Origin of the sequence: Pseudomonas oryzihabitans (assembly GCF_014522265.1) — a bacterium.
GTDB classification, from domain to species: Bacteria; Pseudomonadota; Gammaproteobacteria; order Pseudomonadales; family Pseudomonadaceae; genus Chryseomonas; species Chryseomonas aestiva.
Genome location: NZ_CP017024.1, coordinates 2640001 through 2752541 on the forward strand (window position 1 = coordinate 2640001; position 112541 = coordinate 2752541).

Annotated in this window: 96 protein-coding genes, 2 rRNA genes and 5 pseudogenes (1 of these 103 running past the window's edge); 56 read left to right on the forward strand and 47 right to left on the reverse strand. The window is 66.4% G+C overall.

The features are described 5' to 3' along the window. Window positions 1–39: 39 nt before the first annotated feature. The 7 genes from BGI51_RS12235 (at window position 40) to BGI51_RS12265 (ending at window position 7027) form a co-directional block, all read left to right on the forward strand. Window positions 40–2932: ribosomal RNA gene (locus tag BGI51_RS12235) — 23S ribosomal RNA — on the forward strand. A gap of 158 nt (window positions 2933–3090) precedes the next feature. Then, window positions 3091–3206 (forward strand): 5S ribosomal RNA (gene rrf / locus BGI51_RS12240). 83 nt (window positions 3207–3289) lie between these two features. After that, entirely contained in the window at window positions 3290–4234 is a 945-nt protein-coding gene (birA, locus tag BGI51_RS12245) for a bifunctional biotin--[acetyl-CoA-carboxylase] ligase/biotin operon repressor BirA (RefSeq protein ID WP_187978497.1), read from the forward strand. Continuing rightward, on the forward strand, window positions 4224–4976 hold the full coding sequence (locus BGI51_RS12250; RefSeq protein WP_187978498.1) for a type III pantothenate kinase: 753 nt from the start codon (window positions 4224–4226) through the stop codon (window positions 4974–4976). Before birA ends, BGI51_RS12250 begins: the two co-directional genes overlap by 11 nt. Then, complete coding sequence (locus tag BGI51_RS12255; protein ID WP_037006863.1) at window positions 4973–5152, forward strand: hypothetical protein; 180 nt, start codon at window positions 4973–4975, stop codon at window positions 5150–5152. The genes BGI51_RS12250 and BGI51_RS12255 overlap by 4 nt, the downstream gene beginning before the upstream one ends. Window positions 5153–5180: 28 nt before the next feature. Continuing rightward, window positions 5181–5639, forward strand: a complete 459-nt coding sequence (locus BGI51_RS12260; protein ID WP_187978499.1) for a DUF3301 domain-containing protein — start codon at window positions 5181–5183, stop codon at window positions 5637–5639. A 98-nt stretch (window positions 5640–5737) separates the two neighbouring features. Next, the gene (locus BGI51_RS12265) at window positions 5738–7027 is read left to right on the forward strand and encodes an MFS transporter (RefSeq protein WP_187978500.1); all 1290 of its coding nucleotides are present in this window, start codon (window positions 5738–5740) and stop codon (window positions 7025–7027) included. A 46-nt stretch (window positions 7028–7073) separates the two neighbouring features. On the opposite strand, the gene BGI51_RS12270 is transcribed toward BGI51_RS12265, so the two are convergent. Next, complete coding sequence (locus BGI51_RS12270; protein WP_187978501.1) at window positions 7074–7538, reverse strand: hypothetical protein; 465 nt, start codon at window positions 7536–7538, stop codon at window positions 7074–7076. Between the two features lie 120 nt (window positions 7539–7658). Next, window positions 7659–8594, reverse strand: coding sequence for an alpha/beta hydrolase (locus BGI51_RS12275; protein ID WP_187978502.1), 936 nt, complete (start codon window positions 8592–8594; stop codon window positions 7659–7661). 123 nt (window positions 8595–8717) lie between these two features. On the opposite strand from BGI51_RS12275, the gene BGI51_RS12280 reads away from it, so the two are divergent. The 9 genes and pseudogenes from BGI51_RS12280 (at window position 8718) to BGI51_RS12320 (ending at window position 15821) form a co-directional block, all read left to right on the forward strand. Next, window positions 8718–9236, forward strand: a complete 519-nt coding sequence (locus BGI51_RS12280) for a hypothetical protein (RefSeq protein ID WP_187978503.1) — start codon at window positions 8718–8720, stop codon at window positions 9234–9236. Further along, window positions 9233–9631, forward strand: coding sequence for a DUF3140 domain-containing protein (locus BGI51_RS12285; RefSeq protein WP_158896396.1), 399 nt, complete (start codon window positions 9233–9235; stop codon window positions 9629–9631). Before BGI51_RS12280 ends, BGI51_RS12285 begins: the two co-directional genes overlap by 4 nt. A gap of 143 nt (window positions 9632–9774) precedes the next feature. Continuing rightward, window positions 9775–10664 (forward strand): annotated as a pseudogene (locus tag BGI51_RS24060) (EamA family transporter). Between the two features lie 56 nt (window positions 10665–10720). Next, window positions 10721–11500 (forward strand): DeoR/GlpR family DNA-binding transcription regulator, encoded by a 780-nt coding sequence (locus BGI51_RS12295; protein WP_187978504.1) that lies wholly within the window; start codon window positions 10721–10723, stop codon window positions 11498–11500. 20 nt (window positions 11501–11520) lie between these two features. Then, window positions 11521–12654: an MFS transporter gene (locus tag BGI51_RS12300; protein ID WP_187978505.1), complete on the forward strand. Its 1134-nt coding sequence runs from the start codon at window positions 11521–11523 to the stop codon at window positions 12652–12654. 67 nt (window positions 12655–12721) lie between these two features. Then, a pseudogene (locus tag BGI51_RS12305) lies at window positions 12722–14769 on the forward strand (AsmA family protein). Between the two features lie 138 nt (window positions 14770–14907). Beyond that, window positions 14908–15144, forward strand: coding sequence for a hypothetical protein (locus BGI51_RS12310; protein WP_133862860.1), 237 nt, complete (start codon window positions 14908–14910; stop codon window positions 15142–15144). Then, window positions 15141–15362, forward strand: a complete 222-nt coding sequence (locus tag BGI51_RS12315) for a YgdI/YgdR family lipoprotein (RefSeq protein WP_187978506.1) — start codon at window positions 15141–15143, stop codon at window positions 15360–15362. The genes BGI51_RS12310 and BGI51_RS12315 overlap by 4 nt, the downstream gene beginning before the upstream one ends. Before the next feature lie 57 nt (window positions 15363–15419). After that, complete coding sequence (locus BGI51_RS12320; protein ID WP_187978507.1) at window positions 15420–15821, forward strand: Rho termination factor N-terminal domain-containing protein; 402 nt, start codon at window positions 15420–15422, stop codon at window positions 15819–15821. Window positions 15822–15875: 54 nt separating this feature from the next. Here BGI51_RS12320 and BGI51_RS12325 read toward each other — a convergent pair whose 3' ends face one another. From BGI51_RS12325 to BGI51_RS12340, 4 genes are all read right to left on the reverse strand, one after another. Beyond that, window positions 15876–17069, reverse strand: a complete 1194-nt coding sequence (locus tag BGI51_RS12325) for a class I SAM-dependent rRNA methyltransferase (protein WP_187978508.1) — start codon at window positions 17067–17069, stop codon at window positions 15876–15878. 67 nt (window positions 17070–17136) lie between these two features. Then, window positions 17137–17376, reverse strand: coding sequence for a hypothetical protein (locus BGI51_RS12330; RefSeq protein ID WP_187978509.1), 240 nt, complete (start codon window positions 17374–17376; stop codon window positions 17137–17139). Between the two features lie 59 nt (window positions 17377–17435). After that, window positions 17436–17822: a Cu(I)-responsive transcriptional regulator gene (gene cueR, locus BGI51_RS12335; protein ID WP_187978510.1), complete on the reverse strand. Its 387-nt coding sequence runs from the start codon at window positions 17820–17822 to the stop codon at window positions 17436–17438. Then, a complete protein-coding gene (locus tag BGI51_RS12340; protein WP_187978511.1) occupies window positions 17819–20203 on the reverse strand; it encodes a heavy metal translocating P-type ATPase in 2385 nt (794 codons plus the stop codon). The genes cueR and BGI51_RS12340 overlap by 4 nt, the downstream gene beginning before the upstream one ends. Window positions 20204–20314: 111 nt before the next feature. Here BGI51_RS12340 and BGI51_RS12345 point away from each other — a divergent pair, with 111 nt between their 5' ends. Further along, window positions 20315–20509 carry a heavy-metal-associated domain-containing protein gene (locus BGI51_RS12345; RefSeq protein ID WP_187978512.1) on the forward strand — a complete coding sequence of 65 codons (195 nt, stop codon included), beginning with the start codon at window positions 20315–20317 and terminating at the stop codon, window positions 20507–20509. Here the strand turns inward: BGI51_RS12345 and BGI51_RS12350 are convergent. Continuing rightward, window positions 20491–21120 (reverse strand): TetR family transcriptional regulator, encoded by a 630-nt coding sequence (locus BGI51_RS12350; RefSeq protein ID WP_133862868.1) that lies wholly within the window; start codon window positions 21118–21120, stop codon window positions 20491–20493. The two genes, BGI51_RS12345 and BGI51_RS12350, sit on opposite strands and share 19 nt — an antisense overlap. 112 nt (window positions 21121–21232) lie before the next feature. On the opposite strand from BGI51_RS12350, the gene BGI51_RS12355 reads away from it, so the two are divergent. The 3 genes from BGI51_RS12355 (at window position 21233) to zapE (ending at window position 23991) form a co-directional block, all read left to right on the forward strand. Further along, window positions 21233–22405: a multidrug effflux MFS transporter gene (locus BGI51_RS12355; RefSeq protein WP_187978513.1), complete on the forward strand. Its 1173-nt coding sequence runs from the start codon at window positions 21233–21235 to the stop codon at window positions 22403–22405. Window positions 22406–22473: 68 nt separating this feature from the next. Next, on the forward strand, window positions 22474–22860 hold the full coding sequence (locus tag BGI51_RS12360) for an MAPEG family protein (protein WP_133862870.1): 387 nt from the start codon (window positions 22474–22476) through the stop codon (window positions 22858–22860). A gap of 81 nt (window positions 22861–22941) precedes the next feature. After that, window positions 22942–23991 carry a cell division protein ZapE gene (gene zapE / locus BGI51_RS12365; protein WP_187978514.1) on the forward strand — a complete coding sequence of 350 codons (1050 nt, stop codon included), beginning with the start codon at window positions 22942–22944 and terminating at the stop codon, window positions 23989–23991. Window positions 23992–24036: 45 nt separating this feature from the next. Here the strand turns inward: zapE and BGI51_RS12370 are convergent, their stop codons facing one another. Continuing rightward, the gene (locus BGI51_RS12370; protein WP_187978515.1) at window positions 24037–24678 is read right to left on the reverse strand and encodes a hypothetical protein; all 642 of its coding nucleotides are present in this window, start codon (window positions 24676–24678) and stop codon (window positions 24037–24039) included. 153 nt (window positions 24679–24831) lie between these two features. On the opposite strand from BGI51_RS12370, the gene BGI51_RS12375 reads away from it, so the two are divergent. Next, entirely contained in the window at window positions 24832–26442 is a 1611-nt protein-coding gene (locus tag BGI51_RS12375) for an inorganic phosphate transporter (RefSeq protein ID WP_187978516.1), read from the forward strand. A gap of 174 nt (window positions 26443–26616) precedes the next feature. On the opposite strand, the gene BGI51_RS12380 is transcribed toward BGI51_RS12375, so the two are convergent. Further along, window positions 26617–27483, reverse strand: a complete 867-nt coding sequence (locus tag BGI51_RS12380) for a LysR family transcriptional regulator (protein ID WP_187978517.1) — start codon at window positions 27481–27483, stop codon at window positions 26617–26619. A 137-nt stretch (window positions 27484–27620) separates the two neighbouring features. Between BGI51_RS12380 and BGI51_RS12385 the strand changes: the two genes are divergently transcribed. Continuing rightward, window positions 27621–28046 carry a VOC family protein gene (locus BGI51_RS12385; RefSeq protein WP_133862875.1) on the forward strand — a complete coding sequence of 142 codons (426 nt, stop codon included), beginning with the start codon at window positions 27621–27623 and terminating at the stop codon, window positions 28044–28046. A 90-nt stretch (window positions 28047–28136) separates the two neighbouring features. Beyond that, window positions 28137–29435: a flavohemoglobin expression-modulating QEGLA motif protein gene (locus tag BGI51_RS12390; protein ID WP_007162583.1), complete on the forward strand. Its 1299-nt coding sequence runs from the start codon at window positions 28137–28139 to the stop codon at window positions 29433–29435. A gap of 72 nt (window positions 29436–29507) precedes the next feature. Here the strand turns inward: BGI51_RS12390 and BGI51_RS12395 are convergent, their stop codons facing one another. After that, window positions 29508–31436 carry an AAA family ATPase gene (locus tag BGI51_RS12395; RefSeq protein WP_187978518.1) on the reverse strand — a complete coding sequence of 643 codons (1929 nt, stop codon included), beginning with the start codon at window positions 31434–31436 and terminating at the stop codon, window positions 29508–29510. 196 nt (window positions 31437–31632) lie between these two features. Between BGI51_RS12395 and BGI51_RS12400 the strand changes: the two genes are divergently transcribed. Then, the gene (locus BGI51_RS12400; RefSeq protein WP_187978519.1) at window positions 31633–32406 is read left to right on the forward strand and encodes an SIR2 family NAD-dependent protein deacylase; all 774 of its coding nucleotides are present in this window, start codon (window positions 31633–31635) and stop codon (window positions 32404–32406) included. A 3-nt stretch (window positions 32407–32409) separates the two neighbouring features. Here BGI51_RS12400 and BGI51_RS12405 read toward each other — a convergent pair whose 3' ends face one another. After that, complete coding sequence (locus tag BGI51_RS12405; RefSeq protein WP_187978520.1) at window positions 32410–33177, reverse strand: hypothetical protein; 768 nt, start codon at window positions 33175–33177, stop codon at window positions 32410–32412. A gap of 152 nt (window positions 33178–33329) precedes the next feature. On the opposite strand from BGI51_RS12405, the gene BGI51_RS12410 reads away from it, so the two are divergent. Further along, window positions 33330–33584, forward strand: a complete 255-nt coding sequence (locus tag BGI51_RS12410) for a hypothetical protein (RefSeq protein WP_133862880.1) — start codon at window positions 33330–33332, stop codon at window positions 33582–33584. A 66-nt stretch (window positions 33585–33650) separates the two neighbouring features. Here BGI51_RS12410 and BGI51_RS12415 read toward each other — a convergent pair whose 3' ends face one another. After that, a complete protein-coding gene (locus BGI51_RS12415; RefSeq protein WP_133862881.1) occupies window positions 33651–33923 on the reverse strand; it encodes a hypothetical protein in 273 nt (90 codons plus the stop codon). A 124-nt stretch (window positions 33924–34047) separates the two neighbouring features. Further along, entirely contained in the window at window positions 34048–34860 is an 813-nt protein-coding gene (locus BGI51_RS12420) for an HDOD domain-containing protein (protein ID WP_252977296.1), read from the reverse strand. 340 nt (window positions 34861–35200) lie between these two features. Between BGI51_RS12420 and BGI51_RS12425 the strand changes: the two genes are divergently transcribed. After that, the gene (locus tag BGI51_RS12425) at window positions 35201–36220 is read left to right on the forward strand and encodes a GGDEF domain-containing protein (protein ID WP_187978522.1); all 1020 of its coding nucleotides are present in this window, start codon (window positions 35201–35203) and stop codon (window positions 36218–36220) included. A gap of 28 nt (window positions 36221–36248) precedes the next feature. On the opposite strand, the gene BGI51_RS12430 is transcribed toward BGI51_RS12425, so the two are convergent. Continuing rightward, window positions 36249–37787 carry a GGDEF domain-containing protein gene (locus tag BGI51_RS12430; RefSeq protein WP_187978523.1) on the reverse strand — a complete coding sequence of 513 codons (1539 nt, stop codon included), beginning with the start codon at window positions 37785–37787 and terminating at the stop codon, window positions 36249–36251. A gap of 205 nt (window positions 37788–37992) precedes the next feature. Here BGI51_RS12430 and BGI51_RS12435 point away from each other — a divergent pair, with 205 nt between their 5' ends. Next, a complete protein-coding gene (locus tag BGI51_RS12435) occupies window positions 37993–38253 on the forward strand; it encodes a hypothetical protein (protein WP_133862885.1) in 261 nt (86 codons plus the stop codon). 21 nt (window positions 38254–38274) lie between these two features. On the opposite strand, the gene BGI51_RS12440 is transcribed toward BGI51_RS12435, so the two are convergent. Both BGI51_RS12440 and betT read right to left on the reverse strand, forming a co-directional pair. Further along, entirely contained in the window at window positions 38275–39345 is a 1071-nt protein-coding gene (locus BGI51_RS12440) for an AbrB family transcriptional regulator (protein WP_187978524.1), read from the reverse strand. Between the two features lie 129 nt (window positions 39346–39474). Beyond that, window positions 39475–41439 carry a choline BCCT transporter BetT gene (gene betT, locus BGI51_RS12445; RefSeq protein ID WP_187981318.1) on the reverse strand — a complete coding sequence of 655 codons (1965 nt, stop codon included), beginning with the start codon at window positions 41437–41439 and terminating at the stop codon, window positions 39475–39477. A 246-nt stretch (window positions 41440–41685) separates the two neighbouring features. Between betT and BGI51_RS12450 the strand changes: the two genes are divergently transcribed. From BGI51_RS12450 to BGI51_RS12460, 3 genes are all read left to right on the forward strand, one after another. After that, window positions 41686–42090: a response regulator gene (locus BGI51_RS12450; protein ID WP_280311073.1), complete on the forward strand. Its 405-nt coding sequence runs from the start codon at window positions 41686–41688 to the stop codon at window positions 42088–42090. A 66-nt stretch (window positions 42091–42156) separates the two neighbouring features. Beyond that, complete coding sequence (locus BGI51_RS12455; protein WP_133862887.1) at window positions 42157–42447, forward strand: nucleotidyltransferase family protein; 291 nt, start codon at window positions 42157–42159, stop codon at window positions 42445–42447. Further along, a complete protein-coding gene (locus BGI51_RS12460) occupies window positions 42444–42785 on the forward strand; it encodes a HepT-like ribonuclease domain-containing protein (RefSeq protein WP_187978525.1) in 342 nt (113 codons plus the stop codon). The genes BGI51_RS12455 and BGI51_RS12460 overlap by 4 nt, the downstream gene beginning before the upstream one ends. A gap of 169 nt (window positions 42786–42954) precedes the next feature. On the opposite strand, the gene BGI51_RS12465 is transcribed toward BGI51_RS12460, so the two are convergent. The 4 genes from BGI51_RS12465 to BGI51_RS12480 form a co-directional block, all read right to left on the reverse strand. Further along, complete coding sequence (locus tag BGI51_RS12465; protein WP_187978526.1) at window positions 42955–44784, reverse strand: glycoside hydrolase family 15 protein; 1830 nt, start codon at window positions 44782–44784, stop codon at window positions 42955–42957. After that, complete coding sequence (locus BGI51_RS12470) at window positions 44777–45580, reverse strand: SDR family oxidoreductase (RefSeq protein WP_187978527.1); 804 nt, start codon at window positions 45578–45580, stop codon at window positions 44777–44779. Before BGI51_RS12470 ends, BGI51_RS12465 begins: the two co-directional genes overlap by 8 nt. Before the next feature lie 84 nt (window positions 45581–45664). Further along, complete coding sequence (locus BGI51_RS12475; protein WP_252977071.1) at window positions 45665–47311, reverse strand: methyl-accepting chemotaxis protein; 1647 nt, start codon at window positions 47309–47311, stop codon at window positions 45665–45667. Between the two features lie 132 nt (window positions 47312–47443). Beyond that, entirely contained in the window at window positions 47444–48673 is a 1230-nt protein-coding gene (locus BGI51_RS12480) for an MFS transporter (protein ID WP_187978528.1), read from the reverse strand. Window positions 48674–48976: 303 nt separating this feature from the next. On the opposite strand from BGI51_RS12480, the gene BGI51_RS12485 reads away from it, so the two are divergent. The 4 genes from BGI51_RS12485 (at window position 48977) to BGI51_RS12500 (ending at window position 53526) form a co-directional block, all read left to right on the forward strand. Beyond that, a complete protein-coding gene (locus tag BGI51_RS12485; protein WP_133862892.1) occupies window positions 48977–50422 on the forward strand; it encodes a cytochrome ubiquinol oxidase subunit I in 1446 nt (481 codons plus the stop codon). Further along, window positions 50419–51441 carry a cytochrome d ubiquinol oxidase subunit II gene (gene cydB, locus BGI51_RS12490; RefSeq protein ID WP_133862893.1) on the forward strand — a complete coding sequence of 341 codons (1023 nt, stop codon included), beginning with the start codon at window positions 50419–50421 and terminating at the stop codon, window positions 51439–51441. Before BGI51_RS12485 ends, cydB begins: the two co-directional genes overlap by 4 nt. Continuing rightward, the gene (locus BGI51_RS12495) at window positions 51441–51602 is read left to right on the forward strand and encodes a DUF2474 domain-containing protein (protein WP_160923579.1); all 162 of its coding nucleotides are present in this window, start codon (window positions 51441–51443) and stop codon (window positions 51600–51602) included. Before cydB ends, BGI51_RS12495 begins: the two co-directional genes overlap by 1 nt. Window positions 51603–52632: 1030 nt before the next feature. After that, window positions 52633–53526, forward strand: coding sequence for a proline iminopeptidase-family hydrolase (locus BGI51_RS12500; protein WP_187978529.1), 894 nt, complete (start codon window positions 52633–52635; stop codon window positions 53524–53526). On the opposite strand, the gene BGI51_RS12505 is transcribed toward BGI51_RS12500, so the two are convergent. After that, window positions 53523–54899 (reverse strand): GTPase/DUF3482 domain-containing protein, encoded by a 1377-nt coding sequence (locus BGI51_RS12505; protein WP_187978530.1) that lies wholly within the window; start codon window positions 54897–54899, stop codon window positions 53523–53525. The two genes, BGI51_RS12500 and BGI51_RS12505, sit on opposite strands and share 4 nt — an antisense overlap. Beyond that, a complete protein-coding gene (locus tag BGI51_RS12510; RefSeq protein WP_187978531.1) occupies window positions 54896–56284 on the reverse strand; it encodes a DUF2868 domain-containing protein in 1389 nt (462 codons plus the stop codon). Before BGI51_RS12510 ends, BGI51_RS12505 begins: the two co-directional genes overlap by 4 nt. A gap of 81 nt (window positions 56285–56365) precedes the next feature. Here BGI51_RS12510 and BGI51_RS12515 point away from each other — a divergent pair, with 81 nt between their 5' ends. Together BGI51_RS12515 and BGI51_RS12520 are read left to right on the forward strand one after the other, a co-directional pair. Further along, window positions 56366–56881 (forward strand): dihydrofolate reductase, encoded by a 516-nt coding sequence (locus BGI51_RS12515; protein WP_187978532.1) that lies wholly within the window; start codon window positions 56366–56368, stop codon window positions 56879–56881. A 259-nt stretch (window positions 56882–57140) separates the two neighbouring features. Continuing rightward, a complete protein-coding gene (locus BGI51_RS12520) occupies window positions 57141–57908 on the forward strand; it encodes a hypothetical protein (protein ID WP_252977072.1) in 768 nt (255 codons plus the stop codon). A 219-nt stretch (window positions 57909–58127) separates the two neighbouring features. On the opposite strand, the gene BGI51_RS12525 is transcribed toward BGI51_RS12520, so the two are convergent. From BGI51_RS12525 to BGI51_RS12570, 10 genes are all read right to left on the reverse strand, one after another. Beyond that, window positions 58128–58565 carry a hypothetical protein gene (locus tag BGI51_RS12525; RefSeq protein WP_133862900.1) on the reverse strand — a complete coding sequence of 146 codons (438 nt, stop codon included), beginning with the start codon at window positions 58563–58565 and terminating at the stop codon, window positions 58128–58130. 275 nt (window positions 58566–58840) lie between these two features. Continuing rightward, window positions 58841–59848 carry a nucleoid-associated protein YejK gene (yejK, locus tag BGI51_RS12530; protein WP_017640943.1) on the reverse strand — a complete coding sequence of 336 codons (1008 nt, stop codon included), beginning with the start codon at window positions 59846–59848 and terminating at the stop codon, window positions 58841–58843. 79 nt (window positions 59849–59927) lie between these two features. After that, a complete protein-coding gene (locus tag BGI51_RS12535; protein WP_187978533.1) occupies window positions 59928–60806 on the reverse strand; it encodes a GntR family transcriptional regulator in 879 nt (292 codons plus the stop codon). Between the two features lie 86 nt (window positions 60807–60892). Then, window positions 60893–62347, reverse strand: coding sequence for an amino acid permease (locus BGI51_RS12540; protein WP_187978534.1), 1455 nt, complete (start codon window positions 62345–62347; stop codon window positions 60893–60895). A gap of 376 nt (window positions 62348–62723) precedes the next feature. Beyond that, window positions 62724–64214 carry an aldehyde dehydrogenase gene (locus tag BGI51_RS12545; protein WP_187978535.1) on the reverse strand — a complete coding sequence of 497 codons (1491 nt, stop codon included), beginning with the start codon at window positions 64212–64214 and terminating at the stop codon, window positions 62724–62726. Between the two features lie 2 nt (window positions 64215–64216). Next, on the reverse strand, window positions 64217–65119 hold the full coding sequence (locus tag BGI51_RS12550; RefSeq protein WP_187978536.1) for a dihydrodipicolinate synthase family protein: 903 nt from the start codon (window positions 65117–65119) through the stop codon (window positions 64217–64219). Window positions 65120–65169: 50 nt separating this feature from the next. Next, window positions 65170–66486: an NAD(P)/FAD-dependent oxidoreductase gene (locus tag BGI51_RS12555; RefSeq protein ID WP_187978537.1), complete on the reverse strand. Its 1317-nt coding sequence runs from the start codon at window positions 66484–66486 to the stop codon at window positions 65170–65172. Between the two features lie 205 nt (window positions 66487–66691). Further along, window positions 66692–67717: a glycine betaine/L-proline ABC transporter substrate-binding protein ProX gene (gene proX / locus BGI51_RS12560; protein WP_187978538.1), complete on the reverse strand. Its 1026-nt coding sequence runs from the start codon at window positions 67715–67717 to the stop codon at window positions 66692–66694. A gap of 46 nt (window positions 67718–67763) precedes the next feature. Beyond that, window positions 67764–68720, reverse strand: a complete 957-nt coding sequence (gene proW, locus BGI51_RS12565) for a glycine betaine/L-proline ABC transporter permease ProW (protein WP_187978539.1) — start codon at window positions 68718–68720, stop codon at window positions 67764–67766. Window positions 68721–68770: 50 nt separating this feature from the next. Next, on the reverse strand, window positions 68771–69805 hold the full coding sequence (locus tag BGI51_RS12570) for a quaternary amine ABC transporter ATP-binding protein (RefSeq protein WP_187978540.1): 1035 nt from the start codon (window positions 69803–69805) through the stop codon (window positions 68771–68773). A 342-nt stretch (window positions 69806–70147) separates the two neighbouring features. Between BGI51_RS12570 and BGI51_RS12575 the strand changes: the two genes are divergently transcribed. From BGI51_RS12575 to BGI51_RS12590, 4 genes and pseudogenes are all read left to right on the forward strand, one after another. Further along, complete coding sequence (locus tag BGI51_RS12575) at window positions 70148–71113, forward strand: LysR substrate-binding domain-containing protein (protein ID WP_059313811.1); 966 nt, start codon at window positions 70148–70150, stop codon at window positions 71111–71113. A 520-nt stretch (window positions 71114–71633) separates the two neighbouring features. Continuing rightward, window positions 71634–71960: pseudogene (locus BGI51_RS23880) on the forward strand (aromatic ring-hydroxylating oxygenase subunit alpha); the annotation flags it as partial. A 98-nt stretch (window positions 71961–72058) separates the two neighbouring features. Next, entirely contained in the window at window positions 72059–73072 is a 1014-nt protein-coding gene (locus BGI51_RS12585) for a GlxA family transcriptional regulator (protein ID WP_133862909.1), read from the forward strand. Window positions 73073–73241: 169 nt separating this feature from the next. Next, the gene (locus BGI51_RS12590; protein ID WP_007162553.1) at window positions 73242–73397 is read left to right on the forward strand and encodes a hypothetical protein; all 156 of its coding nucleotides are present in this window, start codon (window positions 73242–73244) and stop codon (window positions 73395–73397) included. A gap of 73 nt (window positions 73398–73470) precedes the next feature. On the opposite strand, the gene BGI51_RS12595 is transcribed toward BGI51_RS12590, so the two are convergent. Beyond that, entirely contained in the window at window positions 73471–74376 is a 906-nt protein-coding gene (locus BGI51_RS12595) for a DMT family transporter (RefSeq protein WP_187978541.1), read from the reverse strand. Window positions 74377–74473: 97 nt separating this feature from the next. On the opposite strand from BGI51_RS12595, the gene BGI51_RS12600 reads away from it, so the two are divergent. The 9 genes from BGI51_RS12600 (at window position 74474) to BGI51_RS12640 (ending at window position 84676) form a co-directional block, all read left to right on the forward strand. Beyond that, window positions 74474–75334: a LysR family transcriptional regulator gene (locus BGI51_RS12600; protein ID WP_187978542.1), complete on the forward strand. Its 861-nt coding sequence runs from the start codon at window positions 74474–74476 to the stop codon at window positions 75332–75334. Window positions 75335–75565: 231 nt separating this feature from the next. Beyond that, the gene (locus tag BGI51_RS12605; RefSeq protein ID WP_187978543.1) at window positions 75566–76756 is read left to right on the forward strand and encodes an MFS transporter; all 1191 of its coding nucleotides are present in this window, start codon (window positions 75566–75568) and stop codon (window positions 76754–76756) included. Between the two features lie 206 nt (window positions 76757–76962). Continuing rightward, window positions 76963–78279, forward strand: a complete 1317-nt coding sequence (ugpB, locus tag BGI51_RS12610; protein ID WP_133862913.1) for a sn-glycerol-3-phosphate ABC transporter substrate-binding protein UgpB — start codon at window positions 76963–76965, stop codon at window positions 78277–78279. Window positions 78280–78354: 75 nt separating this feature from the next. After that, window positions 78355–79242 carry a sn-glycerol-3-phosphate ABC transporter permease UgpA gene (ugpA, locus tag BGI51_RS12615; RefSeq protein ID WP_187978544.1) on the forward strand — a complete coding sequence of 296 codons (888 nt, stop codon included), beginning with the start codon at window positions 78355–78357 and terminating at the stop codon, window positions 79240–79242. Beyond that, window positions 79239–80084, forward strand: a complete 846-nt coding sequence (gene ugpE / locus BGI51_RS12620; RefSeq protein ID WP_187978545.1) for a sn-glycerol-3-phosphate ABC transporter permease UgpE — start codon at window positions 79239–79241, stop codon at window positions 80082–80084. Before ugpA ends, ugpE begins: the two co-directional genes overlap by 4 nt. 2 nt (window positions 80085–80086) lie before the next feature. After that, the gene (locus tag BGI51_RS12625; RefSeq protein WP_187978546.1) at window positions 80087–81172 is read left to right on the forward strand and encodes a sn-glycerol-3-phosphate import ATP-binding protein UgpC; all 1086 of its coding nucleotides are present in this window, start codon (window positions 80087–80089) and stop codon (window positions 81170–81172) included. Window positions 81173–81355: 183 nt separating this feature from the next. Beyond that, the gene (gene sbcD, locus BGI51_RS12630; protein ID WP_187981321.1) at window positions 81356–82561 is read left to right on the forward strand and encodes an exonuclease subunit SbcD; all 1206 of its coding nucleotides are present in this window, start codon (window positions 81356–81358) and stop codon (window positions 82559–82561) included. Window positions 82562–82661: 100 nt separating this feature from the next. Next, window positions 82662–83501, forward strand: a complete 840-nt coding sequence (locus BGI51_RS12635) for an SRPBCC family protein (RefSeq protein WP_187978547.1) — start codon at window positions 82662–82664, stop codon at window positions 83499–83501. Beyond that, window positions 83501–84676: a zinc-dependent alcohol dehydrogenase gene (locus tag BGI51_RS12640; RefSeq protein ID WP_187978548.1), complete on the forward strand. Its 1176-nt coding sequence runs from the start codon at window positions 83501–83503 to the stop codon at window positions 84674–84676. The genes BGI51_RS12635 and BGI51_RS12640 overlap by 1 nt, the downstream gene beginning before the upstream one ends. A 42-nt stretch (window positions 84677–84718) precedes the next feature. On the opposite strand, the gene BGI51_RS12645 is transcribed toward BGI51_RS12640, so the two are convergent. After that, entirely contained in the window at window positions 84719–84856 is a 138-nt protein-coding gene (locus tag BGI51_RS12645) for a hypothetical protein (RefSeq protein ID WP_158895263.1), read from the reverse strand. Between the two features lie 171 nt (window positions 84857–85027). Here BGI51_RS12645 and BGI51_RS12650 point away from each other — a divergent pair, with 171 nt between their 5' ends. The 3 genes from BGI51_RS12650 (at window position 85028) to treA (ending at window position 92236) form a co-directional block, all read left to right on the forward strand. After that, window positions 85028–88453 (forward strand): AAA family ATPase, encoded by a 3426-nt coding sequence (locus BGI51_RS12650; protein WP_187978549.1) that lies wholly within the window; start codon window positions 85028–85030, stop codon window positions 88451–88453. Window positions 88454–88579: 126 nt separating this feature from the next. Continuing rightward, window positions 88580–90493, forward strand: a complete 1914-nt coding sequence (locus BGI51_RS12655) for a hybrid sensor histidine kinase/response regulator (protein ID WP_187978550.1) — start codon at window positions 88580–88582, stop codon at window positions 90491–90493. Between the two features lie 99 nt (window positions 90494–90592). Beyond that, on the forward strand, window positions 90593–92236 hold the full coding sequence (gene treA / locus BGI51_RS12660) for an alpha,alpha-trehalase TreA (protein WP_187978551.1): 1644 nt from the start codon (window positions 90593–90595) through the stop codon (window positions 92234–92236). Between the two features lie 277 nt (window positions 92237–92513). On the opposite strand, the gene BGI51_RS12665 is transcribed toward treA, so the two are convergent. The 9 genes and pseudogenes from BGI51_RS12665 to BGI51_RS12705 form a co-directional block, all read right to left on the reverse strand. Then, complete coding sequence (locus tag BGI51_RS12665) at window positions 92514–92666, reverse strand: hypothetical protein (protein ID WP_187978552.1); 153 nt, start codon at window positions 92664–92666, stop codon at window positions 92514–92516. Between the two features lie 65 nt (window positions 92667–92731). Then, window positions 92732–94543 carry an ABC transporter ATP-binding protein gene (locus tag BGI51_RS12670; protein ID WP_187978553.1) on the reverse strand — a complete coding sequence of 604 codons (1812 nt, stop codon included), beginning with the start codon at window positions 94541–94543 and terminating at the stop codon, window positions 92732–92734. A 956-nt stretch (window positions 94544–95499) separates the two neighbouring features. Next, entirely contained in the window at window positions 95500–96894 is a 1395-nt protein-coding gene (locus BGI51_RS12675) for a GGDEF domain-containing protein (protein ID WP_187978554.1), read from the reverse strand. A 121-nt stretch (window positions 96895–97015) separates the two neighbouring features. Continuing rightward, window positions 97016–99654, reverse strand: a pseudogene (locus BGI51_RS12680) (MGH1-like glycoside hydrolase domain-containing protein). Window positions 99655–99925: 271 nt separating this feature from the next. After that, window positions 99926–101563 (reverse strand): malate dehydrogenase (quinone), encoded by a 1638-nt coding sequence (gene mqo / locus BGI51_RS12685; RefSeq protein ID WP_133862924.1) that lies wholly within the window; start codon window positions 101561–101563, stop codon window positions 99926–99928. Window positions 101564–102043: 480 nt separating this feature from the next. Further along, complete coding sequence (rlmF, locus tag BGI51_RS12690) at window positions 102044–102970, reverse strand: 23S rRNA (adenine(1618)-N(6))-methyltransferase RlmF (protein ID WP_133862925.1); 927 nt, start codon at window positions 102968–102970, stop codon at window positions 102044–102046. 199 nt (window positions 102971–103169) lie between these two features. Further along, window positions 103170–104141 (reverse strand): aldo/keto reductase, encoded by a 972-nt coding sequence (locus BGI51_RS12695; protein ID WP_187978555.1) that lies wholly within the window; start codon window positions 104139–104141, stop codon window positions 103170–103172. A 61-nt stretch (window positions 104142–104202) separates the two neighbouring features. Then, window positions 104203–104907 carry a 16S rRNA pseudouridine(516) synthase gene (locus BGI51_RS12700; RefSeq protein WP_133862927.1) on the reverse strand — a complete coding sequence of 235 codons (705 nt, stop codon included), beginning with the start codon at window positions 104905–104907 and terminating at the stop codon, window positions 104203–104205. Further along, on the reverse strand, window positions 104907–105122 hold the full coding sequence (locus BGI51_RS12705; RefSeq protein ID WP_187978556.1) for a cysteine-rich CWC family protein: 216 nt from the start codon (window positions 105120–105122) through the stop codon (window positions 104907–104909). Before BGI51_RS12705 ends, BGI51_RS12700 begins: the two co-directional genes overlap by 1 nt. Window positions 105123–105265: 143 nt before the next feature. Here BGI51_RS12705 and BGI51_RS12710 point away from each other — a divergent pair, with 143 nt between their 5' ends. The 4 genes and pseudogenes from BGI51_RS12710 (at window position 105266) to ung (ending at window position 108037) form a co-directional block, all read left to right on the forward strand. Beyond that, window positions 105266–106387: a glycerophosphodiester phosphodiesterase gene (locus tag BGI51_RS12710; RefSeq protein WP_133862929.1), complete on the forward strand. Its 1122-nt coding sequence runs from the start codon at window positions 105266–105268 to the stop codon at window positions 106385–106387. Window positions 106388–106438: 51 nt separating this feature from the next. Then, window positions 106439–106891: an NUDIX hydrolase gene (locus BGI51_RS12715; protein WP_187978557.1), complete on the forward strand. Its 453-nt coding sequence runs from the start codon at window positions 106439–106441 to the stop codon at window positions 106889–106891. Window positions 106892–106976: 85 nt separating this feature from the next. Next, window positions 106977–107276, forward strand: a complete 300-nt coding sequence (locus tag BGI51_RS12720; RefSeq protein WP_007163043.1) for a hypothetical protein — start codon at window positions 106977–106979, stop codon at window positions 107274–107276. Window positions 107277–107340: 64 nt separating this feature from the next. After that, window positions 107341–108037, forward strand: a pseudogene (ung, locus tag BGI51_RS12725) (uracil-DNA glycosylase). A 29-nt stretch (window positions 108038–108066) separates the two neighbouring features. Here ung and BGI51_RS12730 read toward each other — a convergent pair. From BGI51_RS12730 to plsB, 4 genes are all read right to left on the reverse strand, one after another. Beyond that, the gene (locus BGI51_RS12730; RefSeq protein ID WP_187978558.1) at window positions 108067–109011 is read right to left on the reverse strand and encodes a DMT family transporter; all 945 of its coding nucleotides are present in this window, start codon (window positions 109009–109011) and stop codon (window positions 108067–108069) included. A 102-nt stretch (window positions 109012–109113) separates the two neighbouring features. Further along, complete coding sequence (locus BGI51_RS12735) at window positions 109114–109839, reverse strand: helix-turn-helix transcriptional regulator (RefSeq protein ID WP_187978559.1); 726 nt, start codon at window positions 109837–109839, stop codon at window positions 109114–109116. Window positions 109840–109910: 71 nt separating this feature from the next. After that, window positions 109911–110393 carry a YbaY family lipoprotein gene (locus BGI51_RS12740; RefSeq protein ID WP_187978560.1) on the reverse strand — a complete coding sequence of 161 codons (483 nt, stop codon included), beginning with the start codon at window positions 110391–110393 and terminating at the stop codon, window positions 109911–109913. A gap of 48 nt (window positions 110394–110441) precedes the next feature. Beyond that, window positions 110442–112541: the 3' portion of a glycerol-3-phosphate 1-O-acyltransferase PlsB gene (gene plsB / locus BGI51_RS12745; protein WP_187978561.1), read on the reverse strand. Its footprint extends 411 nt past the window's final position; 2100 of the gene's 2511 nt are visible here — the last part of the coding sequence; the start codon falls outside the window, past its right edge — the gene reads right to left on this strand; it ends in the stop codon at window positions 110442–110444.

Genomic DNA, 112541 nt, shown 5'->3' on the forward strand with positions numbered 1-112541 from the left:
AGCGTCCTTGGATGCCAGCGAGATTGCTTGGGGTTATATGGTCAAGTGAAGAAGCGCATACGGTGGATGCCTTGGCAGTCAGAGGCGATGAAAGACGTGATAGCCTGCGATAAGCTTCGGTGAGGTGGCAAATGACCTGTGACCCGGAGATCTCTGAATGGGGAAACCCACCTAGCATAAGCTGGGTATCTTAACCTGAATCCATAGGGTTAAGAGGCGAACCAGGGGAACTGAAACATCTAAGTACCCTGAGGAAAAGAAATCAACCGAGATTCCCTTAGTAGTGGCGAGCGAACGGGGACCAGCCCTTAAGTTGATTTGAGAGTAGCGGAACGCTTTGGAAAAGGCGGCCATAGTGGGTGATAGCCCTGTACGCGAAACGCTCTTATCAATGAAATCGAGTAGGACGGGGCACGAGAAACCCTGTCTGAATATGGGGGGACCATCCTCCAAGGCTAAATACTCCTGACTGACCGATAGTGAACCAGTACCGTGAGGGAAAGGCGAAAAGAACCCCGGAGAGGGGAGTGAAATAGAACCTGAAACCGTATGCGTACAAGCAGTGGGAGCCTACTTTGTTAGGTGACTGCGTACCTTTTGTATAATGGGTCAGCGACTTATTTTCAGTGGCGAGCTTAACCGAATAGGGGAGGCGTAGCGAAAGCGAGTCTTAATAGGGCGTTTAGTCGCTGGGAATAGACCCGAAACCGGGCGATCTATCCATGAGCAGGTTGAAGGTTAGGTAACACTGACTGGAGGACCGAACCCACTTCCGTTGAAAAGGCAGGGGATGACTTGTGGATCGGAGTGAAAGGCTAATCAAGCTCGGAGATAGCTGGTTCTCCTCGAAAGCTATTTAGGTAGCGCCTCATGTATCACTCTGGGGGGTAGAGCACTGTTTCGGCTAGGGGGTCATCCCGACTTACCAAACCGATGCAAACTCCGAATACCCAGAAGTGCCGAGCATGGGAGACACACGGCGGGTGCTAACGTCCGTCGTGAAAAGGGAAACAACCCAGACCGTCAGCTAAGGTCCCAAAGTCCTGGTTAAGTGGTAAACGATGTGGGAAGGCTTAGACAGCTAGGAGGTTGGCTTAGAAGCAGCCACCCTTTAAAGAAAGCGTAATAGCTCACTAGTCGAGTCGGCCTGCGCGGAAGATGTAACGGGGCTCAAACCAGGCACCGAAGCTACGGGTATCACCTTTGGTGATGCGGTAGAGGAGCGTTCTGTAAGCCTGTGAAGGTGAGTTGAGAAGCTTGCTGGAGGTATCAGAAGTGCGAATGCTGACATGAGTAACGACAATGCGAGTGAAAAACTCGCACGCCGAAAGACCAAGGGTTCCTGCGCAACGTTAATCGACGCAGGGTGAGTCGGTCCCTAAGGCGAGGCTGAAAGGCGTAGTCGATGGGAAACGGGTTAATATTCCCGTACTTCTAGTTACTGCGATGGGGGGACGGAGAAGGCTAGGCCAGCTTGGCGTTGGTTGTCCAAGTTTAAGGTGGTAGGCTGACTGTTTAGGTAAATCCGGACAGTTAAGGCCGAGAGCTGATGACGATCCTTCTTTTAGAAGGAGAAGTGGTTGATGCCATGCTTCCAGGAAAAGCCTCTAAGCTTCAGGTAACTAGGAACCGTACCCCAAACCGACACAGGTGGTCGGGTAGAGAATACCAAGGCGCTTGAGAGAACTCGGGTGAAGGAACTAGGCAAAATGGCACCGTAACTTCGGGAGAAGGTGCGCCGGTGAGGGTGAAGGGTTTACCCCGTAAGCTCATGCCGGTCGAAGATACCAGGCCGCTGCGACTGTTTATTAAAAACACAGCACTCTGCAAACACGAAAGTGGACGTATAGGGTGTGACGCCTGCCCGGTGCCGGAAGGTTAATTGATGGGGTTAGCGCAAGCGAAGCTCTTGATCGAAGCCCCGGTAAACGGCGGCCGTAACTATAACGGTCCTAAGGTAGCGAAATTCCTTGTCGGGTAAGTTCCGACCTGCACGAATGGCGTAACGATGGCGGCGCTGTCTCCACCCGAGACTCAGTGAAATTGAAATCGCTGTGAAGATGCAGTGTATCCGCGGCTAGACGGAAAGACCCCGTGAACCTTTACTGTAGCTTTGCACTGGACTTTGAGCTTGCTTGTGTAGGATAGGTGGGAGGCTTTGAAGCGTGGACGCCAGTCTGCGTGGAGCCATCCTTGAAATACCACCCTGGCAATCTTGAGGTTCTAACTCTGGTCCGTTATCCGGATCGAGGACAGTGTATGGTGGGCAGTTTGACTGGGGCGGTCTCCTCCTAAAGAGTAACGGAGGAGTACGAAGGTGCGCTCAGACCGGTCGGAAATCGGTCGTAGAGTATAAAGGCAAAAGCGCGCTTGACTGCGAGACAGACACGTCGAGCAGGTACGAAAGTAGGTCTTAGTGATCCGGTGGTTCTGTATGGAAGGGCCATCGCTCAACGGATAAAAGGTACTCCGGGGATAACAGGCTGATACCGCCCAAGAGTTCATATCGACGGCGGTGTTTGGCACCTCGATGTCGGCTCATCACATCCTGGGGCTGAAGCCGGTCCCAAGGGTATGGCTGTTCGCCATTTAAAGTGGTACGCGAGCTGGGTTTAGAACGTCGTGAGACAGTTCGGTCCCTATCTGCCGTGGACGTTTGAGATTTGAGAGGGGCTGCTCCTAGTACGAGAGGACCGGAGTGGACGAACCTCTGGTGTTCCGGTTGTCACGCCAGTGGCATTGCCGGGTAGCTATGTTCGGAAGAGATAACCGCTGAAAGCATCTAAGCGGGAAACTTGCCTCAAGATGAGATCTCACTGGAGCCTTGAGCTTCCTGAAGGGCCGTCGAAGACTACGACGTTGATAGGTCGGGTGTGTAAGCGCTGTGAGGCGTTGAGCTAACCGATACTAATTGCCCGTGAGGCTTGACCATATAACACCCAAACAATCTGACCGCGTGTCAGAGCGTGAGGAAGACGACGCCGAAAACGGCGCGTGGGTTCGCAAGACCCAAGACGAGTTGTCTACTTCGATCACAGACCCAATTGGGCCAGCCAGGCAGCCTCATCGCCTGGTCAGCCAACCGAATTGCTTGACGAACATAGAGCATTGGAACCACCTGATCCCTTCCCGAACTCAGAAGTGAAACGATGCATCGCCGATGGTAGTGTGGGGTTTCCCCATGTGAGAGTAGGTCATCGTCAAGCGCCTAACACCCAGCACCCCCGCTCAGTTCACTCTGGCGGGGGTGTTGTCTTTGGGGCGGAAGAAAGTCGAACGGAGTCTGGGAATGCCGTTGCTGAAACTGCTGAGTGATGGAAAATTTCATTCCGGCGTCGAGCTTGGTGAGGCCTTGGGCGTCTCCAGAAGTGCCATCTGGAAGCGGCTGAAGACGCTGGAAGATGACCTGGGCGTCGAGGTGTTCAAGGTGCCGGGCCGGGGTTACCGCCTGGAAGAGCCCCTGTCGCTGCTCGATGCCGAGCGGATCGCCCAAGAGGGCGGTTGGCCGGTAGCGGTCCTGGCTTCCATCGACTCCACCAATGCCGAAGCGCAACGGCGTCTGCATCAGCAATTGCCTCCATTCGCCTTGCTGGCCGAGCATCAGCAGGCTGGCCGCGGCCGTCGTGGGCGCGCCTGGGTCAGTCCCTATGGCAAGAATCTTTATCTCACCGCCGTGGTATCCAGTCAGGGCGGGATCCAGAAGCTGCAGGCCCTGAGCCTGACCATGGGCCTGGCGGTCATCAGGACGCTGCAACAGTTGGGCGTCGAGGATGCCTGCCTGAAGTGGCCCAACGACGTCCTGGTGCGTGGCCGCAAGCTGGCCGGCATCCTCATCGAATTGTCGGGTGATCCGCAGGACGTCTGTCAGGCCATCATCGGCATCGGTATAAACGTCAACATGCGTCTGGCCGACAACATCGATCAGCCCTGGATCTCCATGGCCGAAGCCCTGGGTGGTCTGCAGGATCGCAACCAGGTTGCCAGCCTGCTGCTCCGGGAGATCGATAACCTGTGGCAGATTCACCGCCAGGCCGGATTCGCCGCCCTGCGCGACGAGTGGGAGCGTTATCATGGCTGGCAAGGTCGAGCGGTAACCCTGTCTTCGGGGGTTCGCTGTATTCAGGGCACAGTGGCAGGAGTTGCCGAAGATGGGGCTATCCTCATGCATGTAGACGGTCAGCCACAGGCCTTCAGCGGTGGCGAATTGAGCCTGAGCCTAGATCATGATTCTTGAACTCGATTGCGGTAACAGCCTGATCAAGTGGCGGCTGCTTGCCGCCGGCGCCGAAGTGGCCGCTACGGGCATTGTCGACAGCGACGAGGGCCTGGTGGCTGCGTTGTCCCAGCCCGATACACCGCCACTGGCGGCTTGTCGCCTGGTCAGCGTGCGCAGCGACGAAGAGACCCAGGAGCTCAAGGAGCGGCTGACCGCTACCTTCGGCATTCCCTGTCACCAGGCCGTCCCGGTCGAGGCCTGGAATGGCGTACGTAATGGCTATCGTGATTATCAGCGCCTGGGCATGGATCGCTGGCTGGTGATCCTGGCCGCGGTACGGCTGGCCGAGGGCAAGGCGTGCGTGGTCCTGGATCTGGGCACCGCGGTCACGGCCGATCTGGTCGACGCCCAGGGCGAGCATCAGGGAGGGTTCATCTGTCCGGGGATTCCGTTGATGCGTCGGGAACTGCAGACCCATACCCGGCGGATCCGCTACGATCCACATTGGGCCAGTGGTGAACGCTACGAGGCACCAGGACGCACGACCAGCGAGGCCGTGGAGCGTGGGTGTCTGTACATGCTCAAGGGATTCGTCCGTACCCAGTACGAACTGGCTCAGGAGATGTTCGCCGAAGGTTGCGAGATCTTTCTGACCGGGGGTGACGCGGAACTGGTCAAACATGTCGTTCCGGGCGCGCGAATCGTGCCCGATATGGTGTTTGCTGGATTGGCTTTGGCGTGTCCGCTCGAGAACGAATGATGCGTTGGTTGTTTCTGCTATTGGTGGTACTGAACGTTTTCTACTACATATGGCACCAACAGCAGGTGCCATTGCTGGGTAAGGAAATCGCCCCTCTGGCGCTGTACAAAGGCGAGCGTGAAAACATTCGCCTGTTGAACGAGACGGCATCTGGTGACGCTGCACGGCGTCAGTGACGGCGGTACCCTTCGATGAGGAGCGAAGATGCTGACGCTAGGTAATCTCAGCCTGTTACTGGGCGCAGTCGGCATTGGCCTGTGGTTCTGGCACGCCCACGGCATTCGCGAACGGGCGCTGTTGCTGGCCGAGCAGGAGTGTCGTCGCCGCAAGGTCATGCTGCTCGATGGCGCCGTGGCCTTTTCCCGCTTTCGCTGGCTGGCCGATGCCAAGGGGCGCAAGCGCCTGGCGCGGTTGTTCGCCTTCGAGTTCACCGTGACGGGCGAAGAGCGGTTCGATGCCTCTCTGGCCCTGTTCGGCAAGACCCTGGCCAAGGTCGAGTTCGCGCCCTTCCTGGTACCCGAGGTCGAGCGCCCGGCGGCAGATTCGGTGGTGGCTTCGGCCCCTGCCTATCAGGCCAAGCCCGAACACGGCCAGGTGGTCTATCTGGATCAATGGCGGCAGCGCCAGCGTACCGAGACCAGCAGGCGCCAAGAGCCGGAGTGATTTCCGGCGCTATCTCCTAAAGCTTTTCCTTCCGTAGTCCCGACGATCAGCTCCGGCTGGTCCGTTCCGGCTTTCCGCTTCTTTTCATGTGATCCCTGATGTTCAGCCCTCTCGTTACCTTTCCTGCACTCTATTTCGCCACTCTCCTGATGCTGGCCGGCTCCGGCCTCTTCACCACCTATATCGGTCTGAGACTGACCGGCGAGGGGGCGGGGGATCTGTGGACCGGCGCCCTGATGGCGGCCTACTACTTCGGACTGGTCTGCGGTGGCAAGTTCGGTCATCGGCTGATCGCCAGCGTCGGCCACATCCGTTCCTATGTGGCCTGCGCGGGCGCAGCGACCGTCACCGTGCTGATCCACGCGCTGATCGACGACCTGAACGTCTGGATCGCGCTGAGATTCATCATGGGCGTGGTGATGATGAATCAATACATGGTGATCGAGAGCTGGCTCAACGAGCAGGCGGAGAATCATCAGCGCGGCAAGGTGTTCGCCGGCTACATGGTGGCGGTGGACCTGGGGCTGGTGATCGGTCAGGCGCTACTGGCCTGGCATCCGCAACTCGACTACAAGCCGCTGCTGCTGGTCGCCATCTGCTTCGCCTCCTGCCTGATTCCCCTGGCCATGACCCGCCGGGTGCACCCGGCCAAGCTGGTGGCGGCACCGCTGGAGATCCGTTTCTTCTGGCAGCGGGTACCCCAGTCGCTGGTCACCATCTTTACCGCGGGCCTGCTGGTGGGCGGCTTCTATGGCCTGGCGCCGGTATTCGCCAGTCGCAGTGGCCTGGATACGGCGCAGTCGAGCTTCTATGTGGGGTTGTGCATCGTCGCGGGCTTCTGTGCCCAGTGGCCGCTGGGCTGGCTGTCGGATCGCCTCGATCGCTGCAAGCTGATCCGCGCCAATGCGGTGTTGCTGTGCCTGGCGGCGGTGCCGCTGTGGGGGCTGATCAGCTTGCCCTATCCCTGGCTGCTGGCCGCGGGCTTCGTCTCGGGAATGCTGCTGTTCACCCTCTACCCGCTGGCCACGGCCTTCGCCAACGACCACGTCGAGCCCGAGCGGCGCGTGGAATTGTCGGCGATGCTGCTGACCACCTATGGCGTCGGTGCCTGTATCGGGCCGCTGCTGGCCGGTGCGGCGATGGAGCATTTCGGCCCCGGCACCTTCTATGTGCTGACCTCGGCCTATGCGCTGATCCTGATCGTCTTCGTGCAGCCCCGGTTCGTCAGTGGCGAGCACCGGCTGGACGCGGCACCGTTGCATCACGTGGCCATGCCGGATTCCGTCAGTCCGATGGCAGCGGCGCTGGATCCGCGCATCGACGAGGTGCCGCAGGAGATGGTGGTGGAGGCCCCCGCCAGCATTGGGCCGGGTAGCGAGAAGACCTGATTAGGCGAGCCCGGCGCAAGGCCGGGCAGGAAGGGACGGGTAGGGCTCAGGCCTGACGGGTCTGGCCGGCCCTGATCAGGCGGTCGAGGGTCTGGGCGGAGCCATTTTCGGCCAGGGCGTCATCCTGCAGGCGATGCTGCTGGCGGTCGATCAGCCGACCCATGGGGCGCTGGCTGGATTCTTCGGCCACTGCATCGTCACCGAGACGCTGTTGCTGGTCTTCGATCACCTGTCCCATGGGGCGCAGGCTGGATTCCTCGGCGATCCGACGTTCCTGCAGCTGGCGTTGCTGCTGCTTGATGACCCCACCCAGGGGACGCAGGCTGGATTCTTCGGCCAGGGTACGTTGCTGCAGGCGCTGCTGCTGTTGCTTGATCAGCTGGCCCAGTGGGCGTTGGCTGGATTCCTCGGCGATCTGGGTGGCAGCGTTCGGGGTGAAGGCGAAGTCCTGGGCGAAGGTGTTAAGAGCCAGGGCGGTCAGGGCGAAACCGAAGGCGATACGCAGGTTCATGGTGGTGTCCTCTGGGGAAACTGTGCTGGAGTGCGTTCAGTATCCCGAGCAGGACCGCCCAGAAAAAATAGACTGGCCAGATAGTGACTATCAGCGCCGTCGATGCCTTTCAGAAAGTCTCTAGCTTCCCGTCGATGATTGCTCCTTTTCCGCTTCGCTCAGGTGAGCGCCGCCGAACAGTTCGCGCAAGGCGGCGGCGTAGTCGCGCGTGCCTATCACCATGCTGTTGGAGTGAGTCCCGCCGGGGATCAGCAGCAGGCGCTTGGGCGGCCGGGCCGCCGCATAGAGAGCCTCGCTGAAGCGAGGAGGCACATAGCGATCGTCGCCACCGTGGACGATGAGCACCGGGATATGGATGTCCGGGATCTTGTCCAGGGAATCGAATTTCTCCGACATCAGCCAGCGCAGGGGAAAGCGGGTGTCGACCACTGCCGTGGCGGCATCGGCCAGGGTGGTGAAGGTGGACTCGATGATCAGACCGGCCGCGGCGGGGTAGTCGCCGGTGGGATTCCCGTCGCGGGCGATGCGCCAGGCCAGGTCCACCGCCACGGCGCCGCCCAGGGAGTGGCCATAGAGGTATCTCTTGCGGGGATCGGGCTGCAAGCTCTGCAAGTACTTCCAGGCGACCCGGGCATCCTGGTAGACGCTGCGTTCGGAGGGCACGTCGCCCGGACTTTCGCCAAAGCCGCGATAGTCGATGGCCAGCACCGAATAGCCGAGTTGCCGCAGGGTGGCGATGCGCCGGACCTGGGCGGTGAGATTCCAGCGGGTGCCGTGCAGATAGAGAAGGGTGGGGGCGTCTGGCCGGCGGGCGGGCCACCACCAGGCGTGCAGGTAGTCGGTGCCGGTCAGGCCGTCCGGCACTGGCAGGTTGAACTGGCGGACGCCTTCCGGCACGCCGGTGAACCAGCTGGCATTGCCCGGTTCAATGCTGAACACCCACTGGCGTTCGCGATAGGCCAGTTCCGAGCAGCCATAGGGGACCCCGACCCCGACCAGCAGGGTGACGAAGAGCAGCGGGATCAGGCGGCGGCGGAGCAGGGTGGCGAGGGACATGGCTTTCTCTGGATACCGGAAGACGCAGGGTAGGGGCATCCGTCGCCTGGCGCGAACCCCCGTTTCGGTTGGACAGTCATCCTAGAGACAGCGACTGCAGTGACCCCCAATCCGAGGTGAGCCATGAGTGCGACGGCCAAGAAGAGCGATCCCGAACTCTGGGAAAAGGTGAAGAAAGAGATTACCAAGGGCGACAAGGGCGGCAAGCCCGGTCAATGGTCGGCGCGCAAGGCGCAACTGGCCTCCCAGGAGTACCAGAAGCGCGGTGGTGAATACCAGGGCGGCAAGGGCAAGGACAATCATCTGCAGCAGTGGACCGACGAGAAGTGGGACACCCGCTCCGGCAAGAAATCCGAGGACACCGGCGAACGCTATCTGCCGGAAAAGGCCCGGGACTCCCTGAGCAAGGAAGAGTACCAGCGCACCACGGCCAAGAAGCGCCGTGACACGCGCCGGGGCCAGCAGCATTCCAAGCAACCCGCCGATGTGGCACGCAAGACGGCCGCGGCGCGTGAGTCGGGCCTGGCCGGCCTGACCAAGGACGAGCTGATGAAACGAGCGGCGCGCCGCGAGGTGCGGGGGCGTTCGCGCATGAAGAAAGACGAACTGGTCAAAGCGTTGCAAAAGGCAGGTGAAAAATGAGCACCAAGAAGGCTTCCAACGACGACAAGAAAGACGACAAGAAAGAGGTACGCAGCGAGTTCAAGCAGGTGGTCAACATGACCCCGAGTCAGCTGCGTAAATGGCTCAGTGGCGACACCAGCAAGGGCGTGGGCATGACCAAGGGTGGCAAGAAGGTCACGGCGGCCAACGATGGCAAGGCGGTCGGCCATGCCATGGGCGAACGCATCCTGGAGCTCAAGGGCAAGCGTCAGGCTGAGCTGGAAGACGATGACTACCAGGCCATGCGCAAGGTCATCGGCTATGTGCATCGCCATCTCAAGCAGCGACCGGACGGCGACATAGAAGACTCGCGCTGGCGCAAGTCGCTGATGAACTGGGGTCACGACCCCCTGCGCGACAAGCGCAGCGCCTGATCCCGACGAACCGCAGCCCAGGCTGCGGTTTTTCTTTGGCAGAGAGTGACTGGCCGAATTTGTGGGCAACTGTGACGCCGCAGCGCGGACACAAAGGAGTAGGGTAGCCGCCTATCTATCTGAACGCGTTCAAGGAGTTGTCGATGGCACCCCGGGATCTGTTGCTGGCACTGGTCGTCATCCTGGCCTGGGGGGTGAACTTCGTGGTCATCAAGGTTGGCCTGCATGGCGTGCCGCCCATGCTGCTGGGAGCCCTGAGATTCTGCCTGGCGGCCTTTCCGGCCATCCTCTTCGTGCGCCGCCCCAGGTCTCCTGGCGATTGCTGCTGGCCTACGGCCTGACCATTTCCCTGGGCCAGTTCGCCTTTCTGTTCTCGGCCATGTACGTGGGCATGCCGGCGGGCCTGGCCTCGCTGGTCTTGCAGGCCCAGGCCTTCTTTACCCTGGCCTTCGCCGCGACCTTCCTCGGGGAAAAGGTGCGCCGGGCGAGTCTGGCCGGGCTGCTGGTGGCGGCGCTCGGCCTGCTGCTGATCGGCACCGAACATGGCGTCACCATGACCCTGGCCGGTTTCCTGCTGACCCTGGCGGCGGCGGCCATGTGGGGGCTGGGCAACATCGTCACCAAGAAGATCGGCAAGGTGGACATGCTCGGTCTGGTGGTCTGGGGCAGCCTGATTCCGCCCATTCCCTTCTTCATCCTCTCGCTGCTGCTGGAAGGCCCGCAACAGATCACCACGGCGCTGACGTCGCTGTCGGGCGGGTCGGTCTTTGCCATCGTCTACCTGGCCTTTATCGCCACCCTGGTCGGTTATGGCATCTGGAGCCGGCTGCTGTCGCGTTATCCGGCCGGCCAGGTGGCGCCCTTTTCGCTGCTGGTGCCGGTGGTGGGGCTGAGTTCGGCCGCCGTGCTGCTGGGTGAGCAGATGACCGTTCAGCAGGAAGTGGGCGGCGTGGCAGTCATGCTCGGGCTGTTGATCAATGTCTTTGGCGGCCGCTGGCTGGATGCCCGGAGCAAGGCGTCGCCCGGTGCATGATATTGCACGATCATAAATGATTGTGCATGATGTGCTGGTCCTCTTGGAGTATCAGCATGAATGCAGCAGCCGTCCACCTTCCCGAAGAACGCCAGGCCGCGATCCTGGCCCTGTTGCGCGAACAAGGCCGGGTCCTGTCGGCTGAACTGGCCGCGACCTGGGGCATTTCCGAAGACAGCGTGCGTCGCGACCTGCGCGAACTGGCCCGCCAGGGCCTGTGCCGTCGGGTGTACGGTGGGGCGCTCTCGCTGCTGACGCCGCCGGAGGCGCTGCCGGCGCGTATCGGTCAGGACGAGGCGGCCAAGCAGACACTCGGGCAGGCCGCGGCCAGGCTGGCGCAACGGGGGCAATTGCTGCTGCTGGACGCCGGCTCGACCAACCTGGCCATCGCCCAGGCGCTGCCCATGGATCTCGACCTGACCGTGGCCACCAATGCACCGGTGATCGCTGCGGCACTGCTGCAGCGCCCGGGGATCCGGGTGTTGATGATCGGCGGCCTGGCCACGCCGGAGTCGGGTGCCTGTCTGGGCGCCCGGGCGCTGCGTGACCTGCGTGGCGTGCGCGCCGACCTGGCCTTTCTCGGGACCTGCGCCCTGGCGGTGGAGACCGGCGTGACCGGCTTCGACCTGGAAGAAGCCGAATTCAAGGTGGCCGTGGCCGAGCAGAGCAGCCAGGTCGCCGTCGCGGTGACCGCCGAGAAGCTCGACAGCGTGGCCTTCTATCACGTGCTCCGACTCGATCAGCTGAACCATCTGGTGCTGGAACCGGGGCTGAGCGAGGAGCGCCTGCAGCCCTATCGTGACGCCGGGCTGCAGCTGCATTCGCTCGATCGCTAGACTCGCGTCCAAGGATCGCCATGACTTCTGCCGTATTGCGGCGCCAACGCCGCGCCACCTTTACCGTCTTTCTCGCCAACGGTTGCGGAATCGGCGGCTGGGCGGCGGCCATTCCCGAACTCAAGCGCGATCTGCTGCTGGGCGACGGTCAGTTGAGTCTGGTGCTGCTGGCGGTCGCCCTGGGCGCCCTGCTGACCATGCCCTTCGCCGGGGTGCTGGTGCCGCGCCTGGGCGGGACCGGACGCCTCACCCGCCTGAGCATCCTGGCCTTCGTGCTGGTGCTGAGCTGGCCCGGGGTGGCACCGTCCCTGGGCTGGCTGCTGCCCTGCGCGCTGCTGCTCGGCGCCTGTAACGGGCTGATCGACGTGGCCATGAACGCCCATGCCAGCGATGTCGAAAGCCGCTGGAACGGCCCGCTGATGTCGTCCTTCCACGCCGCCTTCAGCCTGGGCGGATTTCTCGGCGCCGGCCTGGGGGCGCTGGTGCTGCACCTGGGCGCCTCGGCGCTGGCGGTGCTGCTGACTGCTGCCCTGGTGGCGCTGCTGCTGGCGCTGCCCGCCGCCCTGGCCCTGGACGAAGGTGATCGCAGTCCGGTGAGTCAGGCCCTGCGGCTGCCGGATCGGCGGGTCCTGGCGCTGGGACTGATCGCCCTGGGCTGCCTGATGCTGGAGGGCGCCATGACCGACTGGAGCGCCGTCTACCTGGGCCAGGTGGGCGGCGCGAGTCCGGTGGTGGCGACCCTGGGCTATGCGGCCTTTTCGCTGACCATGCTGGTGGGACGGCTGTTCGGCGACGGTATCCGCGGCCGCTTCGGTGGTCCCCAGGTGATCGTTGGCGGGGCCCTGCTGGCGACCCTGGGACTGGCGCTGGCGGTCCTTCTGCCGGCGCCCTGGACCGCGATCCTGGGCTTCGCGCTGGTCGGCCTGGGGCTGTCCAATGTGGTGCCCGCAGCCTTCAGCGCCTCTGGCCAGGTGGCCGAGACGCCGGCTGCGGGTATCGCCATGACCGCCACGGCCGGCTATCTCGGTTTCCTGCTCGGCCCACCGCTGATCGGCGCCGTGGCGGGGCAGGTGGGCCTGCGTGGCAGTCTGCTGCTGCTGACTCTGATCGGGGTGGCGGTGGCACTGCTCGCCCTGCGCCAACGCACGGCATGATGGCTGTCCAGGGAACCCCGCTGCGCTGAGCAGACCCAAGAGGGAACGGAAATCCAAGGAGGCGGCCATGACGCGCCCACGCAAGATCCTCGCCTGGCTGCTGGGAATCATCCTGCTGCTGTTCGTCCTGCTGGTGGTGGTGCTGGCCACCTTCGACTGGAATAGGCTCAAGCCGACCCTCAACGAGCAGGTGTCGAGCGCCCTGCACCGGCCCTTCGCCATCGAGGGCAACCTGGGGGTGGTCTGGCACCGCGAGCCGGATCAAGGCGGTTGGCGCGCCTGGATTCCCTGGCCGCACATCGCCGCCGAAGACCTGACCCTGGGCAATCCGGAGTGGGCGAAGGAAAAGACGTTCGTTCACCTCGACCGGGTGCAGTTGCGGATCTCGCCGCTGGCCCTGCTGGCCAAGCAGATCTATATCCCGCGCATCGACCTCAGCGGACCGGTGGTCAATGCCCAGCGACTCGCCGATGGCCGCAACAGCTGGACCTTCGCGACCGCCGAGAAGGACCCCAAGGCCGAGCCTTCGGCCTGGACCGTCGACATCGGCACCATCGGCTTCGACGCCGGCCAGGTCGGCTTCGACGATGCCCAGACCGCTACCCGGCTGCGCGCGCGGATCACCTCCCTGGACGCTCCTATCGCCTATGCCGATCTGGTGGGCAAGCAGGGCACTTCGCGCCAGCGCTCCAACGTCAGGCAGACCCAGTCCTTCCAGTTCGCCCTGGCGGTAGAGGGCAGCTACAAGCAGGTGCCGGTCAGCGGCCGTGGCCAGATCGGTGGCCTGCTGGCGCTGCAGGACGCCGATGTGCCTTTCCCCATCCAGCTCGATGCCCGGGCGGGCGAAACCCGTGTTCAGGTCTTTGGCACCCTGACCGATCCGCGGCGCCTGGGCGCCCTGGATCTGCACCTGGTGCTGGAAGGCAAGAGCCTGGCGCAGCTCTATCCGCTGACCGGGGTCACCCTGCCGGAGACGGCACCCTATGCCACCGACGGCCATCTCACGGTCAAGCTCAACGATCCGGCGGGCGCCCGCTTCAGCTATGAAGACTTCAATGGCCGGGTCGGCAAGAGCGATCTGCATGGCGAGGTGCTGTTCACCGGCGGCAAGCCGCGACCCAAGCTCAGTGGCACCCTGCGCTCCGATCAGTTGCTGTTCGAGGACCTGGCCCCGCTGATCGGTGCCGATACCAAGGAGCAGCAGGTGGCCAAGGGCGAGACCAGCCAGCAGCCGGCGGACAAGGCGCTGCCGGTCTCCGAATTCCGCACCGAGCGCTGGCGTGCCATGGATGCCGATGTGCGCTTCACCGGCAAGCGCATCGTGCAGAACGCGCAGCTGCCGATCACCGATCTGAATACCCATGTGCGCCTGACCGATGGGGTGCTGCTGCTCGATCCCCTGCGCTTCGGCGTGGCCGGGGCGATCTGAACACCACGGTGCGCCTGGAAGGCGACAAGACGCCGCTGCAGGGGCGGGTCGATCTGCACGTGCGGCGGGTCAAGCTGAACCAGCTGTTCCCCACCGTGGAGGCCATGAAGCGCAGCATGGGCGAGCTCAATGGCGATGCCACCCTGAGTGGCACCGGCAACTCGGTGGCGGCGCTGCTTGGCACCAGCAACGGCGAACTCAAGCTGCTGATGAACGACGGCCGTATCAGCCGCAGCCTGATGGAGCTGGCCGGACTCAATGTCGGCAACTACCTGGTCGATCGGCTGTTCGGCGATGACGAGGTGGAAATCAACTGTGCGGTCGCCGACCTCGACTTCAAGAAGGGCCTGGTGCAGCCCCAGGTCTTCGTGCTCGACACCGAAAACGCCCTGATCAACATCACCGGCACCATCAACCTGGCGAGCGAGCGCCTGGATCTTACCGTCGATCCGCACAGCAAGGGCCTGCGCATCTTCTCGCTGCGCTCGCCGCTCTATGTGCGCGGCACCCTGAAGAGTCCCTCGCCGGGGGTCAAGGCATTGCCATTGGCGGCCCGCGGCGCGGCGGCGGCACTGCTCGCCACCTTCGCAGCGCCGGCCGCCGGTCTGCTGGCACTGGTGGCGCCCAGCAACGAGCAGGGCGCCCAGTGCAGCGCCCTGTTGCAGCAGATGCGGGCAGGGCGTTGAGCTCGTGCGCCAGAGCCGGTTCGCGGTACTTGACAGACGACCGTTCGGCGGCGTCTGACGGGCGGAAAAGAACCGCTCTGGTTGCCCAGGCTCTATAGAAATAACCCGAGTCGGGCAGCCTTTTCGCGGAGATCCCTCATGCGTGACGACACCGATAGCCACTACGAAATCCACTACAAATTGCTGGGCGAAAGCTATACCGACCGTATCAGCAACCTGGACGTACCCATCACCGACGTGGTCCGCGAACTGGCCTGCCGGCACCTGGACGCGATCAACGACGAGCGCTTCCACCTCGCCGACATCGAGTCCGGTCAGGCGCTGGTGGCACTGCACGATGTCTCCATCCATCGCGTCGCACCGGAAGCCCCATGAAACGCCTGCTGAGCGGTGGATTGCTGACCATGACCCTGCTGGGCCTTGCGGCCTGCTCCACCGAGACGGTGGTGACCCTGCAGGACGGTACCCAGTACATCACCGAAGATAGGCCCAACACCAAGACGGCCGATGGCTTCTATGAATTCACCGATGTGGCGGGTCGTCATGTGCGGGTGAAGGCAGGCGATGTCGCCACCATCAAAGCGGAAGACTAGGCCTTGCCTGACCTTCGTTCGGTGACCTTTCAAACAAGTCCTTCCCAGGAGACTGCCATGCCCCGCGGCGACAAATCCACGTACAGCGACAAGCAGGTACGCAAGGCCGAGCACATCGAGGAGAGCTACGAGAAAAAAGGCGTCTCCAAGGATGAAGCCGAGGCGCGGGCCTGGGCGACGGTGAACAAGCAGTCCGGCGGTGGCGAACAGAGTGGCTCCGGCAAGTCCAAGAGCGGTACCGCCAAGCGCGCGGATCGCAAGGATTCCGCTCGGCGTGCGGTGGCGACCAGGCAGGGCCAGTCGCCCAACAGCGGTCGTGCCGCGGCGCGACGTTCGCCTGGCAGCAGCACCTCGCTAAGCGACATGACTCGCGATGAGCTGGTCAGGAAGGCGGCCGAGCAGAACGTTCGCGGTCGGTCGCGAATGAAGAAAGACGAGTTGATTCGTGCCTTGAGTTGAGGCATTGGAGATACAAAAAAGCCAGACAGTGTCCGGCTTTTGTCTGCCTGGCGTTCAGCTGGGCAGCAGACGGCAGGTGAGGCTCTTGATGTAGCGAGTCTCCGGGATGGCCGGGTGCACCGGGTGATCCGGGCCCTGGGCACCGCGTTCGAGGATCTGCAGGTTGCGATCCAGATGGCGGGCGCTGCCGAGCAGGATGTTCTGCAGGTCGTCTTCGGGCAGGTGCATGGAGCAGGAGGCGCTGACCAGGATGCCGTCTTTGTTCAGCAGGCGCATGGCCTGTTCGTTGAGACGACGGTAGGCGGCCTCGCCATTCTTCAGGTCCTTGCGCTTCTTGATGAAGGCCGGCGGGTCGGCCACGATGACGTCGAATTTCTCTTCGCCGGCCTTGAGTTCCTTGAGCGCCTCGAAGACATCGCCCTCGACGCACACCAGCTTTTCCGCCAGGCCGTTGAGGGTGGCATTGCGCTCCACGCCGTCGAGGGCGAAGCCCGAAGCGTCCACGCACATGACCTCGCTGGCGCCGAAGGCCGCAGCCTGCACGCCCCAGCCGCCGATGTAGCTGAACAGATCAAGCACCCGCTTGCCTTCGACATAGGGCGCCAGGCGCGCACGGTTCAGGCGGTGGTCATAGAACCAGCCGGTCTTCTGGCCTTCGCGGACCGGCGCCTCGAAGCGCACGCCGTTCTCTTCCAGCGCCACCCAGTCGGGGACCTCGCCGTAGGCCACTTCCACGTAGCTGGAGAGGCCTTCGGCGGCGCGGGCGCTACCATCGTTCTTCCAGAGCACGCCCTGAGGTTTGAACACCTGCAGCAGGGCGGCGAGGATGGCGTCGCGCTGGCGCTCCATGGTGGCGGAAGCGATCTGCACCACCAGGATGTCGTTGAAGCGATCCACCACCAGGCCGGGCAGGAAGTCCGAATCGCCGTAGACCAGGCGATAGCAGTGGCTGCCGAACAGCCGCTCACGCAGGCTCAGGGCGACCTTGAAACGGTGCACCAGCAGCGACTTGTCCAGCGGGTAGCCGGTGTCGCGGGAGAACAGGCGGGCGCAGATCAGGTTGTTGGGCGACAGCGCTACCAGGCCCAGCGGTTTGCCGCTGGTGGTTTCCAGGATGGCCTGGTCGCCCGGCTCGAAGGCGGTGAGCGGGGTGGCGACGACGTCCACCTCGTTGCTGTACACCCAGAGGTGCCCGGCGCGCAGACGGCGGTCGGCATTGGCTTTGAGGCGCAGGCGGGGCAGGGTCATGAAGGTCTCCGGCGAAGGGGGCAAAAGCGCGGAATTATAGCGCAAAGCCACCTGCCTGGGCCGGCCGTCAGTCCCGCTGGCTGACCTCGATATCGCTCAGCCCGGCTTCCTGGGCGCGACGGGCGATGCTCGGCTGGGCATGGTGCTCCCAGGGCGCATCGACCACCACCTGGGGTTCCTCGACGTGCTTGATGAGCAACTGCAGCAGCGCTTCTTCCTCGGTGACCGGCGCGAAGCTCTCCAGCTCGTGGGTAAGGGGCTCGCCATTGAGGCGATAGCGGATCTGGTAGTGGTGCAGGGTCTGCATGGGGGTGCCTCGGTAGCGGGGGGATAACCGATGGACCCCGCGAGGCGGCAGCGGTTGCGTCAGCCCCCCAGGCTATCGAGGATCGGGCAGTCTGGGCTGGCGTCGCCATGGCAGCAGGACACCAGCTCGCCCAGGGTGCTGCGCAGGCGGGTCAGTTCGCCGATCTTCTGGTCGAGCTCGGCGATGTGTCGCTTGGCCAGCGCCTTGACGTCGGCACTGGCACGCTGCCGGTCCTGCCAGAGGCTGAGCAGCTGGCGGATCTCCTCCAGGCTGAAGCCCAGCTCCCGCGAGCGGCGGACGAAGGCCAGCACCCGCAGGTCTTCGGCGCCGTACTGGCGATAGCCGCTGTCGGTACGCCCGGCGGGCGCTAGCAGGCCGATGCGCTCGTAGTAGCGCAGCATCTTGGCGGTAAGGCCACTGGCCTTGGCGGCCTGACCGATATTCATGACAGGGAGTCTCCGGACGGGCGCCAGCGGCCGAGCAGCAGGGCATTGGCCAGGACACTGACGCTGGAAAAGGCCATGGCGGCGCCGGCATAGACCGGATCGAGCAGACCCAGGGCGGCCAGCGGCAGGCCGATGACATTGTAGACGAAGGCCCAGAACAGATTCTGGCGGATCTTGCGCTGGGTGCGCCGGGCGATGTCCAGTGCCGCCACCACCTGGCGCGGATTCTCCTGCAGCAGGGTGATGCCGGCCGCATGGCGCGCGGCGGCGGTACCCGAACCCATGGCGATGCCCAGTTCGGCGGCGGCCAGCGCCGGGGCGTCGTTGAGGCCGTCGCCGACCATGGCGACGCCGCCCCTGCTCGCCTGCAGCCGGGCCACCACGGCGGCCTTGTCGGCAGGCAACACCTCGGCCTCCCACTGCTCGATGCCCAGAGCGGTAGCCACCTGGCGGGCGCTGCCGCGGTTGTCACCGGTCAGCAGCCAGCTGTCGATGCCGTCGCGGCGCAGCCGGGCGATGGCCTCGGCAGCACCCGGACGGATCTCGTCGCCAAAGGCCAGCAGCCCCAGGACCTGCGGTCGGCTGCCAGTTTCCACCAGCCACGATAGGGTCAGTCCCTGATCTTCCCAGGCGCGGGCGGCGTCGGCCAGGGGGCCGGCGTCCAGCTGTTGTTCGGCCAGCAGGCGCGCATTGCCCAGCAGCAGGGAGCGCTCCTGCCAGATACCCTGGAGGCCACGGCCGGGCAGGGCGCGCACGTCCCGGGCGGGCAGGGTGTCCAGACCGCGGTCGCGACAGGCCAGGAGGACCGCCGCGGCCAGGGGATGCTCGCTGCCGCGTTGCAGACTGCCGGCCAGGCTCAGCAATTCGGCTTCCTCGATGCCGGGTGCCGTGGCCAGCTGGCGCAGGCGCAACTGGCCGGCGGTCAGGGTGCCGGTCTTGTCGAAGACCACGCTGGTGATGCCCTGGGCGCGCTCCAGGGTCTCGGCGTCCTTGATCAGGATGCCGTGGCGCGCCGCCACTCCGGTGCCGGCCATAAGGGCGGCGGGGGTGGCCAGCCCGAGGGCGCAAGGGCAGGCGATGACCAGTACCGCCACGGCGGCGAGCAGACTGGGCTCCAGGGCGTGGCCGCTCAGCAGCCAGCCGAGCAGGGTGACCAGGGCCAGGGCCACCACCACCGGGACGAACACCCGGCTGATGCGATCCACCAGCTGCTGGATGGGTGCCTTGGTGGCCTGGGCGTCTTCCACCAGGCGGATGATGCCGGCCAGCACCGTCTCGCCACCCAGGGCGGTGACCTCGATCTGCAGATTGCCCTCGCCGTTGATGGCGCCCCCCACCACCTCGTCGCCGGGACCCTTGGCGACCGGGCGGCTTTCACCGGTGAGCAGGGCTTCGTCGACCTGGCTCTCACCCTGCAGGATGCGGCCGTCGGCGGGGATGCGTTCGCCCGGACGCAGCTGCAGGCGATCGCCCAGGCGCAGGCGATTCAGGGCGACTTCCTCTTCCTCGCCGTTCGCATCGAGGCGCCGGGCGCTTTCCGGGCGCAGGGCTTCCAGGGCGCGCAGCGCCGCGCCGGTGCGGCGCTTGGCGCGGGTTTCCAGGTATTTGCCCAGGCGCACCAGGGCGATGACCATGGCCGCCGTCTCGAAATAGAGGTGCGGGCTACCCTTGACCAGCCAGAGATAGAGACTCAGGCCAAAGGCGGCGCTGGTGCCCAGGGCGACCAGCACATCCATGTTGCCGCTGCGCGCGCGCAGGGCATGCCAGGCGCCGCGATAGAAGCGCGCGCCGACGAGGAACTGCACCGGCGTCGCCAGCAGGAATTGCAGCCAGGCGGGCGGCATCAGGTGCCAGCCGAAGGGCGTCAGCAGCATGGGCAGGATCAGTGGCGCGGCCAGCAGCAGCGCCAGGGCCAGCTCCAGACCCTCCCAGGGCACACCCTGACGGGCCGGCGCTGAACGCTCGTCTTCGGCGTGGCGATCCTCGGCGCCGTAGCCGGCGGCTTCCACCGCGGCGATCAGGGCTGGCGTCTCGACCGCGGCCAGGGTCTTTACCCGGGCTCTTTCGCTGGCCAGGTTGACCTCGGCGGCCAGCACCCCGGGCACCGTACGCAGGACCTTTTCGATCCGACCGGCGCAGTTGGCGCAGCTCATGCCGGACAGCGCCAGGTCATGCTCGACCTCGGCCACCTGGTAGCCAGCCGCGCTGACCGCCTCGGCCAGCGCCGGCGCCGCGTCGACCGGCGCGCTGACGCGGGCCTTTTCGCTGGCCAGGTTGACACCGGCCGCGCTGACCGCCGGGACCTTCTGCAAGGCGCGCTCGACCCGACCGGCGCAGGCCGCGCAGGTCATGCCACTGATGGAGAGTTCGAATTCGTGCATGGGCACCTCCTGAGCTCAGTGTTGACCTTGACCTCGGGTCAAGGTCAACACTGGAACCCGAGCCTGGCGCTGGCGTCAGGAGAAAGAGGTCAAGACCGACAGGAGCAGACCATGCATGTCATCAAGGTGATTGGAATGAGTTGCGCCCATTGCGTGAGCGCCATCGAATCCGCGGTGCTCAAGGTGGACAGCCGCGCCCGGGTGGAGGTGGACCTGCAGGCGGGCGAGGTGCGCATCGACAGCGTCGAGGTGAATGCGCCCTTCCGCCAGGCCATCGAGCAGGCGGGCTATACCGTCGCCGACTGAGTCCAGTCGCGCACGATGGCACGGAAGAAGGTGGTGAACACCTGATCGGCGGCCAGCAGCGGGGCGAAGGTCTGTTCGTCGCGCAGCAGATCGGAGAGGGTGCCGAGAAACAGGCTGTGCAGCATACGGCTGGCCAGCTGCGGCGTCACGCCCGGTTGCAGGCGGGCGGCCTGGGCGGTGAAGAGGGCGTCGGTGATGCGGATGAACTGCCGCAGGAACTGCAGATCGCGCTCCTCGGCCTCGCGCAACTCTTCGGTGAATTCGCAGCGGTGCAGCAGGATGGTCATCACCCGCTGCTCCCGGCCGGGCTGGGTGAATTTCGCCATGCCTTCGATGCACAGTTTGAACAGCCGCTGCAGGCTGTCTTCCTCGCCGTCGACGCGCAGGCGCTCGGTCAGTTCGTCGGCCGGGATCCTTATCTGGCTAAGCATTTCGTGGAACAGGTGGGCCTTGTTCTGGAAATGCCAGTACACTGCACCCCGGGTGACGCCGCATTCGCGGGCGATCATTTCCAGGCTGGTACGTGCCACGCCATTGGTCAGGAACAGGGCTTCCGCCGCATCGAGAATGGCTTGGCGGGTCTGTTCGGCTTCTTCTTTCGTACGACGCATGGGTGATCTGACTGGCAGTGGGTCTGCCACGCAGTCTAGCTCGCCTCGCCGCTTTTACAAACATGATTGTATGTAACTGCGTGACATTTCCGCTTCCATCGGATCAGGCTTCATGACCTTTCGCTTATTGTTGATTCTCGGGGCCCTCTCGGCCTTCGCTCCCTTCGCCATCGACATGTACCTGCCCAGCTTCCCCTCGCTGGCACGGTCGTTCGCCACCGATATCGAACACGTGCAGCTGAGTCTGGCGGTGTATTTCGCCGGTCTTGCCAGCGGCCAGCTGTTCTATGGCCCCCTGGCAGACCGCTTCGGCCGCCGCCTGCCGCTGCTGATCGGCATCGGCCTGTTCTGCCTGGCCTCGCTGGGCTGTGCCCTGGCGCCCAACCTGCCCTGGCTGATCGCCGCGCGCTTCGTCCAGGCCCTGGGCGGTTGCGCCGGCATGGTGATCGCGCGGGCCGTGGTACGCGATCTCTGCGAGCCGATGGCCGCGGCGCGGGCCTTTTCGCAGATCATGCTGGTGACCGGGATCGCCCCCATCATCGCGCCCTTTGCCGGCAGCCTGCTGCTCAGCACCTTTGGCTGGCAGGCGATCTTCGTCAGCCTGGCGCTGTTCGCCGCCGCCTGCGGCACCGCGGTGGCGCTCTGGCTGCCCGAATCCCTGCCGGCGCACCATCCGCGGCCGCCGCTGCGGGGGGCCTTGCGCAACTACCTGCGGCTGCTGCGCGATCGCACCTTCATCGGCCACACCCTCACCGGCGGCATCGCCATGGCCGGAATGTTCGCCTACATCTCCGGTTCGCCCTTCGTGCTGATCGAACTCTATGGCGTCAAACCCGAGCACTACGGCTGGGTATTCGGCCTCAACGCCGCCGGCTTCATCCTGCTCGGACAGCTCAATGCCCGCCTGGTGGTCCGCCAGGGCCCGGCCTTCTGGCTGCGGCGCGCGGTGGTGGCCTATGCCGCGGCGGGACTGGTCCTGCTGCTGGTCGGCGCCTTCCAGCCCAAGGCGCTGCCGGTGCTGATGATCCCGCTGTTCTGCGCCATCGCCCTGCTCGGCGGCATCGTGCCCAATGCCTCGGCCTGTGCCCTGGCCGGGCAGGGCGCCAATGCCGGCAGTGCCTCGGCGCTGATGGGCAGCCTGCAATTCATCCTGGCGGCGCTGGCTTCCAGCAGCGTGGGCGCCCTGCACAACGGCACCGTGGTGCCCATGTGCGCGGTGCTGGCGCTCTGCGCGGTGGCGACCGCGCTGATGGCGCGCTGGACCCACAGATCCACAGCCGTCTGAGGTAGAGTGGATTTTTCCCGGCGCGGCAGGTCAGATAGGCGAACCCTCATCCTTCCAGGGACGCCGACATGACCTTTGCCTACTGGTGCATCTTCCTCGTCTACCTCGTGCCCTATGGCGCGGCCTACTACGCCAAGTTCAAGGGCAGCGGTTTCACGCCCGAGGACAATCGGGATCCGCGCAGCTTTCTCGGCAAGCTGGAGGGTGCCCGGGCGCGGGCCAACGCTGCCCAGCAGAATGCCTTCGAGATCAATCCGCTGTTCGCCGCGGCGGTAATCGTCGCCCACGTCACCGGTGGCGCCGACCAGGGCACCATCAACTTCTGGGCCTTCCTCTTCCTGCTGAGCCGCATCGCCTATACTTGGCTGTATATCCGTGACCACGCCACCCGCCGTTCGCTGGCCTGGGTCGGCGGGATATTTTGCTGCCTCTGCCTGTTCATCGCCGCGGCCTGAGTGCAACGTCGCTGCCGGTCTTGACCGGCAGCGACGGCTGTAGCTTCATTAGCGCCCTGTCTTTCCCGGCTGGCCGCCTGCATGACGTCTCCTTCGCCCGCCCAGCAGGTGCTGGGGCACTTCGCCGAGCTCGCCCAGGGCCGCGGCTATACCCTGGATGCAGCGCAGCAGGCCGCCATCGAGCGTTTTGCCCGGCTCGCCGACGAACTCCTGCGCCCGCGCCTGTTCCGTCGCCAGGCGCCGCGCAGTCTCTATCTCTGGGGCCCGGTAGGGCGCGGCAAGAGCTTTCTGCTGGACGGTTTCTTCGCCGCCCTGCCATTCGCCGAGAAGCGCCGGGTGCACTTCCATGCCTTCTTTCGTGAACTGCACGAGCGGATGTTTCGCCAGCCGCCGGGTGGCGATGCCCTGGCCGCCAGCTTGGACGAACTGCTCGCAGGTTGCCGACTGCTCTGTTTCGATGAATTCCATGTGCATGACATCGGCGACGCCATGCTCATCACCCGGCTGTTCAAGGCGCTGTTCAGCCGCAGCGTGGTGCTGATCACCACCTCCAACTATCCGCCGGAAGGATTGCTGCCCAATCCGCTCTACCACGAGCGCTTCCTGCCGGCGATCCGGTTGATCGAGACGCGCATGGACATCCTCGCGGTGGCCGGTACCCAGGACTATCGCGGCGCCAGTCCTGCCGAGCCCGATCCCTTCGGTATCGGCGCCTATCTCTGGCCGGGCAGCCTGGAACAGCGCCAGGCGCTGGGGCTGCCGCCGCTGGCGGAGACCCGGATCGAGGTGCCGGTAGGCCATCGCAGCCTGCCCGCCATCAGCGCCGCGGAGGGGCTGCTGCACTTCAGCTTCGCCGATCTCTGCGAAGGCCCCACCGCGGTCCTCGACTACCTGACCCTGAGCGAAACCTGGCAGCGCTGGCTGCTCGATGCCGTGCCGCCGCTGCGCGACGCCAGCCCCGCCGCCCGCCAGCGCTTCATCAACCTGGTGGACGTGCTCTACGACCGTCGCCTGGCGCTGTTCCTGGTCAGCACCGCGCCCCTCGACGAGACCCTGGCCGACAGCGAGATCGCCGACATGTCGCGGACGCGCAGCCGGCTATCCCAGCTGCGGCAGATCGGGCCGGACTAGCACTGTACGAAAAGTGCCTGCGCTCGGCGACCTTTCATACAGAGCCTAGCGCTCGGCCTTCAGCTTCGCACTGCCCAGGTGCCAGCGGCGCTGCTCGGCCGAGGCGCCGTCGACGTCGTTGACCCGGCGTAGCTGATAGCGGCCGCTGAAGGTCTGGCGGGTACCGTCGGCGAGGCGCGCCTTGACCGTCACCGGGATGCTGACATAGCTCGAACCCGCCGCACCCTCGACCGGGCCAGGTTGACCGAGGGTCACCTGGACGCTGCGAGTCCTGGCATAGCCCTGGCGGAATTTCTCGTAGCTGTTGCCGGGCTGGCCGTCGCTTCCCCATAGCTGCCAGGCGGTGCCGTAGTCCCGCGCATCCAGCGCCCGGTAGTAACGCCGGACCACGGCCGCCGCCGCCTCGGCGCTGCTGGGCAGCGGACCGCAACCGGGTTCCTTGGCCGCCTCGCCATCGCCGAACAGGGCGCAGCTGCGGGCGATCTCGTCCTGCATCAGGGCGCAGCTGTTGGCCGCGTTGCAGGGCGGTCGCGTGGCGGGGGAAAGCGCTCGGCAGGTGGTGGCCAGGGCCTGAGCGGGCCGCTGCCCGATTTCCTGGGCGCAACTGCGCGGTGAAGGCCCGGTGGCAGCCAGGGCGCCGGTGACGAGGGACAGCAGCAGGGGGCAGAGCAGCCAGCGCGGGGACATCGGCGAGATCCTTGAGCAAAGTCCCAGCCTAGCAGGGCAGGGACGACGTGGAAAAAAGCCCGCGACGGTCATCCGTCGTCTGGCCACCTCGCTGACGTAAAAGCGTCATGTGGCCGGCGCAGGATAGGCAAATCCCGTGTCGGAGTTCGCCCCATGCCTTCGTCCAGTCCAGTCGCCTCCCTGTCACCGCTGTCCCATCCCCTGCACAGTTCGCGCAAGCCTGGTCCGCTGCGGATCGTGCTGTTCATCGCGCTGCTGCTGACCGGTCTGGCGGTAACCCTCGGCGGTATCCACAACGATGTCAGCGATGCCCAGTCGCCGCCCACCACCTGGCTGCCCTTCGCCGGTCTGGTGCTGGCGCTGGTGATCGCCCTCGGCTTCGAATTCGTCAATGGCTTCCACGACACCGCCAACGCCGTGGCCACCGTCATCTACACCCACTCGCTGCCGCCCAATGCGGCGGTGCTCTGGTCCGGCTTCTGCAACTTCCTCGGGGTGCTGTTCTCCAGCGGTGCGGTGGCCTTCAGCGTCATCGCCCTGCTGCCGGTGGATCTGGTGGTGGAAATGGGCGCGGGCAAGGGCTTCGCCATGATCTTCGCCCTGCTGATCGCCGCCATCATCTGGAATCTCGGTACCTGGTGGCTGGGCTTGCCGGCGTCGTCCTCCCATACCCTGATCGGCTCCATCATCGGGGTCGGTCTGATGCATGCCTGGCTGGGTGGGATGGATGGCAGCAGCGGCGTGGACTGGGGCCAGGTGGCCAAGGTCGGCTATGCGCTGCTGTTCTCGCCGCTGATCGGCTTCGCCTGCGCCGCGCTGCTGCTGGTGCTGCTCAAACGGATCGTGCGCGACCAGACGCTCTACCAGGAGCCGAAGAGCGCCGAGCCGCCGCCGCCGTGGATCCGCGGCCTGCTGATCCTGACCTGCACCGGGGTGTCCTTCGCCCATGGCTCCAACGACGGCCAGAAGGGCATGGGCCTGATCATGCTGATCCTGGTCGGCGCCCTGCCGACCGCCTATGCGCTCAACCGAGCCGTGCCGGCCACGGCCACGCCAGCCTTCGCCGCCGTCGCCGAGGTCACCGCCAGCGGCCTGCGCCAGGCGGCGCCCCAGGCCGCACCGGCCGATCCCCACGGGGTGCTGCTGGAATTCGTGCGCAAGCGGCAGAGCAACCCCGAGGTGCTGCCCGCGCTGGCGGCCATCACCGACGACATCGCCCGCGAGGTGCGCCAGTACGGCGCGCTCAACAACGTGCCGGCGCAGAGCATGCCCAACGTGCGCAACGCCATGTACCTGGCCTCGGAATCCATCCGCCTGCTGGAAAAGGAGCACCTGCCGGGGCTGGCGCCCAAGGCGCAGGAGGATCTCAAGGAGTTCAAGCGGCAGATCGACCAGGCCACCCGTTTCATCCCGCTGTGGGTCAAGGTGGCAGTGGCCATCGCCCTGGGGCTGGGGACCCTGGTCGGCTGGCGGCGCATCGTCATCACCGTCGGCGAGCGTATCGGCAAGACCCACCTGACCTATGCCCAGGGCGCCTCGGCCGAACTGGTGGCCATGGGCACCATTGGCGCGGCGGACGCCTTCGGCCTGCCGGTCTCCACCACCCATGTGCTGTCGTCCGGGGTGGCCGGGACCATGGCCGCCAACGGCTCCGGACTGCAGTGGGCGACGGTACGCAATCTGGCGCTGGCCTGGGTGCTCACCCTGCCGGTGGCCATGGCGCTGTCCGCGTCACTCTACTGGCTGCTGGTGCACCTGTTCTAAGAGCCTGTTCAAAATCTGCTGCGCGTCGGCCAAACTGTGTTGAAAATGGCCTGGAAGGCCAGCCCCGTCGGAATGCTCATTTACCACTCGTAAACCCGAGCGCGGGTCCGATCCGCTTCCTCAGCTATTTTCGCGGGGCCGCCCAGGCCTTGTTTGTCTCTAGCTCGCGAGATTTTAACCAGGCTCTGACACGGCTTCGGTCAGGCAGCGGCGGAATAGCGCCACGGCCGGCAGGTCGCGCCCGGCGTGGCGAGCGATGATCTGCAGTTCGCGGTGGAAGGTGAGGGGGCCCAGGGACAGCCGGCGCACCCGGGGATGCTCCAGCCAGAGGCCGGCGCAGGGCACCAGGGCCACGCCCAGGCCGTGTTCCACCATCTTGACGATGGCATCGAGTTCGTCCAGTTCGAGCATCTGGCGCACCGCCAGCCGCTGCTCGCGCAGAAAGGCGCTGACCCGGCGCCCGCCAAAGGAGTGGCGGTCGTAGCGGATGAAGGGCTGGGTTTCCAGCAGCAGGCGCGGATCATCGCCGGGCAGGTCCGGCGGCGCGATCAGCACGAAGGGTTCCTGCAGCAGGGTGGTGGCGTGCAGCTCCTTGGGCAGTTCGAAGGGCGGGCGGATGAGGATGGCCAGATCCAGCTCGCCGGCATCCACCTGGCTGAGCAGCGCCAGGGATACGCCCGGCACCAGCCGCGGTTCCAGGCGTGGCGCCTGCTGGCGCAGCCGTACCAGGGTGCCGGGCAGCAGGCCGGTCTGGACGCTGGCGATGGCGCCGATGCGCAATTCGCCCTGGATCTCGTCACCGGCGCCGGCCATGCGCGCATAGGTGGCGAGGATCTCTTCGGCCAGCGGCAGGGCCCGGCGACCGGCGGCATTGAGCAGGGCGCTGCGACCATTGCGGTCGAACAGGCTCACGCCCAGATTCTGTTCCAGGGTGCGGATCTGGGCGCTCACCGCCGAGGGCGTGAGGCCCACGTGCAGACCGGCCGCGGCAAAACTGCCATGGCGGGCCACGGCAAGCAGGGTCTTGAGTTCGCGAAGCATGATGGTGGCCTGAAGTCAGGAGAGGCCACTGTAGCGAGCCCCAAAATTTTTGTCGCTCGGGGCAGTAAAATACGCTTTATGCACAGGAAAACCTGGGGTGAGAATGGCTGCATTCCCCCTCAGCAGGATTTCCCAGCATGGCCCTGTCGCCCTTTCACCTCGCCATTCCCGTCTACGATCTGGCCGCCGCCCGGCACTTCTACGGCGATGTCTTCGGCCTCGCCGAAGGTCGCTCCAGTGATCACTGGGTCGACTTCGACTTCTATGGCCATCAGCTGGTGATCCACGAGCACCCCAAGACCGCGTCCCAGGACGAGGCCCATACCAACGCCGTGGACGGGCACAACGTGCCGGTACCGCACTTCGGCATCGTGCTGGGCTGGGACGAGTGGGAAGCCCTGGCCGAGCGTCTGCGCGCCCGGGAAACCCGGTTCGTCATCGAGCCCTATATCCGCTTCCAGGGCCAGGTCGGCGAGCAGGCCACCATGTTTCTCTTCGACCCCTGCGGCAATGCCCTGGAGTTCAAGGCCTTCAAGGACATGAGCCAGCTGTTCGCCAAATAGGGCGACTCGGCAGGTCTGATGTCACGCAACCTAGGCAAAAGACGCGGCAGCGGCCATCCTTGTAGCCTTGCCCGTCGCCCGGTTGCCGTCATGAATGCCCGCCAGCCCTTTCTCGACCCCTATCACCAGACCATCCGCCAGCTGTCCGATCGCATCGTCGCGGCCCAGGCGCCGATCCGCATCCTCGATGCGGTGAAGTGGGACGACGGGGTGCGCCAGGGTTTCCTGGAGGGCAAGGGCAAGCGCCTGCCGGCGGTCGATCGCGCCTTCTACGAGGGACGCCCGCTGGGCTTCGACGGCGATGCGCTCAAGGGCGAATTCCAGAGCATCGAGCGCGAGGTCACCCGCCAGCTCGGCCAGTTCAATCCGGTCGGCCAGATCATGAGGCGCATGTGCCGCGAATACCGCATGGTGATCCGCATGCTGCAGGCGCGCGGTACCCCGGATTTCGGCCTGATCTCCCAGGAGCTCTATGGCGCGGCCTCGGACGCCTTCCATGCCGGCGATCCGACCCTGGCCGACCTGGGCATGATGATGTCCAGCTACCTGGACAACATCGCCCATCGCGGCGCCCTGGAAGACGAACCCAAGACCCTCACCGCCAAGGACGCCGTACCCATCCTGCAGGCGCGCCTCAATCGGGTGTTCGGTGAGACGGAAGGCACCATCCGGGTGTTCGAATCCGATGGCATCGTCGCCGACGCCGCGGCCGGCGCCGACTATATCAAGGTGCGCGCCGACGCCCTGTTCAACGAACGCGACGTCCGTGCGCTGGAGGTCCACGAGGGCCTGGTGCACGTCGGCACCACCCTCAATGGCCAGAACCAGCCGATCTGCACCTTCCTGGCCAAGGGCCCGCCATCGTCCACCGTGACCCAGGAAGGCCTGGCGATCCTCATGGAGGTGATCGCCTTCGCCTCCTATCCGACCCGGCTGCGCAAGCTGACCAATCGCACCCGCGCCATCCACCTGGCCGAGGACGGCGCCGATTTCCTCGAGGTGTTCCGCTTCTTCCAGGAGCAGGGCTACGACCTGGAGTCGGGCTACCAGAACGCCAGCCGGGTGTTTCGCGGCTCGACGCCGACGGGGCTGCCCTTCACCAAGGACCTGTCCTATCTCAAGGGCTTCATCCTGATCTACAACTACATCCAGCTGGCGGTGCGCAAGGGCAAGCTGGAGCAGATCCCGCTGCTGTTCTGCGGCAAGACCACCCTGGAAGACATGCGCATCCTGCGCCAGCTGGTGGATGAAGGCGTGGTGGTGCCGCCCAAGTACCTGCCGGCGCAATTCCAGGACCTCAACGCCCTGGCGGCCTGGATGTGCTTCTCCAACTTCCTCAACCACCTGAGCCTGGATCGGATCGAGGCGGATTACGCCAATATCCTCTAAGAGTCTGCTCAGGCGCTGATATGAAAAAGCCCCGGCAGGCCGGGGCTTTTTCGTTTCAAGGCGTCGTGGGCGTCACTCGCCCTTGAAGGCCGCCGCGATGCTCGGCTCGCTGTCACCCGCGCGCGAATCAGTCGAACGCTCCGGCACGAAGGCCAGGGCGCGATTGAGGGCGCCGCAGGCTTCCAGGCCGCTGGCGCGGGCGATGGCTTCGGCCACGGCGCTGCCGGGAATGGTCTCGTCGCGCAGCAGCTGGTCGGTGATGTCGTCCAGCGCCGGCTTGAGTTCGGTGATCAGCGCCAGGCAGCGGTGATCCAGGCTGTGCAGCAGCTGATCGGCAGAGGCGATGCTGGGCCCGGCGTCGAACTCGATGCCGGCGTCGCGCAGGGCCTGCAGGCTGAGCAGCGAGCCGCTCGGGCCCATGCCCAGGGAGGCGACCATGGACAGCGCCAGCTTGGAGGCTTCCTGCAGATCCTGGGCGGCACCCGAGGAGACCTCGTTGAAGTACAGCTGCTCGGCGCAACGACCGGCCAGCAGCATCTGGATGCGGCCTTCGAGTTCCGACTTCAGGTGCAGGCGCTTGTCTTCGGTGGGGGTGATCAGGGTCACGCCCAGGGCCTGGCCACGGGGCAGCAGGGTGACCTTTTCCACCCGACCGACGTTGAGCACCGCGGCGACCAGGGCGTGACCGGCTTCGTGTACGGCGATGCGGGTGCGCTCGGCCGAACCCAGCGGGGTGACGCCGACCGGTTGCTCGCCGATGCGGCAGGTCTCGATGGCCTCGACGAAGTGCGCCATGGTCACGGCGCTGGCGTTCTCGCGCGCGGCCAGCAGGGCGGCGTGGTTGCTGATGTAGGCGATGGCCGCCGGGGTCAGGCCCACGGTGCCGCGGGAGAGGGCGGCCAGGTCCAGCTCGCCTGCGCAGGGCAGCTTGCCGGCATAGAGTTCGAACAGCGCACGGCGGTCTTCCAGACTCGGCAGCGGCACGGCGATGGTGCGGTCGAAGCGACCTTCGCGGCGCAGCGCCGGATCCAGGGAATCGGCGAAGTTGGTGGCGCCCAGCACCAGCACGCCGCTGGTGCCGTCGAAGCCGTCCAGCTCGGTGAGGAACTGGTTGATGATGCGGTTGGCCTCGGCATCGCTGGAGCGCGACTGCTCGGCGCGGCGGCCGATGCCGTCGATCTCGTCGATGAAGATGATGCAGGGCGCCTTCTTGCGCGCGGTGCGGAACAGCGACTTGACCTTCTGGATGCCGACCCCGAAGAACATCGAGGAGAAGTCGCTACCGGTCACCTGGATGAAGTGGGCGTTGCACTCGGTGGCCAGGGCCTTGGCCAGCTGGGTCTTGCCGGTGCCGGGCTCGCCGGTCAGCAGCACGCCCTTGGGCGGACGGGCACCCAGGGCGGCGAAGGCCTTGGGATTGCGCAGGCAGGTGGTGACGTCTTCCAGCGCCCGCTTGGCTTCGGCGGCGCCGACCACATCCTTGAAGGAGATGCCGGTGCCCTTGCGATGCAGCTTGAAGGGGCTGGCGAATCTCAGGGCCAGGGGGGTGGCCAGCAACAGCAGGAGCAGGTAGCCCGGCAGGTTGATCAGCAGGGCGTCGAGCCAGGGATGACGCTGCCCGGATTCGCTCCAGGTGGCCACCGGGAACAGCGGTTCGGCCTGGGTGGCGTAGTCGGCCAGCAGGCGATCGGCGATGCGCCCGCCGTTGTCGGCCACGGCGTAGTGCTCGCCGCGATTGGTGTCTATGTAGAGGGTGTGATCACCGATCACGGCGCCGGTGATGGCCTTGGCGCGCAGATCGCCCAGCAGCACGGAGAGATCACGTGGCTGCTGGGTCCAGTGTTCGGGAGCCTGCTGCACGCTGGCGAGCATGGCGGTGGCGGTAGGCGCCGGCGTGCTGGGCGTGAGCCACAGCCAGCAGGCCAGGCTGAGGACGGTGACGAGGGCCAGGGCGCCGGCGATGAGCAGGCGCGGATATTTGGAAACGACGGACTTCTTCATTCACATACCGTTAGGGTAGGAGCGACATCGGACGCGGACTCCCGGATTATCGGCCTGTGGCGAAAAGGGTGAACCTCAGTTCCCCGGAAAACGATGAGTGGACTCACCATCCGTCGAGTAGCGTCACACTTTCGGTCTTTTTCGCGGTCCGCAAGACCCTGTTGTTTTGCCGCAGATGTCAGGAGTCAACGCATCCATGCCCAATCCCATCGACTGTCGCGACGGTCTCGCCGCGTTGCCGCCGGTGCTGCTCGAACACCTGCGCCAGGCCGACGAGGTGCTGGTCCTGACCGGTGCCGGCGTGTCGGCGGAAAGCGGCATCGCCACCTTTCGCGAGGCCCTGACCGGGCTCTGGGCGCGCTTCGATCCGGCGCAACTGGCCACGGCCGAAGCCTTCGTCGAGGATCCGGTGCGGGTCTGGAGCTGGTACGAGTGGCGACGTGCCCAGGTGCTGGCGGCCCAGCCCAATCCCGCGCATCGTGCCCTGGCGGACTGGGGCCGGCAGCACGGGCGGTTGCGCCTGGTCACCCAGAATGTCGACGACCTGCACGAGCGCGCGGGCAGTCGCGAGGTGATTCATCTGCACGGCAGCCTGCATGCGCCGCGCTGCTTCGCGTGTGCGCGGCCCTTGGCAGCGCCGGCGTTGCCGGAATCGGCGGAGCAACTCGTGGCGCCGCCGCTCTGTCCCGCCTGTGGCGGTCTGGCCCGGCCTGGGGTGGTCTGGTTCGGCGAGGCTTTACCGGCAGAGGCCCTGGCCAGCGCCTGGGCCCTGGCCGAGCGCTGTGACCTCTGCCTGGTGGTCGGTACTTCGGGGCTGGTGCAGCCGGCGGCCAGTCTGCCCGGGGTGGCGCGCCAGCAGGGCGCCACGGTGGTGCGCATCGATCCGCAGCCGGCGGCGGATTTCAAGGGTGACTGGCAGCTGCTGGGCGCAGCCGGGATGATTCTGCCGGCGCTGCTGGAGCGCCTCTAGCCTTTAGTGCAGCGCCTGGCCACCGGTCCCCAGGGCATCCAGGGTGCGCTTGAGGGCGGTGTAAGCCTGACGCTGCTCGTCGTCTTCGGTCAGCAGGCCGTCGAACAGGGTGGCGACCAGCGCCGGATCCTGGGCGACGAAGCGGTCGATCAGGACGTCGTTGTCCTGGCGCCCGGCGGTGATCAGCAGCACGGCGAGCTGGGCGACATAGCGCGCCGCCAGCGGATAGGCCTTGAGAAAGACCTTGAAGGGCGCATCGGCCAGTCCCGGCGCGAAACCCTTGGCCAGGCCCTGCTGGGCCGCGGCGATGGCCTGGCGGACGGCGTCCTGCCAGTTGCCGGCGGTCACCGCGCCCGCCGGCAGGGCGCGGCGCATCTGGCCGAGCAGGCTGTTGAGGAAGATGCGGCGGTTGGTCTGGTAATCGTCGTCGGTATCGAGCAATTCGCGGCGAATGCGGACCAGGACGCGATCGTCCTCGGCGTCGGCGGTCACCGCCTGCTTGAAGGCCAGGGTCAGTTCGCGGTCCAGCAGGCCGGGCTTGCGACCTTCCAGCTCGGCCTGCAGCAACGGACCGCTGGAGTCGGCGAAGAAGAAGCGCTCGGCGTGGGGCGCCAGGCGTTCGCGCAGGCGCGGCCAGAGCTCCGCCGCGAACAGTTGCTCGGCCGTGCTGCCGGAAACGATGACGCGGTGCTGCGGCGCCTCGGCCAGATAGTCGAACAGCGCGGGGGTATCGAGCGCGGTGCGATCGACGATGAGGTAACGGTGCTTCACGGCAACTCCTGAATGCGACGGCCGCACCTGTCGGGGTGCGGCGGGATGGCCGTTAGTCTATAGGAAGGCGGGAACGCTTGGCCCGGGCTTTGGCCTAATCAACCAGGGTGCAGCCCGCGACACCCTTCCTTTCGCGGCCGGAGGACACCAAGATGCGCAAGACCCCGCTGATCCTTGCCCTGAGCGCTGCCCTGGCCCTGGTGGCCGGTCCCAGCCTGGCCGCCAGCAGCAACAACGACGCCGGGGTGACCGGCAACGGCATCGGCGCCCCGGGCAGCTCCAACACCAGCAACAGAGACAGCGCGGACGATACCTCCAGCGCCACGCCGTCCACCCAGAAGAAGGCCGACAAGACACCTGCCACCAAGGGCCAGGGCAGCCAGCAGAAGCGCGTGCTTAACGATTGATGGTCAAACAAAAGGCGCCTCTCGGGGCGCCTTTTTTCGATCGCAGCCTGTGACGGCGGAAAAGTCTCAGCAGGCGCGGGTGTAGCGGACCTGCCAGTCGAGTCGCTCATGGGTAGCCCGCTCGATACGGGCGCGACTGTCGCAGATGAAGGCTTCCAACAGGGAGTTGTCCAGCAGATCGACCCGCGCGATGCGGCGTTGCAGGAGCGCCGTACCATTGGGCGCATAGACCTCGACGTTGAAGGTCGCCTGATCCTGGGCGGTCATGGCGCACAGCATCGGTTGAAAAGCGCCCTTGATAATGGTGTTCGCATCCGTGAACTTCAGCGGCTCGGCCATCGCAATCACTCCTGTCAGCTATAACGCTTCGACCGATTCTTGGGCGACCCGTTCGACTTTTGCCATGACCGGCTGGCAGATTTGTGATGCAGGCGGTGGCGCTGCCCGTGCAGGGGACGGCCGGTCAGTTGATCAGGGTACCGAAGGCCTTGTCCGCCTCTATCACCTCGGGCAGTTCGCGCAGTAGAAGCTCCAGATCCACGCCTTCCAGCAGCGGATTGGCCAGCGCCGCCTTGGCCTGGTCGTTGATGCCGCCGTGCCGCCGCAGGACAAAGGAAATCAGGCGCGCCTGGGCAACCATGCGCGCCGGAGCGGAATCCTCGGGCGCATCCTGGGGATGCAGCTGGTAGGCGATGGCATGCTGGATCACCACCGGCAGCTGCCAGCGGCGGGCCAGCTCGGCGCCCACCTCCGGATAGCCGAAGCCGATGGCCTGGTCGGCCGGCACCGGGGCGCGCTGCTCGGCGTCGATGCGCACGGCGATGTCGGGTGCCGCGGTCCTGATCAGCAACTCGCCGATGCTGTGCAGCATGCCGCAGGTGAAGGCGGTCTCGGGATCGGCACCGGCCTGGCGGGCGAGGACGCGGCAGATGCTGGCAACATCGAAGCTGTGCTGCCAGAAGTCCCGCGGATCGAAGCTGGGGTTGTGGCGGAAGGCCGCGGTCACCGCCGAGGCCAGCACCAGGGTGCGCAGGGCGTCGAAGCCCAGGCGGATGGCGGCGCCTTCGATGCTGGTGGACGGTCGCACGCCGCGAAAACGCACCGAGTTGGCCAGGCGCAGGACCTTGGCCGAGAGCACCGGATCCAGCGCCAGGTTGCGGGCGACGTCTTCGATGCTGCTGTTGGGATCGTCGAACTGCTGGATCAGCTCCTGAGCCACCTTGGGAATGCTGGGAAGGGTATGCAGGTGATCGAACAGAGCATCGATTTCCATGATGGCGCCTGGTTTGTTCTATACCGAAGGTGGGAACTGATAAGTCGCTGAAAGCATGAACGACGGCCCGGGCGCTGCCAAGCCTAGCCGAGAATCCGCAGCGATGAGCTTAGCGGGCCGGGCGCTGCGGGTTGCAGGATGAGCTGACCGGTGGCGTCATTTCGCCGCCGTCCGTTGGCTCGATCCGTGCGCGGCCGTGGTCCTATGCGTTCCAGTGATGGGCGAAGCGATAACCAGACGTCTATTGTCTTGCTTGAGTCCGCTTTCCGCCGACGACGGGCCACGAATGGGATAGCATCCAGTGATATCAGTTGGCCACTAAATTTGGCGTTCGAGTTGTGCAATGACTTATCAGACTCACATTCGCCAGATGCTGCAGTTGCCCAATGTGCTGGCGCAGAGCACCGGCATCCTGGGCTGGTTGATCAGTGTGCTGATCAACCCCTTCCTGACCGCCGGGGTACCGGCCTGGGGCTGGCTGGCTTTTGCCGGCATGATCGGCTCCTGCCTGGCCATGACCACCGCCCGCCGTTTCGCCGTCTGGCGCCTGTTCGCCCTGGTATTCGTGCTGTTCGAGGCCCTGGCCTTTCGCTTCCAGATCCTCGGCATGGGCGAGGCTGGCCATGCCTGGATGATTCCCATGGCCATCGTCATCATCCTCGGCTCGACCATTCTGTTTTCCCATGTGCTCGACTACGGCATCGCCGCCGCGGCGGTCTGGTTGCTGCTGTTCTATGGCGAACTGGACACCATCACCGCGGCGGCCCTGCCGCTGTTCGTGGTCATGCTGGGGGCCAGCCTGGCATTGGGGCTGTTGCTCAATGCCACCTTCGTCCGCATCGTCGCCAGCACCCTGGAACTCAAGGAAAGCTATCGGCTGCAGGCGGAAACCGATGCCCTCACCGGGATCAGCAACCGCCGCGCACTGATGCTGGACATGGAGCAGGTCTGCCGAGAGGGATCGCCGTCCTGGTATTTCGTCATGCTCGACATCGACGACTTCAAGCGGATCAACGACAGATTCGGCCACGACGTGGGGGACCAGGTGCTCAGAGAGATGGCCGTTACCCTGGGTAGGCACTTCCCGGGTGGACGCTTCGGACGCCTGGGCGGCGAGGAATTCGGCGTGCTGTTGCAGGCCGAGGATGAGCGCCAGCTGGCGCAGCGACTGCAGGCGCTGCTGGACGATATCCGCAGCAGCACCTGTACCGGCAGCTGTTTTTCCTTCAGCGCCGGGGTGGCGCGCCTCGCCCCGGGCTATCAGCCCTCGGAGCTGCTCAAGCAGGCCGATGGCGAGCTCTATCAGGCCAAGCGCGCCGGCAAGGACCGGGTGCACTACCGCGGCGGCATGATCTGCGGCTAGGCCCGTCCGCACGGCGCCCGGGCCACGCCTAGAGCCCCTGATCTTCCAGCGGCGGATGGGTGCGATTGCGGCCCAGGTGCTTGGCGCGGTAGAGCGCGGCATCGGCGCTGGCCAGCAGGTCGGCGGGCTGGGGCGGCGGGGTCTGGCCGGGCGGCTGGACGGCGATGCCGAGACTGACGGTGATGCGGCCGAAGGGACTGGTGGCATGGGCCACCTCCAGTACCTGCAGGCGTTCCTGGACCGTGGCGGCCACCCGCTGGGCGCCGCTTTCGTCGCAGTTGGGCAGCAGCAGGACCATCTCCTCACCGCCGTAGCGCGCCGCCAGATCGCCCGGGCGGCGCGCCGCCGAGGCCACCACGCCGGCCACTGCCTGCAGACAGCGATCGCCCGCGGGGTGGCCGTAGTGGTCGTTGTAGGCCTTGAAGTGATCGATGTCGATCATCAGCAGGCTGAGCGACTGGGCGTTGCGTTGCGCCCGGGCCAGCTCCACTGGCAGCAGGTTGTCGAACTGCCGACGATTGCCCAGCCCGGTCAGGCTGTCCTTTAGCGTCAGCAGGTGCAACTCGTCATGGGCCTGGCGCAGGGCCACGGCGCTGCGTTCGCCGGCGCGGATCTCGCGCAGCAGGCTGAAGCCGAAAACCAGCATGCCGACGATGATGAGGCCCACCACCGTCACCGATCTCAGCATGTCCTGGCGCCAGCTGGCGAGGATGTCGCTCCGGGAGATACCGGCCAGCGCCACCAGCGGATAGCCTTCCAGATGCTGGAAGGCATAGAGGCGTTCACGGCCGTCGAGCATGGCGCGCACTAGGGCGGTACCGCTGGGGGCCTGGGTCACGTACTGGCGAAACAGCGTGCTGCTGGCCAGCGGGGTGCCGACGTGCTCGGGTACATAGGGCCGGCGGACCATCAGGGTGCCATCGTCCTGCGCCAGGGTGATGGCGCCGCGGGCGTCCAGTTTGAAGCGCTCGTAGTAGTCGACGAAGTACTGCAGGCGGATGGTGGCCAGCAGGACACCGGCGAAGCGACCGTCGCGGTCTTCCAGCCGGCGTGATACCGGGATGATCAACTCGTGGGTGCTGCGACTCTCGATCACCGTGCCGACGTGCAGTACGTCGGCGGCGTGCTGGCGGTGAAACTGGAAATACTCGCGATCGGCATTGTTGGCCCGGGGCGGCTCGCTGCTCTTGTCGGTCACCCGCCATTCGCCATCGCGACCGTAGATGAACAGCCCGTGCAGTTGCGGCAGGAGGGCGGCCTGGCGCGCCAGCAGGCGATGCACCCGGGGGCGGTCCAGGTGATCGAGGGGTTGATCCTCCAGGCGGTCGCGGATGCTGACCAGCAGCGAATCCGCTTCCTTGATGGCGTCGTCGGCATGCTGCGCCGCCGCCAGGGCGATGTTGCCGACGTCGCTGCGCGCGCTGGCGAAGGCGTTCTGGTAGTTGCGCCATACCTGCCAGGACTCCAGTGCCAGGATCACCGCGACGGCACAGACCAGCAGCCACAGTGCCCGGCGCTGGGTGGCCGGGTTGCGCGGCGGGAGGGGGGTATCGTCGGCGTCGACCATGGCGGGAAAGCTTCCTCGTCCTCGGTGTGCAGGAGACCGCGCGCCGGGCGATTCAGGCCACTACACGGGGATAAAAGTCAGACAAGTCTACAGTTTCGTCGGAATCTTGCAGAGCGTACGAATCCTCGCGCCACAGCTGTGGTCACTAGCGATATAGCTGTCCTTGGGATGGCGCCCAGCCAACTGCCCGACCGGGAGGTCAAAGATGTCGCAGATCGCCGAACAGATCGTCGAAGACGCCATGCAGCGCATCGAGGAGAACGAGCCGCAGCATGCCGCCGATCCCGTGCGCAACTTTTCCCTGACCCTGACCGATCCTGCGGAGATCCGGGTCGGCGCGGAAATCTACTTTCTCTTCGAACAGCGCCTCAAGGGGTTCTATCCGGACGCCCGGGTAGTAGTGCGCGGCCATGCCGCCGAGGGCTACAACATCACCGCCCAGGTCGAGCGTCGTCGCTCGGCCTGATGGCCGCGCCCTCAGCTCGTGCTAGCTGGGGGCCAGCTTGACCAGTTGCCGGGCCAGCAACGGCCCGGTCAGCACCACCCCGATCAGGCGCAACGCCTGCATGGCCAGCACCAGGCCGACATCGGCATGGGCATCCACCGCGATGATGGCCATGGAATCCAGTCCGCCCGGACTGGTCGCCAGGTAGGCGGTAAGAAAGTCCACGTGCATCAGCTTCGCCATCAGCAGGGCCGAGAAGGCACAGAGCGCGATCAGCAGCAGTGAGGCGAAGATCATCTTGGGCAGGGCGCGCCAGACATAGGCGACCGTGGCCCGGTCGAATCTCAGGCCGACATAGCAGCCCATGGCGCCATAGGCCGCCGCGAGCAGCAGATGGGGCAGGGTGATGTCCAGCCAGCCGTTGAGTTGCAGCAGGGTGCCCAGGGCGATCGGCAGCAGCAGGGCACCGGCAGGAAACAGCCGGCCGCCCAGCCAGCTGCCGGCGAGGGCCACCGCCAGGGTCAGCGCCAGGTTGAAGGCGAAGTGGCCGTCCAGGCTGACCACCGTCGCCTGGTGCCCGGTGCCGCTGCCTTCGGCGCCCAGCAACCGGCCGACCAGGGCACTGATCAGCACCACGCAGACCACCCGGACATATTGCATGGTGGCGACGATGCGGGGGTCGGCACCGTATTCCTCGGCCATGGCCACCATGGCGGCCGCGGCGCCAGGCGTGGTGCCCCAGGCAGCGGTACTGCCGGGCAGACCACCGAAGCGCACCAGCAGGGCGCCGGTGAGCAGGCTGAGCAGCACGGTCAGGGCGGTGGCCAGCAGCATCACCGGCCAGTGTTCGGCGACCGTGAGCAGCACCGCAGCGGTCATGGCATGGGCGATCAGGCAGCCCACCACGCCCTGGCCGGTCTGGAACAGCCGCCGTGGCAGGCGAATGGTGGCGCCGCAGACGCCAAAGCCGATGGCCACCAGCATGGGGCCGAGAAAGAGCGCCGCGGGTACTTGCAGCCAGCTGAGTCCGCCGCCGACCAGAGCGGAGCAGAGGATCAGGGCCAGCCATTGCAGCAGTGGAGGGTAGGGCGAGGGGGCAGGCGGGGTGGGCAAGGCGGTCTCCGGACGGCGGGGGACCGGCGCAGCGTACCGACCCCGGGGCCGACACGGGGTCGACCCTGGAGACGATTATACGACCTTTGTCGCTTTCAATGGCCTTTCAGTCACTGAAAAAACCGTTGGCTAGCGTACTAGGTGCAGGAACTGCAGATGGCGTTCGTACTGGTCGAGCATGTCGTTGAGGATCTGCTCGCGGTTGTAGCCCACCAGGTCGTAGTCCTGGCTGCCTTCGGTGAGGTGCACCTCGGCGCGGTAGTAGCGCCGATTCTTCAGGTGCAGGCCGCCGATGCCGGCGCGGGCAAAGGAGGGCGTGAAGTAGCCCTGCATGATCACCTGGTAGATGAAGGGGTGCTCTTCGCCATGGCCGATGATGAGTTGCAGGTTGGCGTTGGTGGCGTCGAATTGGGTCTCCACCACCAGGCCCTTCTCCCGCGAGACCTCGACCATCTCTTCCATGGCTGGCCGCACGGTACTGTCCATGAAGCGATAGACCTCGTCCCGCGAAGGGAAGTACACCGCCTGGGACAGCCGCTGGCGCCAGCCGCCATGGCGGGCCTTGCCGTTGGTCGCCACCGGCGCCAGCGAATGCAGCCGCGCCCGCTGGCGCTGGGATTCCAGGTGCAGCGCCTTGTGCAGCCCCCACATCATCAGCAGCACCACCACCGAGAAGGGGAGCGAGGTCAGCACCACCGCGGATTTCAGCGCATCCATGCTGCCGGCGAACAGCAGGCCGCCCGTGACCAGGGCCACGGCCGCGCCCCAGAACACCCGCAACCACTTGGGACCGTCTTCATCGGCCTCGCCGCCGGTGGACGACAGGGTCGAGAGCACCACGGTGCCGGAATCGGCCGAGGTGACGAAGAAGACGAAGCTCACCAGCACGGCGACGCTGATCACCACGCGGCTGGCCGGATAGGTTTCCAGCACCTGATAGAAGACCATGGCCGGATCGGTGAGAGCGGTCTGCGCCAGGCCGGTCATGCCCTGGCCGAGGACCAGCTCTAGGGCGCTGTTGCCGAAGATCGACAGCCAGGCCAGGGTGAAGCCCAGCGGGATGAACAGCACGCCGAAGACGAATTCGCGGATGGTGCGACCGCGCGAGATGCGCGCGATGAATAGCCCGACGAAGGGCGCCCAGGCGATCCACCAGGCCCAGTAGAACACCGTCCAGCCACCCAGCCAGTCGGACGGCTCGTCATAGGCATAGAGATCGAAGCTCTTGCCCGGCAAGGCCGAGAGATAGTCGCCGATGTTCTGGATCAGGGTGTTGAGCAGGTGCTGGGTCGGACCGGCGAACAGCACGAACAGCAGCAGGGCGACGGCCAGCACCATGTTGATGTCGGACATGATGCGCACGCCCTTGTCGACACCGGACACGGCCACGGCGATGGCCGCGCCCATCATCAGCACGATGAGGATCAGTTGCACCCAGTGGCTGTGGCTGATGCCGAACAGGTAGTCGAGGCCGGCATTGAGGTGCAGCACCCCGAAGCCCAGGTCGGCGCCGAGGCCGAAAATGGTGGCGATGATGCCGAAGGCGTCCACGGCGTGGCCGATGGGCCCGTTGATGCGCTTGCCGATCAGCGGATAGAGCGCCGAACGCAGGGCCAGCGGCAGGTTGTGGCGATAGGCGAAGTAGGCCAGGGCCATGGCCACCAGGGCGAACACGCCCCAGCCGTGCAGGCCCCAGTGCAGGAAGAGAATCTGCATGGCCTGGCGCGCGGCTGCCGGATTGCCGCCTTCACCGGCCGGGGGCTGGGCGAAGTGGGTCAGGGGTTCGGATACGCAAAAGAAGAACAGGGTGATGCTGATGCCCGCGGCGAACAGCATGCCGGCCCAGGACAGATAGCTGAACTCGGGTTGGTCGTGGTCGGCACCGAGCTTGATCTTGCCGTAGCCGGACAGCGCGGTGACCACCACGAACACCAGATAGAGCGACATGGCCAGCAGGTAGTACCAGCCGACCGTATTGGCGGCCCAGGTCTGGGCCTGCAGCAGCCAGGCGCCGGCCTGCTCGGGACGGCCGATGACCACCAGGGAAAACAGCAGGATCACTGCGGCCGCACAATAGAAGGCGGGAGGATTCAGCTTTACGGTGCCGGATGAGGGCGTTGCACTCATGAGGACTCCTTGCAGACTGCCAAAGGGAGAATGCTTTTTTAATTGATCGTTCGATTAAAAAAGAATACCACAGGAGGTCCCCGAGGTGAACGCTTCGAGTCAGCGAGGCGTTGAAAGTTGCCGCTTAGAGGGCTTGCTTATGCCGGTGGTCGACTTTGGTCGAGCCAGGGCCGAATGGTCAGAACCGTGACCTCTTGGCAAAGTCTGTTGGGTATGACTCAGGCATCTTCTCCCTTCGGCTCCTATCGTCCACTACTGCTTCTGGTAGAGGACGAACCCTTGCTGCGGGAATTGGCTACCGAGGCCCTGGAGTCGCTGGTGGACCTCCAGGTGGTGGCGATGTCGACCGCCGATGCGGCGCTGAGCTATCTGGAACAGAACGGTGCCCGCATCGACGTGCTCTTCACCGACGTGCGCATGCCGGGACGCCTGGATGGCGAGGCCCTGGCCCAACTGGTCGCTCAGCGCTGGCCGCACATCCCGGTGATCCTCACCTCCGGCGATCGCTTGACCGTTCCCCGCGGCGCCGGCCGCACCCGCTTCATGCCCAAGCCCTGGCATATCGACGACATGGCCAATTGCGTCAACGAGGTGCTGGGGCAGAGTCGGGTGGCGTGAGGAGGCGGTTGAAAAGTCGGGACCTATGGCCGACTATTCGAGGGCTGATCCAGCTTGAGTCATGCCATGCGACCTTCCTTAGCCCTAGACCTCAAACGCGCAGTAATACGAGACGCTGCAGCGCGTTTTCGCGTGGCCAATCCGCGGGTATTTGGCTCTGTCCTGGACGGTACCGATCAGGACGGCAGCGATCTCGATCTGCTGGTAGACGCATTGCCGGGGGCGACACTGTTTGATCTGGGAGGCCTGCAGGATGAGCTGGAGGAGTTGCTGGGCGTTCCTGTGGATCTGGTGACCCCTGCCGATCTGCCCGGATCTTTTCGCACTCAGGTCCTGCTGGCAGCACGACCGATATGAATCGCACAGCGGACTATCTGGTTCATATGCAACAGGCGGCCGGCGAAGCCGTAGGCTTTATCGAGGGCCTCACTCGGGAAGACTTCCTCGAGGACCGCCGGACACAGCAAGCGGTGGTCATGAGCCTGATCATCATTGGCGAAGCGGCGACCAAGATCATGATCGCGGACGAGGCTTTCACCCAAATGCATCCGCACCTTCCATGGCGCAGCATGAGGGGTATGCGCAACCGTATCGCCCATGGCTATTTCCACATCGATCTCGATGTCGTCTGGGAAACCGTCGTTACCGCTCTACCGGAGCTTCTGGAGCAACTGCGTTTGTTACCGGGAAAGTAGCCTGGTAGCTCGCTGTGCCCTCACCCCAACCCTCTCCCAGGGGGAGAGGGGGCTGTCCGAGCGGGTTTCCTGCTTTATCAGCTCCAGCGAGCAAGATCGCGATCCGCTATCGGGCGGGCACCCGCAGGGGCGGCCGCATCGAGGACCGCCATGGCTGCATCGGCTCGCCCTACGGCTGCCATTGCGGATCCTTGCCGCTCAGCTTGCGATCGAGGAAGAAGGCGGTGCTGATCAGGGCCAGGTGCGACAGGGCCTGGGGCAGGTTGCCGAGGGGATAGCCGCGCTTGTCCAGTTCCTCGGCGTACAGGCCCAGCGGATTGGCGTAGCCCAACAGCTTTTCGAACTCCAGGTGGGCTTCGTCGACACGACCGGCGCGGGCCAGGCATTCGACGTACCAGAAGGAGCAGGCGACAAAGGCGCCTTCTTCACCCTTGAGGTTGTCCGCCGGGGTGTCGACCGGGTTGTAGCGGCGGATCATGCCGTCGTAGGCCAGGTTGGTCTTGATGGCGTCGAGGGTGGACAGCCACATGGGGTCGGTGGCGCTGACGAAGCGTACCAGGGGCATCAGCAGCAGGGCGGCGTCCAGACTCTTGCCGTGGCGGGTCGAGGTGAAATGACCCAGTTCGGCGTTCCAGAAGTTGTCCCAGATGTCTTCCTGGATGGCGGCGCGCGCGGCGTACCAGCGTTCATAGGGCATCGGCAGCGAGCGCTTGACCGACAGCCGCATGGCGCGGTCGATGGCTACCCAGCACATCAGCCGTGAATGCAGGAAGTGCTCGGGATCGCCGCGCATCTCCCAGATACCGGCATCGGGCTGGTTCCAGTGTTCGCAGACGTGATCGATCATCCGCACCACGTCCTTCCAGCCATGGTGGGAGATGGCTTCGCCATACTTGTTGGACAGGTAGATGGCGTCCATCAGCTCGCCGTAGATGTCCAGCTGGACCTGCTTGTAGGCCTCGTTGCCGATGCGCACCGGACTCGAGTTTGCATAGCCCGCCAGGTGGTCGAGGGTTTCCTCGGGCAGGTCCAGCCCGCCGTCCAGGCGATACATGATCTGCAGCTTTTCCGGGGCGTTGTGGCTGTTTTCCACGCACTGGCCCACCCAGTGGGTGAAATCCTTGGCTTCCTGGGTGTAGCCCAGGCGCATGAAGGCGTAGACGGTAAAGGAGGCGTCGCGGATCCAGGAGGCGCGATAGTCCCAGTTGCGCTCGCCACCCAGTGCCTCGGGCAGGCTGAAGGTGGCGGCCGCGGCGATGGAGCCGTGCTTGCAGGAGGTCAGCAGCTTCAGCGCCAGGGCCGAGCGGGTGACCATCTCGCGCCAGCGCCCCTGGTAATGGCTCTTGGCGGCCCAGGAAGTCCAGTAGGAGAGGGTGTCCTCGAAGCAGAGATCGCTCTGGCCGGCGACGACCTTGTCGTCTTCCTTGCAGCCAAAGACGAAATCCAGTTGCTCACCCTGTTCCAGTTCGAACTCGGCCGATGCGGCATTGCCGTCGACCCGCAGGGTGACGCTTGACGCCAGGCGCAGGGTCGGCTGGCCAGCGGCCTCGAACAGGGCGCCGCCGTCCACCAGGCGGGCGCGGGTCTCGGCGCGGGCATAGTCGTGGGCCGGCGCGCAGACCAGGCGGAAGCGGCAGCGGCCGGCCACCACCTGTACGCGGCGGACGATACGCGGCTTGGTATCTTCGCTGCTGCACACCGGCATCAGGTCGGTGATCTCGGCGACCCCTTCCGCCGACAGCCAGCGGGTCTGCAGGATGTTGGTATCCGGCAGGTAGAGCTGTTGCTCGCGGGCGTCTTCCCAGACCGGCGCCAGGCTGAAATAGCCGGCCTTTTCCGAGTCGAGCAGGGCGGCGAACACCGAGGGGCTGTCCAGATTCGGCCAGCAGAAGTGGTCGATGGTGCCGTCGGTGGCGACCAGGGCGCAGGTACGCAGGTCGCCGATGACACCATGGGCGCCGATACTGCGACGACCCTGTACGGAGGTGGAATCAGCCATTGTCTTCGAATCCCGGATAGAGGCACATGCCGCCGTCGACGAACAGGGTGGTGCCGACGATGTAGTCGGCCAGGTCGCTGGCGAGAAAGACCGCCGCGTTGCCCACGTCGTCGACATGGCCGACGCGCTTGTAGGGGATCAGCCTGAGCAGTTCGCGGGCCTTGGCCTCGTCGCCGGTCACCTCTTCATTGATGGCGGTGGCGATGGCGCCCGGGGCGATGCTGTTGACGCGGATGCCCTCGGCGGCGACTTCCTGGGCCAGGCTGCGCATCAGCAGATTGACCCCGCCCTTGGAGGCGGCGTAGTTGACGTGTCCAGCCCAGGGAATGACCTCGTGCACCGAGCTCATGTGGATGATCTTGCCGAGGGCGCGGGAAATGTTCTCGTCGCGGCCCTGCTTGCGGAACTGGCGGATCGCCGCCTGGGCGCAGAGAAATTGGCCGGTAAGGTTGGTGTTGATCACCGTGTTCCAGTCCTTGAGGGACATGTCGGCCACCGCCGCGTCCTTTTGCAGACCGGAGTTGGCGACCAGGATGTCCAGGCGGCCGAAGGCTTCCAGGGTGCGCTCGAACAGGGCCTTGACCGCGTCCTCGTCGCCGACGTCACCGCCCACGGCGATGGCGCGGCCTCCGGCGTCCTGGATGCGCCTGGCCAGTTCTTCGGCAGGTTCGGCGTGGGAGTGGTAGTTGATGGCGACGGCGGCACCGGCCTTGCCCAGGGCTTCGGCAACGGCGGCGCCGATCCCGGAGCTGCCGCCGGTGACCAGGGCGACCTGGCCGTTGAGGGAAAGCTGCATGTCCAGACTCCTGCGCAGAAAAGGTGTCTGACTGCTGACCGTTGCGCTCGCGTCTAGGTTCAGCCCGCGAGCGTTGCCGGATGTTCAGGCACGGGTGGTGCGGAACAGACTCATGCGGCGTTCCAGGTCTTCGGCCAGCTCCGCCAGCTGACGACTGGCCCCGGCGATCTGCTGCGACCCACTGGCGGTTTCCAGGGTGGCCGCGTGGATGCGATTGATGTTTTCGTTGACCTCTTCGGCCACGGCGGTCTGTTGCGCCGCGGCGGTGGCGATCTGCGCATTCATGGCGTTCACCGAGCCGACGTCCGCCTGGATGGCTGTCAGGGCCGCGACGGCGCGCTGGGTCAGCTCGGCGGTCTCGTGGGCCTGGCCGCGACTCTCTTCCATCTGCGCCGCGGCGCGTCCGGCACCTTCCTGCAGGGTGGCGATCATGCCGCGGATCTCGCGGGTCGATTCCTGGGTACGGGTCGCCAGGTTGCGGACCTCATCGGCCACCACGGCGAAACCGCGGCCCTGCTCTCCGGCGCGGGCGGCCTCGATGGCGGCATTCAGCGCCAGCAGGTTGGTCTGCTCGGCGATGCCGTTGATGACGGCGACGATGTTCTCGATGCTGGCGCTGTCGCTGGAGACCTGCTGCACGGTGACGCTGGCCTGCTCCAGGGCCTGCACCAGCTGACCGATGGCCTGGCCGGAGCTGGCGACCAGCCGGTTGCCGGTGTCCACCTGGGCACTGGCATTGCCGGTGGCCTGGGCGGCCTGGGCCGCGTAGCCGGCGACCTCGCCGATGGTGGCGGCCAGCTCGGTGACGGCGGCGGCCATGTGCTGGGCCTGGTTGGACTGCACATCGGTGTGGCGCTGGTTGGTCTGGGCGGTGTCCTGCAACTGGGCGGCAGCGGCGGCGACCGAACTGGCGGTATGGCGGACCTGGACGATGGTCTCGCCCAGGTGCGCGGTGGCGCTGCCCAGGGTGCCCATCACGCTGTCCGGATGACGGGTGGCGGGGCGCTCGTCCAGGTGCCCCTCGGCCAGCCGGCGGATGGCGGCGGCCACGACATGGGGTTCGCCGCCCAGGGTCGCGCCCATCTGGCGGATGATCAGGATGGAGACGGTCACGCTCAGCAGCAGGGCGAGGGCGCAGGTCACCAGCATCAGCCAGCGGAAGCCACCGGCGATGCCGCGGACCTCGGCCAGATGGCCGCTGGCGATGGCTTCCTCATGATCGATGAGCGCATTGATGCGCTTGAGCCACTCGACATAGGCCGGCGAAACGCGCTCCAGCAGGAACATCCGGGCGCCTTCCAGATCACCGGCCTGGCGCAGTTGCAGCAGGCGATCGGTCAGCGGCAGGGCGGTGCCTTCTATGTCCTTGATGGCCGCCAGCAGGCGCTGTTCCTCGGCAGTGGCGCCCTGGCTGGCATACAGCTGATCCATGGGCTCGGCGGACTGGCGATAGAAGGCCTTGAGGCGATCGATGTCGGCCAGGCGGCTGGCCAGAGGCGCGGCGTCGTGGATCAGTACCGTATCGCGAATGGCGATGGCGCGGTCGTGTACGCTGCCGCGGAAGTTGATGGCGTAACGCTGCTTGACGCTGGCGCCCTGGCTGACGGCGGTCAGGGTGTCATCGATGACGCCGACCCGCTGGACGCCGACGAGGGTGATCAGCAGCATCAGCACCAGGATCAGGCCGAAGCCCAGGCCCAGGCGGGCGGCCATGGAAAGAGGGGTGCGCATGGGAACCTCAGGAATCTATCGGAATGTGATATGGATCACATTTTGTGGTAAAGGTTTGCGCGATAACTCTTTTCCGGGGCGAGCGGTCATGGCCTCGGGATGAGTGGCCGTGCCAGAGCGACTGGCCAGGATTCAACCGTCGTCGCGTGGCTCCGTCAGCCGGTCGCGCCTGGCCAGGCCCGGGAACAGCTTCATCCAGACCCCGGTGATCACCAGGGTGCCGACGCCGCCCAGCACCACCGCCGGCACGGTGCCGAAGAAGTGCGCAGTGACCCCCGATTCGAATTCGCCGAGCTGGTTGGAGGCGCCGATGAACAGCCCGTTGACCGCACTGACCCGGCCGCGCATGGCATCCGGGGTTTCCAGCTGCACGAAGGAGCTGCGGATCACCACGCTGACCATGTCGGCGGCGCCCAGCACCACCAGGGTGGCCAGCGAGAACCACAGCGAGGTGGATAGCCCGAAGGCGATGGTGGCGACGCCGAACAGCGCCACCGAACCGAACATGATGCGGCCCACGTGACGATTGAGGCTGACGTAGGCGAGCAGAAAGGACATGCCCAGGGCGCCCACCGCGGGTGCCGAGCGCAGCAGGCCAAGGCCCCAGGGCCCGGTGAGCAGGATGTCGGCGGCGAACACCGGGAGCAGGGCGGTGGCGCCGCCCAGCAGCACGGCGAACAGATCCAGGGAGATGGCGCCGAGTACGTCCGGGCGACTCCTGATGAAGCGGATGCCGGCCAGCAGGTTGTTCAGGGTCGGCTTTTCCTTCTGGCTGGGCGTCTGCCGCGCCGGCAGGCTGGAGACCAGCAGGATGGCGATGCCATAGAGCACCAGCGCCGGGCCATAGACCCAGGCGGCGCCCAGGGCATAGAGCAGCCCGCCCAGAGCCGGGGCGATGATGGTGGCGCCCTGCATGGCCGAGGCCGCCGCGGCGATGGCGCGGGGAAAGATCGAAGGCGGCACGATGTTGGGCAGCAGCGCCTGGGTGGTGGGCTGCTCGAAGGCGCGGGCGGTGCCCAGGCAGAACGCCAGGATGAAGATCAGTTCGCGGGTTACCGCGTGATTGAGGCTGCCCACCAGCAGCACCAGGGCGATCAGTCCCTGGCCGGTCTGGCAGAGGGCGGCGACCCGACGGCGGTCGTAGCGATCGGCGACATGTCCGGTGTGCAGCATGAACAGCACCCGCGGCAGGAATTCCACCAGCCCCACCAGGCCGAGGTCGAGCACGTTGCCGGTGAGGGAATAGAGGTGCCAGCCGATGGCGACGGTGAGCATCTGGAAACTGCCGGCGGTACAGATGCGGGCGAACCAGAAGGCGACGAAGGGACGGTGGTGACGCAGCTGCAGGGTATCGCCGGACATGACTGGGGCTCGCGAGGGCAGAGGCGGCATCTTAAGCCACCCCGAGGCTGATCGTCATACAACTGCGGGGTGCGACAGCCTGCCCGATGCGACATCGAACCACGTAAGCAAATGTATCGAGGAGGACTATCCTAAAGCCTGACGTTGATCCACGTCAGCTTCCGACCTGGTCCTTTGGGCTAGCGGCGGCGGCGCCTTTTTAGCGTCCCGCTCGAACCCCAGGCGACGCCGGAGGTTCGAACCTCGGTCAGCGTCAACTCGACCGGCTGCTCTCGACGGCCGGCGTGCCTGAGAGGAATAGCTATGTTCGGCCTCGAAGCCCTGGATCTCGCCCGGATCCAGTTCGCCTTCACCGTGTCCTTCCACATCGTCTTTCCGGCGCTGTCCATCGGTACCGCGAGCTTTCTTGCCGTGCTCGAAGGGCTGTGGCTGAAGACCGACAACCACGTCTACAAGGATCTGTATCATTTCTGGCTGAAGATCTTCGCGATCTTCTTCGGCATGGGCGTGGTGTCCGGTCTGGTGATGGCCTACGAGTTCGGCACTAACTGGAGCGGCTTCGCCGACTATGCCGGCGCCGTGACCGGCCCGCTGCTGACCTACGAGGTGCTCACCGCCTTCTTCATCGAGGCCGGCTTCCTCGGCGTCATGCTGTTCGGCTGGAATCGCGTGGGCCGCGGCCTGCACTTCTTCTCGACGGTGATGGTGGCGATCGGCACCCTGATGTCGACCTTCTGGATCCTGGCCTCCAACAGCTGGATGCACACCCCGAGCGGCTACGAGATCGTCGATGGGCGCATCGTCCCGGTGGATTGGCTGGCGGTGATCTTCAACCCGTCGTTCCCCTTCCGCTGGGCGCACATGACCATCGCCGCCTACCTGTCGGTGGCCTTCCTGGTCGGCGCCTCGGCGGCCTGGCACCTGCTGCGTGGCAACGACAACCCGGCGGTGCGCAAGATGTTTTCCATGGCCATGTGGATGGCCCTGCTGGTAGCCCCCATCCAGGCCTTCGTCGGCGACGCCCACGGCCTCAACACCCTGGAGCACCAGCCGGCCAAGATCGCCGCGATGGAAGGCCACTGGGAGAACCCCCCAGGCGAGGCGACCCCGCTGATCCTGTTCGGCTGGCCGGACATGGAGCGCGAGGAAACCCGCTTCAAGCTGGAGATCCCGGTGCTCGGCAGCCTGATCCTCAAGCACAGCCTCACCGAGCCGATCCCGGCGCTCAAGGACTTCCCCAAGGAAGACCGGCCGCCGGCCTATGTGGTGTTCTGGTCGTTCCGCATCATGGTCGCCCTCGGCATGCTGATGATCGCCGCCGGCCTGTGGAGCGCCTGGCTGCGCTGGCGCGGCAAACTGTTCGAGACCCGCGGCTTCCTGCGCCTGGTCACCTGCATGGGGCCGGTCGGCCTCATCGCCCTGCTGGCCGGCTGGTTCACCACCGAGGTGGGCCGCCAGCCGTGGATCGTCTACGGCCTCCTGCGCACCAAGGACGGGGTGTCCAACCACAGCGTCACCCAGCTGAGCATCACCCTGGTGGCCTTCGTGGTGGTCTACTTCGCCGTGTTCGGCATCGGCACCCTCTATGCGCTGCGCATGATCGGCAAGGGTCCGCACACCGGTGAAGGCGACCTGCCCACCTCCGGCGGCCCGGGCACCGATCGTCATCCCAAGCGTCCGCTGTCCGGCGCCGATGGCGGCCTGGAAGAAGACAATCCCAATGACCAGCTGACCGGAGACCGCACATGAACGGCATCCCTGGCATCGACCTCCCGCTGATCTGGGCGATCATCATCATTTTCGGCCTCATGATGTACGTGGTCATGGACGGCTTCGACCTGGGCATCGGCATCCTCTTCCCCTTCGTCAAGGGCAAGGAAGATCGCGACGTCATGATGAACACCGTGGCGCCCATCTGGGACGGCAACGAGACCTGGCTGGTGCTCGGCGGGGCGGGGCTCTATGGCGCCTTCCCGCTGGCCTACGCGGTGATCCTGCCGGCGCTCTACCTGCCGCTGATCTTCATGCTGATCGGCCTGATCTTCCGCGGCGTGGCCTTCGAATTCCGCTTCAAGGTCCAGGAAGGCAAGGAAGCCCTGTGGGACAAGTCCTTCATCTTCGGCTCGCTACTGGCCAGCTTCTGTCAGGGCGTGGCCCTGGGCGCCTTCATCGAAGGCTTCCCGGTGGAGAATCGGCAGTATGTCGGCGGTCCGCTGGACTGGCTGACGCCCTTCTCGATGTTCTGCGGCCTGGGCGTCATCGCCGCCTATGCGCTGCTGGGCAGCACCTGGCTGATCATGAAGACCGAGGGCCCGCTGCAGGCCACCATGCGTCGCCTGACCAAGCCGCTGCTGTTCCTGCTGCTGGCCTTTACCGCGGTGGTGAGCATCTGGACCCCGCTGAGCCAGGCGGCCATCTCCGCCCGCTGGTTCAGCATGCCCAATCTGGTCTGGTTCCTGCCGGTGCCGATCCTGGTGGGCGTGGTGACCCTGGCCCTGCTGCGCGCCATCCTGCGCGAGGACTCGCACCACGCGCCCTTCCTGCTGACCCTGGCGCTGATCTTCCTCGGCTACAGCGGTCTGGGCATCAGCCTCTGGCCGAACATCATCCCGCCGGGCGTTTCCATCTGGGAGGCCTCGTCGCCGCCGCAGAGCCAGCTGTTCCTGCTCATCGGCACCCTGTTCATCATTCCGATCACCCTGATGTACACCTTCTGGGGCTACTACGTGTTCCGCGGCAAGGTCCGCGCGGGGGAGGGCTACCACTGATGGTCGGCCGCTCGCGCGAACCCAATCCCGCCGATAACAAGCCGCTCTGGCAGCGGCTCGCCTGGATGGCCGCCATCTGGGCCTGCAGCCTGGTAGCACTCGGCGTGGTGGCCTGGGTGCTGAGATTGGTGCTGACGGCGGCGGGGCTCAAGTCGCACTGACCCTTCCGTGTGTTGGTAGATGAGGCTGCGCCGTCATCCACCCTACGCAGGGCACGATCCTGTGCTGGAAAGCTACCCTTTACGCCAGACGCCCCTCTCCCGCTTGCGGGGGAGGGTTGGGGTGGGTCAACCTGCCGAGCTGATTTGCGGTGTGCTCGGTAGGCTTTTGTTCCGCCCTCGCCGGGCGGGTTACTTTTTTCAGTCGCAAAAAAAGTAACCAAAAACGCTCGCCCTGGTCATCCGGCCCTACGCTGCGCTCCGGGTCCCCTCGCTCCGCCGCTCTTCCGCCGGGCCGCCGTCGAAGGGCCGTCCTGGCCCTCGACGCCTTTCGCGGCATCCCTGCCGCTCACCCGCCTCCAGAGTGGCTGCGTTCGGCCTACTGAACAGGGCGCTTGGGTGCCGGCTGAAAGTGTCTTTTTAAAAGGCTGATCAGTTCTTCTCTTCTCTTTTCTTCTCTTCCCTTCTCTTCACATGTTTCTTGGCGGCACTGATTCAGTAGATCAGCAGGTTTGGAACGCAGGTCTGCTCTATGACGCCCAACTCTCAGCCGGCACCCCAGTGCCCCGTTTGGCCGGTCGAACGGCAGTGTCGCGGAAGTGGGTGAGCGGCATGGATGCCGCGAAAGAGGCCGAGGGCCAGGACGGCCCTTCGGCCACGGCCCGCTGGAGCGGCGCTGACGTGAGGGCATCCTGCGCAAGGCGCAGGACCGGCCAGTCGGGGCGAGCGTTTTTGGTTACTTTTTTGGCAATTGAAAAAAGTGACCCGCCCGGCGGGGCGGAACAAGGATCGTCAGCAGATTCCTAAAATCAGCTTGGCGGCCTGAGCAAAAGCACTACCCCCACCCCAACCCTCCCCCGCAAGCGGGAGAGGGGGCAGTCCGGCGTGAACGGGTCAAACGCCGCGCATCAGCCGCGGAGCTGATTAAAACTGCAACGCAGCCCACTCCCCAAACCTACAACTTTTCCCAGTTATCCCGCTCCCGCCCGCCCGCTAGCCTGACTCCGTTCCCATCGCGACGAGGAAGGCATCCATGCAGGTTCAAGAAGGCTACGCCGATTTCCAAGGCCACCAGACCTGGTACCGGGTCACCGGTGAGCTGGCCAGCGGGCGATTACCGCTGGTGGTGGCCCACGGCGGTCCCGGTTGCACCCATGACTATGTCGACAGCTTCAAGGACCTGGCCGAGCACGGCTGGCCGGTGGTGCATTACGACCAGCTGGGCAATGGCCGTTCCACCCACCTGCGCGGCATCGATCCGGGATTCTGGACGGTGGAGCTGTTTCTCGACGAGCTGAACAACCTGCTGCGCCACCTGGGTATCGGCCAATACGCGCTGCTCGGCCAATCCTGGGGCGGAATGCTGGCTGCCGAGCACGGGGTGCGTCAGCCTGCAGGACTGCGGGGGCTGATCATTGCCAATTCGCCTGCGTCGATGGCGCTCTGGCGCGCGGCTGCAGCAGGGCTGCGGGCCGAGTTGCCGTCCGCGGTGCAGGCCACCCTGGAGCGCCACGAGGCCGCCGGCACCACCGACTCGCCCGAGTATCGCGCCGCCAGCCAGGTCTTCTATGACCGCCATGTCTGCCGGGTGCAGCCGCTGCCGGCCGAGGTGGTGCGGACCTTCGCCGCCATCGACGCCGATCCCACCGTCTATCACGCCATGAACGGTCCTACCGAGTTCCATGTGATCGGCAGTCTGCGGGACTGGAGCGTGATCGAGCGGCTGGCGCGGATCCAGGTGTCGACGCTACTGATCTCCGGGCGTCACGACGAGGCCACGCCGGCCTGCGTGGAGCCCTTCGACCGGCTCATCCCGGACGTGCGCTGGCGCATCTTCGAGAATTCCAGCCACATGCCCCACGTGGAAGAACGCGAGGCCTGCATGGCCACCGTGGCGGACTTTCTCGCCGAGGTGGAGCGCGGTTAGGCCTCGGCGTCGAGGGCCGCAGCGATCTCGTCGATGCGGGTCTGGCGGTCGTCGGCCTGCAGGCGCGACCGCGGATTGAGCGCTGACCATTCCGGATGGGCTCGGGCCACCTGCACGGCGGCGGGCAGCTTGCCTTCGCGCCAGCGCTGCTCGTCAGGCGCGGCCACTTCGATGGCACCTTGGGCGGCGTGGCCGCGGATTTCCAGCGCCGCCAGCAGCTGACGCTGCCGCAGCGCCAGCAGGCGCAGCACGGCATCGTCGATGGACAGTTCCCGTCCGCCGCGCAGCTTGCCGAACAGCCGCCGGCCATAGTGGCCGCCGGTCTGGGCCAGGCCACCGGCCAGGGCGCCCAGTACCGTGGCGGCGCCCAGGGTCAGGCCGCCGGCGAGCAGGTCCAGACCGACCCCTGCAGCCGCCCCGGCCGCCACGCCGCCGCCCAGGCGGATGCCGAGCAGGCGCAGGGTTTCCGGATTGAACAGGTCATCGCCCCAGCGGCCGTCCAGCAGCGGCAGGTCGCTGGCATGGGCATCGCCCGGGCGAAAGCCGAACAGCCGCAGGAGTTCTTCCACACAGCGTTGTTCACGGGTGCGCAGGGCGTCGCGCAACTCGGCGGTCGCGGTACTGACCTCGGCTTCGCCCGGCGCCACGCTGCGCCGGGCGGCGGCGGCGTCCACCAGCAATTCGGCGATCAGCCGCACGCCTTGCTGATGGCGGCGGCGGGCCTGCTCGGCATGGTCGGCGATCAGCCGTTGCAGCGCCGGACGGCCGCTTTCCAGCAGGGTCGCCAGGCTTTCGTAGAGACGCGCCTCGCCATCCGCGGGCGGGGCGACGCTGTCGAAGCGCACCAGGGCGTGCAGGCCGAGACGGGCCAGGATGGCGCGCCAGTCGTCGGCGCGGTGACCGTCGGCGGCGACGAAATTGAGCACCGGCACCAGCGGCCGCCCGCAACCAGCCAGCACCGCCAGTTCGTCGCGGTACTTGGCCAGCACCGGCTCGCGGGCGTCGATCACATAGAGCCCGGCATCGGAGGCGCGCAGCTGGCGGATCACCTTGGCCTCCTGCTCGAATCTCTGGCGTGCTTCCACGCTGTCGAGAAAGCGATCGAGCAGGGTGGCGGCGTCCAGGCGTTCGCCGGGTCTTTCCAGTTGCTCCAGGTAGTCGCGCAGGGCGATGGCGTCTTCCAGGCCGGGGGTATCGTAGAGCTCCAGCAGGGCCTCGCCGTCCACCGACAATCGGGCACCCTCGACATGGCGGGTGGTGCTGGGACGATGGGAGACCTCGCCGAAGTCGATGTCGCGGGTCAGGGTGCGCAGCAGTGAGGTCTTGCCGACATTGGTGTGACCGACCAGCGCCAGGCGCAGGGGGCCGCTCATGGATTCGTCTCCAGCCAGGCCAGTTCTTCGAGATCGCCGGCGCAGTGTGCCAGACGCAGGGCGTCCAGCGCATGCCGCCAGTTGTCCAGGCGGACCGGATCGAGCTTGCTGCCCAGGGGCGCGGGCAACAGCCAGACGCGGGTCGCCGTGGCACAGCGCGACAATTCTGCCAGCAAGGCCAGGGTACCGCGATCCGGCGACCGGCGCGGATCGCAGGCGATCAGCAGGCGGCGCGCCGGATAGCGGGTCAGCTGTTCGAGCAGATGGCGCCGGCCCTGGCCATCGTCAAGGATGCCGGCATCGCGCACGCCCTCGGGCAGCGGCGGCGGCCAGGTATGGTCGGTGAGTTCGATGCCCACCAGCAGCGCCTCGTCGCCGATGCGGGCGAGACCGCCGGCGTCCTGCGGGGGCAGGTGGGCGGGGGCGGCGTCGTTGATGCCCAGACGTTCGCTGGTGGGCAGCAGGCGTTCGCGCAGTTGCAGATAGCCCGGGCGCTCGACGTCCAGCCGCAGCCGTTGGCGACCGCGTCGCCAGCGCCACAGGCAGAGCAGGGTCAGCAGCAGCCGTGGCAGCAGGCCATAGACCAGTACCACGCCCAGCAGCCAGCCGGCCCAGGCCTGACGTGCCGTCGCCAGGGGGCTGGCGGCATCGCCACTGGCGGCGATGCTGGCCGGATCGGGCAGCGGAAAACCCAGCAGCTGGGGCAGGGCGCCGAGTACCTGGGTGAGCAGCACGAAGGTGTCGCTGCCAAGCAGGGTGGTCTCCCAGACGAACAGATAGCTGCGCCCGGAAAGCAGCGCCAGCAGGGTCGCCAGGGCGCTGCCGAGGATCAGCAGCCAGAGACCGTGTACCAGCCCGCCCAGCGCCCAGGGCAGCAGACGGGCGCGGCCGAGCAGCCCGACCAGCGCGGGCCCCAGGTGCAGGGCCCGGGCATCGCGCGCCAGGCGGCCGGAGAGCCACAGCCAGAGGCGCGCCAGCGGCGAGGCCAGCTGGCGGCCGCCGCCCAGCAGGCCGAGGGTCCAGACCAGCAGGCTGAGCAGATTGAGCCCGAGCAGACTGCCCAGCGCCCAGAACACATTGACCGGGCGACTTCCATCACCCAGGGCCCCGGCGGCGAGTCCCGCGCCGCAGAACAGCGCGACGATGCCCAGCAGCCAGGCGGCCAGCAGCGCACCCTGGCGCCAGCGGCGCCGCGCCGCCAGCAGGCCGTCGCGCTGGCCGAGCAGACGGGCGCGCGTCACCAGCCGCGACTCGAAGGGGCCACCGGCCGCACGCGCCTGGCGATTGGCCTCGGCGTCTTCCAGCGGGCCGCTGTCTTCCTCGGTCAGGCGCAGGGCTTCGGTGAGCCAGAGATCCTCGAAGGCGGGAGAGGGGAGTGCGGTCACGCGTCGACGCCCTTGCGGCAAAGACGCCGAGCATAGTCCCTGGCGCCCTGGCTGTTAACGCCTCTGTTATGCTCTGTCACCATGAAAACCTCTCTTCCCCTGAGCCTGATCGTCGCCGTGGCCGACAACGGCGTCATCGGCATCGACAATCGTCTCCCCTGGCACCTGCCGGCGGAGCTCAAATATTTCAAGGCCGTGACCCTCGGCAAGCCGCTGGTCATGGGTCGCAAGACCTGGGATTCCTTGGGCCGCCCGTTGCCGGGCCGGCTGAATCTGGTGGTCTCCCGTCAGACTGATCTGGTGGCCGAAGGTGCCGAGGTACGGACCTCGCTGGCCGCTGCCGTGGAGCGCGCCGAGGCCTGGGCCCGGGAGCGCGAGGCCAGCGAGATCATGCTGATCGGTGGCGCCCAGCTGTTCGCCGAAGCCCTGCCGGTGGCCCAGCGCCTTTACCTGACCCGGGTCGCCCTGGCGCCGGCCGGGGATGTGTTCTTTCCCGATTGGCAGGAGGCGGAGTGGGAGCTTGTCTCGCGCCAGGAACATGCGGCCGAGGACGACCGTCCGGCCTATGCCTGCGAGGTCTGGGAGCGCCGGGCCTAGGGGCGGTCGCCTGCAGCCTTCCCGCCTGGCTCCGGTCATTGTTTCGACCTTAAGTAAAACCTAAGACGGGTATGGCATAAAGACGCTGAGGCAGGCCGCCTGGGCGGCCGGAGGGCACGACCATGAGGGCGATCGACAGCCAGACTTCGACGGCAATGGCAGGGACTCAGCCTGCCAATCCGAGCGTTACCGCCAGTCAGGGCGCATCCGCCAGTGACTCCACCAGCGCGGGGGAATCCCAGCCGGCACCGATGTGGCGGTGGATCTGTCGCCCGCCACCCAGCTCATAGCCGGATTGCTGCCGGGCCAGTCGAACGGTAACAGCGATCTCGATGGCTTCATGCAGATCCTCCAGCAGCAGATCCGCAGCCAGGGCACCGATGCCGCCGTGCTCGGCGAACTGCCCCAGGCTGCCAGTGCCGACCGCGTGCAATTGGCCAAGCAGGCGGCCAACCACCTGCTGGTGAGCTATTACCATGACGACAGTCGCTATGCCGACGCCTCCACCCAGGATCCCTTCGCCAATCTGGACAGCGACAGCCTGACCCGGATCGCCAGTGACGATTCCGGCACCTTTACTTCGGCTGAGCGTCAGCTGGCCTATTTCGAAGGGGCGCAGCGCGGTACCGATGGCGCCAACGTGGCCTTCTCCGGTCTCTCCCCGCAGGCGCAGGGGTCCGCTTCCTGGAACTGGGCACCTGCCGCCACCGAGGATTCCGGCATCCTCGGGACCCTGAATCCGGGCGCACCGGACTGGCAGTCGGGTCAGTTGAACACCCAGCTCATCGATGGCCTGAGCGCTGGCGGGGTGGCGACTGCGGCGGCTCAGGAAACGGCCGCGTTGGCGGCGCCGACCCTTGGCGTCACCACCGGGGCGGATGGCGCACCCCAATGGACGACGCAACCGTCAGACGGGCAGGACGCCGAAGCGAGCACCGCGCTGGATGGCAGCATCCTCACCCAGATGACCGGCGCGACGGCGGCGCCTTCGCTGTCGCTCTATCGCCAGATCGCCGCCTTTGGTTGAGTGGCGCTGTTGGGCTAAGACCTGTCTGTTGGGCTTCGACGATGGAGCCGTCTCAGCCCAACCTACGCGGTCGGTAGGTTGGCGCTGAGCGCAGCGAAGCCCAACATCGTGGCGCTCAGGTCTGTCTTTTGGGCTTCGACAATGGAGTCGTCTCAACCCAACCTACGTCAGAGCGGTAGGTTGGCGCTGAGCGCAGCGAAGCCCAACGCCAAGATGCCCTCAGATCGCCCGCAGCTTCTTCGCCGGCAGGTAGTCGCGGTGGACGCGCTCTTCCACCAGGTACAGCCAGCAGGGGCCTTCCACCTGGGGAAAGAGGCGCACTTCCTGGATGCTGCTGGGCTTGGGTTCGCCATTGCCGACCTGCACGGCCACCGTCTGGCCCAGACGGAAGCGCGGGACCACGCCGGCGTCCACCACGCTCTGCTCGGCCTTGGTCGCCGGACGGCCCAGGTACTCGCCCAGGTCCACCGGACCGGAGGGGCCTTCGGCGACGGTGTCCACATGGAAGCTGTAGGCGGTGGCCAGGCCTTCGTCACCACCGTGGATCTCGCCCTGCTTGATGCGCGACACGGCCTGGTCAAGGGCAGCGTCGAGCGTCAGTTCGTTGTTCGATTGCAAGGTGATGACGATGCGGCGTTCGAAGGGGTACTGGCTCATGGTTTCGACTTTTTCGGCAGATAGGGAAAAGAAGGGACATCTTGTGCCCCCTTTGGCCGGCCGCTGTCCAGCCGGGGGCGCCCGATCGGTGATCGCGTTTGCAACCCCAGGTGTCCAGCGGCCCGGCGGTCACCGGGGCCTGGCTGAAAAGTGCCTGCGCTCGGCCAGGCTGCGTTGAAAAGTCGTTCCGAGCGCTCATCTACTGCTCGTAAACTCCGCTTCCTCGCGAATTTTCGCCTTGCCTGACCTTCGCGCGGCGACTTTTCGGACCAAGCCTAGTCATTGCGCCGCTTGAGCTGGTCTTTCAGCTGGGTCGGCACCTCGCGAATGATCAGCAGATCCTGGCCTTCGTCGTATTCGATGCGCGAGCCCAGCAGGTGCGCCTCGAAGCTGATCGACAGCCCCTCGGCACGGCCGGTGAAGCGGCGGAATTGATTGAGGGTGCGCTTGTCCGCCGGGATCTCCGGGGCCAGACCGTAATCCTTGTTGCGGATGTAGTCGTAGAAGGCGCGTGGTGCCTGGTCATCCATCAGCTCGGAGAGGGCGTCCAGGGCCATGGGCTCGCCGCGCTTGGCCTGGCTGCTGGCGTAGTCCACCAGGGTGTCGGTCTTTTCCTTGGCGGCTTCTTCCGGCAGGTCCTCGCTTTCCACGTAGTCGCTGAAAGCCTTGAGCAGGGTGCGGGTCTCGCCCTTGGCGTCGACGCCTTCCTGGCAGCCGATGAAGTCGCGGAAGTAATCCGAGACCTTCTTGCCGCCCTTGCCGCGAATGAAGGAGATGTACTGGCGCGACTGCTTGTTGTTGCGCCATTCCGAGAGGTTGATGCGCGCCGCCAAGTGCAGCTGGCCCAGGTCCAGGTGCTTGGCCGGGGCCACTTCCAGACTCTCGGTGACGGTCACCCCCTCGCTGTGGTGCAGCAGGGCGATGCTCAGGTAGTCGGTCATGCCCTGCTGGTACTGGGCGAACAGCACATGGCCGCCGGTGGAAAGGTTGCTGCTCTCCATCAGCCCCTTGAGGTGCTCCACCGCCTGGCGACTGAAGGCGACGAAGTCCTGCTCGCCTTCCAGGTAGGCATGGAGCCAGCCGCTCAAGGGATAGGCGCCGGATTCCTCGTGGAACAGGCCCCAGGCCTTGTTGGGCTTGGCGTTGTAGCTGTCGTTGAGATCGGCCAGCAGATTCTCGATGGCCTGGGAGTCGGCCAGTTCGGCGTCCCGCGCGTGCAGGGTCGCGGGCTGGCCGTCGGGCTTCTTGTCGATCAGATGGACGATGGCGTGACGGATCGGCATGACGGCCTCGGGTAACGGAGAAAAGTCCGCCAGTCTAACGCCCCCGCGCCCTGGCGGGCAGGCCCTGGGCGCCGCAGGCTCAGCGCGCCGCCGTGGCCTGCTTTTCCTGCAGCGCGTTGCCCAGGTGGCGGGTCATGAAGACCGCGGCTTCTTCACGGCGATCCTCGAGCAGCAGGTCGATCAGCTCCAGGTGCTCCTGGCAGCGGCGCTGGGCCTGCTCGCGATCCACCGACTTCTGGTATTCGATCAAGCGGCGCAGGCGATTGAGCCGGCGCAGTGCATCGAGGATGAAGGCATTGCCCGAGCAGCGGGCGATGGTCTCGTGCAGGCGGGTGTTGGCGTCGAAGATCTCCGCGGGCGAGGCCTCGAACACCCGGCCTGCGGCCAGCAGCGCCTGCTCGTCGCGGCAGCGCCGCAATTCGCCGGCATCCAGGGTGAAGCCGGCGTCGCGGATGCCGGCCGGCTCGATCAGCAGGCGGAAGGCATAGCTCTGGGCATAGGCGTCTGGCGAGGTGAGACCTTCGACGAAGCTCCAGCCGTAGCCCGGCAGGCGCTCGGCCCAGCCTTCCTGGACGATGCGCCTGAGGATATCGGCCAGTTGCCCACGGGTGACCTGGTAGCGGCGGATCAGCTCGTTTTCCGTGACCTTGAGCGGCAATTCGCCCTCGATGCGGTCGCGGGCGATGGTCAGGTACAGGCGTTCGCTGGCGGACACCTCTTCGCGCGCCTGGGGGGTGGCGTCCAGGGCCGCGGCGGCCACGGCGAAACCGCCCTCGGGATGCCGCGCCAGCAGGCTCTGGTCGGCCATCTGCTGCAGGGCGCTGCGCACCGGCGAGCGCGACACCCGCAGCCGCTCGGCCAGGGCGCGCTCGGGCAGCCGGGTGCCGACCGCCAGCTGGTGCGAGGCGATGTAGGTGAGGATGTCGGGAATCAGTTGGGAGGCGAGGGTGGTGCCCATGGCAGCGCTGGCGAGTCGATCGGAAAGATCCGGGATGCTAGCACGGGACCCGCCGGGCGCAGCCGGCGGGTCCCGCGGGCGAGCGCTCAGTCGCCGCTCGGGCTGACGTCCATGTCCTTGAGCTTAACCAGCCGGCTGCCGTGCTTGCAGCGATAGCCCAGCCAGACGGCGAGAAACAGCGGCAGGCTGATGTAGGTGGCGGCCAGGCCCAGCCAGTCGACGCCGTGCGGCCCGAACAGGGCGGCATAGTTCTGCCCCAGGGTGATCACCAGGCAGAGGGCGAAGGCCAGCAGCGGCCCGAAGGGAAACAGCTTGGCACGGTAGGGCAGGTCTTCCAGCCGGCGACCCTGGGCCAGGTAGCCCTGGCGGAAGCGATGGTGGGACACGGCGATGCCCAGCCAGGCGATGAAGCCGCACATGCCCGAGGTGTTGAGCAGCCAGCCATAGAGCGCCTTGTCGCCCACCAGGGAGGTGAAGAAGCACAGGGCGCCCACCGCGGTGGTGGCCAGCAGGGCGTTGCGCGGCACGCCATTGCGCGAGACGCGGGCGAACAGCCGCGGCGCCTTGCCCTGTTCGGCCAGGCTGTGCAGCATCCGCGTCGAGGCGTACATGCCCGAGGTGCCGGCGGAGAGCACCGCCGAGAGGATCACCGCGTTCATCAGGCTGGCGGCGAAGGCCAGGCCGGCGCGTTCGAACAGCAGGGTGAACGGCGAGACGGAGACGTCGGTGGCATCGTTCTGCAGCAGGCGCGGATCGGTATAGGGGATCAGCATGCCGATGACGAAGATCGCCAGCACATAGAACATCAGGATGCGCCAGAACACCTGGCGGATGGCGATGGGCACGTTCTTGCGCGGATTTTCCGATTCGCCGGCGGCGATGCCGATCAGCTCGGTGCCCTGGAAGGAAAAGCCGGCGATCATGGCCACCCCGACCATGGCCTGCAGGCCGCCGACGAAGGGCGCCTCGCCCTGGGTGAACACGGACAGGCCTGGCGGCTCGATGCCGCTGAAGATGCCGAGGATGGCGGCCAGGCCCAGGCCGATGAAGACCACCACGGTGGCCACCTTGATCAGCGCGAACCAGAATTCGCTCTCGCCGAAGCCGCGCACCGACACCGCATTGAGCAGGAACATCAGCGCGAGGAACAGTGCGCTCCAGATCAGCCCGGGCACCTCGGGAAACCAGAAGCCCATCACCAGTTGCGCCGCCACCAGTTCGGCGGCGATGGTCACCGCCCAGTTGTACCAGTAGTTCCAGCCGAGGGCGAAGCCGAAGCCGTCCTCGACGAAGCGACTGCCATAGATGGAGAAGGAACCCGACACCGGCTGGTAGGCGGCCATCTCGCCGAGGCTGGTCATGAGGAAGTAGACCATCAGGCCGATCAGCGCATAGGCCGCCAGGGCGCCGCCCGGGCCGGCAGTGGCCACGGTGGCGCCGGAGGCGACGAACAGCCCGGTGCCGATGGAGCCGCCGATGGCGATCATGTTGAGGTGGCGGGGCTTGAGCCGGCGCTGCAGACTCGGAGAGGCGGTGGACATGGGAATTCCAGCTGGCAGTTTAACGGGGGCCGGCGCTGGCTCTGGCGGCCAGTCGCGGTCGTCGAATGAAGGGTGGTGTGCGGAACGCCCGCGGCCGTCGGCGCGGGCAGCGCCAAAAAAGCCGCGAAGCTTAGCAGGCCAAGGGCGCCAGGTGGGATGGCGGTCGTCGGTGCGCGGCCGGGCGAGGAAGCCAGCACGGCCGTTCTGGCTACGGGAGGCGGTACAGGGCAAGCGCTAGCCGGCGTGATCAGCGCAGCAGCGAACGGCGGACCGCCGCCACGTCTTCAGCCAGGATACTGAGGTCGAGCGCGGCCAGGCAGGGGAGGACGGTCCGCTGCGCTGCGGCAGCGGACCGGGTAGCGTCTTTAGCCCGAGATCAGGACGCGTCGATCCAGATGGTCTTGATCTCGGTGTACTGGTCGTGGGCCCACAGCGACTTGTCGCGCCCGCCGAACCCCGACTCCTTGTAGCCGCCGAAGGGGGTGGAGGCATCGCCCTCGCCGAAGCAGTTGACGGTGACGATGCCGGCACGGATGCCGCGAGCCAGCTTGATGGCATTGCGCAGGTTGCCGGTGTAGGCCGAGGCGGCCAGGCCGTAGGCGGTGTCGTTGGCCAGCTCCAGGGCTTCGTCGAGGGTATCGAAGGGGGTCACGCTCAGCACCGGGCCGAAGATCTCCTCGCGGAACAGGCGGCTGTCACGCGCCACGCCGTCGACGATGGTCGGCTCCACATAGACGCCATCGCGGGTCGCGCCACCGGTCACCACCTTGAGCTGCTGCTCGCTGGCGTGCTCCAGGTAGGAACGGACCTTGTCGAAATGCGCCTTGCTGACCATGGAACCCAGGCGGTTCTCCGGGTCCAGCGGGTCGCCCAGCTGCCAGTCCTGCAGGTGGACCTGGACGCGCTCCAGCAGGGCATCCTTGACCTCGCGATGGACGATCAGCCGCGACGATGCCGAGCAGTTCTCGCCCATGTTCCAGAAGGCGCCATTGACCACGTGCTGGGCGACCTGGTCGAGATCCTCGACGTCGTTCATCACCACGGCGGGGTTCTTGCCGCCCAGTTCCAGGACGATGCGCTTGAGATTGGATTCGGCGGCGTACTTGAGGAACAGCCGACCGGTGTCGGTGGAGCCGGTAAAGCTGACCGCGGCGATGTCCGGATGCCGGCCGATGGGTTCGCCGGCCTCCTTGCCACTGCCGGGCACCACGTTGAACACGCCGGCCGGCACCCCGGCCTGGTGGGCCAGCTCGGCTACCCGCAGGGCACTGAGGGTGGTCTCCTTGGCCGGCTTGACCACGATGGAGCAGCCAGCGGCCAGCGAGGGACCGATCTTCCAGGCCAGCATCAGCAGCGGGAAGTTCCAGGGTAGTACCAGGCCGACCACGCCGATGGGCTCGCGTACCACCATGGCCAGGGCGCCGGCGCCGGTGGGGGCGGTGGCGTCGTAGATCTTGTCGATCAGCTCGGCGTGCCAGCGCAGGGTGTTGATGGTCTCCGGTACGTCGATGGTCTGGCACTCGCGCACCGGCTTGCCACTGTCGAGGCTCTCCACCACCGCCAGTTCATGGGCGTGTTCTTCCAGCAGGGCGGCGAATTTCTGCAGCACGGCCTTGCGCGCGGAAGGGTGCAGACCGCTCCAGCGACCGTCTTCGAAGGCGGTCTTGGCGGCGGCTACGGCGGCGTCCACGTCGGCGGCGCCACAGGCGGCCACCTGCGCCAGTTCAGCGCCAGTGGCGGGGTTGGTGGTGACGAAGGTCTGGCCGCTCCGGGTGGCGACGAAGGCGCCATCGATAAAGGCCTGGGTGCGCAGCTCGACGGTGGCGGCGAGGTCGGCGTAGGCGGCTTTGCTCAGCAGATCGGTCATGGTCAGGCTCCCTGGACGATACGGGCGACGTTGCTCTTCAGCGCGGTGATCACCTGCGCCAGTTCGGCTTGCTCGGCTGCGGTCATGCCTTTGAGCGGGGCACGCACGCCGCCGTTGGGCAGGCCGGCGAGTTCGCAGCCGTACTTGATCGACTGCACGAACTTGCCGCCTTCGAGGTAATCCATCAGCGGCAGCATGGCCGCCATGATCCGGCGCCCCTTGGCGAAGTCCTGCTCCAGCACGCAGGCCTGGTAGAGCGCCACGTGCTCGTGCGGCACGAAGTTGGAGCCGGCGCAGACCCAGCTGCGCGCGCCCCAGGCGAAGAATTCCAGGGCCTGGTCGTCCCAGCCGCAGGAAAGCTGCAGGTCCGGGCGCTTGACCGCGTGGCGGTGCAGACTCGCCATGTCGCCGCTGCTTTCCTTGATCGACTGGACGTTGCGGCAGCCGGCGATGGCGGCGAAGAAGTCCTCGCCCATGGCCACGTTCATCCGCCCCGGATAGTTGTAGAGCATGATCGGCAGGTCGGCGGCGCGATCCACCGTCAGTACGTGCTCGGCGATCTCCTGCTGGGTCGGCAGGGCATAGGGCGGGGTGCCGACCAGCAGGGCATCAGCCCCGTGCTCACGGGCGGCCTGGGCGAACTGCACCGAATCCTCGGTACGGATGGCGCCGGTGCCGATCACCAGTGGCAGGCGCTGGCCCACCACGTCGCAGGCCTGGGCGATCAGCGCCAGGCGCTCCTCGCCGCTGTGGGCGTAGTACTCGCCGGTGGAACCGCCGACCACGATGCCGTGCACCTTGGACTCGATCAGGTATTCCAGGACCTGGGCGAAACCGGCCTGGTCGATGGCGCCGTCCGCCTTGAGCGGGGTGATGGCCGGGGTATAGATGCCGTCGAAGTTCATGGGTGGAGCCTCCAGAGGTTGCACGGATGTCAGCGGGGAGGGCGCGGCCGTCAGCTTTCGCAGCCGGCGCGGTACTGTCCCCACAAGAGGTTGAAATTGACGCCGGCCGAGAGGAACGGCTGCGGTGGGTTGGCATTGGGCCCGGGCGCGGCGAGCAGGAAATCGATCAGTTCGTCGCGCTCGCCGGCCAGCCAGTTGGCGAGCAGCTTGCCGGTGGCAGTACCGCGGGTGACCCCCAGGCCGTTGCAGCCCAGGGCGCCATAGACGTTGGGGGCCAGCTGGCCGAAGAAGCCGTTGTGGTTGCGGGTCATGGCCAGGGCGCCACCCCAGGTGTACTCGAAGGTCACCTTGGGCAGCATGGGAAAGCGGCGGGCGAAGGAGGCCTGGTGACGCTGCAGCACCCGCTGCAAATGCTTGGGATTGCTGCGGCCATCGGGGTTGAAGCTGAAGCTGTTGCGGATCAGCAGGCGCTGGTCGGGGGTACGCCGCACCGTGGTGCCGAAGGGATCGGCGGGGATGGCACCCCAGAAGGGCTTGCCGCCCAGCAGCGCCTGCTCGTCGGGCGTCAACCGCCGCGTGAGACTGCCGTAGGTGAAGATCGGCAGCATGCGCCCCTGCAGGAAGCCGAAGTGCTGGCCGAAGGAATTGTTGGCCAGCACCAGTTTGCCGGCGGTGATACGGCCAGCGGCATGCCGCAGCTCGGGGCGCGGACCGTAGTCCACGTCCAGGATCGGCGTGCGCTCGAAGAGCGTGACATTGGTCGGTAGATTCTCGGCCAAACCCTTGACCAGGGCGCTGGGCTGGATCAGCACCGCGCCAGGGGTATAGAGCGCCCGCTGATAGAAGTCCGTGCCCAGGTGCTCGGGCAGGGTCTCGCGTTCGATCATCTGGTAGGGCTGGTCGAGCTTGTCCAGGCCGCGCCGGTAAGCGTCGAGCACTGCCAGGCCGCGTTCCTCGACGGCGGCCTGATACTTGCCGCAGGCCTGCAGCTGGCAATCGATGCCGTAGCGTTCGACCTGCCGGCGCAGGTAGGCCTGGCCACTCAGGTTCAGCTTGAGCACGGTGCGGGCGATGCCGATGTCGCCGATGTAGTCCTCGGCGCCGATGTCATGGGGCAGGTCGATGGCGAAGCCGGCATTGCGCCCGGCCGGGCCCAGACCGACCTCCTGCGCCTCCACCAGGATCACCTCGTCGTCCGGGAACTTCAGCGCCAGCTGCCGCGCGGCAGCGAGACCGGTGAAACCGGCGCCGACCACCACCCAGGGCGCCTCGCTATGACCGCGATGGCTGGGCCGGGGCGTGCGCGGGGCACTGGTGTGGTACCAGCCACAGGTGTTGTCGTCGGCGGGCAGGGCTTGGACTTTCATGGTGCGCAACCGTCTCTGGTGAAGCGTCTGGCCTGAACGCGAGGCGCACAGGGCTTGCCCGCCTCCCGGGGAGGCAGGATGTCGCTTGAGGTCGTTCAGGACCGGGCCGCGGGCTCAGGCCGTTCAGGCCCGGCGGTCCGGTACGTCGTGGTGGCGCTGTGCCCGACTACTGCCCGGTCACGGCGCGCTGGCGCCGTCTAGGCGATCACTTCTGGCCAGCGGCGCGGGCGTCCGCCAGCCAGCCGTCCCACTCGGCCTGGTGCGCCTTGATCCACTCGGCGGCCTGACGCTTGATGTCGTCCAGCGATTTCTCGCCGTTCTGCATCTTGAGGTTCTGGGCGCTTTCGTCGGCGGTGGCGATCTTCAGCTCCGAGAGGAACTTGACCGCGGCGGGGTTCTTCCTGGCGAAGTCCTTGTTGATCACCGCCACGACGTTGTCGATGGGAGCGCCCAGGTTCTTGCCCTCGAAGGTGGTGTTCACGTCGTTCTTGCCGTCGGGCAGCGAGGTGAAGGGCACTGGTAGCCAGACAACGTCCCGGCCTTCCACCAGCACGCTGGAGATCCACTGCGGCACCCAGGTGTAGTAGAAGATCGGCTTGCCGTCCTTGTAGCGCTGGATGGTGTCGGCCATCAGCGCGAAATAGGAGCCGCGGTTGTCGGTGACGGTGTCGTTCAGGCCATAGGCCTTGAGCTGGTGCTCGACGATCACCTCGCAGCCCCAGCCGGGGTTGCAGCCGGTAAGGTCGGCCTTGCCGTCGCCATTGCTGTCGAACAGCTTGGCGATTTCCGGCTTCTTGAAGTCCGAGATGTCCTTGATGTGGTACTGGTCGGCGGTCTTCTTGTCGATCATGAAGCCCTGCAGCACGCCTGGCATCACGTTACCGGCCTTGACCATGGTGTCGTCGCCGCCGGCCTTGTCATAGAAGGCCTGGTGCATGTGTTCCCACATGTGCACGGTGAAGTCGGCGTCGCCATAGGACAGCGCCAGGAACAGCGCCGGATAGTCGGTTTCCTTGGGGGCCTTGACGTCGTAGCCCAGCGCCTTGAGGCCGGCGATGGCGATCTCGCCGCGAAAGCGTTCTTCGGCGATGGTGGGGAAAATCGGCGTGACTTTCACCCCGGCGCCGGGGTGGTCGGCGCTAGCGGCATGGACGGCGCCGCTCAGGGCCAGACCCAGGAGGGAGGCGGCGAAGCCGGTCAGGAGCGCTTTTTTGCATGCGGAAAGATTCATGGAGCACCTGTCGTTGTGAGTTGATGTTCTGCGGTGAAAGGCAGGTTCAAGGCGTAACCGGCTGCGGCAGCGCTTTTTTCTTGCCGACCAGACGCACCACCAGGCCGACCGGGCCGCTGTGGTACCAGCGCTGACCGGTGGCCAGGTGGGCGCTGCGCTCGCCCATGGCCTGGGTGAAGCGATCGAGAAAGATCGCCAGCAGCACCAGGCCGATACCGCCGACGCTGGCCAGGCCCATGTCCAGGCGACCGATGCCGCTGAGGACCATGAGGCCGAGGCCGCCGACCGAGATCATCGAGGCCACCACCACCATCGACAGCGCCAGCATCAGGGTCTGGTTGACCCCGGCCATGATGGTCGGCGCGGCCAGCGGCAGCTGGACCTTGACCAGCATCTGCCAGGGCGTGCAGCCGAAGGCACGGGCGGCTTCGATCTTGTCTTCCGGCACCTGGCGGATGCCCAGATTGGTCAGGCGCACCAGCGGTGCCAGCGAGAAGATGATGGTGACGATGACCCCCGGCACGTTGCCGATGCCGAACAGCATCACCACCGGCACCAGGTAGACGAAGGCGGGCAGCGTCTGCATGGCGTCCAGCAGCGGGCGGATGCACATTTCCAGGCGGTTGCTGCGGGCGCTGAGGATGCCCAGCGGGATGCCGATCACCGCGCAGAACACCAGGGAGGTGAGCACCAGGGCGAGGGTGACCATGGCATCGTTCCACACGCCGATCAGCCCCAGGGCGGTGAGCATGGCCAGGGTCAGAATGCCGATGCGGCGACCGCCGATCTGCCAGCCGAGCAGGGCGGCCAGCAGGATGAACACGGTCGGCGGCACCGACATCAGCGCGGCCTGGATGCCGTCCAGGACCTGGTCCACTGGCCAGCGGATGGAGCGGAACACCTCGCGGAAGTTGTGCACCAGGTAGCGCAGCGCGGCTTCCACCCAGGAGCCCACCGGAACGGTGATCGTCTTGAAGGGATCGAGAATGCTGAAATCGGACATGAGCGGGGCCTCCGGCGCGCCTGCGCGCCCTCAACAAAGGAAAACAGCGATCAGTGGCCGCCGAGATAGCTCAGCAGGCGACCCTGGGAGATGCAGCCCTGATAGGCGCCGGCGGCGTCCACGACCGGCACGGGCGCACTGGCGCGGGCCACGGTGCCGAAGATGTCCCTGATCGGCGTGTCCGCCGTGATCGGGGTTTCGCGACCGGGCCTATAGGTGATCTGCGCATCCCGCTGGGCGATGTCGCCGGCCTTGAGGATGCGGCTGGCGTCGAAGCCGTTGAAGAAGGTGCGCACGTAGTCGTTGGCCGGCTGGCACAGCAACTGGCGCGGGGTACCGATCTGCACCACCCGGCCGCCTTCCATGATGGCGATGCGATGGCCGATGCGGACCGCTTCCTCGATGTCGTGGGAGATGAAGATGATGGTGCGGTCCTGTTGCTGCTGCAGCTTGATCAGCTCGCCCTGCATCTCGTGGCGGATCAGCGGATCGAGGGCCGAGAAGGCTTCGTCCATCAGCAGGATGGCTGGATCGTTGGCCAGCGCCCGGGCCAGGCCCACGCGCTGCTGCATGCCACCGGAGAGCTGGTGCGGATAGCAGTTTTCCTGGCCGGCCAGGCCGACCTGGCGCAGCGCGGTGACAGAGCGGCTGTTGCGCTCCTTTTCGGCGACGCCGCTGATCTGCAGACCGAAGCCGACGTTGTCCAGCACCGTCATATGCGGCATCAGGGCGAAGGACTGGAACACCATGCCCATGTCCTTGCGGCGGACCTGCAACAGGTCCTTGTCACTGAGGCCGGTGATTTCCCGGCCGTTGAGGAAGATGGTGCCAGCGGTGGGTTCGATGAGGCGATTGAACAGCCGCACCATGGTCGACTTGCCCGAGCCGGACAGTCCCATGATCACGAAGATCTCGCCGCGCATGACCGAGAAGCTGGCGTCGAAGACCCCGATGACCTGGCCGGTCTTCTCGAACACCTCCGCCTTGGAAGCCCCCGCCCTGACCAGTGCCATGGCGGTGTCCGCCTGAGAGCCGAACACCTTGTAGATGTTGCGGACCGAGATGATTTCGTCGGAGCGTGTCATGCCATGCCTCCTTCGCGCCCAGCACAGGCAGTCACCACCGCTGTGCAGTTCTGATTGATGAGAGATGCTGGGCAGAGGAAATGGGGGTCTGTCTTCACGACGGCGGTCCCTTCTTGTTGTTCTGGTGGCCCTCGGAACGGGGCTTTTCAGCAAATCTATAAGCTGACCCCGGGCAAATCCAACAACATTTCCAGCCCTGATTTGATAACGTCACGTTATGATTTCGCTGAGCGCGCCAGAGGTGTCGCCGTGAAATATGCCTGGCGTCTCCAAAGGCTCCAAGGTCGCGCGGCCATGGCCAATACTGTTTGTCCGCCCCTTTTCCGTCCGTCGAGAGTTGCGATGTCCAAAGCCGTCGATCCCGATACGCTGCTGCTGAAAATGCCTTCGTTGCGCGCGGTGAAGGCCTTTGTCGCGGCGGCCAAGTACGCAAGTTTCACCCGCGCCGCCGAGGCGCTGTGCGTGTCCCAGGCGGCGATCAGTCGACAGATCCGCGAGTTGGAGGGCTATCTCGGGGCTCAGTTGTTCAGCCGGGTCGGGCGCGCGGTGGCGCTGACCCCGGCGGGCGAACTGTTCTTCGATGCGGCCCAGTTATCCTTCGTCAACATCGCCCAGGCCGCCGAACGCATCCGCAGCAACCAGACCGCCCGGCACATGCTCACCCTGTGCTGCTCGCCGGCGTTCTCGGCACTGTGGTTGTCCCAGCACCTGCCGGATTTCTTCGCCAGCCACCCCGAGATCGAACTGAATCTGGTCACCACCCAGAATTTCCTGGCCATGGAGCCGGGGGTGCAGCCGGACGCCTTCATCACCAAGATGCCCAAGGTGCGCGACGGCTATCGCAGCACGGCGCTGTTCCACGACATCATCTATCCGGTGTGCTCTCCGCTGTATCTCGAACGCCATCCGCAGATCCGCACCCTCGAAGGGGTACGCGACGCGGCCCTGCTCAACCTCAGTCCCTACGGTCGCTCCCAGGTGGCCGAGCACGTCGACTGGGGCGTCTGGCTGGCCTTCCAGGGCATCGATCTGGACGAGCGTCCGGCCGGGCGTCCGCCGCTGTTCAATGCCAACGACTACAACCTGATCATCGGCATGGTGCTGACGCACCAGGGCATCAGCCTGGGCTGGAATCACCTGGTGGCGGCGCTGCTGGAACAGGGCCAGCTGGTGCGGCCGATCCAGGAGCAGGTAGTCCTGCGCAACAGCCGCCACTACCTGTCGATCCGCGAGGAAATGGAAGACAGCGAGGCGGTGCGGCGCTTCCAGCAGTGGCTGCTCGGCCGTCTCGGCCGGGCGCCCGCCTGACCTGCGGTTATCCTTTGCCCGGCGAAAAAGTCGTTGGAGCCAGCGCCCGACCCTGACTCATTGTCTGTTGCCGGCCAACCTCGGCAGCCAACAACAAGGGAGTCCGCGGATGTCGCCCTACGCCTTTTGCCAAGCCCTCACCCTCGACCAGGTACCGCGCCCTAGCCGGGCCATCCTGCAGAAGAGCCTGCTGGACATCCTCGGCACCCTGGCCGTGGCGGTGTCCAATGCCACCGGTCAGACGCTCTATGGCTATGCGCGCAAGCACTATCCCGGTGGCGAATTCATGAGCCGCCTGCCTTTCGATGGCACCCCGGTGAATCTGCTGGGCGCGGCTTGGGCGGGAGGGTTCACCGCCGACAGCCTGGACGCCCACGAGGGGCACTTCACCTCCAAGGGCCATGCCGCACCGCGGTCCCGGCACTGCTGGCGCTGGCCGATGCCCTGCACGCCCAGGGCCGCCGTATCAGCGGCCGCGACCTGCCCGAAGCCCTCTGCCTCGGCTACGAAACCGGCCCGCGCGCTGTACAGCGATCCCGAGGTCTGTCGCCAGGACCTCGAACGACTCTGGCATCGCGACTGGATCTTCGCCGGCCACACCTTCGAGATCGCCAAGCCCAGCCAGTATCTCACTCTGCAGATCGGCGACTACCCGGTGGCGGTGATGCGCCGCAAGGACGGTCAGGTGCGGGCCTTCCATAACGCCTGTCGCCGTCGCGGTGCCAAGGTCTGCGAGCGCGAGCAGGGCAAGGTTGCCAAGCGGGTCTGCCCCTATCACAGGTGGACCTACGAACCGGACGGCAGCCTGCTGTTCGCCGGCAAGGTGAACGCTGATTTCGACAGGACCCTGGTCGCTGGCGACATGATGGGCGGCGGTTCTCCCGCCAAGTGGGAACGCGGCTTTGGGCTAGGATGGGCCCGAGGCAAGGAGCGGGGCGGTAGGACGTGATCGATTCGAGAACCTTTGGCAGCGGTATCCAGGGCAAGAACTACCTGCAGTTGCAGTCGACGCGGCCGCGGCCGGAATTTTCCCGGCTGGTCGGCTTCATCCTGCTTGATCACTTTTCCCTGCCGTCCTTCACCCAGGCGCTGGATACCCTGGTCACCGCCAACCTGCTGGCCGCCGGGACCTTCGCTACCCGGACCTACAGCCCGACCGGCGCCGAGGTGCTCAGTGACCTCGGCATCGTCATCCGTCCGGACGGCGACTACCGCGCCGCGGAGAGCGCCCGCTTCGATCTGCTGGTGGTCTGTGGTGGCCTGCGGACGCCGCTGGAGCTGGACCCGCGGCTCAAGGCGCTGCTGCTGCGCGCGGCCAAGCAGCAGGTGACCCTCTGCGGCCTGTGGAACGGCGCCTGGCAACTGGGTCAGGCCGGGATGCTGGACGGCTATCGCTGCGCCATCCATCCCGAGCAGCGCAGCGCCTTCAGCGAACGGGTGCGCGGTTGCAAGACCTCCGCGGAAAGCCATGTGCTGGATCGCGATCGCCTCACCGCGGCCAGTCCCAGCGGCGCCTTCCATCTCTTTCTCGAATGGATCGGCGCCCAGTGCGGCAGCGCCCTGGCCGATGGCCTGGTCAACATTCTGGCCTTCGAGGAGTCGCGCTTTCGCCAGGTCAATCCGACGCTCAAGGTGCAGATGACCCCGCCATTGCGCGAGGTGGTGACCCTGATGGAGGCCAACATCGAGGAGCCCCTCACCATCGAGCAACTGTGCGACTACGCCGGCCGCTCGCGGCGCCAGGTCGAGCGGCTGTTTCGCGAGCAGCTCGATACCGCGCCCATGCGTTATTACCTGGAGCTCCGCATCACCGAGGGCCGCCGCCTGCTGCAGCATTCCACCCTGTCGGTGCTGGAGGTGGCGGTGGCCTGCGGCTTCACCTCGGTCACCCACTTCAGCAAGAGATATTCGGCCTACTTCGGCTATCCGCCGTCCAAGGAGCGGCGGTTGAAGTACTGAGCCGCCTGGCGCTGCGCTTGGGGCAAAGCGCAGAGGGCGCGCCCCAGAGCGTTTCGTCGGCGCACAGGAACGGCTGCCTGCCGTCCCGCTCGAAGCCTTATCCCGGCGCGACACGGCTTGCCTGACGCGGCGACGGATAACCTGATGACCTACCGAGCGAGGATGTCCCATGACTGACCCACGTAACGTCGCCCACGACAAGAAAGTGCAGCAGGAAAAGAAGCATCAGGGCGAGGACATCGCACCCGATGCCGAGCACGCGCCGCAACCGGGCAAGAAACCCGCGCTCAAGGACCACGACGAGCAGGCCGACGACAAAGCCTGACCCTCTGCCAGCCTCGCAGCACGCGAGGCCTCCCGGTGCTGACGACCGTCAGTATCGCACCTTCCCGCCAGAGTCAGCTGCCCGATGCCAGCGCCGGCTCCGGCTGCCGGGGCCGCTCCGCCGCATTCAGGCACAGCAAGCCCGCCAGGGCGAACAGCAGGCCGAGCAGCATGCCCGGCGCCAGCGGCTCGTCGAAACAGGCCCAGGCCCACAGCAGCGCCACTGGCGGACTCAGGTAGAGCGCGCCACTCACCGCCTGGGGGCTGCCCTGGCGCAGGCACAGCCAGTAGAGGCCGAAGCCGAGCAGGGTCGGGATCAACAACCAGAGCACCGCCAGGGCGAAGCCGAGGGTCAGCGGTGGGGTCAGCGGACCTTCCACCCCGGCCACCCCCAGCATGACCAGACTGCTGGCCGCCAGCTGGATGAACAGCTGCGTCCGCAACGCCAGTCGGCTCGGCGGCACGCGACTCTGCACCAGGGTCGCCAGCGCCAGGGCCAGGGCGCTGCCCAGCGGCAGGGCGTAGGCCCAGCCGGGGGCCACGCCCAGTCCCACGCCCGCGCCGGTGGCCAGCAGGACGCCCGTCAGGCCCAGGCCCAGGCCGAGCCACTGGCGCCCGTTGGTGCGCTGGCCCGGCAGCAGGCAGCAACCCAGGGCCACCAGCAGCGGCGACAGATCCGACAGCAGCGCCGCCAGCCCGGGTGAGACGCCCAGTTCGATGGCCTTGGCGGCCGGCCCTGCCGCTCCGGCGAAGGCCAGCACGCCGATGCCCGCCTGCTGGCCGATGATCTTCAGCGGCAATCGCCGCACCTCGGCCCAGGCGAAGGGCAGCAGCAGCACGGCGGCCAGCAGCAGGCGCCAGAAGGTCACCAGCAGGGTAGGGGCCTGGTCCGCTGCGTAGCGATAACCAACGAAACCGGCGCTCCAGCACAGCACCAGGGCGAGCTGGCGCAGCAGCGGGGAAGACAGGATGGCAGGCATGGCCGGGCTCCAGATGACGGGATGCCTTGAGCCTGGCCCAGGGTAGTAATACACTCAAACGACATTATCGGTAGCGATGGTTCGATAAAAACGCATCATGCCTGCACCTCTCGATATCGACGTCCTGCGTACCTTCCACACCATCGTGCGGCTGGGGCAGTTTCGCGCCGCCTCCTTGCAGCTCAATCGCAGTCCTTCGACGGTGAGCAGCCAGATCCGCCGACTGGAGGAGCAGACCGGCGGCCGGCTGTTCGAGCGCGACAACCAGGCGGTGACCCTGACCCCGCTCGGGCGCCGCGTGCTGCTGGAGACCGCCGACCTGCTGCAGGCCCATGACCGCATCCTCGCCGGTCTCACCGGCCAGCCGGTGGTGGGCGAGGTGCGCCTGGGCGTGGCCGAGGACTATGCCGCCCGCCTGCTCAAGGCCGTGCTGCCGCGCTTGCAGGGCGAGCATCCCGGGATCGTCCTGCAGGTGCTGACCGGCAACAGCAGCCAGCTCCGGCGCTGGCTCGGCCAGGGACTGCTGGACCTGGCGCTGCTGGTGGGACCGCCCCGCACCGATCGGGCGGACGGCCAGAGGTTCGGCCATACCCAGCCGGTGTGGGTCGCCGGTCCCGGGCTGCAACTGAGCCCGAACGCCAGCGTGCCCCTGGCGCTGCACGGCGAAGGCTGCAGCTATCGCGAACTGGGCATCGACCTGCTGATCCGCCAGGGCCGGCGCTGGCATGCGGTGGTGACCAGCGCCGCCTCTTCGGCATTGGAAGCGGCGGTCGAACTGGGCCAGGCCGTGGCCATCACCGACCGGGCGCGCATGACCCCGCCGATGCGTGAACTGAAGCCGGAGGAGGGCTTTGCGCAACTGCCGGTGCACGAGCTGCGGCTGGCCTCGCCGCCCGGTGAGCGCAGCCCCGCCTGCGCCTCTCTGGCCGGGCTGATCGCCGAGGACTTTCGCCTCTAGCCAGGCGGCGCGAGGTTTGACCGGGCGACCGTGCAGCCACTAAGGTGCCGACCCTGGCGCGCGACCTGCCGCCTGTCGATTCGTCGTTCCGCCTGGAACGGACACCTCCCGAGACCACTCGGACCCTCTGCGACCGCCTGAGCTGTTGCCTCCCGAGATACCCGGGATCGGCCCCTACATCCGGCCCGCTACCGCCGCTCCTGTCCGCTTTTTCTGGAATATCCCGCTGTCATGACTGCCCCACCCGCCATCCCTCGTCTCATCTATCTGCTGGCCCTGACCATCTTCGCGCTGACCACCGCCGAATTCATGGTGGCCGGCATGATGCCGGCGCTGGCCGCCGATCTCGGCGTCTCCATCGGCCAGATCGGCTATCTGATTTCCTGGTATGCCCTGGGCATGGCCCTGGGCGGCCCGCCGCTGACCCTGTTGCTGCTGGCCCTGCGCTTGGCGGAAAAATCGGCGCTGCTGTGGCTGCTGACGCTCTATCTGGTAGGCGCCGTGGTCGCCGCACTGGCGGCCAGCTATCCGGTGATGGCGGCGGGGCGGGTGCTCATGGGCATCGCCAGCTCCGCCAGCATCGGCCTGTGCCTGACCCTGGGCGCCAACCTGGTCACGCCGGATCGCCGCGGCCGGGCGGCCTCGCTGATCCTGTCCGGCCTCATGCTGGCGCCGGTATTCGGAGTGCCGGGCACGGTGCTGATCGAGCAACTGGCCGGCTGGCGCGCCAGCTTCTGGGCGGTCGCCCTGCTGGCGGCCTGCTGCACCCTGCTGGTCGGCCTGTGCGTGCCGCGCACGCCGGCGCGCGTGGCCGGGCAGTTGGGCGGTGAACTGCGCACCCTGGTCAGCGCCCGGCTCTGGGCGGCCTACCTCACCAGCGGCCTGATCATCGGCGCGACCTTCGCCGGTTTCAGCTACTTCTCGCCCATCCTCATCCAGGTGACGGGCTTCGCGTCCACCACCATTCCCTGGTTGCTGATGGGGTACGGCCTCGCCAACGTGCTGGGCAATCTGCTGGTGGGCCGCCTGGCCGATCGCTACACCCTCAAGGTGCAGGGCGTCGGGCTGGCGGTGCTGGCGCTGGGCTTCGCCCTGTTCGTCAGCTGCGCCGAGAATGCCGCGGCCAGCCTCCTGGCCCTGGCGCTGATCGGCCTGACCGGAGTGGCGCTCAACCCGGCCATGGTCGCCCGGGTCATGGCCGCGGCCACCCCGGGGCCCCTGGTCAACACCCTGCATACCTCGGTGATCACCGCGGGCCTGGCAGTGGGGGCCTGGGCCGGCGGCGCGGCCATCGATGCCGGCCAGGGCCTGCGCGCGCCCCTGTGGGTTGGCCTGGGAATGGCGCTGCTGGGTGTGCTGAGCCTGGTGCCCAGCCTGGTGCAGCGGCTGACCCTGGCGCCGCCGCCCGCGAGTCGCTGCTAGCGCCTGGCAGCTGGCCGCGCCAGGCTGCCGCCGCGCTGCCAGGGGTTTTGCCCGCGAAAGGCTCTACGACGGTCCTTTCGGGAGGATCGTGCGTGCTGTCTTCGCTGTAGCCTGACTGTCATCTCTGCCTGGCATGTTGCCTTTCGAACAGGAAGGCGCGATTTCGCGCCTTCGATCCTCAGGCTATCGATAAGGGCGGCACAGACATGCAGGCTTCGCTTCGCGGTATGACGTTGGGATTGGTACTCGGGCTGGTGAGTAGCGGCCCGGTGTGGGCGGCGACGCCCATTCCCTTCTGGCATTCAATGGATGCGGAGCTTGGCAAGGAGGTCGATTCCCTGGCCCAGCGCTTCAACCAGGCGCACCCGGAATTCCAGGTACAGCCGGTGTACAAGGGTGACTACGAGCAGAATCTGGCCGCTGGCATCGCGGCCTTCCGGACCGGCAAGCCGCCGGCCATTCTGCAGGTCTACGAGGTGGGCACCGCGACCATGATGGCCTCCCGGGCCATCGAGCCGGTCTACCAGGTGTTCAAGGACGCGGGCCTGAAGCTGGATGAAGCGGGCTTCGTACCCACCGTCGCCAGCTACTACAGCGACGCCAAGACCGGTCAACTGCTGTCCATGCCGTTCAACAGTTCCACCCCGGTGCTCTACTACAACAAGGCCGCCTTCAAGCAGGCCGGCCTCGATCCGGAAGCGCCGCCCAAGACCTGGAAGGACCTGGCGGAGGACAGCGCCAAGCTGCGCGCCGCCGGTCTCAAGTGCGGCTACACCAGCGGTTGGCAGAGCTGGGTGCAGCTGGAAAACTTCAGCGCCTGGAACGGCCTGCCCTTCGCCAGCCGGGACAACGGCTACCTGGGGACCGATGCCGTGCTGGACTTCAACCAGGCGCCCCAGGTCAAGCACATCGCCCTGTTGCAGGAGATGGGCAAGCGCGGTGACTTCACCTACGTCGGCCGCAAGGACGAACCCACGGAGAAGTTCTACAACGGCGACTGCGCCATGCTGACCACCTCGTCCGGCTCGCTGGCCAACATCCGCCACTACGCCAAGTTCGACTTCGGCGTGGCCATGATGCCCTACGACGGCGACCTCAAGGGCGCTCCCCAGAACGCCATCATCGGCGGCGCCAGCCTCTGGGTGTTCAAGGGTCAGGATGCCGCGGTGAAGCGCGGCGTGGCCGAATTCCTCGCCTTCCTGGCGCAGCCGGAGATCGCCGCCGAATGGCACCAGCAGACCGGCTACCTGCCGATCACCAAGGCGGCCTACGACCTGACCCGCGAGCAGGGCTTCTACAGCAAGAATCCGGGGGCGGACATCGCCACCCGGCAGATGCTGAACAAGCCGCCACTGGCCTTCACCAAGGGCCTGCGCCTGGGCAACATGCCGCAGATCCGCGCGGTGATCGACGAAGAGCTGGAAAGCGTCTGGACCGGCAAGCAGGCCCCGCAACAGGCGCTGGATACTGCCGTGCAGCGCGGCAACGTGCTGTTGCGCCGCTTCGAGAAATCCACCCAGTAAGCCTGGGGTCCGCCCTGGCGGCGCCTGCCGACGAGTGCCGGCGCCGCTCCTCTTTTCGCGACGATGCGTGCGCCCATGTCCACATCCCGTCAGGTCTTTCCTTCCGGCTGGCTGCCCTATGCGCTGCTCGCGCCGCAGCTGGCGATCACCGCCGTGTTCTTTCTCTGGCCCGCCGGCAAGACGCTCTGGTACTCGTTGCAGAGCGTCGATCCCTTCGGCCTGTCCAGCCAGTTCGTCGGCCTCGACAACTTCCGTCAGCTGTTCCAGGACCCGCTGTATCTGGCCTCCTTCTGGACCACCCTGACCTTCAGCGCCCTGGTGACCGGCTGCGGCCTGCTGGTGTCCCTGGTCCTCGCGGCCCTGGTCGATCTGGTGGTGCGTGGCAGCCGGATCTACCAGACCCTGCTGCTGCTGCCCTATGCGGTGGCCCCGGCCATCGCCGCGGTGTTGTGGATCTTTCTGTTCAACCCCGGTCTCGGTCTGCTCACCCTGTTGCTGGAGCGCTACGGCTATCACTGGAACCACGCCCAGAATGCCGGTCAGGCGCTGTTCCTGGTGGTGCTCGCTTCGGTGTGGAAGCAGATCAGCTACAACTTCCTGTTCTTCTTCGCCGCGCTGCAATCCATCCCGCGCTCGCTGCTGGAAGCTGCCGCCATCGACGGCGCCGGGCCGCTGCGCCGCTTCCTGCAGCTGTCGCTGCCGCTGATCGCGCCGGTCAGCTTCTTCCTGCTGGTGGTCAACCTGGTCTACGCCTTCTTCGACACCTTTCCGGTGATCGACGCGGCCACCGGCGGCGGGCCGGTGCAGGCCACCACCACCCTGATCTACAAGATCTATCGCGAGGGCTTCACCGGACTCGATCTCGCCGCCTCCGCCGCCCAGTCGGTGGTGCTGATGCTGCTGGTTATCGTGCTCACGGTGGTGCAATTCCGCTACGTCGAACGCCGGGTGCGCTATCAATGATCGAGAATCGTCGCGGGCTGACGCTGCTGTGCCACCTGATGCTGGTACTGGGCATCGGCGTCATCCTCTTTCCGCTCTATGTGGCCTTTGTGGCCGCCACCCTCGACGACCGGGCGGTGTTCGCCACGCCCATGAGCCTGATTCCGGGGCGCCATCTCTGGGACAACCTCAGCCTGATCTGGACCCAGGGCGTGAGCAACAGCACCGCACCCTTCTGGCTGCTGCTGCTCAACAGCTTCCTGATGGCGCTGGGCATCACCCTGGGCAAGCTGTCGGTCTCCATCCTCTCGGCCTTCGCCATCGTCTGGTTCCGCTTTCCGCTGCGCACCCTGGCTTTCTGGCTGATCTTCATCACCCTGATGCTGCCGGTGGAGGTGCGCATCTTTCCCACCGTGGACACCATCGGCCACCTGGGAATGCTGGACAGCTACGCCGGTCTGACCCTGCCGCTGATAGCCTCGGCCACCGCCACCTTCCTGTTCCGCCAGTTCTTTCTGACGCTGCCCGAGGAGTTGCTCGAAGCGGCGCGCATCGATGGCGCCTCGCCGCTGCGCTTCTTCCGCGACATCGTCCTGCCGCTGTCGCGGACCAACCTGGCGGCGCTGTTCGTCATCACCTTCATCTACGGCTGGAACCAGTACCTCTGGCCGCTGCTGATCGTCAGCAACCCCGACCTCGGCACGGCCGTGGCGGGCATTCGCGGCATGCTCTCGCTCGGCGAGCGGGTGCCGCAATGGAACCAGGTGATGGCAGCCATGCTGCTCACCCTGATCCCGCCGGTGGCGGTGGTAATGGTCATGCAACGCGCCTTCGTGCGCGGTCTGGTGGATAGCGAAAAGTAACCATGGCAAACCTCGAACTCAGGACCGTTTCCAAGAGCTGGAACGGCGGCAAGACCCAGGTCATCCAGCCCCTCGATCTGCAGGTGGCGGATGGCGAATTCATCGTACTGGTGGGGCCTTCGGGCTGCGGCAAGTCCACCCTGCTGCGGCTGGTGGCCGGGCTGGAGCGGGTCAGCGCCGGCAGTATCCATATCGGTGGCCGGGACGTCACCGCGCTGGAACCCAAGGCGCGCGGCATCGCCATGGTGTTCCAGAACTACGCCCTCTATCCGCACATGAGCGTGGCCGAGAATCTGGCCTGGGGTCTCAAGATCGCCGGTCTCGGCCGTGCCGAGATCGCCACCCGGGTCAAGGAGGCGGCGCGCATCCTGGAGCTCGATGGCCTGCTCGAACGGCGGCCGCGAGAGCTGTCCGGCGGCCAGCGCCAGCGGGTGGCCATGGGCCGCGCCCTGGTGCGTGATCCGGCGGTGTTCCTGTTCGACGAGCCGCTCTCCAACCTGGACGCCAAGCTGCGGGTGCAGATGCGCCTGGAATTGCAGCAGCTGCACCAGCGGCTCAATACCACCAGCCTCTATGTCACCCATGACCAGGTGGAGGCCATGACCCTGGCCCAGCGCGTGGTGGTCATGCAGGCGGGGGTGGTCGAGCAGCTCGGCACCCCGGTGGAGGTCTACGAACGTCCGGCCACGCGCTTCGTCGCCAGCTTCATCGGCAGTCCGGCGATGAATCTGCTGGACGGCCAGGTCGACGCCGCTGGCAGCCACTGCGAAGTGCCGGGCGGTCTGCGCCTGCCGCTGGGACCGGGCTATCGCCATCTGGCCGGACGCCCGGTCTGCCTGGGCATCCGGCCCGAGCACCTGCAGCCCTGCAGCGTGTCGGAGCAGGGCCTGCCCCTGGTGGTCGGCACCCTGGAAATCCTTGGCGCCGACAACCTGGCGCATGGGCGCTGGGGCGAGCAGGCGCTGGTGGTGCGCCTGCCCCATCAGCAGCGGCCGGCGCCGGGCCACGTCCTGCAGCTACGCGCGCCGGAGGAGCACCTGCACCTGTTCGACGCCGCCTCCGGTCAGCGCCTCGATCCCCGGCGCTAGGCACGCCGGTCCGGTCAGGGCGCGGGGCGGTTTCCCTCAGGCGCCCTGGAGAGGATACTGCGCCCTTTGCCGCTCTGACCGCCGATACCCATGGAAAACCTCCCGCTGTTCGATCTGCCCGCCGCTGCCCCCGAGGAAAAACCCAAGCCCAGACGTGTTCGAAAGTCTGCTTCCGCGAGCGGCCTGCGCCTGCTGCACACCTCCGACTGGCACCTGGGGCAGCATTTCCTCGGGCGCACCCGCGAGGCCGAGCATCGCGCCTTTCTCGCCTGGCTGGTCGACCAGGTGGCGGAGCAGGCGGTGGACGTGGTGCTGGTGGCGGGGGACATCTTCGACACCGCCACGCCACCGAGCTATGCCCGCGAGCTGTACAACGGCTTCATCGTCGCCCTGCGCGGTACCGGCGCCAGCCTGGTGGTGCTCGGCGGCAACCATGATTCCGCCGCGGTGCTGGCGGAATCCCGCGAGTTGCTGGCCTGCCTGGACACCCGGGTGATCCCCTGCGTCAGCGAGACGCCAGCCGACCAGCTGCTGGAATTGCGCCGCCGCGACGGCGAGATCGGCGCACTGCTCTGCGGCATTCCCTTCGTGCGGCCGCGTGACGTGGTGCAGAGCCAGGCCGGACAGAGCGCCGAGGAAAAGCGCCAGGCGCTGCAACAGGCCATCCAGGGGCACTATGCCGAGTTATACGCTCTGGCCGAAGCGCGCCGCGCCGAACTGGGCGTTGCCCTGCCGATCATCGCCACCGGCCATCTGACCACCGTGGGCGCCAGCACCAGCGAGTCGGTGCGGGAGATCTACGTCGGCAGCCTCGATGCCTTTCCCACCAGCGCCTTTCCGCCGGCGGACTACATCGCCCTCGGCCATATCCATCGCCCCCAGCGGGTCGGCGGCCTGGAGCAGGTGCGCTACAGCGGCTCGCCGCTGTGCCTCAGCTTCGATGAGGAACGCGCCAAGGAAGTCCTGCTGGTGGAGTTCGGCGCGACCCTGGAGCGGGTGACGCCCGTGGCGGTGCCCTGTTTCCAGCCGCTGGCCGTGGTGCAGGGCACCCTCGACACCCTGGGCGCCGCCCTGGTCGAGGCAGCGGCCGACGGCCGCCCCGAGTGCCCGGTGTGGACCGAGGTGGTGGTGGCCGGTGACGACTACCTGGCCGATCTGCAGCCGCGCATCTCCGCGCTGGTGGCCGAGTTGCCGCTGGAGGTGCTGCGGGTCAGGCGCGCGCGCAGCGCCATCGCGCCCACCCTGCAGGGTACCCAGCGCGAAACGCTGGAAGAGCTCAGCCCGCTCGACGTCTTCAGCCAGCGCCTGGCCGGGGAGACCCTGGACGACGACCTGCGTATCCGCCTGGAAGGCCTTTACCGCGAGGTTCTCGGCGAGTTGCCTGCCTGATCGCAGCGAAACGCGTCCATCGGACGGTATTTCTCCTCCGGAACAAGGCCCGCTGCCCCGGGGTCACCCTCTCTATGTAGCCCATACCGGAGGAGACCCCATGCACGACCTGTCGCAACCCCTCGCCGCCACGCGTCACGCACGTTCCGACAACCAAGTTCCCAATGTCCAGGGCACCGAACGCCTGGTGTCCCTGCTTGGCGGTGGTCTGCTGATCCTTGGCGGCCTGCGCCGCGGTGGCCTCACCGGCTGCGTGAAGCTGGCGCTGGGCGCCATGGCCCTCAGTCGCGGCGTCCGCCAGCGTTGCGAGTTCAAGGCCGCGCTGCAGCCATCACCTTTCGAACAGGCCCTGGCCGAGCGCTGGGGCTGGCGCAATCCCACTGCCATCCAGCGCAGCGTCACCATCGCCAAGCCGCGTGAGGAGGTGTTCGCCTACTGCACCGACCTGCAGCACCTGCGCGCGCTGCTGCCCTTCGTCGACCGCATCGAGCTGGGCGCCGATGGCGACAGTCACTGGCATGCCTCCGGTCCCCTGGGGCGCACCCTGAGCTGGACGCTGGAGCAGAGCGAGCGCCGCGAGAACGAATTCCTGCTGTGGAGCACCGTGCCCGGCACCTTCATGGCGCACAAGGCCAGTCTGACCTTCAGCGACGCACCCCAGGGCCGCGGTACCCTGGTCCAGGCCGTACTGGCCTGCGAAGCCCCGGTCGGCCTGCTCGGTCATGCCGTCACCGAAGGGATCAGCCGCTTCACCGGCAAGGCGGTCAATCTCGGCCTGCGCCGGCTCAAGCAGCAACTGGAAACCGGCGAGATCGCCACCCCCGAGGTCTCCCGCAGCGGTCGCCCGTTGGCGCCGCCTCATCCGCCGGTGACTCGCCCGGCCGACGAACCCCAGGCCGACATCAATGCCGGCCTGGGCACTCATGCGAGGTCCGAATAATGCGTGCCCTGACCTGGCAAGCCCCCAATCGTCTGCAGGTGGAAACCGTCCCGGACCCGGAGATCCTCAATCCGCGCGACGCCATCGTGCGCATCATCATGTCCTCGGTGTGCGGTTCGGACCTGCACCTGCTGGGCGGCTACGTCCCGGCGATGAAGCCTGGCGACATCATCGGCCATGAATTCCTCGGCGAGATCGTCGAACTGGGCAGCAGCCTGCGTAACCAGGGCCTGGCCGTTGGCGACCGGGTGGTGACCGTCTCCATCATCGGTTGCGGTGACTGCGAGCACTGCCAGCGCGAGGATTACAACTGCTGCGACAACAGCAACCCCAAGCCCGAGATGACCGAGCTGGCCTATGGGCAGCCCTGTTCCGGCATCTTCGGCTACAGCCATGCCTTCGGCGGCTATGCCGGCAGCCACGCCACCTACGTGCGGGTGCCCTATGCCGACGTCAATCTGTTCAAGGTGCCTGACGGCGTCAGCGATGCCCAGGCGGTGTTCGTGTCCGATGCCGTGCCCACCGGCTACTACGCTGCCGACATCGCCGACATCCAGCCTGGCGATACCGTGGCGGTCTGGGGGTGTGGCGGCGTTGGCCAGATGGCCATTCGCAGCGCCTACCTGCTGGGCGCCGAGCGGGTGATCGCCATCGATCGCTTCAGCGATCGCCTGCAGCTGGCGGCCGAGAAGGCCGGCGCCATCGTCCTCGATTACGAGACCACCAACATCCATGAGGCGCTGCTGGAGCTGACCGGTGGCCGTGGCCCGGATCGCTGCATCGATTGCGTCGGCATGGAGGCCCACGGTACCCAGGTCGACTATGCCTACGACAAGACCAAGCAGCTGCTGCGCCTGCATACCGAGCGCGGATCGGCGCTGCGCCAGGCCATCCGTGCCTGTCGCAAGGGCGGTACGGTGTCGGTGATCGGCGTCTATGGCGGGGTGATCGACAAGTTTCCCATGGGCGCCATCGTCAACAAGGCCCTGACCCTGAGATCGGGCCAGCAGCCGGGGCAGCGCTATGTGGAGCGGCTGTTCGAACACATCCAGAAGGGCGAGCTGGATCCGTCTTACCTGCTCACCCATCCGATGAGCCTGGAAGAGTCGCCCTACGGCTACGAGCTGTTCAAGTCCAAGGACAGGAACTGCATGAGGGCGGTGTTCATGCCGTGAGGGGCAGCCCGGCGATCCCAGGATCGGCGGGCTCTTTATCCGCTAGACCAGCCAGGTCGCCAGCGGCTGCCACAGCGCGGCGACCTTGTGGCCGCCACTGCAGCTGACCAGCGCCAGGGTGCCCACACCGACCAGCAGGGGCATGCCGAGGAAATCGAAGGGAGAGAGGGGCGAGCGCACGACGGATCCTCCGGGAAACGTGATTGCAGAGCGATACCTTGCAGTTGAGAGCGGGGGGCGAAGCAAGTTCAGCGGTGGGCACGACCTTAGGTCGAGTGGTCGGTTGGCATGGGCGAGCGGGCCCAACAATGCCAGAATTGGCGGTTCGCCGAGTCGTCCTGGAAAAGCCCGATGAAGATCCTCACCCTGCGCCTGAAGAACCTCAATTCCCTCAAGGGTGAGTGGAAGATCGACTTCACCGCCGAACCCTTCGCCAGCAGTGGCCTGTTCGCCATCACCGGACCGACCGGGGCGGGCAAGACCACCCTGCTGGACGCCATCTGCCTGGCGCTCTATCACCGCACGCCGCGCATGAGCAAGGTGGGTGGGGAGAGCAACGAACTCATGACCCGCCATACCGGCGACTGCCTCGCCGAGGTGGAATTCGCCGTGCGTGGCGAGCGCTATCGGGCCTTCTGGAGCCAGCGACGCGCCCGCGACCGCGCCGATGGCGCCCTGCAGCCACCCAAGGTGGAATTGGCCAGGCTCGACGGCAGCATCCTCGCCGAAAAGACCGGCGACAAGCTCAGACTTACCGAGGAACTCACCGGCCTCGACTTCGAGCGCTTCACCCGCTCCATGCTGCTGGCCCAAGGGGGCTTCGCCGCCTTTTTGGAAGCCAGTGCCAGCCAGCGTGCCGAACTGCTGGAAGAGCTGACTGGCACCGCCGTGTACGGGCAGATCTCCCAGCGGGTGTTCGAGCGCGCGCGGGAGGCCAAGGGCGTCCTGGACGGCCTGCGCCAGCGCGTCGCCGGGGTCGAGGTGCTGGACGCCGAACGCCGCCAGGCGCTGGCCGCCGAGGGCAGCGGCCTGGCGCAGCGCGAAGAGCGACTGGGCGCAGACCTCAAGACCTGGCAGGCCCAGCGCCAGTGGCTGTCCGCCGTGGAGCAGACGGCGGCGGACGAGCAGCAGGCCCAGGCGCGCCTGGCCACCGCGCAGCAGGCCTGGGAGGCCGCCGAGCCGCAACGTCAGCGGCTGGCGGCGGCCGAACCGGCGGCCCGGTTGCTGCCCGTCGAGCAGGCCTGGCGCGAAGCCGCGGCGCGGGAACAGCGCAGCCGGGATGAACTGGCACAGCTCGATCAGAGGATCCAGACCCTGGCCAGTCGCCGCGATGCCGCCCTGGCCCAGGCCCTGGGGGCCAGTGGCGAACAACTGCGCCAGGCCGAGGCGGAGCAGGCGCAGGCGCTGGACGAACAGCAGCATCTGGAACTGAGCCTGGCTGAGCGCAGTGGTCATGCCGAACTTGGCGAACGCCTGGGCGACTGGCGCAGCCAGCTGGCCCTGCGCGATGAACGAGCCGAGGCCCTGGCGCGCCTAACGCGGCGCCAGCAGGAGCAGACCCGGCAGCTGCAGCTGCTGGCCGAGGAACGCGAAGCCCAGCAGGAGGCGTTGACGCGGGCACGCGAGCAGGCCGCCCAGGCCCAGGCGACGGAGCAGGCCCAGCGCGAACGCTGGCAGGCCGCGCTGGACGGCCGCGACGAAAAGGCCTGGCGTGCCCTCTGGCAGGCCACGCTGGGCCGGGTCAACGAGGTGGATCAGCTGGATCAGCTGGTCGAGCGCCGGCGCCAGCTGCAGACCCAGGTGGAGCGTCTGGCCCGCAGCCAGGATGAGCGTCAGCGCCAGCATGGCGATCACCAGGTGCGCCTGGACGCCCTGCGCGGGCGCTATCGCGAGGTGGCCCAGCAGGTGCGCGAGCGCGAGAAGCTGCTCGAACAGGAAAGGGTCATCCGCAGTCTCGAGGCCCAGCGCGCCGAATTGCAGCCCGACGAACCCTGTCCGCTGTGCGGTTCCCGTGATCACCCCGCGGTGGCCGACTATGCCGCGCTGGACGTCTCCGCCACCCAGACCGCCCTGCAGGACGCCAAGACCGAACTGGAGCGCCTGACCCAGGAGGGCAAGGAGCTCAGCGAAGCCCTGGCCGCGCTCAAGGCGCAACTGGATCAGGCCACCGAACAGCAGACCGAGGCCAGTCAGCAGCTGGAGCAACTGGGCGAACTCTGGCGTCAGCGTTGCACGGCCCTGGGTGCCGATCCTGAGGTGCCTGGCGCGGTGGCCGAATTGCGCCGCCGTCAGGACCAGGAGCTGGCGCGCATCCAGCAGGTGCTCGCCACCCTGGATGGCCTGCGTCAGCAAGGCGAGGAAGGCCGCAACGAAGCCCAGCGCCTGGCGCGTCAACAGGCCGATGCCGAACAGCGCCAGGCGCTGGCCGAGGCGGCCTGGGAGCGAGCGCGCCAAAGTCTGGCGGAGGGTGCCAGGGAACAGCGGGAGGCCGAGGCGCAACAGGCCACGGCAGAGCGCCAGTTGGGCGCGGAGCTGGCGCGCTGGGGACATGAGGTGCCCAGTCGTGCCGGCGAATGGCTGACGCTGCGCGAGCAGGAGTGGCGCCGCTGGCAGGCCGATCGCCAGCGAGCGCAGGAACTGCAGCAGCACCTGAAGGACATTGCCCAGCGCCTGGCCACCCTCGTGCCGCTGGTCGAGACCTGGCGCCAGCGCGCCGGCGAGGTCGCCGCCGTCCCGGTAGCGCCGGAGGCCGCTGCGGCCGTGCTCGCGGAGGCGACCGCGACCTGGGAAGACTGCCGTGAGCAGGGTGCGGCGCTGCAGGGCAGCCACCAGGCGCTGCACGAGCGACTGGCGGGCGAGGTGCAGCTGGCCAGCGAAGCCGGCGTCCGTTGGCAGACCGCTCTGGCCGCCAGCGCCTTCGCCGACGCCGACGCCTGGCGCGCCGCACAACTGGACGACCACGAGCACAGCGCTCTGACGCTGGAGCGCACCCGTCTCGAGACCGGTCTGACCGAGGCGCGCGCTCTGGCCGGTGCGGCGCAGGAACGCCTGAACACCCTGAACGCCGAGCCGCAGACCGAGCGCAGCGCCGCCGAGCTGGATGCCGAACTGGCCGCCGCCGGCGCCGAATTGCGCGCCCTGGGCCAGCGCCAGGGCGAGGTCAACGCCGCCCTGCGCGAAGACGAGCGCCGCCGCGATGGTCTGCAGGCCCTGCTCGGCGAGATCGCCGCCCAGGAACGCGATCACGACCTCTGGCAGCACCTCAACGGCCTGATCGGCTCGGCCGACGGCGCCAAATTCCGCAAGTTCGCCCAGGGCCTGACCCTGGATCACCTGGTGCATCTCGCCAATGGTCAGCTGATGCGCCTGCACGGTCGCTATCGACTCTTCCGGCGCCAGGCCGCCGAGCTGGAATTGCAGATCCTCGACACCTGGCAGGCCGATGCCCTGCGCGACATCCGTACCCTCTCCGGTGGCGAGAGCTTTTTGGTGAGCCTGGCCCTGGCGCTGGCCCTGTCGGATCTGGTCAGCCAGCGCACCGGCATCGACTCGCTGTTTCTCGACGAAGGCTTCGGTACCCTCGATGGCGAGACCCTGGAGGTCGCCCTGAATGCCCTCGATCAGCTCAATGCCAGCGGCAAGACCATCGGCATCATCAGCCACGTGGAGGCGCTCAAGGAGCGCATCCCGGTGCAGCTCAAGGTGCGCAAGGGCGTCGGTCTGGGCCATAGCGGTCTGGAGCGGCGCTATGCCGTGGAGAAAAACGCGACCGAGTGAGTAATTTTTCCGGCGCAGTGGTCGAAGCCCAGCGCGAAGCGAAACGATGAAACTGTTAACGTAGACAGGTTCGCCGTTTCTGCTGGCGTTATGACATCTCCTTTTCCTACCGGCCACCTACCCACCATGTCCCAATTCCTTGCCGTCGGCCTGTTCGAATACGATCCCAGCCGCGCCGAGTGGCGCGCGGATGCCGCCTGTGCGGCCATGCTGGAACGGGACGCCGAGGCGCTGGCCCGGGGTCTTTCGCCCGCCGAGCTGCTCAGCGGGCTGCAGAGTCGCAGCGCACCGCCCGAGGGGCTGCTGCCCGCCGCGGGCCAGGTCTGGGAGGCCTGGCGCCAGGGCACCGATGGCCAGTTGCGCTGCCTGCAATTCCAGCGGCGCGAGGCCGGTGGCGTACTGCTCGACATCACCGCGCAGCGACGCCATGAAGCCGAGCTCTGGCAGGGCGAGGCCTTCAAGCGCAGCGTCATGGTCTGCAGCGTCGACTGCATCAAGCTGATCGATCTGGAAGGGCGTCTGGAATACATGAATCCGGGCGGCCTGGTGGTCATGGAGATCGACGACTTCATTCCCTTCCAGGGCCGTCCCTGGGCCGAACTCTGGCCCGAAGGGCAGCGCCATGAGGTGACCGCCGCCATCGAGGCGGCGCGGCAGGGCGGCATCGGGCGCTTCACCGGGCTGGCACCCACGGCGAAGGGCACCCGGCGCTGGTGGGACGTGGTGGTCACGCCGATCCTGGGCGATGACGGCCAGCCCCTGAGATTCCTCTCCATTTCCCGCGATGTCAGCGAAGCCGTCCACACTCGCGAAGCCCTGGACGAACTCAATCGCAACCTCGAGGAGCGCATCGAGATACGCAGCCAGGAGCTGATGGCCCTGGAAGAGGAGCTGCGCCAGGCGCAGAAGATGGAGGCCATCGGCCAACTCACCGGCGGCATCGCCCACGACTTCAACAACCTGCTGACCGGCATCGTCGGCTCGCTCGATCTGATGCGTCGCCGGGTGCAGCAGGGGCGCATCCAGGAGCTGGAGCGCTACCTGGACACCGCCACCCGCTCGGCCGAGAACGCCGCGGCCCTGACCCAGCGCCTGCTGGCCTTTGCCCGCCGTCAGGTACTCGAACCCCGCCCGGTGGATGCCGGCCAACTGGTGCAGGGCATGCACGAATTGCTGCGTCACAGCCTGGGCAAGAAGATCCGCAAGGACGTCCAGCTCGACGCCGACCTCTGGCTGCTGCACTGCGATCCGCATCAGCTGGAAAACGCCATCCTCAACCTGGCCATCAATGCCCGCGATGCCATGCCCGAGGGCGGCAACCTGAGCATCCGCGTGGACAATGTCAGCGGACCGCTCAGCATCGGCCTGCCGATCGAGACGGTGGCCGGTGATTTCGTCCGTATCCAGGTCTGCGATACCGGCACCGGCATGGACGCCGATACCCTCAAGCGCGCCTGTGAACCCTTCTTCACCACCAAGCCCAGCGGGCGTGGCACCGGACTCGGGCTGTCGATGATCTATGGCTTCGTCCGCCAATCGGGTGGTCAGGTGGAGATCCATTCGGTGGTGGGCGAGGGCACCTGCATCAGCCTCTATCTACCGCGGCTACTGGCTCAGCCCGTGGTGGAGCCCGCGCCCAGCGAAGCCGAAGGTCCGGTCCTGCCGGAGGTCTCCGGTGACTGCGCGCTGATCGTCGAAGAAGAGCGTGAAGTCCGCGTCATCATCGGCGAGGTGCTGGCGGAGCTGGGTTACACGCCCCTGGCGGTGGCCGACAGCGCCACCGCCGTGGCCCTCATCGCCTCGGGCAGCCTGCGTATCGATCTGCTGGTGACCAGTCTCGGCCTCTCCGGGCTGGACGGCCGGCAACTGGCCGAGCAGGCGCGGGCCACCAGCCCCGGGCTGCCGGTGCTCTATCTGTCCGGTCAGGCGGACCCGGCGTCCCTGCCGGAACTGGCGGAAGAGGGCGTCGAACTCATTGGCAAGCCCTTCGGTCTCGAAGAGCTGGCACGCTGCGTAAGGCGTCTGCGTCCGGGCGGCTGAGCCGATTGCGGCGAACTGTCGCGGCGCTCCAGGGTCGATCCTTTCGTGTCGCAACGTCCGTTGCGGCTGCTGTCGTGTCGACAAGAAAAGGAGCGCTTCATGAAACGCCTGCCACCTGCGCCACCCGCGCGGATGCTCGTCCTGTCCCTGTCCATCGCCTTTCTCGCCGCCTGCGCCCATGAGGGCAGCAAGCCGGAAACCCCGACCTGGAGTTGGCGCGACGCCAGCAACGCCCGCGCCGTGCCGCCGGACCAGGCCTATCCCGAGCTGTTCGCCGCCGTGCAGCAGGGCAAGCTGTTCAGCGACCAGAAGCATTTCGTCGATGCCCTGCCCAAGCGCAATCCGGCCGACATCCGCCAGGATTACCTGGCCCAGCGCGACAAGCCGGGCTTCGACCTCAAGGCCTTTGTCAGCGCCAACTTCGAAGAATCCGATCCGATCAAGGCCGCACCGCCCAAGGCGGGGGCCGACCTGCCGACCCACGTCAAGGATCTCTGGCCGGTGCTGACCCGCCACTACGAAGAGGTGCCGGCCTACAGCAGCCTGCTGCCGCTGCCCAAGCCCTATGTGGTGCCGGGTGGACGCTTCCGCGAGGTCTACTACTGGGATTCCTACTTCACCATGCTGGGACTGGCCAAGGACGGGCGCACCGACCTGGTCCGCGACATGGTGGACAACTTCGCCCATGAGATCGACGTCTACGGCCACATCCCCAACGGCAATCGCAGCTACTACCTGAGTCGCTCGCAGCCGCCGTTCTTCGCCTACATGGTCGATCTGCAGGCCAGCCTGGAAGGCGACTCCGCCTATCGCCGCTACCTGCCGCAACTGCAGAAGGAATACGCCTACTGGATGGCCGGGGCCGAAGGCCTGCAACCGGGCCAGGCCAATGCCCATGTGGTCAGGCTGGCCGACGGCACCCTGCTCAATCGCTACTGGGATGCTCGCGATACCCCGCGCCAGGAGTCCTACCTGGAAGACCTGGCCACCGCCGCCCAGGCCAAGGGCCGACCGGCCGGCGAGGTCTATCGCGATCTGCGCGCCGGAGCCGAGAGTGGCTGGGACTTCTCCTCGCGCTGGCTGGGCGATGGCAAGACCCTGGCGACCATCCGCACCACCGCCATTGCCCCGGTGGACCTGAACAGCCTGCTCTATCACCTGGAACAGACCATCGCCAAGGCCTGCGAGAAGACCGGCGAGGCCAGTTGCGTCCAGGCCTACAGCCAGAAGGCCAAGACCCGCCAACAGGCCATCGACCGCTACCTGTGGAATCCGGCCGGTTACTACACCGACTTCGACTGGCAGGCCAAGCGCCGTACCGACAAGGTTTCCGCCGCTACCCTGTTCCCGCTGTTCGTCGGTCTTGCCAGCCAGAGCAGCGCCGACCAGACCGCCGCGACCGTGGCCAACCAGCTGCTGCGTCCGGGCGGTATCGCCACCACCACGGTCAAGACCGGCCAGCAGTGGGACGAACCCAATGGCTGGGCACCGCTGCAGTGGGTGGCCGTGGACGGCCTGCGTCGCTACCAGCAGGACAAGCTGGCCGCCGACATTGGCACCCGCTTCCTGACCCAGGTGCAGAACCTCTACGCCCGCGAGCAGAAGCTGGTGGAGAAATACGACCTCACCGGCGGCCAGGGCGGCGGCGGCGGCGAGTACGAGCTGCAGGACGGCTTCGGCTGGACCAATGGCGTCACGCTCAAGCTGCTCGAACTCTACAAACCGCAACCCGGCGCGAAATAAGGCCAAAGAAAAGGTCCGCCACGGCGGACCTTTTTCATGGTGTGAAAGTTTTCGGCTTGGGCTTCGCTACGCTCAACCCAACCTACGGGCCGCTCTTTCCCCTTTCTCTCCGGGAGAGGGCCGCGGTGAGGGCAAGCCCTACGCCAGATCCATCCGAGTACTGACTCTAGATTTCACAGCGGATCGACTGGCGGGGCATCGTCCTCGTCGGCCGGCAACTCCGCCGGATGCAGCCCCTCCGGATCTTCGTCCTCGGGCAACGGCAGGATGGCTTTCATCAACTGTACTCCGAATTGCGCGGATTCTTCTGCGGCAGGCGTTCCTCGACCGGCTTGTCATCCGGATCTTCGCCCACGGGCTCTTCGGGATCGGGCGCAATGTCCGGATCGATGTCCAGGTCATCGGGGTTTTCCTTGATCTGATCGTTCATGCGGCCTCCGCGAGTGGTTGTTAAGCGTTGGGCATAGCCCTCCACGCGAAGTTCGCCACCGGCGATCAGCGATAGCCTCTGGCCTGCAGATCGAACAGCTGGGCATAGCGGCCGCCGCTCGCCAGCAGCTGCTCGTGATCCCCTCGCTCGCGGATCTCGCCGCCTTCCAGCACCAGGATCTGATCGGCATTGCGCACGCTGGAGAAACGGTGCGAGATCAGCAGGGTCATGCGCTGCTGCGCCTGGGCGCGAAAGCGCTCGAAGATCACCGCCTCGGCGGCGGCGTCCAGCGCGGCGGTGGGTTCGTCCAGCACCAGGATGTCGGCGTCTTCGCGCATATAGGCGCGTGACAGGGCAATCTTCTGCCACTGCCCGCCGGACAACTCCTGACCGCCCATGAACCAGCGTCCGAGCTGGGTCTCGTAACCCTCGCGCAGACCGGCGATGACTTCGTCGGCCAGGCCCTGTTCGGCCGCCTTGCGCCAGCGCGCCCCGTCGTTGAAGGCCGTGGTGTCGCCGACCCCCAGATTTTCGCCAGCGGTGAGCTGGTAGCGGATGAAATCCTGGAAGATGACACCAATGCGCCTGTGCAGGGCGGCCGGCTGCCACTCTTGCAGATCGCTGCCATCGAGCAGGATGCGTCCCTGGGTAGGCGCATGCAGCCGGGTCAGCAGCTTGATCAGGGTGGTCTTGCCCGAGCCGTTGGCGCCCACCAGGGCCAGGCTCTGGCCCGGCGCCAGGTGAAAGCTGATGTCCTTGAGCGTCGGTGCGGTCGCGCCCGGATAGGTGAAGCCGACCCCGTCGAATCTCAGGCCATCTCCGGGCTGGCTGCCGGCCGTGAGGCTGCCGCCCTCGGCGCTGGTCGGCTGGCCCAGGTAGTCGTAGAGATTGCTCAGGTAGAGGCTGTCTTCGTAGAGTCCGCCAAGGGCCGTCAGGCTGGCGCTGACCGCGGCCTGGCCCTGGCGGAACAGGGTGAGATAGAGGGTCATCTGGCCCAGGCTCAGACGCCCGCGCACGGTATCGAGCACCACCCAGGCATAGGCGGCATAGAAGGCGAGGGTGCCCAGCAGGCCAAAGACGAAACCCCAGCCGTCACGTCTCAGGGTCAGGCGACGGTCCTCGGCATAGAGCTTGGTGAAGGTGGTGCGATAGCGCTCCAGCAGCAGCGGCGCCAGGCCGAACAGCTTGACCTCCTTGATGTAGGCCTCGTGGGAAAGCAGTGTCTCCAGGTAGGTCTGGCGGCGCGTCTCGGGTGCACGCCGACTGAACAGGCGAAAGGCATCGCCGGAAAAGCGCGCCTCGGCCAGAAACACCGGCAGGGCACCCACCACCAGCAGCAACAGCGCCCAGGGCGAGAAATGCACCAGCAGCACGGCGAAGCTGACGAGCGAGATCAGGTTCTGCAGCAGGGTCAGGGACTTGGTCACCAACGCCAGGGGCCGGATGGACGCCTCGCGCCGGGCCCGCACCAGCTTGTCGTAGAAATCCGCGTCTTCGAATTGTGCCAGCGACAGGGTCTGGGCCTTTTCCAGGATCAGCAGATTCACGGTCTGCCCGAGGCGTACCCGCAGTAGCGATTGCTGCACCGACAGCAGCCGCTGGGCTCCCGCCAGGGCGGCCAGCACCCCGGCTTCGGCCAGCACGAACTTCAGCACTGGCCACAGCGGCGCCTGGCCCTGCTCGGCATGCAGCCGCATGGCCGCCACCACGGCATCGACGATGCGCTGCCCGAGCCAGGCGGCCAGGGCCGGCAGCAGGCCGGCGACCAGGGTGGCCAGAACCAGGCCGATCATCAGCGCGGGAGAGGTACTCCAGACCAGGCCGGCAGCGCGGCGCATCTGCTGTTGCACGATAGCGAAGGAAGTCGAGAGGGCCATGGCGGATCTTCGGCGAGGTTCAGTATTAGTCGAGGCGGCGGTCGCCGTGTTCCCGAGGCTATGGCAAAAGGCTTACACGCCCTGGTGTCACCTGGCCATGTTGCCGCCCCGGCGGGCTGCGTAATCTACACCTATCAGCGGCGCAGGATGCGCAGCCTTGAGGTCACGGATGAAGACCAGGCCAGGATGGCGCCTGACAGGACGTTGGGATGGTCGCAACAAAGAACCCGCTTCGGCGGGTTTTTTGTTGGGCGCAATTTGAGGCCGGCAGGCGGACCGGGCAGGGTATGGCAAAAGGCTTACACGCACTGGTGTCACCTGGCCATGTTGCCATCTCGGCGGGCTGCGTAATCTACACCTATCAGCGGCGCAGGATGCGCAGCTCTGAGGTCACGGATGAAGACCAGGCCAGGATGGCGCCTGACAGGATGTTGGGATGGTCGCAACAAAGAACCCGCTTCGGCGGGTTTTTTGTTGGGCGCAATTTGAGGCCGGCAGGCGGACCGGGCAGGGTATGGCAAAAGGCTTACACGCCCTGGTGTCACCTGGCCATGTTGCCATCTCGGCGGGCTGCGTAATCTACACCTATCAGCGGCGCAGGATGCGCAGCCTTGAGGTCACGGATGAAGACCAGGCCAGGATGGCGCCTGACAGGACGTTGGGATGGTCGCAACAAAGAACCCGCTTCGGCGGGTTTTTTGTTGGGCGTGATTCAGGATCGGCGGGCGCACCGGGCAGGGGATGGCGAAACGCTTACACGCACTGGTGTCACCTGGCCATGTTGCCATCTCGGCGGGCTGCGTAATCTACACCTATCAGCGGCGCAGGATGCGAAGCTCTGAGGTCACGGATGAAGACCAGGCCAGGATGGCGCCTGACAGGACGTTGGGATGGTCGCAACAAAGAACCCGCTTCGGCGGGTTTTTTGTTGGGCGCGATTCAAGGACAGCGGGCGATTAAGGTCCGGGTTCCGCAGCGATGCGGTTGCGACCGGCGTTCTTGGCCGCATAGAGCGCCCGGTCGGCGCCTTCGGTGAGGGTGTAGGCATCCATCCCGGTCCTGTAGGTAGCGATACCAACGCTCAGGGTCACCGCGCGCCGTGACCAGGCATGGTTGGCGACGGCAGCCCGACAACGCTCGGCCACCAAGTGGGCCGCGGTGAGATCGGCACCCGACAGCAGGATGGCGAATTCCTCGCCGCCGTAGCGAAAGCAGGCGTCATTGTCGCGACAGCTTTGTAGCAGCAGCTGACTGACCGTCTGCAATGCGGTATCACCGGCCTGGTGGCCAAAGGCGTCGTTGTAGGTCTTGAAGTGATCGACGTCGATCAGCAGCATGGACAACGGCGTGCCCTGGTCCTCGGCGCGCCGCAGATGCTCCGCCAGGCGCAGGTCGAAGGCGCGTCTGTTGAACAGACCGGTCAGGGCATCGGTGACGCTGCGTTGCTCGGCGGCCTGCATCATGTCCAGCAGTTGGCGCTGCGAGGCCTCCAGCATGTGCTGTTGCTCGATATGCTCGGTGACGTCCACCGACAGCCCCGCCAGGGCGATGCCCTGCCGCGTGACCAGGGGAAACTTGTAGGACTGCCAGAAGAGGCGTCGACCATCCGGGGCCGTCATGCGCTCGACGAGTCGACTCGGCTTGAGTTCGTTCATCACCTGCTCGTCGACCTGGCGGAAACGTGGCGCCGCCTCTGGCCAGATGGTGAAGTCGTCCTGGCCGAGGACCTCGTCACGGGTCAGTTCCAGCTGCTGCAGGAAGGGCTCGTTGACATAGCGGTAGCGCCAGTCGCGGTCCTTGATGTAGGCGATGAAGGGCCCGTTGTTCATGAAGGCGGAAAAGTTGATGTCCAGCTCTTCCAGCTGGCGCAGGGTCTCGCGCTGTTGCAGCAGGATGATGACCTGCCGAGCCAGCCGTTGCAGGTTGTCGACCTGAGCCGCCTCGAACCGCCGGACCCGGTCGTCCATCACGCAGAGGGTGCCGAGGGCGACCCCGTGCCGGTCGAGCAGGGGAATGCCCAGGTAGGCGCGCATCCGTTCCAGCCCGGGTGCCGCCCTCAGGTGTGAAACGCGCGGGTCCCTCTGCAGATCCTCCACCAGAAAAGGCTGGCGAGGGGTGCGGATCGCCAGGTGGCAGAGCGAGGCGTCGGCCGGTACCTCGGCCACCGTCATGCCCTGGCAGGCCTTGAACCAGAGACGCTGCCGATCGGCCAGGGTGATGAAGGCCACCGGCGCCCGGGTCAGTTGGCAGGCCAGGGCGACGATGTCCTCGTAGGCGGCTTCGACACCGCTATCGAGAATCTGCAGCTCGCTCAGGGCGTGGAGACGCTGGGCGTCATCGGGGTGAGTCATGCGGGCTCGCGAAGGCGGGGTCTCTGGCTAGAGCATAGTATCCAGGGCGACAGAGGAAAACTGTAGCCTTGCTGCAGTTCGCCCAGGCGCCGGTCGCTCCCGGCGCCTGGGCGTTAGCGGACTAGCGGCGGGGTTGCAGCAGCAGCGCCACCAGGGCGCTCCAGCCGGTCTGGTGGGAGGCCCGAGTCCGCGGCCGTTTTCGCCGTGGAAATACTCGTGGAACAGCACCAGGTCGCGACTGCGCGGATCGTTCTGCAGTTGTGGATAGTCGACCATGCTCGGGCGTTTGCCGTCGGCGTCCTTGAGGAACAGCCGCGTCAGGCGCTGGCTGAGGCCGTCGGCGACCTCTTCCAGATTGGCCAGGTAGCCGGAGCCGCTGGGGTATTCCACCGAGAAACTGTCGGCGTAGTAACGGTGGAACTCGTGCAGCGACTCGATGAGCATGTAGTTGATCGGCATCCACAGTGGCCCGCGCCAGTTGGAGTTGCCGCCATAGAGGCGCGAATCCGATTCCCCCGGTTGATAGCGGGCGCTGAGCAGGTTGCCGTCGGCCTGGCGCATCTCGAAGGGTTGCTGTTCGTGGGCCTTGGACAGCGAGCGGATGCCGTATTCGGAGAGGAATTCGTTGTCATCCAGCATGCGCTTGAGCAGCAGCTTGGTACGGTGGCCGCGCAGCAGCGAGAGCAGGAATCTATTGCCCTGGCCGGGTTCGGTCCAGCGCGAGACCAATCGGGCGAGATCCGGCCGCTGGCGCAGGAAGCCGCGCAGTCGTCCGCCGAGGCCGGGGAGGCCCTCGTGCTCGCGCTGTTCCAGCACCTGCACCGCGAACAGCGGGATGAGGCCGACGATGGACCTCAGGCGCAACGGCTCGGCACTGCCATCCGCCTTGTGCAGGACGTCGTAGAAGAATTCGTCCTGTTCGTCCCAGAGGCCGTCTTCGCGATCATCGCTGTGGTTGATGGCGCCGGCGATGTGCAGGAAGTGCTCGAAGAACTTCACCCCCAGATCGACGTACACCGGATTTTCCTTGGCCAGCTCCAGGGCGATGCGCATCAGGTCCAGCGCATAGGCGGCCATCCAGGCGGTGCCGTCGGCCTGGTCCAGGTGATAGCCCTCCGGCAGGGGGGCCGAGCGGTCGAAGAGGGCGATGTTGTCCAGGCCGAGGAAACCGCCCTGGAAGATGTTGCGACCCTCGGTGTCCTTGCGGTTGATCCACCAGGAGAAATTCAGCAGCAGCTTGTGGAAGACGCGTTCGAGAAAGACCCGGTCGCCCACCCCGGTCAGAGACTTTTCCTGCAGGTAGACGTGCCAGGTGGCCCAGGCATGCACCGGCGGATTGGCGTCCTCGAAATTCCACTCGTAGGCCGGCAGCTGGCCATTGGGATGCATGAATCTGTCCTTCACCAGCAGCAGCAGCTGCTGCTTGGCGAAACCGGGATCGATCAGGGCGTAGGCCACCGCCTGGAAGGCCAGGTCCCAGGAGGCGTACCAGGGGTACTCCCATTTGTCCGGCATGGAGACGATGTCGAAATTGAGCAGGTGGCGCCAGTGGCCGTTGCGGATGCGCTGGCGCTGCGCCGGCGGCGTCGGCTGGGCCGGATCGCCATCGAGCCAGCGATTGACCTCGAAGTAGTAGAGCTGCTTGGACCAGAGCAGGCCGGCCAGGGCCTGGCGCTGCACCAGGCGCGCATCGGGATCGGCGATCTTTTCCTGCAGGGCGGCAAAGAAGGCATCGGCCTCGGCGATGCGCTCGGCAAAGATCGCATCGGCATCCACCGACAGCGCATTGGTCGGCGCCAGGCGCAGGTAGACCACGGTCTTGGCGCCACCCTCCAGCTCCACGGCGAAATGAGCGGCCGCCTTGCTGCCGAAGTCGCGGCGGATCGCCTCGCGGGCGCCGCGCACCACGTAGTCGTTGATGCCGTCCTTGAAGGGGCCCTCGGCGGCTTCACCGGTCAGGCGCGGCAGGTTGGTTTCGTTGTTGCAGAACAGCCACTCGGCCTCGCGCGGGCCCCAGGCGCTGACCACCAGGTCGGGCCGGTCGAAATAGCTGGCCCGGACCTGGTCGCCTTCCAGGCTGAGCATGGAGCGCGGCGGGGTGCCGGTCCAGGCCCAGGTGTTGCGAGACCAGATCTGCGGCAGCACTCGCAGGCTGGCGCGCTCGGTCCCGCGGTTTTCCACGGTGACCCGCATGAGAATGTCGTCGGGGGTGTGCTTGGCGTATTCGACGGTGACGTCGAAATAGCGATCCTCGGCGAAGACGCCGGTATCGAGGATCTCGTATTCGCGATCCTCCAGGCCGCGTCGGGCGTTTTCCTCAGTGAGCTGGGCATAGGGAAAGGCGGCGTGGGGATACTTGTAGAGCATCTTCTGGTAGGCATGGCTCGGTACCCCGTCCAGGTAGAAGTACAGCTCCTTGACGTCCTCGCCATGGTTGCCTTCGGCGTTGGTCAGGCCGAACAGCCGTTCCTTGAGGAAGGGATCGCGCTCGTTCCACAGGGCGATGCCCAGGCACCATTGCTGAGCCTTGTCGCAGAAACCGGCGAGGCCGTCTTCGCCCCAGCGATAGGCGCGGCTGCGCGCATGGTCATGGGGGAAGTAGCGCCAGGCGTCGCCATCGGCGCTGTAGTCTTCACGGACCGTGGCCCACTGGCGCTCGCTCAGGTAGGGCCCCCACTGCCGCCAGGCGGCGGCATCGGTATCAGCCAGGCGCTGGCCTTCTCGGGTATGCAGGATGCCCGGGGCGGGATGTGCCGTCATCGTGTCTCCAGATTCAGGTAACGGTTAAGGCTCGAGGATAGATCACCATTGTGGCGTGCAACGACCTGCCTTGGCGTATCGCTGCAGTTTTTAGTGCCTGTCTGACCGGAAAAAATTCACGCCGTTGCGGTTTTCGTCACAGGGCCTGAGCGGGCGCAAGGGCTCTATCCCGGGCAAGCGGCGGACGAAAAAAAGCCCCACGCCGGGTCGGGGTGGGGCCTTCTGGTCATCGCGAAGCGCCCGCCGCTCGCGCAGCGGGCCTGGCAGCGATCTACAGCGCCATGTCGTTGGCGGCCTTTTCGGCGCGCGGGGCGCTGGCGGTGGCCTTGGCGTTCTCGGTGCCGGTGGCGACCGGCGGGGTGGCCAGTTGCAGGACTTCGGCGGTGTAGTTCCACTCCTGCTGCACGCGCGCCGGGTCGCTGTTCAGCTTGGTGCCGTAGCTGGGCACGATCTGGTGCAGCTTGGCTTGCCACTCCGGGGTCGCGACCTTGTCCTTGAACACCTTCTCCAGCACGCTCAGCATGATGGGCGCGGCGGTCGAGGCACCCGGGGAGGCGCCCAGCAGGCCGGCGATGCTGCCGTCCTTGGCCGCGACGATCTCGGTGCCCAGCTTCAGCACGCCACCCTTGTCTGCGTCGCGCTTGATGATCTGCACGCGCTGACCGGCCTGCCACAGGCGCCAGTCTTCCTTCTTGGCGTTGGGGAAGTACTCGCGCAGGGCGGCCATGCGGTCGTCATCCGACAGCATCAGCTGACCGGCGAGGTATTCCACCAGCGGGTACTCGGCCACGCCCACGCGGACCATCGGCCAGGCGTTGTGGGTGTTGGTGCTGGTAAGCAGGTCCAGGTAGGAACCCTGCTTGAGGAACTTGGTGGAGAAGGTGGCGAAGGGCCCGAACAGGATCACGCGCTTGCCGTCGAGCATGCGGGTGTCCAGGTGCGGTACCGACATCGGCGGTGCGCCCACCGACGCCTTGCCGTAGGCCTTGGCCAGGTGCTGCTGGGCGATCTCGGGGTTGTCGGTGACCAGGAAGGAACCACCCACCGGGAAGCCGGCGTAGTCGTTGGCTTCGGGGATGCCCGACTTCTGCAGCAGGTGCAGGGCACCGCCGCCGGCGCCGATGAAGACGAACTTGGCGTCGGTTTCGGTCTTCTTGCCGTCCTTGAGGTTCTTGTACTCCACGCGCCAGCTGCCGTCGGCATTGCGGGTGATGTTCTCGACTTCGCTGGACAGGTTCAGCTTGAAGTTCGGCTTGGACTGCAGGTTGGCGGCGAACTGGCGGGTGATCTCACCGAAGTTGACGTCGGTGCCCAGCGGACTCCAGGTGGCGGCGATCTTCTGCTTGGGATCGCGACCTTCCATCATCAGCGGAACCCACTGTTTGATCTGCGCGGGATCTTCGGAGAACTGCATGCCGGAGAACAGCGGGCTGGCCTTGAGCGCCTCGTAGCGCTTCTTCAGGAAGGCGATGTTCTCGTCACCCCAGACGAAGCTCATGTGCGGGGTGCTGTTGATGAAGCTCTTCGGGTCCTTGAGGACACCGTTCTTGACCTGCCAGGACCAGAATTGACGGGAGATCTGGAAGGCTTCGTTGATCTCGATGGCCTTGGCGATGGTGACCTTGCCGTCCTTGTCTTCCGGGGTGTAGTTCAGCTCGGCCAGGGCGGAGTGGCCGGTACCGGCATTGTTCCAGCCGTTGGAGCTCTCGTCGGCGACCTGGTCCAGGCGCTCGACCATTTCCATGGTCCAGTTCGGCTCCAGCTCGTTCAGCCAGATGCCCAGGGTGGAGCTCATGATGCCGCCGCCGATCAGCAGGACGTCGACCTTCTTGGTGTCTTCGGCCTGTGCGGTGCCCAGGGCGGAGGCGATGGCGACGCCGAGCAGCGCGCCAGTCATTTTCTTCAGCATGTGATCTCTCGTTCGATAGAAGCTGGGTCTGCTTATCGAGTTTCGGTGCGGTGCGGCACCATGGCACATGGGGGGATGTGCAGTGGGCAAGGCAGAATGCAGCCGGAAACACGCAAGGGCAGGTTCTTTTCCCTCCACCGCCCCTCTCTCATGAGTCACCGGAGGAGTCGGAGCAAAAACGCAAGACGCGGCCTTGGCAGCGGCTGACCGGAGACAGAGGTCTCGGGCGCGGCTGCGTGCGCGTGGCGTAATTGTTGCCGGACATTTTAAAGGGAAGGGTTAGGGCTGCCTAGCCCGTAATTCATTGGCTTTGCCTATTAGCCTTTAGTCTAATCCTTTGTGACGACAGTCAAAGTCCCGCCAGCTGCCGCTCCGGGCGAACCGGAGCGGTCTGGACGGCTTTCCGCGAGCAGCCGGCGGCACCGACGAAAGCGGCCGGAAAGCCGCCGGAGGGTCGTCGTTCAAGTGTGGAGAGGTCGATCAGGCGAAGCGCCAGGCGAGGAAGCGACTCTGCTTCTGGCCCTGGGCCATGGCCACCACGCGACTTTCACTGACCTGTTCGCGGCGCAGTGCCGCCTGCAACGGCGGCAGATTGTTGACCTTGGACACCAGACAGGTGAACCAGCCGACCTGACCGGCAAAGGCGCGACTCTCGCGGATCATCCGCTCGACAAAGACGGCCTCGCCCCCGGGGCACCAGAGTTCAGCCGCCTGGCCGCCGAAATTGAGCAGGGGTACCTGCTTGCCGGTGGTCTTGCCCAGGTTCTTCCACTTGCGCCGGCTGCCGCGCACGGCATCGTCGGGGCTGGCATGGAAGGGCGGATTGCACAGGGTGGCGGCGTAGCGCTCACCGGGTTGCAGGATACCGGCGAATATGGCCTGGGGATCCGGCTGGCGGCGCAACTCGATGGCGGCGGCGCAATCCGCATTGGCCGCCAGGGTGCGGCCGAAGGCAGCCAGCGCCGCCGGGGCGATGTCGCTGCCAACGAAATGCCAGCCGTACTCCTTGAAGCCGATCAGCGGATAGACGCCATTGGCGCCCGTACCCACGTCCAGCAAGCGCGTCGTCGCACCCCGGGGAATCCGGCCGCCATTGCCCTCGGCCAGCAGGTCGGCCAGGTGGTGCAGGTAATCCGCCCGGCCGGGAATCGGTGGGCAGAGGAAATCGGCGGGGATGTCCCAATCGCGCACGCCATGGTGCAGCGCCAGTAACGCGCGGTTGAGCGCGCGGACGGCCTGGGGATCGGTGAAGTCGATGGACAGATTGCCCCGCGGCGTCGGCGCCACGAACGGCCTGAGCGCCGGGCTCGTGCGCATCAGCGCTGGAAAGTCGTAGCTGCCCTGGTGGCGATTGCGTGGATGCAGGGGCGCAGGGCGGCCAGGAAGGGGGCGGCGGGGCGAGGTCATGAAGGCAGGCAGGGTGGAAAAGGGGCGGCGAGCCTAGCACAGCCACCCTTTTAGAGCCTGTTTTAAGTCTCGTGAGCCAGGTACAAACAAGGCGAAAATGCCTGAGGAAGCGGAGTTTACAGTCGGTAAATGAGCATTCCGAAGGCATTTTCAACGCCGTTTGCTCGACGCGCAGCAGACTTTAAACAGGCTATACGGCTCACGCGGGCGTCGGGGCGTCTTCCGGCAGCACGCCGATCTCGCGCAGGTTGCGCCAGAAGGCGGCAGGGATGAGCGCCCGTAGCAGTTCGGCGTTCTGCCAGGCCCGCTCCGGTGTGCTGCTGCCGGGAATGGTGGCGGCCACCGTGGGATGGGCCAGGCAGAACTGCAGGGCCGCGGCGCGGATGTCCACCCCGTGATCCTGGCAGACGCCCTCGATCAACTCGACCTTGCGGCGCAGTGCCGGCTCGGCTTCGGCGTAGTCGTAGTGCTTGCCACCGGCGAGCAGGCCGGAATTGTAGGGCCCGCCCACCACGATGCCCACGCCGCGGCGTTCGCATTCGGGAAAGAGCGTGTCCAGGGCTTCGCGATGATCCAGCAGGGAATAGCGACCGGCCAGCAGGAAGGCATCGGGATCGCTCTGCTCCAGCGCCAGGCGGCAGGGTTCCACCAGGTTGACGCCCAGGCCCCAGCCCAGGATCAGCCCTTCCTCGCGCATCTCGGTGAGGGCCTTGGCCGCACCCTGCATGGCCTGGGCGAAGTAGTCGCGCCAGGCCGGGCCATGCTGGTCCTCGGACAGATCGTGGATCCAGACCAGATCGAGGCGGTCGGTCTTGAGGCGTTCCAGACTGGCCTCGATGGAGCGGCGGGCGCCGTCGGCGGAATAGTCGAGCACCCGCTTGAAGGGCAGTTCGTTGACGAACGGCGGCGCATTTTCCGGCCGGTCGGCCGGTTCCAGCAGGCGGCCGACCTTGCTGCAGAGGACGAAGTCGTCGCGCGGCTTGTCGGCCAGCACCTCGGCAAAACGTCGCTCCGACAGCCCGGCGCCATAGTGGGGCGAGGTGTCATAGAGGCGGATGCCGGCGTCCCAGGCGGCTTCGAGCGTCGCCCGGGCGTCGGCGTCGCCTACCTCGCGGAACATGTTGCCCAGCGGGGCGCCGCCAAAGCCGAGGGAGGGGATGTCGATACGCATGGGAAGTCTCCAGGGTGGTGCGTGTCTGCATCCCGACCGATGTCCCCAGACTCCTGTTCCCCTAGTCCGCCGGACGTAGCAGGGCCACCTCGGCGCAGGTGAGCGGACGATAGGCACCCTCGGCCAGGGCGGAATCCAGCGCCAGCTCGCCGATGCGGTCGCGATGCAGGGCGATGACCTCGATGCCGAAGCGGCCGAACATGCGCTTGACCTGGTGATAGCGGCCTTCGACCAGGGTCAGGAAAGCGCTGTGGTCGTCCAGCAACTCCAGCTGCGCCGGTTGGGTGGTGAGGTCCTCATAGGCGAAGTAGAGCCCTTCGGCGAAGGCGGCCACCAGCTGCGGCGGGATGACCTCGGCGGTGGTGACCCGGTAGCGCTTGGTCTGCCTGTGACGCGGATGACTGAGGCCGCGTGACCACTGGCCATCGTTGGTGAGCAGCAGCAGGCCGGTGGTGTTGAAGTCCAGCCGTCCGGCCAGGTGCAGATCGGCGCGCTGGTCCGGGGCGAGGCAGTCCAGCACCGTGGCATGGCGGGCGTCGACGGTGGCGCTCACGCAGCCGCGCGGCTTGTGCAGCATCAGGTAGCGACCGCCGGGGCCGTCCTGCAGCAGGCGCTCGTCGGCCTCGATGCGGTCGAAGGCGAACACCTCCTGCTCGGCCCGCAGGGTGGTGGTGCCGTTGACCCTTACCCGGCCCTCGGCGAGCAGGCGCCGCCCTAGTTGCCGGCCCAGCTCGGGTCGGTTGCCCAGCCAGCGGTCCAGGCGCATCAGCGAGGTTCGCTCGCGACGCCTGCCGCGCAGGCCGGACAGAGGCAGCGGCGATCGCGCTCTTGCGCGGGCAGGCGGTCCAGGACGGCGGGATCGATCGGCGTCTGCAGGCACCAGCAGTCGCGGATCTCGCCCCCGGCCGCCAGGAAGCAGCTGTTGGCCTGGCCGCACAGCGGGCAGCGGGTGGGATCGAAGGGGATGGGCGATGCGGCCATGGTGATCTCGTCGGGCGAAGCGGGCGGCAGAGTACCGGGAATTGCGACCTGGGTAACGTCCGCTACGCTGGGGGTCTGCGTACTGTCGCAACCAGGGTGCAAGCTGCATCCTAGCTCCGATCGTCGGACCACCCGAGGAACCCATGACAATAACTGCTCTGCGCACCCTGATCCGTACCCTCATTCCCGGCACCCTGCTGGTCAGCCAACTGGCCCTGGCCACCGAAGCCGATGTCGGCCAGACCCTGGCCCGCCAGGCCGGCATTCCCTGGCCGGCGGTGATCGCCCATCGCGGCGCCTCCTTCGACGCCCCCGAATCCACCGCGCCGGCCTACCTGGTGGCGCGGGAACTGGGCGCCGACTACCTGGAGCTCGACCTGCAGCGCACCAGGGACGGCCAGCTCATCGCCCTGCACGACGACACCCTGGAACGTACCACCGATGTCGCCAAGCGCTTCCCCGACCGCGCCAAGGCCCCGGTCAGCCAGTTCACCCTGGCCGAACTCAAGTCGCTGGACGCCGGCAGCTGGTTCAACCAGGCCCATCCCGACCGCGCCCGGCCAAAGTTCGCCGGACTCAGGATCCTTACCCTCGACGAGGTCATCGACATCGCCGAAGGCGGTCGCAACAAGCCGGGTCTCTACATCGAAACCAAGCAACCCAAGCTGTTTCCGGGTATCGAGCGCGACCTCAAGGCCAAGCTGACCCAGCGCGGCTGGCTCGGCAAGCCCAAGCCGGGTGCCACCGGCGTCGCCGCCATGCCCGGGCGGGTGATCCTGCAGACCTTCGAGAAGAGCAGCCTGGAGCTGTTGCAGAAGGAGATGCCGAAGACGCCGAAGATCCTGCTGCTGTGGCTGGGCGACGACTACATCCCGGCCAAGCCCGGGCCGAGCTACGCCGAGTCGGGCGAGGCCAGCAAGGCGGCCTACTACGCCAAGCAGCAGGTGCGCTCCGAAGGCGATTTCACCGCCTGGATCGAGTGGGCCAAGGCCCATGGCGCCATCGGCATCGGCCCCTCGGCGGCCCTGGAGGAGGGTGGCGACCAGAGCTATGCGGACCTGGTGAAGCCCTGGATGAACGACGTCGCCCACGAGCGGGGTCTGCTGGTGCATGCCTATACGGTGGACTCGGCGGTGGACTACGCGCGTCTCGCGCCCCGTGGCGTGGATGGCTTCTTCAGCAATCGCGCCGCCGAATTGCTGAAGTTCTATGAGCGTCCGGCCAAGCAGGCACCCGGTGCCCTGCTCAAGCAGCTGGGTTATTGAGTCCAGGCGGGGAGGCCTGCCGGTCTCCCCGTCGCCAACGGAGGCCTCCTCATGTCCCGCCATGCCTTCAACGGTGCCAAGCTGGCGCTGCTCTGCGCTGAGCAGATCCTGGTCTATCAGCGCGATGACAAGCCCGACATCCCCTGGCCGGCCCTCTGGGACCTGCCCGGCGGTGGTCGCGAAGACGGCGAGACGCCCGAGCGCTGCGCCCTGCGCGAGCTGGAAGAAGAATTCGGCCTGGTGCTGGACGAGGCGCGGCTGACCTGGGGGCGTTGCTATCCGCCGCGCCAACCCGGCTATCTGCCCAGCTGGCTGTTCGCCGGGCAGTTGCATTCCGCCGAACTCGCCGCCATCCGCTTTGGCGACGAAGGCCAGCACTGGCAGCTGATGAGCATCGCCGACTTCCTTGCCCATCCCCAAGGGGTGCCCCATCTGCAGGCGCGGCTGCAGGACTACCTGGGCGAGCGGGCGGAGAACGGACCGGCGTCTCTTAATCCCGGCTGAATGAATGCGCGATAACCGGGCGCGGCGCCTGGCCAGGGCTTAAGCTTTGTCCAGGCCCATCCGGGCCGTTCTGGAGATATCCCCCATGCGCCATTTCCTCTTGGCGTCGCTCTGTGCCCTGACCTTCACCGGCTGCACCGTCTACGACACGTCCCCGCGCTATTACAGCCGTCCGGCCCCTCCTGCGGCGGTCTTCTACGGCACGCCAGCCTATCCGCCGCCCGCGGTCATCGTGCGGCCCTATGGCTATGGCTACTACTATCGACCGGCACCGCCACCACCGCCTCACTGGGGTCCGGGTCCCGGCTGGGGACCGCCGGGCTGGGGGCCGCGTCCGGGTTATGGTCCGCCCGGCTGGGGCCCGCGCTACGGTCCGCGCTGGTAGCGGGTTTGACAGGGGCAGCCGGCTTTTCTAGGGTGCTGCCCTTGTCTTGACCAGGAAGCCTCGAATCGTGGACGACGATCGCATCAAGCTCGACCCTCAATGGAAAGCCGCGCTGCGCGACGAATTCGAGCAGCCCTACATGCGTCAGCTGAGCGAATTCCTCAGGCGCGAGAAGGCGGCGGGCAAGGTCATCCATCCGCCCGGGCCGTTGATCTTCAATGCCCTCAATACCACCCCTCTGGATCAGGTCAGGGTGGTCATCCTCGGCCAGGACCCCTATCACGGTCCGGGTCAGGCCCATGGGCTGAGCTTCTCGGTGCAGCCTGGGGGTACCGGCGCCGCCGTCGCTGCAGAATATCTTCAAGGAACTCAAGCGCGACCTGAACCTGCCCATTCCCAACCACGGCTATCTGCAGCACTGGGCCGAGCAGGGCGTGCTGTTGCTCAATACCTCGCTGACCGTGGAACAGGCCAACGCCGGTTCCCACGCCAAGGCCGGTTGGCAGAGATTCACCGATCGCATCATCGAGGTGGTCAGCGCCGAGCGGGAGAACCTGGTGTTCCTGCTCTGGGGCAGCCATGCCCAGAGCAAGCAGACGCTCATCGATCCCCAGAAGCACCTGATCCTCAAGTCGGCGCATCCCTCGCCGCTGTCGGCCCACCGCGGTTTCATCGGCAACGGCCACTTCGGCCGCACCAACGAATTCCTGCGCAACGCCGGCCTCACCCCTATCGACTGGGCGCTGCCACCGCTGGCGTAGGAGGGCGCAGCCGGCCACGACCCTCGCGGTCAGGTCGCCCCTGCCGCGACTGTCCGAGACGGGCGCCGGTGGCACTGCAGGCACCAGCTCGTCCCGAGCATGAGCAGGAGGGTCGCCAGGGATTCCAGGCGAGTAGGCCAGCGCCCGCTCCAGAGAAAGCCATAGGTCAGCGAGGCCAGGGTCTCGATGACGATGGCCTGACCACTCAGGGTCAGGGGTAGCCGGCGGCTGGCCTGATTCCAGCAGGCGCCGCCGATGACCGAGGCAAGCAGCGCCACGCCGGCAGCCACCAGCAGCGGCTGCAGCCAGTCCGCCGGTGCCCGCAACGCCAGCTCTTCTCCCAGCAACCAGGGTGCGACCAGCAGTGCCTGGGCACCGGTCATCCCGCCCAGCAGCAGGCTCCAATCGTGGGCGCCGATCGGCGTCCTGGTCAGAAAGCGCGTGTTGACCACCGCGAACCAGCTCCAGGCCAGCAGGGCGCCACAGGCGCACAGCAGGCCCAGGGCAGGCCGCTCGCCAACCGCGGTGGTGGTCAGCGTCTCGTAGCTGATCAGGACCACGCCGAGCAGCGCGCAGCAGAGCGATGGCCAGAGGCGACCGAATCCCACAGCGCCCGCGTCGCGCTGCCCGGCCAGGGCCGCCAGCAGCGGGATGAGGCCGACGATCAGGGTGGTCGCCGCGATACCGGCCTGCTTCACGCCCACGCCGACCAGGGTGTAGTAGCCCAGGTTGCCGATCAGGCTGAGCCAGAACAGGCGCGTGCCGTCGGCCCAGGTCAGCTGCCTGCGCCGTCGGCGCCAGCAGAGCAGCAACAGCCCGAGTGACACCAGTCCGTAGCAGAGAAAGCGCAGCACGGCGAATTGGGCGCCGCTCAGGTCAGGGACCAGCGCCGGGGCCAGAAAGATCACGCCCCAGCACAGGCCTGCCGCCAGCCCGTAGCCGATACCCACTGCCGACAGTTCTCGTTCCTGCATCGCGCCGTCTCCACCGATTCGACACCAGTGTGGTGACGGCGACCTGGACCGGTCTTGCGCGAGACTGCGGGGTTTTTTACCTGGACTGCGTACCTGGACTGCCTACCCCGGCAGTCGCTGACCGCGCCGCCAGGCGGCCGGGCTGATGCCCTGGCGGCGGGTCATGGCGCGGGTCAGGGCGGCCTGGTCGGAAAAGCCGACGCGCAGGGCGATGTCGGCGATGGGCAGGCAGCTGTCGGCGAGCCAGCGCTGCGCCTGGCGCAACCGCAGGTCGGTGAGCCAGGCCTGGGGCGTCTGGGCGAAACGCTGGTGGAACAGCAGGTGCAGCCGAGTCAGCCCCAGGCCCGCCAGGCGGGCCATGGCCGCATTGTTCCAGTCCCCCGCGGGCTGAGCCTCCACCTGGACCAGCAGGCGGTCGAAGGCCGCGCTGGCGGTCGCGGCGGTGAGCGAGGCGAGCAGCAGACGGGTGAGTTCGGGCGCGTGTTGGTCGAGGGTGTCAGGCGAGGTCAGCTCGGCGAAGGCGATCAGCTGGCGGGTCGCAGGCGGAATCGCCAGGCCCGGCTGCCGTAACGCGCGATCCAGGAGCGGAGCAGGCAACCAGTCGGCCGCGCAGTCGATCACCAGAAAGCGGCTGCCTGGCTCGGATTGCTGGGCATAACCGCAATCGGGCGCCACCAGGGCCGCGAGACCGGTATGCAACCGCGTCCCGCTACGCCCGGCGAGCTCCAGCTCCATGCCGCCCTGGATGGGCAGCACCAGCTGCGCGAAGGCATGGGCATGGGGCTGGTGTTCGCCCTGATAGCGCTTGATGGCGAGACGGGGAGTCAAGGCGCACCTCGGTGGCGAAGCGGGGGGTCGAGAGCCTTGATCCTAGCATGCCGCCCCGGGCCCTACGGACCTCAACGCACCGGCTGCAGCGGTAACTCCACTTCGCCACCATTGCTCAGGTCCACGGCCACCGGCTCCTGGGTCAGATACAGCGGGCGACCGCCGAGCAGGATGCGCCCGCTGAGCAGATAGCGCTCGCCGCTCTTGACCTTGGCCGGGGCGTAGTCAAGGCGGAAGGGCACCTGGCCGGGCTGCTTGACGAACAGGGTGCGCTGGGCCAGGCGACCGGCAGGGGTGTCGCCGGCACTGGCGCTGTAGAGGCTGACGGTAAGCTTGGCGGTGGGCGGCACCGGCTCGTTGGCGGTAAAGGTGGCCTGGCCGCTGAGGCTGGTCATGCTCGGCTGGGCCGGCACGCTAGGCGTGGTGGTCTGCGGCTGCTCGGTGGGCGGCAGCGGCTGGCCAGCGGGCGGCGGTGGCGTCGCGGGACCGGGGCGCAGCCCGCTACAGGCGCTGAGCAGCAGCGAGGTGGCGAGCAGGGTGGCGATTCTTTTCATGGGTAGATCCTGGACTGAAATCGACTGCTGTGACCCATGGACGCCGGCTTAGTTGCCGGCGACCGCAGGGGATTCGGGATCCGGCAGGTCGGGCGCATCGGGTCGGTCCAGCGCCACCTGACGAATCGACAGGCGGATCTCCGCCGGCAGCACCCGCTTGCCGGCGCCTTCGGCCAGTTCGCCGAGCAATTCGTGATGGCCCAGGGTGCCGTCGTCGGCCTTGCGCAGCACACCCTCGGCCAGTAGCGTCTGGATGAAGTGGCGAAACAGCGACTTGTCGAAGAATTCCGGCGCATTGAGGCCATGCAGCACCGAAAGCCGCTGGGCCATCACGGTGCAGAGTTCTTCCAGTTGCGGCGCGGTCAGGCTGTTCTGGCCGTGGTTGAGGATCAGCGCGGTGGTCATGTAGTAGCGCTGCAGGGTCTGCAGGATGGCCCGCGCCAGCAGGGTGAGGCGGACGAATTGCCGCGAGCTGGGCGCTGCACGCACGAAGACGTCGTCCTCGATGCGCAGCAGGCCGCGCTCCACCATGGCCTCCAGCCAGCCGTCCAGCACCAGCGGCAGCTCCTCGCGCTCCCAGTGGATGAACAGCTCGGCCTGCAGATAGGGATAGAGCGCCAGGGCGAATCTGTGGATCAGCTCGCGGGTCATGCGCCCGGTGTTCTGGAAGAAACTGGCGATCAGCGCCGGGATGGCGAAGAGGTGCAGGACATTGTTGCGGTAGTAGGTCATCAGCACCGCGTTCTGCTCGTCCAGGTAGAGGATGCGTCCCAGAGCGTCCTGCTGCTCGGAGAGGAAACCCAGGGCGCGCACCTCTTCGATGATCGCCTGGCCGTCGCCCTCGGGCAGGGTGACGCTGGTGGAGTAGGGCACCCGCTTCAGCAGATCCAGATAGAGGTCGATGGCGCGTACCAGGGCGCCTTCGTCGAGCGCCTGGCGGTTGGTCGAGAGCAGCGCCAGGGCCACCAGGTTGACCGGGGTGACGGCCGCCGCGGCATTGATGCGGCGGACCACCCGCTCGCCCAGTTCGTGGGTGACCGAATTGAACCAGGCGGGCTTCAGGTCTTCGTCGAGGGGTTCGTCGCGCCAGCCCGGACGGCGGGCATCGAGGAAGCCTTGCAGCGGGATGGGCTCGCCGAAGTTGACCCAGACCCGACCGAAGCGCTGGCGCAGGGCGCCAAAGACCTTGACCAGGTCGAAGATGGATTCCTTCTTCTTAGACGCGCCGCGCAACTCGCCCAGGTAGGTGCGGCCCTCGAAGACCTTCTCGTAGCCGATGTACACCGGTACGAAGACGATAGGGCGCCGCGAATCGCGGAGGAAGCTGCGCAGGGTCATGGCCAGCATGCCGGTGCGTGGCTGCAGGGTCCGTCCGGTGCGCGAGCGACCGCCCTCGACGAAGTATTCGGTGGAGAAGCCGCGGCTGAACAGGCTGTGCAGGTATTCGTTGAACACCGCCGCATAGAGGGCGTTGCCCTTGAAGCTGCGCCTCATGAAGAAGGCCCCGCCACGGCGCAGGATGTTGCCCACCACCGGCATGTCCAGGTTGATGCCGGCGGCGATGTGCGGCGGGGTCAGGCCGTTCTGGAACAGCAGGTAGGACAGCAGCAGGTAGTCGATGTGGCTGCGGTGGCAGGGGACGTAGACCACGGTATGACCGGGCGCCATCTCCTGGATCCGCTCGATGTGGCTGACCGTGACGCCGTCATAGATGCTGTTCCAGAACCAGCGCAGGCCGACGTCCAGGCAGCGCACCACCGGATAGGAGAAGTCCGAGGCGATCTCGCGCGCATAGTGCGCCGCCTCGTCTTCGATGCGCCCGGGGGTAGCCTTGCGCTGGGCAATCTCGTGGGCGATGGTCGCCCGTACCTGGGGCGCGCGGAGCAGGCCGCGCAACAGGGTACGGCGGTGCGACAGGTCCGGGCCGATCACCGCCTGGCGCACGTTGCGGAAGTGGATGCGCAGCTGCCGCATCACCAGGCGCTCCAGGCGTTGCGGATCGGGACGCTGGCTGGCCAGTTCGCCCAGCGACAGCGGCTTGGAGAATTGCACCCGGGTCAGCCGGCCCAGCACCAGGATGCGCGCCAGCTTGCGCAGCCGTCCGGTCACCACCCAGTTGTCCGCCCAGAGCAGTTTCCAGGGACTGGT

What these genes read in the sequence shown, in the direction of transcription:
- birA (WP_187978497.1), top strand. Translation starts at nt 3,290, where the DNA reads ATGCCGTTGCTGAAACTGCTGAGTGATGGAAAATTTCATTCCGGCGTC.
- BGI51_RS12250 (WP_187978498.1), top strand. Translation starts at nt 4,224, where the DNA reads ATGATTCTTGAACTCGATTGCGGTAACAGCCTGATCAAGTGGCGGCTG.
- BGI51_RS12255 (WP_037006863.1), top strand. Translation starts at nt 4,973, where the DNA reads ATGATGCGTTGGTTGTTTCTGCTATTGGTGGTACTGAACGTTTTCTAC.
- BGI51_RS12260 (WP_187978499.1), top strand. Translation starts at nt 5,181, where the DNA reads ATGCTGACGCTAGGTAATCTCAGCCTGTTACTGGGCGCAGTCGGCATT.
- BGI51_RS12265 (WP_187978500.1), top strand. Translation starts at nt 5,738, where the DNA reads ATGTTCAGCCCTCTCGTTACCTTTCCTGCACTCTATTTCGCCACTCTC.
- BGI51_RS12270 (WP_187978501.1), bottom strand. Translation starts at nt 7,538, where the DNA reads ATGAACCTGCGTATCGCCTTCGGTTTCGCCCTGACCGCCCTGGCTCTT.
- BGI51_RS12275 (WP_187978502.1), bottom strand. Translation starts at nt 8,594, where the DNA reads ATGTCCCTCGCCACCCTGCTCCGCCGCCGCCTGATCCCGCTGCTCTTC.
- BGI51_RS12280 (WP_187978503.1), top strand. Translation starts at nt 8,718, where the DNA reads ATGAGTGCGACGGCCAAGAAGAGCGATCCCGAACTCTGGGAAAAGGTG.
- BGI51_RS12285 (WP_158896396.1), top strand. Translation starts at nt 9,233, where the DNA reads ATGAGCACCAAGAAGGCTTCCAACGACGACAAGAAAGACGACAAGAAA.
- BGI51_RS12295 (WP_187978504.1), top strand. Translation starts at nt 10,721, where the DNA reads ATGAATGCAGCAGCCGTCCACCTTCCCGAAGAACGCCAGGCCGCGATC.
- BGI51_RS12300 (WP_187978505.1), top strand. Translation starts at nt 11,521, where the DNA reads ATGACTTCTGCCGTATTGCGGCGCCAACGCCGCGCCACCTTTACCGTC.
- BGI51_RS12310 (WP_133862860.1), top strand. Translation starts at nt 14,908, where the DNA reads ATGCGTGACGACACCGATAGCCACTACGAAATCCACTACAAATTGCTG.
- BGI51_RS12315 (WP_187978506.1), top strand. Translation starts at nt 15,141, where the DNA reads ATGAAACGCCTGCTGAGCGGTGGATTGCTGACCATGACCCTGCTGGGC.
- BGI51_RS12320 (WP_187978507.1), top strand. Translation starts at nt 15,420, where the DNA reads ATGCCCCGCGGCGACAAATCCACGTACAGCGACAAGCAGGTACGCAAG.
- BGI51_RS12325 (WP_187978508.1), bottom strand. Translation starts at nt 17,069, where the DNA reads ATGACCCTGCCCCGCCTGCGCCTCAAAGCCAATGCCGACCGCCGTCTG.
- BGI51_RS12330 (WP_187978509.1), bottom strand. Translation starts at nt 17,376, where the DNA reads ATGCAGACCCTGCACCACTACCAGATCCGCTATCGCCTCAATGGCGAG.
- cueR (WP_187978510.1), bottom strand. Translation starts at nt 17,822, where the DNA reads ATGAATATCGGTCAGGCCGCCAAGGCCAGTGGCCTTACCGCCAAGATG.
- BGI51_RS12340 (WP_187978511.1), bottom strand. Translation starts at nt 20,203, where the DNA reads ATGCACGAATTCGAACTCTCCATCAGTGGCATGACCTGCGCGGCCTGC.
- BGI51_RS12345 (WP_187978512.1), top strand. Translation starts at nt 20,315, where the DNA reads ATGCATGTCATCAAGGTGATTGGAATGAGTTGCGCCCATTGCGTGAGC.
- BGI51_RS12350 (WP_133862868.1), bottom strand. Translation starts at nt 21,120, where the DNA reads ATGCGTCGTACGAAAGAAGAAGCCGAACAGACCCGCCAAGCCATTCTC.
- BGI51_RS12355 (WP_187978513.1), top strand. Translation starts at nt 21,233, where the DNA reads ATGACCTTTCGCTTATTGTTGATTCTCGGGGCCCTCTCGGCCTTCGCT.
- BGI51_RS12360 (WP_133862870.1), top strand. Translation starts at nt 22,474, where the DNA reads ATGACCTTTGCCTACTGGTGCATCTTCCTCGTCTACCTCGTGCCCTAT.
- zapE (WP_187978514.1), top strand. Translation starts at nt 22,942, where the DNA reads ATGACGTCTCCTTCGCCCGCCCAGCAGGTGCTGGGGCACTTCGCCGAG.
- BGI51_RS12370 (WP_187978515.1), bottom strand. Translation starts at nt 24,678, where the DNA reads ATGTCCCCGCGCTGGCTGCTCTGCCCCCTGCTGCTGTCCCTCGTCACC.
- BGI51_RS12375 (WP_187978516.1), top strand. Translation starts at nt 24,832, where the DNA reads ATGCCTTCGTCCAGTCCAGTCGCCTCCCTGTCACCGCTGTCCCATCCC.
- BGI51_RS12380 (WP_187978517.1), bottom strand. Translation starts at nt 27,483, where the DNA reads ATGCTTCGCGAACTCAAGACCCTGCTTGCCGTGGCCCGCCATGGCAGT.
- BGI51_RS12385 (WP_133862875.1), top strand. Translation starts at nt 27,621, where the DNA reads ATGGCCCTGTCGCCCTTTCACCTCGCCATTCCCGTCTACGATCTGGCC.
- BGI51_RS12390 (WP_007162583.1), top strand. Translation starts at nt 28,137, where the DNA reads ATGAATGCCCGCCAGCCCTTTCTCGACCCCTATCACCAGACCATCCGC.
- BGI51_RS12395 (WP_187978518.1), bottom strand. Translation starts at nt 31,436, where the DNA reads ATGAAGAAGTCCGTCGTTTCCAAATATCCGCGCCTGCTCATCGCCGGC.
- BGI51_RS12400 (WP_187978519.1), top strand. Translation starts at nt 31,633, where the DNA reads ATGCCCAATCCCATCGACTGTCGCGACGGTCTCGCCGCGTTGCCGCCG.
- BGI51_RS12410 (WP_133862880.1), top strand. Translation starts at nt 33,330, where the DNA reads ATGCGCAAGACCCCGCTGATCCTTGCCCTGAGCGCTGCCCTGGCCCTG.
- BGI51_RS12415 (WP_133862881.1), bottom strand. Translation starts at nt 33,923, where the DNA reads ATGGCCGAGCCGCTGAAGTTCACGGATGCGAACACCATTATCAAGGGC.
- BGI51_RS12425 (WP_187978522.1), top strand. Translation starts at nt 35,201, where the DNA reads ATGACTTATCAGACTCACATTCGCCAGATGCTGCAGTTGCCCAATGTG.
- BGI51_RS12430 (WP_187978523.1), bottom strand. Translation starts at nt 37,787, where the DNA reads ATGGTCGACGCCGACGATACCCCCCTCCCGCCGCGCAACCCGGCCACC.
- BGI51_RS12435 (WP_133862885.1), top strand. Translation starts at nt 37,993, where the DNA reads ATGTCGCAGATCGCCGAACAGATCGTCGAAGACGCCATGCAGCGCATC.
- BGI51_RS12450 (WP_280311073.1), top strand. Translation starts at nt 41,686, where the DNA reads ATGACTCAGGCATCTTCTCCCTTCGGCTCCTATCGTCCACTACTGCTT.
- BGI51_RS12455 (WP_133862887.1), top strand. Translation starts at nt 42,157, where the DNA reads ATGCGACCTTCCTTAGCCCTAGACCTCAAACGCGCAGTAATACGAGAC.
- BGI51_RS12460 (WP_187978525.1), top strand. Translation starts at nt 42,444, where the DNA reads ATGAATCGCACAGCGGACTATCTGGTTCATATGCAACAGGCGGCCGGC.
- BGI51_RS12465 (WP_187978526.1), bottom strand. Translation starts at nt 44,784, where the DNA reads ATGGCTGATTCCACCTCCGTACAGGGTCGTCGCAGTATCGGCGCCCAT.
- BGI51_RS12470 (WP_187978527.1), bottom strand. Translation starts at nt 45,580, where the DNA reads ATGCAGCTTTCCCTCAACGGCCAGGTCGCCCTGGTCACCGGCGGCAGC.
- BGI51_RS12475 (WP_252977071.1), bottom strand. Translation starts at nt 47,311, where the DNA reads ATGCGCACCCCTCTTTCCATGGCCGCCCGCCTGGGCCTGGGCTTCGGC.
- BGI51_RS12480 (WP_187978528.1), bottom strand. Translation starts at nt 48,673, where the DNA reads ATGTCCGGCGATACCCTGCAGCTGCGTCACCACCGTCCCTTCGTCGCC.
- BGI51_RS12485 (WP_133862892.1), top strand. Translation starts at nt 48,977, where the DNA reads ATGTTCGGCCTCGAAGCCCTGGATCTCGCCCGGATCCAGTTCGCCTTC.
- cydB (WP_133862893.1), top strand. Translation starts at nt 50,419, where the DNA reads ATGAACGGCATCCCTGGCATCGACCTCCCGCTGATCTGGGCGATCATC.
- BGI51_RS12495 (WP_160923579.1), top strand. Translation starts at nt 51,441, where the DNA reads ATGGTCGGCCGCTCGCGCGAACCCAATCCCGCCGATAACAAGCCGCTC.
- BGI51_RS12500 (WP_187978529.1), top strand. Translation starts at nt 52,633, where the DNA reads ATGCAGGTTCAAGAAGGCTACGCCGATTTCCAAGGCCACCAGACCTGG.
- BGI51_RS12505 (WP_187978530.1), bottom strand. Translation starts at nt 54,899, where the DNA reads ATGAGCGGCCCCCTGCGCCTGGCGCTGGTCGGTCACACCAATGTCGGC.
- BGI51_RS12515 (WP_187978532.1), top strand. Translation starts at nt 56,366, where the DNA reads ATGAAAACCTCTCTTCCCCTGAGCCTGATCGTCGCCGTGGCCGACAAC.
- BGI51_RS12525 (WP_133862900.1), bottom strand. Translation starts at nt 58,565, where the DNA reads ATGAGCCAGTACCCCTTCGAACGCCGCATCGTCATCACCTTGCAATCG.
- yejK (WP_017640943.1), bottom strand. Translation starts at nt 59,848, where the DNA reads ATGCCGATCCGTCACGCCATCGTCCATCTGATCGACAAGAAGCCCGAC.
- BGI51_RS12535 (WP_187978533.1), bottom strand. Translation starts at nt 60,806, where the DNA reads ATGGGCACCACCCTCGCCTCCCAACTGATTCCCGACATCCTCACCTAC.
- BGI51_RS12540 (WP_187978534.1), bottom strand. Translation starts at nt 62,347, where the DNA reads ATGTCCACCGCCTCTCCGAGTCTGCAGCGCCGGCTCAAGCCCCGCCAC.
- BGI51_RS12545 (WP_187978535.1), bottom strand. Translation starts at nt 64,214, where the DNA reads ATGACCGATCTGCTGAGCAAAGCCGCCTACGCCGACCTCGCCGCCACC.
- BGI51_RS12550 (WP_187978536.1), bottom strand. Translation starts at nt 65,119, where the DNA reads ATGAACTTCGACGGCATCTATACCCCGGCCATCACCCCGCTCAAGGCG.
- BGI51_RS12555 (WP_187978537.1), bottom strand. Translation starts at nt 66,486, where the DNA reads ATGAAAGTCCAAGCCCTGCCCGCCGACGACAACACCTGTGGCTGGTAC.
- proX (WP_187978538.1), bottom strand. Translation starts at nt 67,717, where the DNA reads ATGAATCTTTCCGCATGCAAAAAAGCGCTCCTGACCGGCTTCGCCGCC.
- proW (WP_187978539.1), bottom strand. Translation starts at nt 68,720, where the DNA reads ATGTCCGATTTCAGCATTCTCGATCCCTTCAAGACGATCACCGTTCCG.
- BGI51_RS12570 (WP_187978540.1), bottom strand. Translation starts at nt 69,805, where the DNA reads ATGACACGCTCCGACGAAATCATCTCGGTCCGCAACATCTACAAGGTG.
- BGI51_RS12575 (WP_059313811.1), top strand. Translation starts at nt 70,148, where the DNA reads ATGTCCAAAGCCGTCGATCCCGATACGCTGCTGCTGAAAATGCCTTCG.
- BGI51_RS12590 (WP_007162553.1), top strand. Translation starts at nt 73,242, where the DNA reads ATGACTGACCCACGTAACGTCGCCCACGACAAGAAAGTGCAGCAGGAA.
- BGI51_RS12595 (WP_187978541.1), bottom strand. Translation starts at nt 74,376, where the DNA reads ATGCCTGCCATCCTGTCTTCCCCGCTGCTGCGCCAGCTCGCCCTGGTG.
- BGI51_RS12600 (WP_187978542.1), top strand. Translation starts at nt 74,474, where the DNA reads ATGCCTGCACCTCTCGATATCGACGTCCTGCGTACCTTCCACACCATC.
- BGI51_RS12605 (WP_187978543.1), top strand. Translation starts at nt 75,566, where the DNA reads ATGACTGCCCCACCCGCCATCCCTCGTCTCATCTATCTGCTGGCCCTG.
- ugpB (WP_133862913.1), top strand. Translation starts at nt 76,963, where the DNA reads ATGCAGGCTTCGCTTCGCGGTATGACGTTGGGATTGGTACTCGGGCTG.
- ugpA (WP_187978544.1), top strand. Translation starts at nt 78,355, where the DNA reads ATGTCCACATCCCGTCAGGTCTTTCCTTCCGGCTGGCTGCCCTATGCG.
- ugpE (WP_187978545.1), top strand. Translation starts at nt 79,239, where the DNA reads ATGATCGAGAATCGTCGCGGGCTGACGCTGCTGTGCCACCTGATGCTG.
- BGI51_RS12625 (WP_187978546.1), top strand. Translation starts at nt 80,087, where the DNA reads ATGGCAAACCTCGAACTCAGGACCGTTTCCAAGAGCTGGAACGGCGGC.
- BGI51_RS12635 (WP_187978547.1), top strand. Translation starts at nt 82,662, where the DNA reads ATGCACGACCTGTCGCAACCCCTCGCCGCCACGCGTCACGCACGTTCC.
- BGI51_RS12640 (WP_187978548.1), top strand. Translation starts at nt 83,501, where the DNA reads ATGCGTGCCCTGACCTGGCAAGCCCCCAATCGTCTGCAGGTGGAAACC.
- BGI51_RS12650 (WP_187978549.1), top strand. Translation starts at nt 85,028, where the DNA reads ATGAAGATCCTCACCCTGCGCCTGAAGAACCTCAATTCCCTCAAGGGT.
- BGI51_RS12655 (WP_187978550.1), top strand. Translation starts at nt 88,580, where the DNA reads ATGTCCCAATTCCTTGCCGTCGGCCTGTTCGAATACGATCCCAGCCGC.
- treA (WP_187978551.1), top strand. Translation starts at nt 90,593, where the DNA reads ATGAAACGCCTGCCACCTGCGCCACCCGCGCGGATGCTCGTCCTGTCC.
- BGI51_RS12665 (WP_187978552.1), bottom strand. Translation starts at nt 92,666, where the DNA reads ATGAACGATCAGATCAAGGAAAACCCCGATGACCTGGACATCGATCCG.
- BGI51_RS12670 (WP_187978553.1), bottom strand. Translation starts at nt 94,543, where the DNA reads ATGGCCCTCTCGACTTCCTTCGCTATCGTGCAACAGCAGATGCGCCGC.
- BGI51_RS12675 (WP_187978554.1), bottom strand. Translation starts at nt 96,894, where the DNA reads ATGACTCACCCCGATGACGCCCAGCGTCTCCACGCCCTGAGCGAGCTG.
- mqo (WP_133862924.1), bottom strand. Translation starts at nt 101,563, where the DNA reads ATGCTGAAGAAAATGACTGGCGCGCTGCTCGGCGTCGCCATCGCCTCC.
- rlmF (WP_133862925.1), bottom strand. Translation starts at nt 102,970, where the DNA reads ATGACCTCGCCCCGCCGCCCCCTTCCTGGCCGCCCTGCGCCCCTGCAT.
- BGI51_RS12695 (WP_187978555.1), bottom strand. Translation starts at nt 104,141, where the DNA reads ATGCGTATCGACATCCCCTCCCTCGGCTTTGGCGGCGCCCCGCTGGGC.
- BGI51_RS12700 (WP_133862927.1), bottom strand. Translation starts at nt 104,907, where the DNA reads ATGCGCCTGGACCGCTGGCTGGGCAACCGACCCGAGCTGGGCCGGCAA.
- BGI51_RS12705 (WP_187978556.1), bottom strand. Translation starts at nt 105,122, where the DNA reads ATGGCCGCATCGCCCATCCCCTTCGATCCCACCCGCTGCCCGCTGTGC.
- BGI51_RS12710 (WP_133862929.1), top strand. Translation starts at nt 105,266, where the DNA reads ATGACAATAACTGCTCTGCGCACCCTGATCCGTACCCTCATTCCCGGC.
- BGI51_RS12715 (WP_187978557.1), top strand. Translation starts at nt 106,439, where the DNA reads ATGTCCCGCCATGCCTTCAACGGTGCCAAGCTGGCGCTGCTCTGCGCT.
- BGI51_RS12720 (WP_007163043.1), top strand. Translation starts at nt 106,977, where the DNA reads ATGCGCCATTTCCTCTTGGCGTCGCTCTGTGCCCTGACCTTCACCGGC.
- BGI51_RS12730 (WP_187978558.1), bottom strand. Translation starts at nt 109,011, where the DNA reads ATGCAGGAACGAGAACTGTCGGCAGTGGGTATCGGCTACGGGCTGGCG.
- BGI51_RS12740 (WP_187978560.1), bottom strand. Translation starts at nt 110,393, where the DNA reads ATGAAAAGAATCGCCACCCTGCTCGCCACCTCGCTGCTGCTCAGCGCC.